General features: G+C 71.5%; 104 protein-coding genes and 1 riboswitch (2 of these 105 cut by a window edge). Of the genes, 51 read left to right on the top strand and 53 right to left on the bottom strand.

The annotated features are described in order from the left end of the window. On the bottom strand, positions 1-136 hold the 5' end (the start) of the coding sequence (locus ASC64_RS18215) for a cryptochrome/photolyase family protein (RefSeq protein WP_056908954.1). The gene continues 1187 nt to the left of window position 1, outside the view; the window shows 136 of its 1323 coding nt (coding positions 1-136); its start codon is at positions 134-136; its stop codon lies off the left edge, out of view. Positions 137-266: 130 nt separating this feature from the next. On the opposite strand from ASC64_RS18215, the gene sucC reads away from it, so the two are divergent. After that, positions 267-1436, top strand: a complete 1170-nt coding sequence (gene sucC, locus ASC64_RS18210; protein WP_056908953.1) for an ADP-forming succinate--CoA ligase subunit beta — start codon at positions 267-269, stop codon at positions 1434-1436. Between the two features lie 17 nt (positions 1437-1453). Continuing rightward, on the top strand, positions 1454-2335 hold the full coding sequence (gene sucD / locus ASC64_RS18205; RefSeq protein ID WP_056908952.1) for a succinate--CoA ligase subunit alpha: 882 nt from the start codon (positions 1454-1456) through the stop codon (positions 2333-2335). Positions 2336-2610: 275 nt separating this feature from the next. On the opposite strand, the gene ASC64_RS18200 is transcribed toward sucD, so the two are convergent. Together ASC64_RS18200 and ASC64_RS18195 are read right to left on the bottom strand one after the other, a co-directional pair. Next, complete coding sequence (locus tag ASC64_RS18200; RefSeq protein WP_156385279.1) at positions 2611-3870, bottom strand: hypothetical protein; 1260 nt, start codon at positions 3868-3870, stop codon at positions 2611-2613. Between the two features lie 51 nt (positions 3871-3921). Then, a complete protein-coding gene (locus ASC64_RS18195) occupies positions 3922-5820 on the bottom strand; it encodes a hypothetical protein (RefSeq protein WP_056908950.1) in 1899 nt (632 codons plus the stop codon). 113 nt (positions 5821-5933) lie between these two features. On the opposite strand from ASC64_RS18195, the gene ASC64_RS18190 reads away from it, so the two are divergent. The 7 genes from ASC64_RS18190 (at position 5934) to ASC64_RS18160 (ending at position 13325) form a co-directional block, all read left to right on the top strand. Further along, positions 5934-7259, top strand: a complete 1326-nt coding sequence (locus tag ASC64_RS18190; protein ID WP_082550617.1) for a cell division protein PerM — start codon at positions 5934-5936, stop codon at positions 7257-7259. A gap of 2 nt (positions 7260-7261) precedes the next feature. Beyond that, positions 7262-8458: a YibE/F family protein gene (locus ASC64_RS18185; RefSeq protein WP_056908949.1), complete on the top strand. Its 1197-nt coding sequence runs from the start codon at positions 7262-7264 to the stop codon at positions 8456-8458. Between the two features lies 1 nt (position 8459). Further along, complete coding sequence (gene purN, locus ASC64_RS18180; protein ID WP_082550616.1) at positions 8460-9095, top strand: phosphoribosylglycinamide formyltransferase; 636 nt, start codon at positions 8460-8462, stop codon at positions 9093-9095. 1 nt (position 9096) lies between these two features. Continuing rightward, positions 9097-9175: riboswitch (ZMP/ZTP riboswitch) on the top strand. A 24-nt stretch (positions 9176-9199) separates the two neighbouring features. Next, complete coding sequence (purH, locus tag ASC64_RS18175) at positions 9200-10768, top strand: bifunctional phosphoribosylaminoimidazolecarboxamide formyltransferase/IMP cyclohydrolase (RefSeq protein WP_056908947.1); 1569 nt, start codon at positions 9200-9202, stop codon at positions 10766-10768. Between the two features lie 55 nt (positions 10769-10823). Continuing rightward, complete coding sequence (locus ASC64_RS18170) at positions 10824-12068, top strand: MFS transporter (protein WP_056908946.1); 1245 nt, start codon at positions 10824-10826, stop codon at positions 12066-12068. Between the two features lie 26 nt (positions 12069-12094). Beyond that, positions 12095-12943: a bifunctional methylenetetrahydrofolate dehydrogenase/methenyltetrahydrofolate cyclohydrolase gene (locus tag ASC64_RS18165; RefSeq protein WP_056908945.1), complete on the top strand. Its 849-nt coding sequence runs from the start codon at positions 12095-12097 to the stop codon at positions 12941-12943. Position 12944: 1 nt separating this feature from the next. Next, the gene (locus ASC64_RS18160; RefSeq protein ID WP_082550615.1) at positions 12945-13325 is read left to right on the top strand and encodes a DUF3017 domain-containing protein; all 381 of its coding nucleotides are present in this window, start codon (positions 12945-12947) and stop codon (positions 13323-13325) included. Positions 13326-13400: 75 nt separating this feature from the next. Here ASC64_RS18160 and ASC64_RS18155 read toward each other — a convergent pair whose 3' ends face one another. Further along, on the bottom strand, positions 13401-14387 hold the full coding sequence (locus ASC64_RS18155; RefSeq protein ID WP_056908944.1) for a malate dehydrogenase: 987 nt from the start codon (positions 14385-14387) through the stop codon (positions 13401-13403). Between the two features lie 99 nt (positions 14388-14486). Between ASC64_RS18155 and ASC64_RS18150 the strand changes: the two genes are divergently transcribed. Next, positions 14487-15218: a hypothetical protein gene (locus ASC64_RS18150; protein WP_156385278.1), complete on the top strand. Its 732-nt coding sequence runs from the start codon at positions 14487-14489 to the stop codon at positions 15216-15218. Here ASC64_RS18150 and ASC64_RS21810 read toward each other — a convergent pair. Then, positions 15215-16315, bottom strand: coding sequence for an aquaporin (locus ASC64_RS21810; protein WP_082550614.1), 1101 nt, complete (start codon positions 16313-16315; stop codon positions 15215-15217). The two genes, ASC64_RS18150 and ASC64_RS21810, sit on opposite strands and share 4 nt — an antisense overlap. 180 nt (positions 16316-16495) lie before the next feature. Between ASC64_RS21810 and ASC64_RS18140 the strand changes: the two genes are divergently transcribed. The 4 genes from ASC64_RS18140 (at position 16496) to ASC64_RS22215 (ending at position 21049) form a co-directional block, all read left to right on the top strand. After that, on the top strand, positions 16496-18709 hold the full coding sequence (locus tag ASC64_RS18140; RefSeq protein ID WP_056908942.1) for an NADP-dependent isocitrate dehydrogenase: 2214 nt from the start codon (positions 16496-16498) through the stop codon (positions 18707-18709). Positions 18710-18732: 23 nt separating this feature from the next. Next, positions 18733-19422: a DUF6498-containing protein gene (locus ASC64_RS18135; protein ID WP_156385277.1), complete on the top strand. Its 690-nt coding sequence runs from the start codon at positions 18733-18735 to the stop codon at positions 19420-19422. 73 nt (positions 19423-19495) lie between these two features. Next, complete coding sequence (locus ASC64_RS18130; RefSeq protein ID WP_056908940.1) at positions 19496-20740, top strand: MFS transporter; 1245 nt, start codon at positions 19496-19498, stop codon at positions 20738-20740. Between the two features lie 150 nt (positions 20741-20890). Beyond that, positions 20891-21049, top strand: coding sequence for a hypothetical protein (locus tag ASC64_RS22215; protein ID WP_156385276.1), 159 nt, complete (start codon positions 20891-20893; stop codon positions 21047-21049). 24 nt (positions 21050-21073) lie between these two features. Here the strand turns inward: ASC64_RS22215 and ASC64_RS18125 are convergent, their stop codons facing one another. Both ASC64_RS18125 and trpS read right to left on the bottom strand, forming a co-directional pair. Next, positions 21074-22333, bottom strand: coding sequence for a lipase family protein (locus ASC64_RS18125; protein WP_056908939.1), 1260 nt, complete (start codon positions 22331-22333; stop codon positions 21074-21076). 46 nt (positions 22334-22379) lie between these two features. After that, positions 22380-23441, bottom strand: coding sequence for a tryptophan--tRNA ligase (gene trpS, locus ASC64_RS18120; protein WP_056909026.1), 1062 nt, complete (start codon positions 23439-23441; stop codon positions 22380-22382). A 51-nt stretch (positions 23442-23492) separates the two neighbouring features. Here trpS and ASC64_RS18115 point away from each other — a divergent pair, with 51 nt between their 5' ends. Both ASC64_RS18115 and ASC64_RS18110 read left to right on the top strand, forming a co-directional pair. Continuing rightward, on the top strand, positions 23493-24002 hold the full coding sequence (locus ASC64_RS18115; RefSeq protein WP_056909025.1) for a 2'-5' RNA ligase family protein: 510 nt from the start codon (positions 23493-23495) through the stop codon (positions 24000-24002). Between the two features lie 2 nt (positions 24003-24004). Further along, positions 24005-25057, top strand: a complete 1053-nt coding sequence (locus tag ASC64_RS18110; protein WP_056908938.1) for a YihY/virulence factor BrkB family protein — start codon at positions 24005-24007, stop codon at positions 25055-25057. Positions 25058-25063: 6 nt separating this feature from the next. Here the strand turns inward: ASC64_RS18110 and ASC64_RS18105 are convergent, their stop codons facing one another. The 4 genes from ASC64_RS18105 to ASC64_RS18090 are packed head-to-tail and all read right to left on the bottom strand — an operon-like array spanning position 25064 to position 29929. Further along, on the bottom strand, positions 25064-26419 hold the full coding sequence (locus ASC64_RS18105) for a cell division protein ZapB (RefSeq protein ID WP_056908937.1): 1356 nt from the start codon (positions 26417-26419) through the stop codon (positions 25064-25066). 1 nt (position 26420) lies between these two features. Continuing rightward, positions 26421-27164 carry a succinate dehydrogenase/fumarate reductase iron-sulfur subunit gene (locus ASC64_RS18100; RefSeq protein ID WP_056908936.1) on the bottom strand — a complete coding sequence of 248 codons (744 nt, stop codon included), beginning with the start codon at positions 27162-27164 and terminating at the stop codon, positions 26421-26423. Next, entirely contained in the window at positions 27164-29185 is a 2022-nt protein-coding gene (locus tag ASC64_RS18095) for a fumarate reductase/succinate dehydrogenase flavoprotein subunit (protein WP_056909024.1), read from the bottom strand. The genes ASC64_RS18100 and ASC64_RS18095 overlap by 1 nt, the downstream gene beginning before the upstream one ends. A gap of 30 nt (positions 29186-29215) precedes the next feature. Then, a complete protein-coding gene (locus ASC64_RS18090; RefSeq protein WP_056908935.1) occupies positions 29216-29929 on the bottom strand; it encodes a succinate dehydrogenase cytochrome b subunit in 714 nt (237 codons plus the stop codon). A gap of 157 nt (positions 29930-30086) precedes the next feature. On the opposite strand from ASC64_RS18090, the gene ASC64_RS18085 reads away from it, so the two are divergent. From ASC64_RS18085 to ASC64_RS18055, 7 genes are all read left to right on the top strand, one after another. Then, complete coding sequence (locus ASC64_RS18085; RefSeq protein WP_056908934.1) at positions 30087-30908, top strand: hypothetical protein; 822 nt, start codon at positions 30087-30089, stop codon at positions 30906-30908. A 97-nt stretch (positions 30909-31005) separates the two neighbouring features. Further along, the gene (locus ASC64_RS18080) at positions 31006-32850 is read left to right on the top strand and encodes a fumarate reductase/succinate dehydrogenase flavoprotein subunit (RefSeq protein WP_235563815.1); all 1845 of its coding nucleotides are present in this window, start codon (positions 31006-31008) and stop codon (positions 32848-32850) included. Continuing rightward, positions 32850-33626, top strand: coding sequence for a succinate dehydrogenase/fumarate reductase iron-sulfur subunit (locus ASC64_RS18075; RefSeq protein WP_056908933.1), 777 nt, complete (start codon positions 32850-32852; stop codon positions 33624-33626). Before ASC64_RS18080 ends, ASC64_RS18075 begins: the two co-directional genes overlap by 1 nt. Before the next feature lie 190 nt (positions 33627-33816). Next, on the top strand, positions 33817-35637 hold the full coding sequence (locus ASC64_RS18070; protein WP_056908932.1) for a methylmalonyl-CoA mutase family protein: 1821 nt from the start codon (positions 33817-33819) through the stop codon (positions 35635-35637). Continuing rightward, the gene (gene scpA / locus ASC64_RS18065) at positions 35634-37823 is read left to right on the top strand and encodes a methylmalonyl-CoA mutase (RefSeq protein ID WP_056908931.1); all 2190 of its coding nucleotides are present in this window, start codon (positions 35634-35636) and stop codon (positions 37821-37823) included. The genes ASC64_RS18070 and scpA overlap by 4 nt, the downstream gene beginning before the upstream one ends. Then, a complete protein-coding gene (gene meaB / locus ASC64_RS18060) occupies positions 37816-38838 on the top strand; it encodes a methylmalonyl Co-A mutase-associated GTPase MeaB (RefSeq protein WP_235563814.1) in 1023 nt (340 codons plus the stop codon). Before scpA ends, meaB begins: the two co-directional genes overlap by 8 nt. 12 nt (positions 38839-38850) lie before the next feature. Next, positions 38851-40053 carry an amidohydrolase gene (locus ASC64_RS18055; RefSeq protein ID WP_082550612.1) on the top strand — a complete coding sequence of 401 codons (1203 nt, stop codon included), beginning with the start codon at positions 38851-38853 and terminating at the stop codon, positions 40051-40053. A 23-nt stretch (positions 40054-40076) separates the two neighbouring features. On the opposite strand, the gene ASC64_RS18050 is transcribed toward ASC64_RS18055, so the two are convergent. Then, positions 40077-40859 (bottom strand): phosphotransferase, encoded by a 783-nt coding sequence (locus tag ASC64_RS18050; RefSeq protein WP_056908930.1) that lies wholly within the window; start codon positions 40857-40859, stop codon positions 40077-40079. A gap of 373 nt (positions 40860-41232) precedes the next feature. Between ASC64_RS18050 and ASC64_RS18045 the strand changes: the two genes are divergently transcribed. The 4 genes from ASC64_RS18045 (at position 41233) to ASC64_RS18030 (ending at position 45866) form a co-directional block, all read left to right on the top strand. Then, the gene (locus ASC64_RS18045) at positions 41233-42210 is read left to right on the top strand and encodes a sugar-binding transcriptional regulator (protein WP_056908929.1); all 978 of its coding nucleotides are present in this window, start codon (positions 41233-41235) and stop codon (positions 42208-42210) included. A 165-nt stretch (positions 42211-42375) separates the two neighbouring features. Next, positions 42376-43149 carry a hypothetical protein gene (locus tag ASC64_RS18040; protein WP_056908928.1) on the top strand — a complete coding sequence of 258 codons (774 nt, stop codon included), beginning with the start codon at positions 42376-42378 and terminating at the stop codon, positions 43147-43149. Beyond that, the gene (locus ASC64_RS18035) at positions 43142-44617 is read left to right on the top strand and encodes a PTS mannitol transporter subunit IICB (protein ID WP_156385275.1); all 1476 of its coding nucleotides are present in this window, start codon (positions 43142-43144) and stop codon (positions 44615-44617) included. The genes ASC64_RS18040 and ASC64_RS18035 overlap by 8 nt, the downstream gene beginning before the upstream one ends. Further along, positions 44607-45866 carry a zinc-binding dehydrogenase gene (locus ASC64_RS18030; RefSeq protein ID WP_056908926.1) on the top strand — a complete coding sequence of 420 codons (1260 nt, stop codon included), beginning with the start codon at positions 44607-44609 and terminating at the stop codon, positions 45864-45866. The genes ASC64_RS18035 and ASC64_RS18030 overlap by 11 nt, the downstream gene beginning before the upstream one ends. Here ASC64_RS18030 and ASC64_RS18025 read toward each other — a convergent pair. Both ASC64_RS18025 and ASC64_RS18020 read right to left on the bottom strand, forming a co-directional pair. Continuing rightward, positions 45853-47052, bottom strand: coding sequence for a hypothetical protein (locus ASC64_RS18025; protein ID WP_056908925.1), 1200 nt, complete (start codon positions 47050-47052; stop codon positions 45853-45855). The genes ASC64_RS18030 and ASC64_RS18025 overlap by 14 nt on opposite strands. Beyond that, positions 47045-47569: a SigE family RNA polymerase sigma factor gene (locus ASC64_RS18020; protein WP_082550611.1), complete on the bottom strand. Its 525-nt coding sequence runs from the start codon at positions 47567-47569 to the stop codon at positions 47045-47047. Before ASC64_RS18020 ends, ASC64_RS18025 begins: the two co-directional genes overlap by 8 nt. 256 nt (positions 47570-47825) lie before the next feature. Here ASC64_RS18020 and ASC64_RS18015 point away from each other — a divergent pair, with 256 nt between their 5' ends. Continuing rightward, positions 47826-48596, top strand: a complete 771-nt coding sequence (locus ASC64_RS18015; RefSeq protein ID WP_056909019.1) for a class I SAM-dependent methyltransferase — start codon at positions 47826-47828, stop codon at positions 48594-48596. Positions 48597-48684: 88 nt separating this feature from the next. After that, the gene (locus ASC64_RS18010; protein ID WP_056908924.1) at positions 48685-49059 is read left to right on the top strand and encodes a hypothetical protein; all 375 of its coding nucleotides are present in this window, start codon (positions 48685-48687) and stop codon (positions 49057-49059) included. Positions 49060-49116: 57 nt separating this feature from the next. On the opposite strand, the gene ASC64_RS22210 is transcribed toward ASC64_RS18010, so the two are convergent. Next, positions 49117-49836, bottom strand: a complete 720-nt coding sequence (locus ASC64_RS22210; protein WP_156385274.1) for a hypothetical protein — start codon at positions 49834-49836, stop codon at positions 49117-49119. A 214-nt stretch (positions 49837-50050) separates the two neighbouring features. On the opposite strand from ASC64_RS22210, the gene ASC64_RS18000 reads away from it, so the two are divergent. Continuing rightward, positions 50051-50515, top strand: coding sequence for a hypothetical protein (locus ASC64_RS18000; protein WP_056908922.1), 465 nt, complete (start codon positions 50051-50053; stop codon positions 50513-50515). A 95-nt stretch (positions 50516-50610) separates the two neighbouring features. On the opposite strand, the gene ASC64_RS17995 is transcribed toward ASC64_RS18000, so the two are convergent. The 8 genes from ASC64_RS17995 to ASC64_RS17960 all read right to left on the bottom strand — a co-directional run bounded on the left by ASC64_RS17995 (position 50611) and on the right by ASC64_RS17960 (position 60437). After that, positions 50611-51105, bottom strand: coding sequence for an AAA family ATPase (locus ASC64_RS17995; RefSeq protein WP_200937882.1), 495 nt, complete (start codon positions 51103-51105; stop codon positions 50611-50613). A 184-nt stretch (positions 51106-51289) separates the two neighbouring features. Beyond that, on the bottom strand, positions 51290-52642 hold the full coding sequence (locus tag ASC64_RS17990) for a carotenoid oxygenase family protein (RefSeq protein ID WP_056908920.1): 1353 nt from the start codon (positions 52640-52642) through the stop codon (positions 51290-51292). Between the two features lie 38 nt (positions 52643-52680). After that, entirely contained in the window at positions 52681-53604 is a 924-nt protein-coding gene (locus ASC64_RS17985) for a hypothetical protein (RefSeq protein WP_056908919.1), read from the bottom strand. Positions 53605-53686: 82 nt separating this feature from the next. Then, positions 53687-54850 (bottom strand): sensor histidine kinase, encoded by a 1164-nt coding sequence (locus ASC64_RS17980; protein ID WP_056908918.1) that lies wholly within the window; start codon positions 54848-54850, stop codon positions 53687-53689. A 126-nt stretch (positions 54851-54976) separates the two neighbouring features. After that, positions 54977-56281, bottom strand: a complete 1305-nt coding sequence (locus ASC64_RS17975; RefSeq protein WP_235563813.1) for an ABC transporter permease — start codon at positions 56279-56281, stop codon at positions 54977-54979. Further along, entirely contained in the window at positions 56278-57561 is a 1284-nt protein-coding gene (locus ASC64_RS17970) for an ABC transporter permease (RefSeq protein WP_082550610.1), read from the bottom strand. Before ASC64_RS17970 ends, ASC64_RS17975 begins: the two co-directional genes overlap by 4 nt. Continuing rightward, on the bottom strand, positions 57558-59081 hold the full coding sequence (locus ASC64_RS17965) for an ABC transporter ATP-binding protein (RefSeq protein ID WP_056908917.1): 1524 nt from the start codon (positions 59079-59081) through the stop codon (positions 57558-57560). Before ASC64_RS17965 ends, ASC64_RS17970 begins: the two co-directional genes overlap by 4 nt. A 240-nt stretch (positions 59082-59321) precedes the next feature. Then, positions 59322-60437: a BMP family lipoprotein gene (locus ASC64_RS17960; RefSeq protein ID WP_156385273.1), complete on the bottom strand. Its 1116-nt coding sequence runs from the start codon at positions 60435-60437 to the stop codon at positions 59322-59324. Between the two features lie 221 nt (positions 60438-60658). Between ASC64_RS17960 and ASC64_RS17955 the strand changes: the two genes are divergently transcribed. The 3 genes from ASC64_RS17955 (at position 60659) to ASC64_RS17945 (ending at position 64074) form a co-directional block, all read left to right on the top strand. After that, positions 60659-61075 carry a cytidine deaminase gene (locus ASC64_RS17955; RefSeq protein ID WP_056909015.1) on the top strand — a complete coding sequence of 139 codons (417 nt, stop codon included), beginning with the start codon at positions 60659-60661 and terminating at the stop codon, positions 61073-61075. Then, positions 61075-62358 (top strand): thymidine phosphorylase, encoded by a 1284-nt coding sequence (locus tag ASC64_RS17950; RefSeq protein ID WP_056908916.1) that lies wholly within the window; start codon positions 61075-61077, stop codon positions 62356-62358. Before ASC64_RS17955 ends, ASC64_RS17950 begins: the two co-directional genes overlap by 1 nt. A gap of 99 nt (positions 62359-62457) precedes the next feature. Then, complete coding sequence (locus tag ASC64_RS17945; RefSeq protein WP_056908915.1) at positions 62458-64074, top strand: VWA domain-containing protein; 1617 nt, start codon at positions 62458-62460, stop codon at positions 64072-64074. Between the two features lie 18 nt (positions 64075-64092). Here ASC64_RS17945 and ASC64_RS17940 read toward each other — a convergent pair whose 3' ends face one another. After that, the gene (locus tag ASC64_RS17940; protein ID WP_056908914.1) at positions 64093-64545 is read right to left on the bottom strand and encodes a MaoC family dehydratase; all 453 of its coding nucleotides are present in this window, start codon (positions 64543-64545) and stop codon (positions 64093-64095) included. A gap of 50 nt (positions 64546-64595) precedes the next feature. On the opposite strand from ASC64_RS17940, the gene ASC64_RS17935 reads away from it, so the two are divergent. Further along, positions 64596-65672 (top strand): adenosine deaminase, encoded by a 1077-nt coding sequence (locus ASC64_RS17935; protein WP_082550608.1) that lies wholly within the window; start codon positions 64596-64598, stop codon positions 65670-65672. Here ASC64_RS17935 and ASC64_RS17930 read toward each other — a convergent pair. Continuing rightward, positions 65659-66174, bottom strand: a complete 516-nt coding sequence (locus ASC64_RS17930; protein ID WP_056908912.1) for a hypothetical protein — start codon at positions 66172-66174, stop codon at positions 65659-65661. The two genes, ASC64_RS17935 and ASC64_RS17930, sit on opposite strands and share 14 nt — an antisense overlap. Positions 66175-66178: 4 nt before the next feature. Next, positions 66179-66772: a hypothetical protein gene (locus ASC64_RS17925; protein WP_056908911.1), complete on the bottom strand. Its 594-nt coding sequence runs from the start codon at positions 66770-66772 to the stop codon at positions 66179-66181. A 97-nt stretch (positions 66773-66869) separates the two neighbouring features. On the opposite strand from ASC64_RS17925, the gene ASC64_RS17920 reads away from it, so the two are divergent. Further along, a complete protein-coding gene (locus ASC64_RS17920) occupies positions 66870-68543 on the top strand; it encodes a substrate-binding domain-containing protein (RefSeq protein ID WP_056908910.1) in 1674 nt (557 codons plus the stop codon). Positions 68544-68613: 70 nt separating this feature from the next. Here the strand turns inward: ASC64_RS17920 and ASC64_RS17915 are convergent, their stop codons facing one another. From ASC64_RS17915 to deoC, 3 genes are read right to left on the bottom strand one after another with little or no spacing between them, the layout of a single operon-like run. Then, positions 68614-69474 (bottom strand): aldehyde dehydrogenase family protein, encoded by an 861-nt coding sequence (locus tag ASC64_RS17915; RefSeq protein ID WP_056908909.1) that lies wholly within the window; start codon positions 69472-69474, stop codon positions 68614-68616. Then, positions 69471-70904: an aldehyde dehydrogenase family protein gene (locus tag ASC64_RS17910; protein ID WP_056908908.1), complete on the bottom strand. Its 1434-nt coding sequence runs from the start codon at positions 70902-70904 to the stop codon at positions 69471-69473. Before ASC64_RS17910 ends, ASC64_RS17915 begins: the two co-directional genes overlap by 4 nt. Before the next feature lie 11 nt (positions 70905-70915). Next, positions 70916-71908: a deoxyribose-phosphate aldolase gene (gene deoC, locus ASC64_RS17905; protein ID WP_056908907.1), complete on the bottom strand. Its 993-nt coding sequence runs from the start codon at positions 71906-71908 to the stop codon at positions 70916-70918. Positions 71909-71959: 51 nt separating this feature from the next. On the opposite strand from deoC, the gene ASC64_RS17900 reads away from it, so the two are divergent. Further along, entirely contained in the window at positions 71960-72595 is a 636-nt protein-coding gene (locus tag ASC64_RS17900) for a hypothetical protein (RefSeq protein WP_162245822.1), read from the top strand. A gap of 19 nt (positions 72596-72614) precedes the next feature. On the opposite strand, the gene ASC64_RS17895 is transcribed toward ASC64_RS17900, so the two are convergent. Next, entirely contained in the window at positions 72615-73256 is a 642-nt protein-coding gene (locus tag ASC64_RS17895; RefSeq protein ID WP_056908905.1) for a TetR/AcrR family transcriptional regulator, read from the bottom strand. Positions 73257-73336: 80 nt separating this feature from the next. Between ASC64_RS17895 and ASC64_RS17890 the strand changes: the two genes are divergently transcribed. After that, on the top strand, positions 73337-74281 hold the full coding sequence (locus ASC64_RS17890; protein WP_056908904.1) for an NAD(P)-dependent alcohol dehydrogenase: 945 nt from the start codon (positions 73337-73339) through the stop codon (positions 74279-74281). Between the two features lie 21 nt (positions 74282-74302). Here the strand turns inward: ASC64_RS17890 and ASC64_RS17885 are convergent, their stop codons facing one another. Together ASC64_RS17885 and ASC64_RS17880 are read right to left on the bottom strand one after the other, a co-directional pair. Continuing rightward, positions 74303-75472 (bottom strand): right-handed parallel beta-helix repeat-containing protein, encoded by a 1170-nt coding sequence (locus ASC64_RS17885; protein ID WP_200937881.1) that lies wholly within the window; start codon positions 75470-75472, stop codon positions 74303-74305. Between the two features lies 1 nt (position 75473). Further along, positions 75474-77141 (bottom strand): phospho-sugar mutase, encoded by a 1668-nt coding sequence (locus tag ASC64_RS17880; protein WP_056909014.1) that lies wholly within the window; start codon positions 77139-77141, stop codon positions 75474-75476. A gap of 70 nt (positions 77142-77211) precedes the next feature. Here ASC64_RS17880 and ASC64_RS17875 point away from each other — a divergent pair, with 70 nt between their 5' ends. Both ASC64_RS17875 and ASC64_RS17870 read left to right on the top strand, forming a co-directional pair. Further along, a complete protein-coding gene (locus ASC64_RS17875; RefSeq protein WP_056908902.1) occupies positions 77212-77583 on the top strand; it encodes a VOC family protein in 372 nt (123 codons plus the stop codon). 42 nt (positions 77584-77625) lie between these two features. After that, the gene (locus ASC64_RS17870) at positions 77626-78270 is read left to right on the top strand and encodes an MOSC domain-containing protein (protein ID WP_082550607.1); all 645 of its coding nucleotides are present in this window, start codon (positions 77626-77628) and stop codon (positions 78268-78270) included. 67 nt (positions 78271-78337) lie between these two features. On the opposite strand, the gene tpx is transcribed toward ASC64_RS17870, so the two are convergent. Further along, positions 78338-78835, bottom strand: a complete 498-nt coding sequence (gene tpx, locus ASC64_RS17865; RefSeq protein WP_056908901.1) for a thiol peroxidase — start codon at positions 78833-78835, stop codon at positions 78338-78340. A gap of 88 nt (positions 78836-78923) precedes the next feature. Here tpx and ASC64_RS17860 point away from each other — a divergent pair, with 88 nt between their 5' ends. Continuing rightward, the gene (locus ASC64_RS17860) at positions 78924-80228 is read left to right on the top strand and encodes a DUF2252 domain-containing protein (protein ID WP_235563812.1); all 1305 of its coding nucleotides are present in this window, start codon (positions 78924-78926) and stop codon (positions 80226-80228) included. Positions 80229-80251: 23 nt separating this feature from the next. Here the strand turns inward: ASC64_RS17860 and ASC64_RS17855 are convergent, their stop codons facing one another. From ASC64_RS17855 to ASC64_RS17835, 5 genes are all read right to left on the bottom strand, one after another. Next, positions 80252-81262, bottom strand: coding sequence for an aldo/keto reductase (locus ASC64_RS17855; RefSeq protein ID WP_156385272.1), 1011 nt, complete (start codon positions 81260-81262; stop codon positions 80252-80254). Positions 81263-81304: 42 nt separating this feature from the next. Next, positions 81305-81679, bottom strand: coding sequence for a MerR family transcriptional regulator (locus tag ASC64_RS17850; protein WP_056909012.1), 375 nt, complete (start codon positions 81677-81679; stop codon positions 81305-81307). 58 nt (positions 81680-81737) lie between these two features. After that, on the bottom strand, positions 81738-82535 hold the full coding sequence (locus tag ASC64_RS17845; RefSeq protein ID WP_056908898.1) for an NAD-dependent epimerase/dehydratase family protein: 798 nt from the start codon (positions 82533-82535) through the stop codon (positions 81738-81740). 11 nt (positions 82536-82546) lie between these two features. Further along, positions 82547-83371, bottom strand: coding sequence for a purine-nucleoside phosphorylase (locus ASC64_RS17840; RefSeq protein ID WP_056908897.1), 825 nt, complete (start codon positions 83369-83371; stop codon positions 82547-82549). Between the two features lie 120 nt (positions 83372-83491). After that, entirely contained in the window at positions 83492-83944 is a 453-nt protein-coding gene (locus ASC64_RS17835) for a gamma-glutamylcyclotransferase (protein WP_056908896.1), read from the bottom strand. Positions 83945-84011: 67 nt separating this feature from the next. On the opposite strand from ASC64_RS17835, the gene lpdA reads away from it, so the two are divergent. Together lpdA and ASC64_RS17825 are read left to right on the top strand one after the other, a co-directional pair. Continuing rightward, a complete protein-coding gene (gene lpdA / locus ASC64_RS17830) occupies positions 84012-85415 on the top strand; it encodes a dihydrolipoyl dehydrogenase (RefSeq protein ID WP_056908895.1) in 1404 nt (467 codons plus the stop codon). Continuing rightward, entirely contained in the window at positions 85415-86806 is a 1392-nt protein-coding gene (locus ASC64_RS17825) for an NAD(P)H-quinone dehydrogenase (protein ID WP_056908894.1), read from the top strand. The genes lpdA and ASC64_RS17825 overlap by 1 nt, the downstream gene beginning before the upstream one ends. Here the strand turns inward: ASC64_RS17825 and ASC64_RS17820 are convergent. Then, a complete protein-coding gene (locus tag ASC64_RS17820) occupies positions 86742-87632 on the bottom strand; it encodes a DNA-formamidopyrimidine glycosylase family protein (protein ID WP_082550605.1) in 891 nt (296 codons plus the stop codon). The genes ASC64_RS17825 and ASC64_RS17820 overlap by 65 nt on opposite strands. Before the next feature lie 124 nt (positions 87633-87756). Here ASC64_RS17820 and ASC64_RS17815 point away from each other — a divergent pair, with 124 nt between their 5' ends. Then, positions 87757-88983, top strand: a complete 1227-nt coding sequence (locus ASC64_RS17815) for a SpoIID/LytB domain-containing protein (protein ID WP_056908893.1) — start codon at positions 87757-87759, stop codon at positions 88981-88983. Continuing rightward, a complete protein-coding gene (locus tag ASC64_RS17810) occupies positions 88980-89906 on the top strand; it encodes an SGNH/GDSL hydrolase family protein (protein ID WP_056908892.1) in 927 nt (308 codons plus the stop codon). Before ASC64_RS17815 ends, ASC64_RS17810 begins: the two co-directional genes overlap by 4 nt. Before the next feature lie 9 nt (positions 89907-89915). Here ASC64_RS17810 and ASC64_RS17805 read toward each other — a convergent pair whose 3' ends face one another. Both ASC64_RS17805 and ASC64_RS17800 read right to left on the bottom strand, forming a co-directional pair. Next, positions 89916-93302: a pyruvate carboxylase gene (locus tag ASC64_RS17805; RefSeq protein ID WP_056908891.1), complete on the bottom strand. Its 3387-nt coding sequence runs from the start codon at positions 93300-93302 to the stop codon at positions 89916-89918. Between the two features lie 71 nt (positions 93303-93373). Next, on the bottom strand, positions 93374-94315 hold the full coding sequence (locus ASC64_RS17800; protein ID WP_056908890.1) for an NAD-dependent epimerase/dehydratase family protein: 942 nt from the start codon (positions 94313-94315) through the stop codon (positions 93374-93376). A gap of 132 nt (positions 94316-94447) precedes the next feature. On the opposite strand from ASC64_RS17800, the gene ASC64_RS17795 reads away from it, so the two are divergent. Then, the gene (locus ASC64_RS17795) at positions 94448-95152 is read left to right on the top strand and encodes a TetR/AcrR family transcriptional regulator (RefSeq protein WP_056908889.1); all 705 of its coding nucleotides are present in this window, start codon (positions 94448-94450) and stop codon (positions 95150-95152) included. A gap of 46 nt (positions 95153-95198) precedes the next feature. Here the strand turns inward: ASC64_RS17795 and ASC64_RS17790 are convergent, their stop codons facing one another. The 8 genes from ASC64_RS17790 to ASC64_RS17755 all read right to left on the bottom strand — a co-directional run bounded on the left by ASC64_RS17790 (position 95199) and on the right by ASC64_RS17755 (position 106382). After that, the gene (locus ASC64_RS17790; RefSeq protein ID WP_056908888.1) at positions 95199-95792 is read right to left on the bottom strand and encodes an MOSC domain-containing protein; all 594 of its coding nucleotides are present in this window, start codon (positions 95790-95792) and stop codon (positions 95199-95201) included. 118 nt (positions 95793-95910) lie between these two features. Next, positions 95911-97602 (bottom strand): FAD-binding dehydrogenase, encoded by a 1692-nt coding sequence (locus tag ASC64_RS17785; RefSeq protein ID WP_056908887.1) that lies wholly within the window; start codon positions 97600-97602, stop codon positions 95911-95913. Then, complete coding sequence (locus ASC64_RS17780) at positions 97599-98237, bottom strand: TetR/AcrR family transcriptional regulator (protein ID WP_056908886.1); 639 nt, start codon at positions 98235-98237, stop codon at positions 97599-97601. The genes ASC64_RS17785 and ASC64_RS17780 overlap by 4 nt, the downstream gene beginning before the upstream one ends. 150 nt (positions 98238-98387) lie before the next feature. Continuing rightward, positions 98388-100169, bottom strand: a complete 1782-nt coding sequence (locus ASC64_RS17775) for an acetyl/propionyl/methylcrotonyl-CoA carboxylase subunit alpha (protein WP_056908885.1) — start codon at positions 100167-100169, stop codon at positions 98388-98390. Positions 100170-100235: 66 nt separating this feature from the next. Next, a complete protein-coding gene (locus ASC64_RS17770) occupies positions 100236-102764 on the bottom strand; it encodes an AMP-binding protein (protein WP_056908884.1) in 2529 nt (842 codons plus the stop codon). Further along, positions 102761-103813 (bottom strand): ABC transporter ATP-binding protein, encoded by a 1053-nt coding sequence (locus tag ASC64_RS17765; RefSeq protein ID WP_056908883.1) that lies wholly within the window; start codon positions 103811-103813, stop codon positions 102761-102763. Before ASC64_RS17765 ends, ASC64_RS17770 begins: the two co-directional genes overlap by 4 nt. Then, a complete protein-coding gene (locus ASC64_RS17760; protein ID WP_235563811.1) occupies positions 103810-105303 on the bottom strand; it encodes an ABC transporter permease in 1494 nt (497 codons plus the stop codon). Before ASC64_RS17760 ends, ASC64_RS17765 begins: the two co-directional genes overlap by 4 nt. Positions 105304-105353: 50 nt before the next feature. After that, a complete protein-coding gene (locus tag ASC64_RS17755; RefSeq protein WP_056908882.1) occupies positions 105354-106382 on the bottom strand; it encodes an iron ABC transporter substrate-binding protein in 1029 nt (342 codons plus the stop codon). A 143-nt stretch (positions 106383-106525) separates the two neighbouring features. Here ASC64_RS17755 and ASC64_RS17750 point away from each other — a divergent pair, with 143 nt between their 5' ends. From ASC64_RS17750 to ASC64_RS17725, 6 genes are all read left to right on the top strand, one after another. After that, the gene (locus tag ASC64_RS17750; protein ID WP_056908881.1) at positions 106526-107725 is read left to right on the top strand and encodes an acyl-CoA dehydrogenase family protein; all 1200 of its coding nucleotides are present in this window, start codon (positions 106526-106528) and stop codon (positions 107723-107725) included. A gap of 74 nt (positions 107726-107799) precedes the next feature. Further along, positions 107800-109125 carry a sensor histidine kinase gene (locus ASC64_RS17745; RefSeq protein WP_056908880.1) on the top strand — a complete coding sequence of 442 codons (1326 nt, stop codon included), beginning with the start codon at positions 107800-107802 and terminating at the stop codon, positions 109123-109125. Next, the gene (locus tag ASC64_RS17740; protein ID WP_082550603.1) at positions 109122-109802 is read left to right on the top strand and encodes a response regulator; all 681 of its coding nucleotides are present in this window, start codon (positions 109122-109124) and stop codon (positions 109800-109802) included. Before ASC64_RS17745 ends, ASC64_RS17740 begins: the two co-directional genes overlap by 4 nt. A gap of 81 nt (positions 109803-109883) precedes the next feature. Beyond that, positions 109884-110765 carry an ABC transporter ATP-binding protein gene (locus ASC64_RS17735; protein ID WP_056909009.1) on the top strand — a complete coding sequence of 294 codons (882 nt, stop codon included), beginning with the start codon at positions 109884-109886 and terminating at the stop codon, positions 110763-110765. Beyond that, entirely contained in the window at positions 110762-111952 is a 1191-nt protein-coding gene (locus tag ASC64_RS17730; protein ID WP_056908879.1) for an ABC transporter permease, read from the top strand. Before ASC64_RS17735 ends, ASC64_RS17730 begins: the two co-directional genes overlap by 4 nt. 45 nt (positions 111953-111997) lie before the next feature. Next, positions 111998-112963 (top strand): hypothetical protein, encoded by a 966-nt coding sequence (locus ASC64_RS17725; RefSeq protein ID WP_056908878.1) that lies wholly within the window; start codon positions 111998-112000, stop codon positions 112961-112963. A gap of 21 nt (positions 112964-112984) precedes the next feature. On the opposite strand, the gene ASC64_RS17720 is transcribed toward ASC64_RS17725, so the two are convergent. The 4 genes in view from ASC64_RS17720 to ASC64_RS17705 are tightly spaced (at most 42 nt apart) and all read right to left on the bottom strand, a layout consistent with a single transcriptional unit that may run on beyond the window. Next, positions 112985-113449, bottom strand: coding sequence for a VTT domain-containing protein (locus ASC64_RS17720; protein WP_056908877.1), 465 nt, complete (start codon positions 113447-113449; stop codon positions 112985-112987). Further along, positions 113446-114060 (bottom strand): CDP-alcohol phosphatidyltransferase family protein, encoded by a 615-nt coding sequence (locus ASC64_RS17715; RefSeq protein ID WP_056908876.1) that lies wholly within the window; start codon positions 114058-114060, stop codon positions 113446-113448. Before ASC64_RS17715 ends, ASC64_RS17720 begins: the two co-directional genes overlap by 4 nt. A gap of 42 nt (positions 114061-114102) precedes the next feature. Beyond that, positions 114103-114702, bottom strand: a complete 600-nt coding sequence (locus tag ASC64_RS17710; protein ID WP_056908875.1) for a Maf family protein — start codon at positions 114700-114702, stop codon at positions 114103-114105. Next, positions 114699-115343 carry the final stretch of a DUF885 domain-containing protein gene (locus ASC64_RS17705; protein WP_056908874.1) on the bottom strand. It continues 1047 nt past the right edge of the window, so only the last 645 of its 1692 coding nucleotides appear in the window; its start codon lies off the right edge, out of view — the gene reads right to left on this strand; its stop codon occupies positions 114699-114701. The genes ASC64_RS17710 and ASC64_RS17705 overlap by 4 nt, the downstream gene beginning before the upstream one ends.

Here is a 115343-nt window from a genome sequence, read left to right as displayed (position 1 = left end):
CGCCCGACCACAGGGCGGGGTCGAGGACGAAGAGCGCCTGGACGGACCCCTCCTCGAGCGCGGCGAGGAGCGCCGGGTTGTCGCGCACCCGCAGGTCGCGCCGGAACCACATCACCGAGGAGCTCGAGGAAGGCATGCTCCTCAACGTAGCGCCGGGGTGACCACCACCACGCTCACCCGACCTCGTGCCACCCGGCCGGACAGGTCTAGGGTGCCGAGAGGGAATCCCCGCCACTGTTCGCAAGACGAAAAGGACTGGTCACCTCGTGGACCTGATGGAATTTCAGGCGAAGGAGCTCTTCGCCAAGCACGGAGTCGCAACCACGCTGGGGGTCGTCGCCGAGACGCCCGAGGCCGCTCGGGCCGCCGCAGAGGAGATGGGCGGCGTCACGGTCATCAAGGCGCAGGTCAAGGCCGGCGGCCGTGGCAAGGCCGGTGGCGTGAAGATCGCGAAGACCGCCGACGAGGCCGAGTCCTACGCCCGCGACATCCTCGGCATGGAGATCAAGGGCCTGCGCGTCAACCGCGTCCTGGTGACCCCGGCGACGCCGCCGGTCGAGGAGTACTACTTCTCCTTCCTGCTCGACCGCTCCAACCGCTCGCACCTGTGCATCGCATCGGTCGAGGGCGGCGTGGAGATCGAGGAGGTCGCCAAGACCAACCCCGACGCCGTGAAGCAGATCCCGATCAACGCGCTCGAGGGCGTCACGCCGGAGAAGGCCGCCGCGATCGTCGACGAGGCCAAGTTCCCCGCCGAGCTGCGCGACCAGGCCATCGAGATGGTCCAGAGCCTCTGGCAGGTCTACGTCCAGGAGGACGCCACCCTCGTCGAGGTCAACCCGCTGGCCCGCCTCGAGGGCGACAAGCTGGAGGCCCTCGACGGCAAGGTCTCGCTCGACGAGAACGCCTCCGAGGTGCGCCACCCCGACCACGCGCAGTTCGAGATCCGCGAGGAGGCCGACGCGCTGGAGTCGAAGGCCAAGGACAAGGGCCTCAACTACGTCAAGCTCGACGGTCAGGTCGGCATCATCGGCAACGGCGCGGGCCTCGTGATGAGCACCCTCGACGTCGTCGCCTACGCCGGTGAGGCACACGGTGGCGTCAAGCCCGCCAACTTCCTCGACATCGGTGGCGGCGCCAACGCCCAGGTGATGGCCGACGGCCTCGACGTGATCATCAACGACCCGCAGGTCAAGAGCGTCTTCGTCAACGTCTTCGGTGGCATCACCGCGTGCGACGAGGTGGCCAACGGCATCAAGGGCGCCCTGGAGATCCTCGGCGACAAGGAGAGCAAGCCCCTCGTCGTCCGCCTCGACGGCAACAACGTCGAGGAGGGACGCCGCATCCTCGACGAGCTCAACCACCCGCTGGTCACCCAGGTCGACACGATGGACGGCGCGGCCGACAAGGCCGCCGAGCTCGCCCACCAGGCCTGAGAGAGAGAACTGAACAGATGAGCATCTACCTCAACAAGGACAGCAAGATCATCGTCCAGGGCATGACGGGCGGCATGGGTGCCAAGCACACCACCCTCATGGTCGAGTCGGGCGCCAACATCGTGGGCGGCGTCAACGCCCGCAAGGCCGGCACCACCGTCGAGCTCGGCGGCAAGGAGCTCCCGGTCTTCGGCACCGTCGAGGAGGCGATGAAGGAGACCGGCGCCGACGTCTCGGTCGCCTTCGTCCCGCCGGCCTTCACCAAGGACGCCTGCATCGAGGCCATCGACGCCGAGATCCCGCTCCTGGTCGTCATCACCGAGGGTGTCCCGGTCCTCGACACCGCGGAGGTCGTGGCCTACCTCGAGGGCAAGAACACCCGGATGATCGGCCCCAACTGCCCCGGCATCATCACGCCGGAGGAGTCGCTCGCCGGCATCACCCCGCACACCATCGCGGGCAAGGGCCCGGTCGGCCTCGTGTCGAAGTCCGGCACGCTGACCTACCAGATGATGTACGAGCTGAAGGACTACGGCTTCACCACCGCCATCGGCATCGGCGGTGACCCGATCATCGGCACCACGCACATCGACGCGCTCGAGGCCTTCGAGAACGACCCGGAGACCAAGGCGATCGTGATGATCGGCGAGATCGGTGGCGACGCCGAGGAGCGCGCCGCGGCCTACATCAAGGAGCACGTCACCAAGCCGGTCGTCGGCTACGTCGCCGGCTTCACCGCCCCCGAGGGCAAGACCATGGGCCACGCCGGCGCCATCGTCTCGGGCTCGTCGGGCACCGCGCAGGCCAAGAAGGAGGCCCTCGAGGCCGCCGGGGTCAAGGTCGGCAAGACGCCGTCGGAGACCGCCGCGCTGATGCGTGAGGTCCTGCAGGGCCTCTGACCGGCCCCGACACCTCAGTCCCGGTCGAGCTCGAGGCTCGGCACCGGCTCCGAACGGCCCCGCAGGTCCACCTGCGGGGCCGTTCCGGCTCCCGGCACCGGTTGCCGTGCGGGGCTCCTGACCGGGTTCCTGACCGGGTTCCTGGCACTCCACAGCACCTGCCACACCACGTGCGCGCCGAGCAGGCGCACCGGCGCGGCGACCGACAGGCGCCGCCGCGGCGAGGGCAGCGTGGGACAGGCCGCGCTGGACAGCGTTGCTGGAATGGACATCTCTTACTCACACCCCGTTTTCGTGAACGCGCACATGGCCGGAACGATCTGCTCGGTGGTCCCCGTGACCCCGTCGGCCTGCTCGTCCAGCGATGCGAGCGAGCCCTCACCGTACGTGCCGACGAGCAGCCTGGCCGAGCCGACCCGGGTGACCTGGAAGACCGAGCTGCCCAGCCCGTCGGCGTACGTCAGCCCCACGGTCACCGTGTCGTGGCCGGTGTCGCGGTCGAGGACCGTCCAGACCAGGTTGCGCTCGTGGTCGCACTCGGTGGCCACCCGGCGCAGCACGGCCATCGGTGCCTCGGCGAGCGCCGCGTCGTCGTGGACGAACAGCTCGCGCCACTCGTGGTACTCCGGTCCGGAGACCCCGGCCACGAGCCGACGGAGGCCGCCGGACGTCTCCGGCTGCGGCCAGACCACCCGACCGCACATCTCGAGCTCGCCCAGCCCATCGCCGTCGGGAGAGGGCGCGTCGACCTCGTTGTCGGCGTTGTCGGCGTCGAACCCGACCGCCAGCGGGAAGTCCTCGGGGATCTCCGGGCCCCGGGGCTCCGTGGTGGCGGAGCCGCTCGGCCCGGGTGCGGGCGCGCCCTCGTCGTCGAACATCCGGAGGGCCGCGACCGTCTCCTGCAGCGGCTCGACGGTGGCGTCGATGACGCCCTGGACGTCGGGGTCGCTCCACTGGCCGTAGGTCGAGGTGACGAGGAGGGCGGCGCCCACGGGCACGACGTGGATGACCGTCGCGCCGGTGCCGGGCTCGCCGCCGAAGGTGTAGGTCCGGACGAGGGTGGTCGCCGGAGCCGGGCCGAAGGGTGAGTCGCGCACCTCGGTGAGCGTCTCCCGGTCGCCGTCGGCGGTCACCGTGGGGCACGTCAGAGGCAGGTCGGCGAAGGCCTGCGAGACCTGCGCGGCGTCGTCGGGGCTGCCGAGGAGGACCAGCTCGCGGGTGTTGGCGGACTCGCCACCGCTGTTGTCGGCCACCAGGCGGTCGCGAGTCCCGAGGCCGCGCAGGGGAGCGGTGCCACACAGCGTGAGGTCTCGCAGGCCGGTGCCGGTCCGCGAGGTCGCGATGACGTCCTGGGGCGCGCCCATCCCTGCCGACAGCGGGAAGTCGTCGGGGATGGCCGTGCCGGCCGGCTCCGGGGTGGCCGCACCGGTGTCGGAGGCGCTGGTCGCTCCGCCGGAACGTCCGTCGGCGCTCGACGGCTCCTCGCCGCAGCCGGCGACGGCCAGGGAGCCGGCCAGCGCTGCGGTCAGGAGCACGGAGCGGAGCCTCATGCCACCTGAGACCCCGCGGGAGGCGAAAAGGTTGCGTCAGCCCCGCGAGCGGAGGGTGGCGAGACGTTCGAGCACCCGGCGCGACAGGGCGACGAAGTCGTCGCGCCCCATCGTCATGTTGCGCTGGGGGCTGAAGCCGAGCTGCGAGACCGCCGTGCCGTCGCGCACGATCGCCATGAGGAAGGGGAACGACTGCTTGTCGTTGAGCTCCATCGACAGCGCCCAGGCGTGGAGGTCGGTGTCCTTCGTCGAGGACGACACCAGCGGCGTCACAGTGGTGCCGAGGTTGGCCTGGCCGCACTGCCGCACCCGGGTGCGGACCTGCTCGACGAACGTGTCCGCGACCCGGGGCTTCATCGCGCCGACGACCTGGGTCAACCCCAGCTGGTCGACGTTGCGCGTCTCCGGGAAGAGGAACGTGCGCGTCTTCGCCAGCGTGATGCCCTTGCCCGTGAAGGTGGTGCGGTCGCAGCGGGTCGAGGCGTAGTTGGTGCTGCTGGCCTTCTCCGGGTCGGTGCCGACCCACGGTCCGCGCACGGCGGACACCGGCGGAAGGTCGACCACCGACAGCAACCCGGGCAGCGCGCCGATGTCGAGCGGGGGCGTCGTACGCGCGGTGGCACGGCCGGCGCACGTCGCTGCCCCGTCGGACCCGCAGAGCGCGTTGACGGCGGCGGACAGGCCGCCGAGCGAGGCCTTGTCGCTGAGGGGACGGCCGCTCGTGCGGACCACGGTGGTCACCACCAGGCTGCCCGTGCGGGCCATGCCGACGGTGATCGTCGACGGGGTCCGGCCCCAGCTGCGCAGCCGGAACTGCCGGGCGTCGTCGCCGACGCGCTTCACGTCGCTGGTGCGCACCAGCTGGGTGCGCGGGTCTGCGCAGCCGGCGAACCACAGCGAGGCGGTGTCGAAGCTGGCGGCCGCCCGCTTCTCGTCGCGCGAGCGCTCCACGAGCTGCACCGCGGTGGTCTGGACGGTGCTGACGCGCTGCTTGCGGGTGCGCTTCTTCCTGCCCGTGCCGACCGACTTCTCGACGACCTTGGTGGTCGAGCCCTCCCACGTGCGGGCGAGCGCGGCGAGGCCGTCGGGGTCGGAGAATCGTTCGCGCTGGCACGGCGCGACGAGCCCGTCGCCGGCGAGGTTGTCGCTGGTGCCGGTCTCCTCCCAGTCGAGACGGGAGCCGAACCGCGCCACCTGCGCGGACGACAGCAGGGTGGCCTGGTCGATCACGGCCTCGCCGACGCCCTCGTCGGGGTCGTGGACGGTCACGCCGTGTGTCGCCTTCTCCTCGCTGAGGCTGGTGGGCTGCGCGCCCGAGCCGCTCGCCACCAGCGAGCCCGAGACCAGCAGCGTGGTGGTGGCCACGGCGGCCCCGATCACGGTGTGCGTACGACGACGGGCAGCGCCGGAGCGGCGGACCACGCTCGCACGGGGCCAGCGGGTCGAGGTGAGCGGCTCGGCGAGGTCGTGGAGCAGCCGCCCGACCTCCGCGCTCGGGACGTCGCGGTGGAGGGAGAACTGGGAGGCGGCGGTCTGGAGCTCGCGCTCGGCGTCGGCGCGGGGCAGCCCCACGGTGCGGGAGATGTCGTCGAGGCTCAGCGCGGACAGCGCGTTGAGGACGAGGAGCTCGCGCTGGCGGGTGGAGAGCTTGGACAGCGCGTCGAGGGTGGCGAGCGCCTCGGGGTCCAGTGACTTGTCGCGGTGCCAGATGCGCGCAGTGTGGCGACGGCGGGCCCGGCGGAACGCGAGGGGTCGCACGTAGGCGTCGCGGTCGTCGAGACCGTCGACCTTGCGCCAGTGGTGCCAGGCCACGACGAAGGCGTCCCGCACGGCAGCCCGGGCCGCCGGTGCGTCACCGGTCAGGGCGAAGGCCTCGTGCAGGAGTCGGGCGCGGTTCTCGACGTAGTAGGCGTCGAACGTCTCGGGGCTCCTCATGACCGCTCCACGGTACGGGAGAGGCACACACGGCGCACAACTTCCCCCGACGCGTCGGGACCGCGGCGTGGGAGCGGGATCCCGGCGCCGGGGCGGGTGATGATGGCTCGGCCATGACGTCGCTCCTGACCCGACCGGACCACGCCCGGGCCGCCCCTGCCCGGCCGCGCCCACTGGCGCTGATCGCGACGCTCGGCGGCGTCCTCGCGGCGCTCGGTCCGCTGGTCGTGCTGATGGCCGTCGGCATCATCGGCTGGTTCGCCACCGACGCCGGGGTGCACGGCGCCCCGCGCGACGGCATGCGCGTCGGTGCCCTGGTCTGGCTGGCCGGCCACGGCTCCGGCTTCACGGTGCTGGGTGCGCGGGTCACGATCGTGCCCCTGGGCGTCACCGCGATCGCTGCCTGGTCGATGTGGCGGCTGGGTCACCGCGTCGGCGACTCCGTGTCGGGCCACGGTCCCGACGCGGACCGCATCTCCGACGGCGAGCGCGACTTCACCGTCCCGACCGCGATCGGGCTGTTCTTCGCAGGGTATGCCGTGGTGGCCGCCGTCGTGGCCTCCCTGGCCGCCGGTGCCACCGCCGACCCGTCCGTGCCACGGGTGATGGGCTGGACGTTGCTGATGACCGCGCTCGTCGCGGCGCCGGCCATCGCCGTGGGTTCGGGCCGGGCAGCCATCTGGGCGGCCTTCGCGCCCGCCACCGTCCGGGCGGGGGCCGCCGTGGCTGGAGCGGTCCTCCGGTCGTTCCTCCTCGTCTCCGCCGTCGTCTTCCTGGTGGCCTTCGCGGTCTCCTTCGGGGAGGCGGCGACGATGACCTCGCGCCTGCACCCCAGCCCCTCCGAGGCCGTGCTCTACGCCCTCGTCAACGCGGCCTACCTGCCCAACGCGGTCCTCTTCTGCGGTTCCTGGCTGCTCGGACCCGGCTTCGCGGTCGGCGGCGCCACGCTCGTCTCGCCGGGCGCCGTGGTCCTCGGGCCGCTGCCCGTCTTCCCGCTGCTCGCCGCCCTCCCGTCGGTCGGCACGCCCGCAGGGTGGGTCGGCGGCTTGATGGCGCTGCCGCCGCTGCTGGCCGCTGTCGCGGCTTTCCGCCACCTGCGCGGTCGTCCGCTGCCCTGGGACCAGGTCGTCCTCGCCGGGTGCGGCGGCGGGCTCGTGGCCGGCTTCGGCTTCGCCCTGCTGGCCGCGCGGTCCGGCGGTGCCGCCGGGCCCGGGCGGATGCGCTTCGTCGGGCCGTTCGTCCCCGACGTCCTCGTGCACGCGGTCACCGCGTGCGGTGTCGGCGCCCTCCTCGGTGCCGGCGTCGTGGCCCTGCTCAACCGCCGTGCCGCCCGGGCGTGGATCGCCGGGACCGACGCCGACGACACCCGAGCGCCCGCACCCGAGGCGCCCGGCATGACCGACCCCGCGCCCACCGCCCCCGAGCCCACTGAGGACTGAACGTGGGCGCAGGACATGCGCACGCGTCCGGACCCGCCTCCCTCGGACCCGCGCCCCGACAGCTGAGGCTCCTGGTCGGCCTGCTCGTCGGCCCCCTGGTGCTCGCGACGGTCATGGGCCTGGTCGCGCTCTGGCCCGACGGCGACCTCCGGATCACCTCGCCCGGCGCCGATGTGGAGCGCGGCACGGCGACCGTGCAGGAGATCGTGCCGTGCCGCCGTGACGCCGCCGGGTGCAGTGCCGCGCGGGTCGAGCTGCACAGCGGTCCCGGCGCTCCCGGTGAGGCCGAGGCCGTGCTGCCCTACGGCGACGCCGCCCCGGTGGTGGAGCCGGGCGACCGGATCGTGGTGACCTACGTGGCGCAGGGCGAGGTCGGCGAGCAGTACGCCTTCCAGGACTTCGACCGGGGCCCGCCGCTCCTCACCCTGACGGTGCTGTTCGCGCTCGGGGTGCTCGCGCTGTCGCGCTGGCGCGGCATCGGGTCGTTGGTGAGCCTCGCCTTCTCCCTCGTCCTGATCGCCGTCTTCACGCTGCCCGCGATCATGGAGGGTGCCGCTCCGCTGGGGGTCGCGGTCGTCACCGCCGCCGCGATCATGGTCGTCACCCTCTACCTCTCCCACGGCTTCACGGTCCGCTCCACCGTGGCGATGCTCGGCACGCTCGTCTCGCTCACCGTGATCGCGGGCCTGGGCTGGGTGTTCACGACGGTCGGCCACTTCACCGGCCTCGTCGACGAGGGCAGCCAGTACATCTCCAGCATCGCCGCCCAGGTCGACCTCCACGGCCTGCTGCTCGCCGGGCTGGTCATCGGCGCGCTCGGCGTGCTCGACGACGTGACCGTCACCCAGACCTGGGCGGTCTGGGAGCTCGCCGACCTCGACCCGGACGCCAGCGCCCGCTCGCTGTTCGTGCGCGCGATGCGGATCGGGCGCTCGCACGTCGCGTCCACCGTCAACACCCTGGTGCTGGCCTACGTCGGTGCGACACTGCCGCTGATGCTGGTGTTCTCGGCCCTCGACCTGCCGTTCGGCATCGCGGTGAGCCAGGAGGTCGTCGCCCAGGAGGTCGTCCGCGGACTCGTCGGCGGCCTCGGCATCATCGCCGCGGTCCCGGTGACGACCGCGATCGCTGCGCTCGTCGCGGCCCGGCTGGTGCACGAGCGCCGGACGGAGGCCGCCGTCCCGTCCCACCGCGCCTAGGATGCGAGCCGTGCCCGAGCAGTCGCGTCCCGCCCGCATCGTCGTCCTGGTGTCCGGTGCGGGCACCAACCTGCAGGCCCTCCTCGACGCCTGTGCCGATCCGGCGTACGGCGCCCGGGTGGTCGCCGTCGGGGCCGACCGCGACGGCATCGAGGGACTGGCGCGCGCCGACCGGGCCGGCGTGCCGACGTTCGTGCGGAAGGTGTCGGACTTCGAGACCCGCGAGGGGTGGGACACCTCCCTGGCCACCGTCGTCGAGCGATTCGAGCCCGACCTGGTTGTCTCCGCCGGCTTCATGAAGCTGCTGTCGGAGGAGTTCCTCGAGCGCTTCCTGACGCTGAACACCCACCCGGCGCTGTGCCCGGCGTTCCCCGGCATGCACGGCCCGCGCGACGCCCTCGAGCACGGAGTGAAGGTCACCGGAGCCACCCTCTTCGTCGTCGACGGTGGCATCGACACCGGCCCGATCGTCGCCCAGGTGCCGGTCGAGGTCGCCGAGGACGACGACGTGGAGTCGCTGCACGAGCGGATCAAGACCGCCGAGCGCGCCATGCTCGTCGACGCCGTGGGGCGGATCGCTCGCGAGGGGATCTCGGTCGAGGGCCGTCGGGTTCGCATCGGCGCCGGCTCCCGGTAGATTGCGACCACACGACTGGCGCAGGTGGGCCACCACCAGGGAGTGACGCGCGAGGTGCATCGAACGCCTGGGTGCCCTCGACTCGAGAGCAACCGAGGAGTCCCGTGTCCGACCACCGCATCCCGATCCGCCGCGCCCTGGTGTCCGTCTACGACAAGACCGGTCTCGACGACCTGGTGCGCGGCCTGCACGAGGCCGGTGTCGAGCTGGTCTCCACCGGCGGCTCCGCCGCGCTGATCGAGTCGCTCGGCCTGCCCGTCACCAAGGTCGAGGACCTCACCGGCTTCCCCGAGTGCCTCGACGGCCGGGTCAAGACGCTGCACCCCCGCGTGCACGCCGGGATCCTCGCCGACCGTCGCCTCGACTCCCACGTCCAGCAGCTCGCCGACCTCGGCGTCGAGCCGTTCGACCTCGTCGTCAGCAACCTCTACCCCTTCACGCAGACCGTCGCCTCCGGCGCCGGGCCCGACGAGTGCGTGGAGCAGATCGACATCGGTGGTCCGTCGATGGTCCGCGCCGCGGCGAAGAACCACCCGAGCGTCGCCATCGTCACCTCGCCCGCGGCGTACGACGACGTGCTGGCCGCCGCTGCCGCCGGCGGCTTCACGCTCGCCCAGCGGCAGCGGCTGGCCGCGGAGGCCTTCGTGCACACCGCGACCTACGACGTGCACGTCGCGTCGTGGATGGGCAACGTGCTCACCGACACCAGCGAGGGCTCCGGCTTCCCGGCGTGGATGGGCGCGACGTGGGACAAGGAGGCGGTGCTGCGCTACGGGGAGAACCCGCACCAGGGTGCCGCGCTCTACGCCAACGGCTTCCTCCCCGGCGGCCCCGGGCTGGCCCAGGCCGTGCAGCACCACGGCAAGGAGATGTCCTACAACAACTATGTCGACGCCGACGCGGCCCGCCGGGCGGCGTACGACTTCGACGAGCCCGCCGTCGCGATCATCAAGCACGCCAACCCGTGCGGCATCGCCGTCGCGGACGACGTGGCCACCGCGCACCGCAAGGCCCACGAGTGCGACCCGGTCAGCGCCTTCGGCGGCGTGATCGCCACCAACGTCCCGGTCTCCGTCGCGATGGCCGAGCAGGTCGCCGAGATCTTCACCGAGGTCATCGTGGCCCCCGGCTACGAGGACGGCGCGATCGAGGCGCTGCAGGCCAAGAAGAACATCCGCATCCTCGAGTGCCCGCCGCTCGACCGGTGCGGCGTCGAGACGCGCGCCATCTCCGGCGGCCTGCTGCTGCAGGAGCGCGACGTGATCTCGGCCGAGGGCGACGACCCCTCGACCTGGATGCTGGCGACCGGTGAGGCCGCCTCCGACGAGCTGCTCGCCGACCTCGCCTTCGCGTGGCGGGCCTGCCGCGCGGTGAAGTCCAACGCGATCCTGCTCGCCGCCGACGGCGCGTCCGTCGGGGTCGGCATGGGCCAGGTCAACCGCGTCGACTCGTGCCGGCTCGCGGTCGAGCGGGCGGGGGAGCGGGTGACCTCCGCCGTCGCCGCCTCCGACGCGTTCTTCCCCTTCGCCGACGGGCCGCAGATCCTCATCGATGCGGGGGTGAGGGCGATCGTCCAGCCGGGCGGGTCGGTGCGCGACGCCGAGGTGATCGCCGCGTGCGAGGCGGCCGGCGTCACGATGTACCTCACTGGCACGCGGCACTTCTTCCACTAGGGGACGCGCCAGCGATGTTATCTTGACGTCAAGATAACATCTGAGGGGGTACGACGTGCGCTGGTGGCAGCGGATCCTCCCGCCGACGAAGCTCGAGCGGGACCTGGTCTGGCAGTGCGTGCTGTCGGCCTTCGCGACGGGGACGTTCCTCACCGGGACGGCCGTCTACTTCACGAAGGTCGTCGGGCTGTCCGGCGCGGAGGTCGGCCTCGGCATGTCCATCGCGGCCGGCGTCACCCTGCTGCTCCAGCTGCCGATGGGCAGGCTCGCGGACCGGGTGGGCGCCAAGCCGCTGTGGGCACTCGCCAGCGCCGTGGAGGCCGCGCTCTACCTCGCCTGGCCGCTCATCGGCGGGATGGTCACCTTCGTCCTGATGCTGAGCGTGCTGGCGATCTTCGAGACCGCCGGCCGCAACGCACGCAACGTCTACCGGATCGCGGTGTTCCCGCGTGACGTGCGGGTGCGTGCCCTGGCCTACATGCGGGCGGCCCGCAACGTCGGCTACACGCTCGGCGCGGGCGCGAGCGGTGTGGCGCTGGGCCTCGGCCTCGACGCCGTACGCCTCATCCCGTTCGTCACCGGGGCGCTGCTCGTGCTCAATGCGCTGCTGATCGCCACCGTGCTGCCGGTCATCGCCCGACAGCTCCCGGTCGCCGACGGCGACGACCCCAGCAGCGTCGCGCCGCCGGCCTGGCGCAACCCCGGCTACGTCGTGCTCAGCGTCTGCAACGGCGTGCTGTCGTCCAACCAGGTGCTGCTCAACGTGGTCGTGCCGCTGTGGCTGGTGGAGCGCACGGACGCCCCGCCTGCGCTGCTGGCGTGGCTCTTCGGCACCAACACCGTCCTGGCCGTGCTGCTCCAGGTCCGGGCCAGCCGGGTGGCCGACTCCGTCGACGGGTCGCTGCGTGCGGTGCGCTGGTCGGGCTGGGCGTTCATCGTGTCGTGCGGCCTGATCGCGTGGACCCACGAGACGGTCGGCTGGGTCTCGATCCTGCTGATCTGGATCGGCCACGTGACGATCACAGGTGCGGAGCTGTGGCAGTCGGCGGCGGACTGGTCCTTCACGAGCGAGCTCTCCGACCACCGCCGCCTCGGCGACTACCAGGGCGTGTGGGGGCTGGGCTACCAGATCGAGCCGATCATCTTCCCGGCGCTCTACACCTGGCTCGCGCTCCAGGTCGGCACGCCGGGCTGGATCGTGATCGCGCTGATCGGTGTCACCGCTGCCGTGGTGGCCCACCCGGCGGCACGCGCCGCCGAGCGGCACCTCGTGAAGATCGGGGCGCCGGTCGGGGTGTGAGCCGGGGCGTCCCTAGACTGGCCCGCGTGACGGCACAGACCCTCGACGGCGCAGCCACCCTCAAGACGATCAAGGCGGAGCTCACCGAGCGCGTGGCCGCGCTGCGGGAGCAGGGGGTGACCCCGGGCCTGGGCACCGTGCTCGTCGGCGACGACCCCGGCTCCCACTGGTACGTCGGCGCGAAGCACAAGGACTGCGCGGAGATCGGCATCACGTCCATCCGGCGCGACCTGCCCGCCACCGCCACCCAGGCCGAGGTGGAGGCCGTGATCGACGAGCTCAACGCCGACGAGGCCTGCACGGGGTTCATCGTCCAGCAGCCCACCGGGCTCGACGAGTTCGCCCTGCTCTCGCGCGTCGACCCCGACAAGGACGTCGACGGCCTGCACCCCACCAACCTCGGCAAGCTCGTGCTCGGCGAGGCCGGTCCGCTGCCCTGCACCCCGGTGGGGTCCATCGAGCTGCTCCGCCGCCACGGCGTCGAGATCGCCGGCGCGGAGGTCGTGGTCATCGGCCGTGGCATCACCGTGGGCCGTCCGCTCGGCCTGCTGCTCACCCGCCGCTCGGAGAACGCCACCGTCACCCTGTGCCACACCGGCACCCGCGACCTGGCCGCCCACGTGCGCAACGCGGACATCGTGGTCGCCGCCGCAGGGGTGCCCGGCATCGTGACCGCGGACATGGTCAAGCCCGGCGCGGCCGTCCTCGACGTGGGCGTCTCCCGCGTGGACGGCAAGGTCACCGGTGACGTGCACCCCGACGTGTGGGACGTCGCCGGATGGGTCTCGCCCAACCCCAAGGGCGTCGGTCCGATGACCCGCGCGATGCTGCTCACCAACATCGTGGAGATCGCCGAGAAGTCCGTCCGGTCCTGACATGACCGACCCGGAGCGCGACGAGCCCGTCGAACGACGTCCGATCGAGCCGCCCGAGTCGGTCGAGCCCGTCTCGGCGGAGCCGGTCGACCCCGACGAGCCGCGGCGCTACCCCTCGACCATCGGAGGCGCGTTCTACCTGCTCGTCCTCGGCGTCGTCGCCGCCGCCATGGTCGTCGTGGCCCTCGACGAGTGGCGCACCGGCATCCGCCTGATGGGCGGCGCGCTGGTCTTCGCCGCGCTCGTCCGCCTGGTGCTGCGGCGCCGCGACGCGGGCATGCTCGCCGTACGCCACAAGGTGCTCGACGCGGTCGTCCTGGCGGTGCTGGGCGGCGCGCTGATCTTCCTGGCGACCTCGATCCCGGACCAGCCGGGCTTCTGACGCACGACTCCTGACGCACGACGGCCGGGCACCCCCGGTGGGGGGCCCGGCCGTCGAGGCTGGAACGTGTCGCCCTCAGATGAGGCCGAGCTCGGTGACCGCCGTGCGCTCCTCGGCGAGCTCCGCGGTGGAGGCGTCGATGCGGGCACGGGAGAAGTCGTCGATCTCGAGACCTTCCACGATGGACCAGTCGCCACCGGAGGTGGTGACGGGGAACGAGGAGATCAGGCCCTCGGGCACGCCGTACTCGCCGTGGGAGACGACGGCCATGGAGACCCAGTCGTCCTTCGCCGAGCCGAAGAGCCAGTCGCGCGCGGCGTCGATCGTGGCCGACGCAGCCGAGGCGGCCGAGGACGAGCCGCGCGCGTCGATGATCGCGGCACCGCGCTTGGCGACGGTCGGGATGAAGTCGTTCTCGAGCCAGGCCTGGTCACCGACCAGCTCGGCGGCGTTCTGGCCGTTGACCTCGGCGTGGAACAGGTCGGGGTACTGGGTGGCGGAGTGGTTGCCCCAGATCGTCATCTTCGAGATGTCGGTGACCTTGGCGCCGGTCTTGGCCGCGAGCTGCGAGATCGCACGGTTGTGGTCGAGGCGGGTCAGCGCGGAGAAGCGCTCGCGCGGGATGTCGGGCGCGTTGGTCATCGCGATGAGGGCGTTGGTGTTGGCCGGGTTGCCGGTGACACCGATGCGCACGTCGTCGGCTGCGACCGCGTTGAGGGCCTTGCCCTGCGCGGTGAAGATCGCGCCGTTGGCGGAGAGCAGGTCGCCGCGCTCCATGCCGGGGCCGCGCGGGCGGGCGCCGACGAGCAGGGCGAGGTTGACGCCGTCGAAGATCTTCTCGGCGTCCGAGCCGATCTGGACGCCGGCCAGGTTCGGGAACGCGCAGTCGTCGAGCTCCATCACGACGCCCTCGAGCGCCTTGAGGGCGGGCTCGATCTCGAGCAGCCGCAGCTCGATGGGGCGGTCTGCGGCCAGCGCGCCGCTGGCGAGGCGGAAGAGCAGGCTGTAGCCGATCTGGCCGGCGGCGCCGGTGACGGCAACCTTCAGGGGTTCGGAGGTCACAGTGGGTACTCCTCGTGAGGCGGGACGTGGTGTCCCGCTGACGCTAGCAGCGCCGGATCCGCGGCCGGCGGCTGGTCGGCGGATGGCATGCTGGCGCCCATGCTGCGAGACCTCCGCCGCCCCTCGACGCGTGGCCTCGTGCGGGCGACCTCGGCCCTCGCGCTCGTCGGCGCCCTGTCGGGCTGCGCGGGGATCGGCCAGCCCCAGCCCTACGACTCCCCGGGCATCAACGGCCTGGTCATCCCGACGCCGACGCCCGACCCGGACGACTTCGTCGACGTGGTCGACAACCCGTGGCTCCCGCTCGAGGCCGGAGCCACCTGGCGCTACGAGGTGACCGACGCCGGACGCAGCGTCGGCACGATCTCGGCCGAGGTGCTCGACGACACCACCTCGGTCGCCGGCCTCGACGCGACCGGCGTACGCACCACGACGGACATCGACGGCGACACCACCCGGGAGACGTCCTTCTACGCCCAGGACGAGGACGGGAACGTCTGGCTGGTCGGCGCCGACGGGGACGACGACGCCGGGGGTGTCGACTGGCGCGCGGGTGAGAACGGCGCGGAGGCCGGGCTGGCGATGCCGGCGCACCCCCGCCTCGGCGACGGCTGGCTCGCCTACGTCGTGCCGGGGCTGCCCGAGGCGCCGATCCGGGTGGAGGACCAGTCGCAGGAGATGGTGCAGGTGCTGCAGACCGGCTCCGCCGGCACCGGATGGAGCGAGGCCGGCGCCACGACCCGCACGGTGTACGAGAAGGGCGCCGGCCTCGTCAGCGTCGTGGACCTCGACGCGGGCTGGGTGGCGACCAGGGACCGGTCCGGGGACTAGTCGGGTCGGCGGACCTGGGTCCGGCCGTCGTCGTCGCCCTCGGGGTTGCCCCAGTGCCCGGGCGCGCTCTGGCCGGGCTGCTGCGGCTGGGCCGGGGGAGCGCCCCACTGACCGGGCTGACCGGGCTGCTGCTGCGGCTGCTGGGGGGCGGGCTGCCCCCACTGACCGGGCTGGCCGGGCTGCGGCTGGCCCTGCGGAGCGCCGTAGGGGTCGGGCTGCTGCTGCGGCTGCTGGGGCTGTCCCCACTGCTGCTGCGGGGGAGCGCCCCAGGCGGAGCCGGGCTGGCCCCAGCCGCCCTGCTGGCCCTGGTTCCACTGGGCCTCGTAGTTGCCGGGGACGAACTGGTCCTTGCGGCCGCCGCCGAACGAGAGGCCGGAGCCGGCGACCGCTGCGGCGCCCTGGCCGAAGAGGAGGGGGTAGGTGAGTCCGGCGACGGCGGCCCCGAGCAGTGGGGCGACGACGAACAGCCAGAGCTGGACGATCGCGTCGGTGCCGGCGAAGACGCCGACGCCGATGGAGCGGGCCGGGTTGACCGACGTGCCGGTGGCGCCCATCGAGGCGAAGTGGATCATCGCCAGGGCGAGGCCGATGGCCAGCGGGCCGAGGGCCACGTTGACCTCGTTGCGCTCGTCGGTCACCGCGAGGATCACCCACAGGAAGACCGCGGTGAGCAGGGTCTCGAGCAGCAGCGCGGCCCACCAGGCATAGCCCGAGCCCTGGTCGCCGAAGGAGTTCTGCCCCATCCGCCCCTCGGCGGTGAAGCCCTCGAAGCCGTGCATCAGGCCGAAGAGTGCCGCGCCGGCGAGGAGGCCGCCGAGGAGCTGGGCGGCCATGTAGATGCCGACCTGGTTCCACGGCAGGCGGCCGCCGAGGACGGCGCCCAGCGTCACGGCCGGGTTGAAGTGGCCGCCCGAGATCCGGCCGACGGCGTAGGCCATCACCACGACCGTGAGGCCGAAGGTGAGGCCGGTCGCGACGTAGTCGCCGCCGCTCATCAAGAAGGCGCCACAGCCGAAGAACACGAGCACGAAGGTGCCCAGCAGCTCGGCGGTGAACTTCTGACCGGTGGTCGGTGTGTCTTCGACGATGTCGCTCATGACGAGCTGCTCCTCCAGAGTCGTGGGCCGTACCCCGCGTAGGCCACGCGAAGCCTAGCCGCGCGGAGATGGGGGTGCGAGGGTAGGCGAGTCGCCACGTGATCAGGCGTCAGGTATCTTGACGTCAAGAGTTATGCCCCACCCGATCCACCAGACGATCACCCAGGAGCTGTCCTACCCATGGCCAAGATCATCTACACCCAGACCGACGAGGCGCCGCTGCTCGCGACGTACTCGTTCCTCCCGATCATCGCTGCCTACGCGAAGACCGCCGGTGTCGAGGTGGAGACCCGCGACATCTCGCTGGCCGGCCGGGTGATCGCGCAGTTCCCCGATCGCCTCACCGAGGAGCAGCGCCTCGAGGACGCCCTCGCCGAGCTCGGCGAGCTGGCCACGCAGCCCGAGGCCAACATCATCAAGCTGCCCAACATCTCCGCCTCGATCCCGCAGCTCAAGGCGACCATCGCCGAGCTGCAGTCGCAGGGCTACGACCTCCCGGCCTACCCGGAGAACCCGCAGACCGACGAGGAGCGCGAGGTCCGCGCCCGCTACGACAAGGTCAAGGGCTCGGCGGTCAACCCGGTGCTGCGCGAAGGCAACTCCGACCGCCGCGCGCCCGCAGCGGTGAAGAACTACGCCAGGTCGCACCCGCACTCGATGGGAGCGTGGAGCAGCGAGTCGAGGACCAACGTCGCGACGATGGGCCACGACGACTTCTTCAGCAACGAGTTGTCGGTCGTCATGCCCGCCGACGACACGCTGTCGATCGTGCACGTGGGTGCCGACGGCAACGACACCGTGCTCAAGGAGGGGCTGCAGGTCCTCGAGGGCGAGGTCATCGACGGCACCTTCATGAGTGCAGCCAGGCTCGACGAGTTCCTCGAGGCGCAGGTCGCCAGGGCCAAGGCCGACGGCGTGCTGTTCTCCGCCCACCTCAAGGCCACCATGATGAAGGTCTCCGACCCGATCATCTTCGGCCACGTGGTGCGCGCCTACTTCGCCGACGTGTTCGCCCAGTACGGCGAGCAGCTCGCCGCTGCGGGCCTGTCGGCCAACGACGGCCTCGGCGCCATCCTCGCCGGCCTCGACCAGGTCGACGGCGGCGCGGAGATCAAGGCCGCCTTCGAGAAGGGCCTGGCCGAGGGCCCCGCCCTCGCGATGGTCGACTCCGACCGCGGCATCACCAACCTGCACGTGCCGTCCGACGTGATCATCGACGCCTCGATGCCGGCGATGATCCGCACGTCCGGTCAGATGTGGAACGCCGAGGGCGAGCAGCAGGACACCCTCGCCGTCATCCCGGACTCGTCCTACGCCGGCGTCTACCAGGCCGCGATCGACGACTGCCGCACCCACGGCGCGCTCGACCCGTCCACCATGGGCTCGGTGCCCAACGTCGGCCTGATGGCCAAGGCCGCCGAGGAGTACGGCTCGCACGACAAGACCTTCGAGATCCCGGCCGCCGGCACGGTCGAGGTCCGCAACGCCGCAGGCGAGGTGCTGATGTCGCACGAGGTCGAGGCCGGTGACATCTGGCGCGCCTGCCAGACCAAGGACGCCTCGATCCGCGACTGGGTCAAGCTCGCCGTCACCCGCGCCCGGGCCAGCGAGACGCCCGCGGTGTTCTGGCTCGACGAGAACCGCGCCCACGACGCCAACCTCATCGCGCTCGTGACCGACTACCTGAAGGAGCACGACACCGACGGCCTCGACATCTCAGTGATGGCGCCGGCCGAGGCGACGACGTTCTCCCTCGAGCGGATCCGCAAGGGGCAGGACACCATCTCGGTGACCGGCAACGTGCTGCGCGACTACAACACCGACCTGTTCCCGATCCTCGAGCTCGGCACCAGCGCCAAGATGCTCTCGATCGTGCCGCTGATGAACGGTGGCGGACTGTTCGAGACGGGTGCCGGCGGCTCGGCGCCCAAGCACGTGCAGCAGCTGGTCAAGGAGGACTACCTCCGCTGGGACAGCCTCGGCGAGTTCTTCGCGCTGGCTGCCTCGCTCGAGCACCTCGCCGGCTACGACGACAACGCCCGGGCCCGGATCCTCGGTGACACGCTCGACAAGGCCACCGAGACCTTCCTCAACGAGGACCGGTCGCCGGGCCGCAAGCTGGGCACGATCGACAACCGCGGCTCGCACTTCTACCTCGCGCTCTACTGGGCCGAGGAGCTCGCGAAGCAGACCGAGGACGCCGAGCTCGCGAGCGCGTTCGCGGCGCTGGCGACCTCGCTGCGCGAGAACGAGCAGACGATCGTCGACGAGCTGCTCGCCGTCCAGGGCAAGCCGGCCGACATCGGCGGCTACTTCCGGCCCGACGCCGAGAAGGCCACCGCGGTGATGCGCCCGTCGGCCACCTTCAACGAGGCCATCGCGTCGCTCGGCTGAGCCCGCGCGAGGAGCACGACCGCATGACAGTGGGGGAGCAGGGGTTGCCGCGGGCACCCCTGCTCTCCTCGCTGTGGCTGGTGCTGGGCAACCTCCTCCCGGTCTGGGCGGTGTGGGCCGGGCACATGTCGGTCGGCGACGTGTTCGTCGTCTACTGGATCGAGAACCTCGCCTACTGGGCGATCACGATCGTCAAGGTGCGCACCGCCCGGGGCGCGGGACGTCCCGGCGGTCCGCGGATGACGATGAACGGCAAGCCGGTCGACGCCTCGGACTCGGGCGCGCTGGCCTTCTTCTTCGCCCTGCACTACGGCATCTTCACGCTCGTCCACGGCGTCTTCGCCTTCGTGATGGCCTTCCTCGCCGGTGGCGAGCTGCACCCGGCCACCTGGCTGCTCGCGGGCTTCGCCCTCGCGCTCAGCCACCTGGGCTCGCTGTGGCTCAACTGGTACGACGGCGGCGAGCGCTGGGTGGTGTCGCCGGGCACCGCGATGTGGCAGCCCTACCCGCGCATGCTGGTGCTGCACGTCGCGATCATCCTGGGCTTCGGGCTCGCGATGCGCTCGGTCGGCACTGCCGACACCCCGAGCGGCCTCGAGCAGCTGGCGCCGGTGGTGCTGCTGCTGGGCCTCAAGACAGTGGTGGACCTCGCGCTGCACCTGTGGGAACGGCGGCGGGCCGGCACGGCCGCGCTCGCGCTCGACGCGGCGTGATCTCGCCCACCTGTCCCGGCGGCGCGCCGGTGCGGGGGAACAAAACCCGCCTCGCCCGCTCTTGCGACCAGTGATGACCACGACCTCCACCGCCACGGACCTGCCCCCCGACGCGCCGGGCGACCTCGACGTCCCCTCGGTCACCGCCCGCCACTTCGGCCTGGCAGTCCTCGCGCTCGGGATGGGCGGTTTTGCGATCGGCACCACCGAGTTCGTGACGATGGGCCTGCTGCCGCAGATCTCCGACGGCGTCGACGTCAGCATCCCCACCGGCGGCCACGTGATCTCGGCGTACGCCGTCGGGGTCGTGGTGGGTGCCCCGGTCCTCGCCTTCCTCGGTGCCCGGCTGCCCCGCCGGGCCCTGCTCGTCGCGCTGATGGCGGCCTTCGCGGTCGGCAACGGCATCAGCGCGCTGGCCACCTCCTACGAGCAGCTGATGGTCGCGCGGTTCGCCGCCGGCCTCCCGCACGGCGCCTACTTCGGCGTCGCGTCCCTGGTCGCGGCGAGCATGGCCCGGCCCTCGCGCAAGGGGCGTGCGGTCTCGCAGGTGATGCTCGGCCTCTCCGTCGCCAACGTGCTCGGCGTGCCGGCGGCCACCCTGCTGGGGCAGGAGCTCGGGTGGCGAGCCGCCTTCTGGGCCGTCTCCGGGCTGGGCCTGGTCACGCTGGCGCTGGTCGCCTGGTTCGTGCCGTCGTGCCCGGGTGACGCCGAGGCCAGCGGTCGACGCGAGCTCTCGGCCTTCCGGGTGCCGCAGGTGTGGCTGACCCTGCTGGCCGGCGCCGTCGGCTTCGGTGGCATGTTCGCCGTCTACTCCTACATCGCCCCCGTCGTGACCGACGTGGCCGGGCTGGGGGAGCGCTCGGTGTCGATCTACCTGCTGGGCTTCGGCCTCGGCATGGTCGCCGGCACCTGGGTCGCCGGGATCATGGCCGACTGGTCGATCTTCCGCTCCCTGATCATCGGGGGCAGCGGCATGGCGGTGGCCCTGCTCGGCTTCTGGCTGGCCGCACCCCACGGCTGGGCGGCGCTGCCCTTCGCCTTCCTGATCACCACCCTGGGCTCGGTCCTGGTGATCAACCTCCAGCTGCGCCTGATGGACGTCGCCGGTGACGCCCAGACGCTCGGCGCGGCGATGAACCACGCCTCGCTCAACATCGCCAACGCCCTCGGCGCCTGGCTCGGCGGTGTGGTCATCGCGGCCGGGTGGGGCCTGCGGGCCCCGGCACTCGTCGGTGTGCTGCTCTCGCTGGCGGGGGTCGCCATCCTGCTGGTCTCGGCCCGGCTCCACGTGCGCCAGCGCGACGCCGTACGCGCCTGAGGCGCGGGCAGTCGGCCCGGGCCGGTCCACGACATTTCCGATCATGTTGCGTGGAGTTAACACGGGCGGAACTCTTGTGTAGCGCGCGCTTGTAACGATCCAATCCATGAGGGGCGGGCTGGCCGCCCCAGATCTTCCGGAGGGGGAGTCATGGACGAGAAGAAGATCGACCACGAGATGGGCCGCCGCCGTCAGCTGCACGACCGCAACGTGCACGACGTCGTCAGCCTCCTGCAGCGTCGCCAGGAGCTGCGGGGCATCTATCCGATGGCCGACCTCGTCGCCGACAACGTGGGCTGGGTCGTCTGAGGGCGGGGGTGCTCGCCGGACCGGCTAGAGCAGCCAGCAGTTGCTGAGCTGCGGCACTCCGGCGAAGCGCGCCTCGAAGAAGGGCAGCGCCTCGGCGACGTGCGGCACCATGCCGCCGACGTGCGCCGGGGCGAGGTTGGTGGAGAAGTAGACGTTGGCGCCCTTGCCGCACCACGACCTCGCCATCGCCCGGCCCACTCCGTAGGGGATGGTGTCGTCGAGCGCGGAGTGGGTCACGAGCACCGGGACGGTCGGCTTGACGGTGCCGATGCGCTGCGACTCGATGATGGAGGCGAAGGGCTGCTGCTTCATCAGCTCCGACATCGGCCGACCGTCGGCGCTGAGGTCCTCGGACCGGGTGAAGGCGTGGTCGAGGAGGTCGAAGACGCAGGCCTGCTCGACGTCGTCCATCGCCGCGCGGCCGGCGGTGTTGAGGTAGGGCGAGAGGTCGAGGTCGTAGCTCGCCGCCAGGCCGCGGAGGGCGAAGAAGGCGAACGCCGAGAACAGGCCGCCGTCGAGGTTGGTCGCGACCCGTCCCAGGTCGGCCGGCACCGCGCCGACCACCGCACCCCGCAGCCTCAGCTCGGGGGCGTAGGTCGGAGCAAGCTCGACCGCGGACGCCGCGGCGCCTCCGCCCTGCGAGTAGCCCATCAGCCCGACCGGGCTCGAGGCGCTCAGGCCGGTGCCGGTGAGCCGCTGGGCAGCGCGTACGACGTCGAGCGTGGCGCGGCCTTGGGCGACACGGTCCATGTAGGTGTGGACGCCCGCGGTGCCGAGCCCCTCGTAGTCCGGCATCGCGACGGCGTAGCCGCGCTGGAGCAGGCCTTCGATGCCGATGCCTTCGTACTCGATGCCCTCGGAGAACTGGCGTGACGGCGCGCAGCGGTCGGCCATGCCCTGGGTGCCGGGCGCGTAGCCGATGACGGGCCGGGTGCCGATCCCGATCCACGGCGCCTTGGGGACGAGGACGGTGCCGGAGGTGGCGATGGCCGTCCCGGCGCGGTTGGTCGTGCGGTAGAGGACCCGGTTCGCGTCGCGCACCAGGCTGGTGGCGTCGAGCGGGTCGAGGAGGAAGTCGACCTTCTCGCTCCGGATGACGGCACCGTTGGCGCTGGGCAGCGTCGCGGGTGCCTCGTAGAACGCGGGGCGGGGCGGCTCGGGCACGACGGCGCCCGCCGGCGTCGTGCCGAGCGCGAGCACGCCGGTCAGCGTGGCGGCGAGCAAGGTGAGCAAGGTGAGCAGTGACGCGATCGCGCGTGCCGACGAACCCCGAGAGTGAGTCATGATCGGAAACTACTCGTGAGTCACATCGTCGGCGATGTGATGTCCGTCACATGCCGTAGGTCATCCCCATCGCCGTCCGCACCTCGTCGAGCGTGACCTCGGCGACCTCGTTGGCCCGGGTGTTGCCGCGGCGCAGCACCTCGGTGAGGTAGCCGGGGTCGGCCTCCAGCTCGGCGCGCCGGGCCCGCAACGGTGCGAGCTCGGTGTTGATCGCCTCGGTGAGCCGCGCCTTGAGCGCGCCACCGCCGCCGTCGCCGATCTCCTCGGCGACGGTGGCCGGGTCGACGCCCTCGCACAGGCCGATCAGGGTGAGCAGGTTGGCCACCTCGGGACGGGCGTCGGGGTCGTAGGTGATGACGCGGTCGCTGTCGGTCTTGGCGCCCTTGAGCTTCTTCGCGGTCTCGTCGGCGCTCATCCGCAGCTCGACGACGTTGCCCTTGGACTTGCTCATCTTGGTGCCGTCGGTGCCGAGGATCAGCGGCGCCTCGGAGAGCAGCGCGCCCGGCTCCGGGAACACCGGGGCGTAGCGGTCGTTGAAGCGTCGCGCCACGACGCGGGTCTGTTCGAGGTGTGGGAGCTGGTCGCGCCCGACGGGCACGACGTTGGCCTTGCAGAACAGGATGTCGGCGGCCTGGTGCACGGGGTAGGTCAGGAGCAGCCCGCCGATGGAGGTGATGCCGGCCGACTTCGCCTCGTCCTTGACCGTCGGGTTGCGCTGCAGCTCCGCGACGCTGACCAGGCTGAGGAACGGCAGCATCAGCTGGTTGAGCGCGGGCACGGACGAGTGGGTGAAGATCGTCGCCTTCTCCGGGTCGAGACCGGCCGCGATGTTGTCGAGCAGCAGGTTGCGTACGTTGCCGGCGATGTCTCCGGCGACCTCGCGGTCGGTGATCACCTGGTAGTCCGCGATCAGCTGCCAGATCTCCGCGCCGCTGTCCTGCAACCGGAGGCGGTTGCGGATGGATCCGAAGTAGTGGCCGATGTGCAGCGCGCCGGTCGGTCGGTCCCCGGTCAGCATCCTCAGGGAGGCCGGGTCGGTCGCCATCTGCTCCTCGATGGCGTCGCTGCGCGCCTGGGCGGCGCGGAAGGTGTCACTCACGCGGACGATCCTTTCACGGGGCCGATCGCAGCTGCGAACGGGTTCTGTAGGGTCTCTGGGGTGCCGACCATCGGAGTAGCCATCCCGATCCCGGAGCCCTGGGCGAGCGAGCTGCAGGACTACCGCACATCGGTGGGCGACACGACCGCGACGCAGATCCCGACCCACATCACGCTCATCCCGCCGACCGAGGTCGGCGACGCCGACCTGGAGGCGGTCACCAGGCACCTCGCGGCCACGGCGGCGTCGCTGCAGGCCTTCGACATCCACCTGCGCGGCACCGGGACCTTCAGGCCCGTCTCGCCCGTCGTGTTCGTCACCGTGGCCGAGGGGATCTCGCAGTGCGAGGTGCTCGCCAAGGCGGTGCGGCAGGGCCCGCTCGCCGTCGACCTGCACTTCCCCTACCACCCGCACGTCACCGTCGCGCACCACCTCGACGACCCGACGCTGGACCGCGCCTTCGCCGAGCTCGCCTCCTTCGAGTGCCGCTTCGCCGTCGACTCCTTCAGCCTCTACGTCCACGACGAGGACGACGGCTGGCAGCCCACCCACCAGTACGCCCTCGGCTGAGCATGTCCATCGTCACCTCGGCCAAGGAACGCTTCGCGCGCCTGCGCGAGCGGCGTCCGTTCGTCGACCACCTCGCCCGGATGGTCCAGCACTACGGCACCGTGAACGGCAACGGGCTCGCGGCGGCCGTCACCTACTTCGCGTTCTTGTCCTTCTTCCCGATCCTGGCGCTCGCCTTCGCGATCTTCGGCCAGGTCGCCAAGGTCTACTCCGATGCCCAGGACACGCTGGTCGAGGCCGCGAACTCGGTGCTGCCCGGGCTCGTCGGCGGTGACAGCGGCGTCAGCCTGAGCACGCTCCAGTCCGCCGCTCCCGGCATCTTCAGCGTCGGCATCCTGCTCACCCTCTACTCCGGCCTGGGCTGGCTCTCGGGGATGCGGGAGGCGCTGATGACGGTGTTCGAGGAGCCGCCGCGGGAGCAGCCGGGCTTCGTGCCGGGCAAGCTCCGCGACATCCTCGCGCTGCTCTCGCTCGGGTCGGTGCTGATCGTGAGCGTCGCCGTCTCCGGTGTGGCGACCAAGCTGCTGACGCCGATCCTGGACGCGCTCAGGCTCGGTCCGGTCGCGGGCGTCTTCCTCGCGATCCTCGCCGTCGCGCTCGGCCTGGCCGCCAACGCGCTGCTCTTCTTCGCGTTCTTCCGGCTCCTCGCCGCGCCCGACGTCCCGTCGCGCTCGCTGTGGTCGGGCGCGCTCCTGGGCGCGGTGGCCTTCGAGCTCCTCAAGCAGCTCTCGACCTTCCTGCTCAAGTCGACCGCCAACTCGGAGGCCTTCCAGGCCTTCGGCATCGCGCTGATCCTCCTGGTGTGGATCAACTACTTCTCGCGCGTCGTGGTCTACGCCGCCGCATGGGCGCACACCTCGCCTGAGGCCCGTGCGGCGCGCGAGGCGCGCCTGGTCGCCGACCAGACGGTCGAGGGGCCGCGGATCGACCTCGTCGCGGCAGCGGACGTCGTACGTCCCGGGGCGGGGGAGGGGCCGTCCGGCCGGGCGGCCTTCGCCGCGGGCGCCGCCTCGATGCTCGGCGTGGTCGCGCTCGTGCGCCGGCGCCGGGGCTGAGGCGCGTCAGTCCCCGCGCCGCTTGCGCAGCTTCTGGTTGCGTTCGCGCACCCGGGCGATCTGCTCGTTGAGGGTGCCGATGTGCTCGTTGAGACGGTCGATCTCGCCCTGCGCCACCCCGAGCGAGTCGACCATCGCCGTGAACTCCTCGCCGCGCTGCTGGATGAAGTCCTCCAGGTCGCGGACCCGGCGGTCGCGGGGGTCCTCGGTGATGCTCGAGGTGTTGGTGACGATCGGCAGCTCGGCGGGCCAGATGCCGGCGAGCACGGCCTCGGAGTGGTGGTAGCCCTCGTCGAGGTCGTGGTAGAGCGAGTTGTGGTGGCACGGGAGGTCGAGCACGGCCGTCCAGCCGCCGGCGCGGTGCACCTGCAGCGCCAGGTCGGTGCCGTAGAGGTGCCAGCCGACCCGCGGCTCGACGCGCAGCTCGGTGTCACGGGGGACGATCAGCACCAGCTCGTCGAGGCCGTCGACCGGCGCGGGCAGGGGACGCTCCATCCGCAGGAGGTGGTCGCGGTCGACGGCGTGGCCGACGTGCTCGCGCCCGCCCTCGCGGTAGCGCACCCCGAACGGCCCGGCCAGTGACGGGGGCGTGTCGGCGGACGCCAGCTCCCACTGGCGCTGCAGCCGGGCGGGCCACCACGAGGGGATGAAGATGTCCTGCTGGATGAAGACGACGAGGTCGTGCTGGGCCTCGTGCAGGCCGCGGTTGAGGCCCTCGGCGGCACTCGTCATGCCACGGTAGGTCAGCAGCTGGTGCGGCGACCCCGGGCCGAGCACGGAGGAGGCGAGGAGGTTGTTGGCGAGCTGGAGGTCGTCGTTGACGCAGGCGACGAAGGTCACCGGACGCTGCTCGGCGACGGGGACGGCCAGGTCGGCGGCGACGTCGGCGACCACGTCCGCGACGAGGACGTAGGCCTCGGCACCCAGGTGGCGAGCGGCCCGCTCGGTGTCCACGCCCAGGTGCTCCATGAGGGGCGTCGCCGCCTCGAGCAGGGCCGGGTCGACCGGGGAGGACACGGTCTCGACGATGTCGCCGGAGAAGCCCGCCTCGAGGAGGAGCTTGTAGGCGGTGGCGTAGCCGTGGAGGTGCTGCGGCGCGGACGCGTCGTAGGAGCCGGGCTGGGCCGGGTCGCTGCGCAGCAGCTGCACCAGCGCGTCGCTGGTGGCGGCGTTGAGGGTGCCGCAGACGACCTGCCCGCCGGGCGGGAGCGAGGCCCGGAGGCCCCGCAGCTCGGCGAGCGGGTCGTCGTAGGCGCTGAGCGGGCGGGGCAGGGCGGTGGCGCCGAGCTCGCCGGCGATCCGCGCGATCGCAGCCTCGAGCAGGGCGACCGTGCCCTCCGTGCCCGCCACGCCCTCCTCCATGTCAGTGCCCGTGCTTGATCGCGGTCCGCAGGTCCTTGTTGAGCTGCGAGATCACGTCGAGCGGGATCTCCTTGGGGCACGCGGCGGTGCACTCGCCGATGTTGGTGCAGCCACCGAAGCCTTCGTGGTCGTGCTGGGCGACCATGTTGACCACGCGCTCGTCCCGCTCGGGCTGGCCCTGGGGGAGCAGGCCGAGGTGGGTGATCTTGGCACCCATGAACAGCGAGGCCGAGCCGTTGGGGCAGGCGGCGACGCACGCGCCGCAGCCGATGCAGGTCGCCACGTTGAAGGCGCGGTCGGCGTCGTCCTTGGGGACCGGCACCGAGTGGGCCTCGGGGGCCGAGCCGGTGTTGACCGAGATGAAGCCACCCTGCTGGATGATCCGGTCGAAGGCGCTGCGGTCGACCACGAGGTCCTTGATCACGGGGAACGCGTCGGAGCGCCACGGCTCGATGGTGATGGTCTCGCCGTCGCTGAACGAGCGCATGTGGAGCTGGCACGTCGTGGTGACCTCGGGACCGTGCGCGTCGCCGTTGATCATCAGGCCGCACATGCCGCAGATGCCCTCGCGACAGTCGGAGTCGAACGCGATCGGCTCCTCGCCCTCGGCGTTGAGCTGCTCGTTGAGGACGTCGAGCATCTCCAGGAACGACATGTCGGGCGACACGTCGGCCAGCTGGTAGGTGTGCATCGCACCCGGGGTGGAGGCGTCCTGCTGGCGCCAGATCTTGAGCGTCAGGTTCATCACTTGTAGCTCCGCTGCTTCATCTCGATGGCCGTGTAGACCAGGTCTTCCTTGTGCAGGACGGGCGCGGCGTCGTCGCCAGCCCACTCCCACGCGGACACGTAGGCGTACTCCTCGTCGTGGCGCAGCGCCTCGCCGTCCTCGGTCTGCGACTCGCCACGGAAGTGGCCGCCGCAGGACTCGCGCCGGTTGAGGGCGTCGATGCACATGAGCTCGCCGAGCTCGAAGAAGTCGGCGACGCGGCCGGCCTTCTCCAGGGACTGGTTGAGCGTCTCGGCGCCGCCGAGGACCTTCACGTTGCGGTAGAAGTCGTCCTTGAGCGAGCGGATCAGGTCGATCGCCTTCTTCAGGCCGGTCTCCGTCCGCTCCATGCCGCAGTACTCCCACATGATGTTGCCGAGCTCGCGGTGGTAGGAGTCCACGCTGCGCTCGCCGTTGACCGTGAGGAAGTGCTCGATCCGGCCCTTCACCGACTCCTGCGCCTCGACCACGGCGGGGTGGTCCTCGGCGATCGGCTCGAAGGGACCGTCCGCGAGGTAGTCGCGGATGGTGTGGGGGAGGACGAAGTAGCCGTCGGCCAGGCCCTGCATCAGCGCCGAGGCGCCGAGGCGGTTGGCGCCGTGGTCGGAGAAGTTCGCCTCACCGGTCACGAACAGGCCGGGGATCGTCGACTGGAGGTCGTAGTCGACCCACAGGCCGCCCATGACGTAGTGGACCGCGGGGTAGATGCGCATCGGCACCGAGTACGGGTCCTCGCCGGTGATCCGGGCGTACATGTCGAACAGGTTGCCGTACTTGGCCTCCACGGAGTCGCGGCCGAGACGGGCGATGGCGTCGGCGAAGTCGAGGTAGACGCCACGTCGCACGCCGTCGACCTCGGGGCCGACGCCGCGACCGTCGTCGCACTGGTACTTCGCGGCCCGCGAGGCGATGTCGCGGGGGACCAGGTTGCCGAAGGAGGGGTAGATCCGCTCCAGGTAGTAGTCGCGGTCCTCCTCGGGGATGTCGCGGGGGTCCTTGTCGCAGTCGGCCTGGTTCTTCGGCACCCAGATGCGGCCGTCGTTGCGCAGCGACTCCGACATCAGCGTCAGCTTGGACTGGTGCGTGCCGGTGACGGGGATGCAGGTCGGGTGGATCTGCGTGTAGCAGGGGTTGGCCATGTAGGCGCCCTTGCGGTGCGCACGCCACGCGGCGGTGACGTTGGAGCCCATCGCGTTGGTCGACAGGTAGAACACGTTGCCGTAGCCGCCGCTGGCGAGCACCACGACGTCGGCGACGTGGGTCTGGATCTCGCCGGTGATCATGTCGCGGGCGATGATGCCGCGCGCCTTGCCGTCGACCACGATCAGCTCGAGCATCTCGTGGCGGGAGAACATCGAGACCGTGCCGGCGGCGACCTGGCGCTCGAGCGCCTGGTAGGCGCCGATCAGGAGCTGCTGGCCCGTCTGGCCGCGGGCATAGAAGGTGCGGGAGACCTGCACGCCGCCGAAGGAGCGGTTGTCGAGCAGGCCGCCGTACTCGCGGGCGAAGGGGACGCCCTGCGCGACGCACTGGTCGATGATGTTCGTGCTGACCTCGGCGAGGCGGTAGACGTTGGACTCGCGCGAGCGGTAGTCGCCGCCCTTGACCGTGTCGTAGAAGAGACGGTGGACCGAGTCGCCGTCCTCCTTGTAGTTCTTGGCGGCGTTGATGCCGCCCTGCGCGGCGATCGAGTGCGCGCGGCGCGGGGAGTCCTGGTAGCAGAACGTCTTGACGTTGTAGCCGGCCTCGCCGAGCGTCGCGGCGGCCGACGCACCGGCGAGGCCGGTGCCGACGATGATGATGTCGAGCTTGCGGCGGTTGGCCGGGTTGACCAGTCGCGCCTCGAACTTGCGGTTCTGCCAGCGCTCGGCGATCGGGCCCTCGGGCGCCTTGGCGTCCACCAGCGGCGAGCCGGGGGTGTAGTAGCCGGCGGCGTCGTCGTAGTCGCCGTCGAGCGACCCGCTGGCCGAGGCCTCCGTCGAGGTGACGGTGTCGGGCATGTCCATGTCGTGGCTCACGAGTGAGGCCCCTTACTTGGTGATGATGCCGGCGAGGACGGCGAGGGGGACGAGGGAGAAGCCGACCGTGATGATCAGCGCGATGACGAAGGCGACGACCTTGGCGCGGTTGCGCTTCGCGGCCGTGCCGGTCCACCCGAGGGTCTGTGCGGCACTCCAGATCCCGTGGTGCAGGTGGGCGCCGAGCGCGAGCATCGCGACGATGTAGATCAGCGTCAGCCACCAGACGTCGAAGGTGTCGACGAGCAGGTTGAACGGGTCGTTGGTCGCGCCGCCCTGCGGGTTCACCTTGCCGACGGTGAAGTTGAGCAGGTGCCAGACCAGGAAGATGAGGATCGTCAGGCCGCCCCACCGCATGGTCAGGCTGGCGCGGTTGGCGCCGGTGTCCTTCTTCATGACGTACTTCGTGGTGCGTGCGCGGGCCGCGCGGCGCCACAGGGTGACGGCGCAGTAGACGTGCACGACGAGCGAGGCGATGAGGCCCACGCGGAGGATCCAGAGCGCACCCTCGTGCGGGAGCATCGGCTCGCCGAGCTCGCGGAGGTGCTCGGCGTACTCGTTGAACGCGTCGTGACCGCCGAAGGCCTTGAGGTTGCCGTACATGTGCGCGAGCACGAAGGCCAGGAAGATGAAGCCGCTGATCGCCATGCCCAGCTTGAGGGCGATGGTGGTCCGAGAGGCCCGCGCGCCCTTCACCAGGGTCGGGGGAGTGAGTTGGGTTGCCACACAGGCACCGTATCGCCCCGTGCTGCCACGCGACGCGCCGAGGCCGTGTGAGGTTTTCGTGGGCGCGTTGTCTTCCGCTGGAGTGTGACACAGGCCATAGTCGTGGGCGTTGCCCCGACCCAGTCCCAGGGACTCATGGAGGACGCATGGAGGACGCATGGCATCGACCGACCAGGGCGTGAGCAGTCCCGGACGTGCGCGCATCGAGGCCCGCACGTTGCGCGAGGACCGATGGTGGGTCCAGCCGCTGGTCACCTTCGTGGTCTTCTCGGGCTTCGTGGTCTTCGCGACGTTCCGCGCCTTCATGGGACGCGACTACTACGCCGAGCCCTACCTCTCGCCGTTCTACTCGCCGTGCCTGGGCGACTGCGTCGAGGGTGCCTCCGACTTCGGCCAGCCGTTCGGCTGGTGGCCGTTGTCCGCGGCGCTGATCATCCTGGTCTTCCCGCTGGGCTTCCGGATGACCTGCTACTACTACCGCAAGGCCTACTACCGGGCGTTCTGGCTGAGCCCGCCCGCGTGCGGCGTCGCCGAGCCGCACCAGGCCTACTCCGGCGAGACGCGCTTCCCCCTGATCCTGCAGAACGTGCACCGCTGGTTCTGGTACGCCGCGGTGCTCGTCGGGCTGGTGCTGACCTACGACGTGGTCCTGGCCTTCCGGCCCATGCCCGCCGAGTACGCCGTCGGCGACGGCGAGACCAGCGGCGTCCACATGGGCCTCGGCACCCTGCTGATGCTCCTCAACGTCGCCTTCATCTGGCTCTACACGCTGTCGTGCCACTCGTGCCGCCACATCGTCGGCGGCCGGCTGCGGCACTTCTCCAAGCACCCGGTCCGCTACAAGCTGTGGACGTGGGTCTCGCGGCTCAACGAGAGCCACGGCACGTGGGCGTGGTACTCGCTGTTCTCGGTCGCGATCGTCGACTTCTACGTCTTCCTCCTCGCCACCGGCACGATCCAGGACGTGAGGTTCTTTTGATCCCCACGACGTTCTCATCTCCCCCGCTTCGCTCCTCCGCTGACAACGCCGCGGGGACCCCGAAAGGCTCCAGATGACCAGCGAATCAAGGCATCCGATGACCGGCAACGAGATGTCGCCCGAGGCCGCGGGCGGCATGGAGCGCCACGCGTACGACGTCGTGGTGATCGGCGCCGGCGGGGCGGGCCTGCGGGCCGCGATCGCCGCGCACGACGCCGGCGCCAGGGTGGCCGTGGTCTGCAAGTCGTTGCTCGGCAAGGCCCACACCGTGATGGCCGAGGGCGGCATCGCGGCCGCGATGGGCAACCGCTGGCCCGAGGACAACTGGGAGGTCCACTACCGGGACACGATGCGCGGCGGCAAGATGATGAACCACTGGCGGATGGCCCAGCTGCACGCCCAGCAGGCGCCCGAGCGGGTGCTCGAGCTCGAGGACTGGGGCGCCCTCTTCGACCGCACCGAGGACGGGCTGATCTCGCAGCGGGACTTCGGCGGCCACAAGTACGCCCGCCTCGCCCACGTCGGCGACCGGACCGGGCTCGAGATGATCCGCACCCTGCAGCAGCGCACCGTGCAGCTCGGCATCGACGTCCACATGGAGTGCACGATCACCGAGGTCCTCAAGGACGCCGACGGACAGGGCCGGGTGGCCGGTGCGTTCGGCTACTGGCGCGAGACCGGCCGCTTCGTGACCTTCGAGGCGCCCAGCGTGATCCTGGCGACCGGCGGCATCGGCAAGTCCTACAAGGTGACCTCCAACTCGTGGGAGTACACCGGCGACGGGCACGCGCTGGCGCTGCGGGCCGGGGCCAGCCTGATCAACATGGAGTTCGTGCAGTTCCACCCGACCGGCATGGTGTGGCCGCCGTCGGTCAAGGGGCTGCTGGTCACGGAGTCGGTGCGCGGTGACGGCGGCATCCTGAAGAACTCCGAGGGCAAGCGGTTCATGTTCGACTACATCCCCGACTTCTTCAAGGCCGAGACGGCCGACACGGAGGAAGAGGCGGACCGTTGGTACGACGACAAGTTGAACAACCGGAGGCCACCGGAGCTGCTGCCGCGCGACGAGGTCGCGCGGGCGATCAACTCCGAGATCAAGGCTGGGCGCGGGTCACCGCACGGCGGCATCTACCTCGACATCGCGAGCCGGCGCGACGCGGACTACATCCGCAAGCGGCTGCCGTCGATGTACCACCAGTTCAAGGAGCTGGCCGACGTCGACATCACGGCCGAGCCGATGGAGATCGGCCCGACCTGCCACTACGTGATGGGCGGCGTGGAGGTCGACCCCGACACCCAGGAGAGCGCCGTCCCCGGCCTCTACGCCGTGGGCGAGTGCTCGGGCGGCATGCACGGGTCCAACCGGCTCGGGGGCAACTCGCTCGGTGACCTGCTGGTCTTCGGCAAGCTCGCCGGCGAGGCCGCGACGTCGTACGCCACCGGGCTGGGGGGCGCACGCCCGCAGGTCGCCGAGACCGACGTGAAGGCGGCGCAGGCGAGCGCGCTGGCGCCGTTCGAGGTCGAGGGCGGGGAGAACCCGTACTCGATCCAGTCCGACCTCCAGCAGTCGATGAACGACCTCGTCGGGATCATCCGCACGGCCGGCGAGCTCGAGCAGTCGCTGGTCGAGATCGAGAGGCTGAAGCAGCGGGCCGGGGCGATGACGGTCGAGGGCCACCGTCAGTACAACCCCGGCTGGCACCTCTCCATCGACCTGCGCAACATGCTGATCGTCTCGGAGTCGATCGCGAGGGCGGCGCTGGCCCGCGAGGAGTCACGCGGCGGGCACACCCGCGACGACTTCCCCACGACCGACCACGAGGTGTGGGGCCGGAAGAACCTCATCGTCAGCCTCGACGCCGCCGGCACGGGGGTGGAGCTGGCCGAGAAGCCGCTGCCGGAGATGCCCGACGAGCTCAAGAAGTACTTCGAGGAGTCCTGATGGCCTACGACCTGAAGATGCGCGTCTGGCGTGGCGACGCCGACGGCGGCGAGCTCACCGACTACTCGGTGGAGGTGTCCGAGGGCGAGGTGGTGCTCGACGCGCTGCACCGGCTGCAGGCCACCCAGACCGGCGACCTGGCGATCCGCTGGAACTGCAAGGCGGGCAAGTGCGGCTCGTGCAGCGCCGAGATCAACGGCCGACCGCGGCTGATGTGCATGACCCGGCTCTCGGACTTCGACCCGGCCGACACGATCACCGTGACGCCGATGCGGACGTTCCCGGTGATCCGCGACCTGGTCACCGACGTGTCCTTCAACTACGAGAAGGCGCGCCAGCTGCCCTACGCCGAGCTCGGCCCCCGCGACGCCGACGGCAAGCGCCGGATGATGCAGGTCGACGTCGAGCGCGGCCAGGAGTTCCGCAAGTGCATCGAGTGCTACCTGTGCCAGGACGTGTGCCACGTCGTCCGCGACCACGAGGACAACAAGCAGCACTTCGCCGGGCCGCGGTTCTTCATCCGCTACGCCGAGCTCGACATGCACCCGCTGGACACCCACGACCGGCGCCAGCTCGCCCAGGGGGCGGCCGGGCTCGGGATGTGCAACATCACCAAGTGCTGCACCGAGGTCTGCCCCGAGGGCATTCACATCACCGACAACGGGATCATCCCGATGAAGGAGCGGGTCGTGGACCGCAAGTACGACCCCCTCGTGTGGCTCGGCAACAAGATCGGGATCCGCAACAAGGACAACGACGGCCGCACCGAGGTCTGAGCTCACCCAGCCCCGGCGACCGTCTTTGGCGCTCGAGGAAGGCGCCGATAACGGCGGGAACAGCGGCCGGCAGCGACGAGGCCGACCAGGCGCACCCGAGCGCTCCCGTCACCCACCCCTGCGCCCGGGTGAGGTATCCCATAGCCGTCGCCGGTGACCCGGACGTGACGTCCGTCCTATCCTGCGCAGCATGAGCGACCTCCCAGGTGATCTCGACGGCGGACTGGACGAGCCCGAGGACCTTCAGCCGGCCGAGGGGTCGCTGAGGCTGGTGGGCGACGGCGACACCTACGACGCGTCCGCCTGGGAGGCCGCGACCGCTGCCGTGCTGCGCAAGGCGCGCCGCCTCCGTGAGGACGCCCCCGACTCCGACGTCTGGGCGGCGCTCACGCGCACCACCCTCGACGGCATCGAGGTCGCGCCGATCGGCCAGCCGTCCGACCTCGAGGGGCTCACCACCTCGGGGCGTCCGTCCCGCGCCGGCGCCTGGGACGTGCGCACGCAGGTGGAGGTCGTCGACGACAGGGCCGCCAACGAGGCCGTGCTCCAGGACCTCGAGAACGGTGGCACCTCGCTGCTGCTGCACCTCTCCCCGGACGTCGAGCACGACTGGGACACCCTGCTCGACGGGGTGCTGCTGGACCTGGCGCCCGTCGTCCTCGACCGGGCCCCGACCGAGCAGGTCGAGGCGTTCGCCCACTTCCTGGACGGCGTCGAGGGCGCCCTCCACCCGGCCACGAACCTCTCCTTCGACCTCCAGACGCTCGAGATGCTGCCCTCCCGTCAGCGCGACGACGGCACCACGGCCCGCGACCGCTTCGCCCCCGTCGTACGCCGTGGGTTCCAGCTGGGCGTGCGTGCTCTGGTGGTCGACGGCACCGCGCTCCACGACCAGGGCGCCAGCGACGCCCAGGAGCTGGGCTGGGCGGTCGCGACGGGCGTGGCCTACCTCCGGCTGCTCGCCGACGAGGGCTTCGACGTCGAGTCGGCCGCCCGGCTCATCGAGTTCCGGCTGGCCGCGACGGACGAGCAGTTCCCCAGCATCGCCAAGATGCGGGCCGCCCGGCGTCTGTGGGCGCGCGTGCTGGAGGCGTCCGGCGCAACGGGCGACATGGCGCTGCACGCCGTCACCAGCCGTCCGATGACCAGTCGGCGCGACCCGTGGGTCAACATGCTGCGCGGCACCGTCGCCGCCTTCGCCGCAGGGATCGGCGGCGCCGATGCGGTGACCGTCGTGCCATTCGACGACCCGCTGGGCGTGCCCGACGCGCTCGGTCGCCGCGTCGCCCGCAACACCTCCTCGCTCCTCATCGAGGAGTCCCACGTCGCCGCGGTCACCGACCCGGCCGGTGGTTCCTACGCCGTGGAGAAGCTCACCGACGACCTCGCGGTCGCCGCCTGGGCCGAGCTCGGCCGGATCGAGGCCGACGGCGGCGCGCTCGCCGACGACGCCCGCACGGGCGTGACGGAGCGGGTGGAGGCCGTGCGGGCCGAGCGCGACGCCCAGGTCGCCGACCGGTCGCGCCCCCTGACCGGCGTCTCGGAGTTCCCGAACCTCGCCGAGGTGCTGCCCGAGCGCGAGCACCGCCCGCACCGCGACGTCCACCACTACGGCGCGGCGTTCGAGGAGATGCGCGCGGAGCCCGCCACGCGCCCCGTCTTCCTCGCCACGATGGGCCCGATCTCCGCACACACCGCGCGTGCGACCTTCGCGACCAACCTCCTCGCCGCCGGTGGTGCCAGCGTCGAGGCGGCCGGTGCCACCACCGACGTCGCGTCCGTGACCGCGGCCTACTCCGGTCAGCGCGTGGTGTGCCTCGCCGGCACCGACGCGGCCTACGCCGAGTGGGGCGCCGACCTGGTCGCCGCGCTGCGTGCGGCAGGTGCGTCGTACGTCGTGCTGGCGGGCAAGCCGGGGGAGAAGACCGTGACCGACGTGGACGACTCGTGTGCCATGGGGGTAGATGCGCTCGGCTTCCTCGGCCGGATCCGAGAGGAGCTCTCGAAGTGAGCATCCCGAAGAACTTCGCCGACATCGAGCTCGGAGGTTTCGAGGCTCGCTCCGCTCGCACCTCAACCACCGAGGGTGGGGCCGGCGAGCCGTGGGCGAGCCCGGAGGGCATCGACGTCCTCCCGGTCTACGGCCCGGAGCACCTCGAGGGTCTCGACGGCCTCGACACCTGGCCGGGCCTCGCGCCCTTCCTGCGCGGCCCCTACCCGACGATGTACACCACGCAGCCGTGGACGATCCGCCAGTACGCCGGCTTCTCCACCGCCGAGGAGTCCAACGCCTTCTACCGCCGCAACCTCGCGGCCGGCCAGAAGGGACTGTCGGTCGCCTTCGACCTCGCGACGCACCGCGGCTACGACTCCGACCACCCGCGGGTGCGCGGCGACGTCGGCATGGCGGGCGTGGCGATCGACTCCATCTACGACACCCGCACGCTCTTCGACGGCATCCCGCTCGACGAGATGTCGGTGTCGATGACGATGAACGGCGCCGTGCTGCCCGTGCTCGCGCTCTACATCGCGGCGGCCGAGGAGCAGGGGGTGAAGCCGGAGCAGCTCGCGGGGACCATCCAGAACGACATCCTCAAGGAGTTCATGGTCCGCAACACCTACATCTACCCGCCGGCGCCGAGCATGCGGATCATCAGCGACATCTTCGCCTACACCTCGCAGAAGATGCCGCGCTTCAACTCCATCTCGATCTCCGGCTACCACATCCAGGAGGCCGGGGCGACGGCCGACCTCGAGCTGGCGTACACGCTGGCCGACGGCGTGGAGTACATCCGCGCGGGCCTCGGCACCGGCATGACGATCGACCAGTTCGCCCCGCGGCTGTCGTTCTTCTGGGCCATCGGGATGAACTTCTTCATGGAGGTCGCCAAGATGCGTGCGGCCCGGGCGCTCTGGGCACGGCTCGTGGACGACTTCGAACCGACCAACCCGAAGTCGCGGTCGCTGCGCACGCACAGCCAGACCTCGGGCTGGTCGCTGACCGCGCAGGACGTCTTCAACAACGTCGGGCGCACCTGCATCGAGGCGATGGCGTCCACGCAGGGCCACACGCAGTCGCTGCACACCAACGCGCTCGACGAGGCGATCGCGCTGCCGACCGACTTCTCGGCGCGCATCGCCCGCAACACCCAGCTGCTGCTGCAGCAGGAGAGCGGCACGACGCAGGTGATCGACCCGTGGGCCGGCTCCTACTACGTCGAGAAGCTCACCCACGACCTCGCCGAGCGCGCGTGGGCGCACATCCAGGAGGCCGAGCGCGCCGGCGGGATGGCGAAGGCGATCGAGCAGGGCATCCCGAAGATGCGCATCGAGGAGGCGGCCGCCCGCACCCAGGCGCGGATCGACTCCGGTGCGCAGAAGGTGATCGGCGTCAACACCTACCGCCTGGCCGCCGAGGACAAGCTCGACGTGCTGCGCGTGGACAACGACGACGTCTACCGCCAGCAGGTCGCCAAGCTCGAGCGGCTGCGCGCCGAGCGCGACGACGACGACGTACGCCGTGCGCTGGACGCGCTGACCGCGTCGGCCGAGCGCGGACCGGTCGGTGGCGGCTCCCTGGAGGGCAACCTGCTCGCGCTGGCCGTCGACGCGGCCCGCGCGAAGGCGACGGTCGGGGAGATCTCCGACGCGCTCGAGAAGGTCTACGGCCGCCACCAGGCGGTGATCCGTACGATCAGCGGCGTGTACCGCGACGAGGCTTCCGGCGCAGGCGACGCGAAGGTCGCCGAGGTCCTCCGTGCCACCGAGGAGTTCGAGGCCGAGGAGGGCCGACGGCCCCGCATCCTGGTCGCGAAGATGGGCCAGGACGGCCACGACCGTGGCCAGAAGGTCGTGGTCACGGCCTTCGCGGACCTCGGCTTCGACGTCGACGTGGGTCCGCTCTTCTCCACGCCCGAGGAGGTCGCGCAGCAGGCGATCGACGCCGACGTGCACATCGTCGGCGTCTCCTCGCTGGCCGCCGGCCACCTGACCCTCCTGCCGGCGCTGAGGGATGCGCTGGCCGCGCAGGGGCGTCCCGACATCATGATCGTGATCGGGGGCGTGATCCCGCCCGACGACGTCGAGACGCTCAAGGAGATGGGTGCCGCAGCGGTCTTCCTGCCGGGCACCGTGATCGCCGAGTCGGCGCTCGACCTGCTGGCCCGGCTGCGGGAGGACCCGGCCGTCGGTGGCTGAGGTGCGAGCGCGGCGAGCCTCGCGGCCGGACGTGCCGTCGCTGGTCGCCGGCGTCCGTGAGGGCCGGCGTGCCTCGGTCGCCCGGGCGATCACGCTCGTCGAGTCGTCGCGCGCCGAGCACCGGGCGCTGGCGCGCGAGCTGCTGACCGAGCTCGCGACCACCGACCGGCCGGCCGCCACCCGCGTCGGCATCTCCGGCGTCCCGGGCGTGGGCAAGTCGACCTTCATCGAGAGCCTGGGCACCCGGCTCACCGCCGCCGGCCACCGGGTGGGCGTGCTCGCCGTCGACCCGTCCTCGGTGCGCACCGGCGGGTCGGTGCTCGGCGACAAGACCCGGATGGCCGCGCTGTCGGTCGACCCCGACGCCTTCATCCGGCCCTCGCCCTCGGCCGGCACCCTCGGCGGCGTCGCCCGGGCCACCACGCAGGCGATGCTGGTGCTCGAGGCCGCCGGCTACGACGTGGTGCTCGTCGAGACCGTCGGCGTGGGGCAGTCGGAGGTGACCGTGGCCGGGATGGTCGACACGTTCCTCTTCCTCACCCTCGCCCGCACCGGCGACCAGCTCCAGGGCATCAAGAAGGGCATCCTCGAGATCGCCGACGTGGTCGCGGTCAACAAGGCCGACGCCCAGGGCGGCGAGGACCACGAGGGCGAGGCCCGGGTCGCGGCCCGCGAGCTCGCCGGTGCGCTGCGCCTGGTGCGCGGGCACGCCGAGTGGGCGCCGCCGGTGGTCACCTGCTCGGGCCTCACCGGGGTGGGGGTCGACGACGTCTGGGCGCGCGTCAACGCGCACCGCGAGCACCTCGGCACCGACGGCCTGACCCGCAAGCGGGCCGCCCAGCAGCTCGACTTCACCTGGGCGCTGGTGCGGGACGAGCTCGACCAGCGGCTGCGCTCCTCGCCCGGCGTCGCAGCGGTGCGCGACGACGTACGACGTGCGGTGCTGGCCGGCGAGCTGCCCGCGCCACTGGCCGCAGATCGGCTTCTCGCCGCCTACGACGGGGACAGCAACTAGGCTGGGTCGGTCATGCCGAACCCCGCACCCCTTGCCACCTCCGTCATCGCCGAGGCCGTCGACAAGTACGCCGACGAGCTCGTTGCGCTCCGCCGCGACCTCCACGCCCACCCCGAGCTGAGCTGGGACGAGGACCGCACGTCCGAGAAGGTGACCACCGCGCTCGTCGATGCCGGCTGGACCGTCACCCGTCCCGATGGTGGGGGAGTGCTGGCCGAGCTCGGCAGCGGCGACCGGCTCGTGGCGCTGCGCGCCGACCTCGACGCCCTGCCCGTCGACGACCTGACTCCCGACCCGTGGAGGAGCACCGTCCCCGGCGTCGCGCACGCCTGCGGGCACGACGTGCACACCGCCGGGCTGGTCGGCGCCGGACTGGCGCTGTCCGAGGTGGCGGCGCGCGGACTGCTGCCGGGCCGCGTGCGGCTGCTCTTCCAGCCGGCCGAGGAGGTGATGCCCGGTGGCGCACTGCACCTGCTCGCCGCGGGCGCGCTGGACGGCGTCGACCACATCTTCGGCCTGCACTGCGACCCCAGCCTCGACGTGGGCCGCATCGGCCTGCGCGAGGGTCCGCTCACCGGCGCCGCCGACGCGCTCACCGTCAAGCTCACCGGCAAGGGCGGCCACACCTCGCGTCCGCACCTGACCGAGGACCTCACCTTCGCACTCGGCAAGGTGATCACCGAGCTGCCCGCCATCCTCAGCCGCCGCCTCGACCCGCGTGCGGGCGTCAGCGTGGTCTGGGGCACCGTGCGGGCGGGCTCGGCCCACAACGTCATCCCGCACAGCGGCATCGTCGCCGGCACCGTGCGGATGCTCGACGCGGTCGCCTGGACCGAGGCCGAGCACCTCATCCGCCAGCTGATCGCCACGATCATCGCTCCCTACGGCGTCGCGGCCGAGGTGACCTACCAGCGCGGTGTCCCCCCGGTGGTCAACCACGAGGTCTCCACCGCCCTGCTCGGCAGCGCCCTCGACACCGTCCTCGGTCCGCACGGGCACGTCTCGACCGCGCAGAGCCTCGGCGGCGAGGACTTCGGCTGGTACCTCGACTCCGTCCCCGGCGCGATGGCCCGCCTCGGCACGCGCACCCCGGGCGGCCCGACGTACGACCTCCACCAGGGCAACCTGCGCGTCGACGAGGCCGCCACGGGGATCGGTGCCCGGGTGCTCGCCGAGGCGGCGGTCACCGCACTCAGCGCCGACCCGCTCGTCTGACGGGTGCTGGCGCGCCTGGCGCGTCAGTCGGAGAACAGCAACCTGTTGTCCTCGATCCACGCGATCTCGGCCAGCTCCTCCCTCTCCACGTCTCCCTCGGCCACCCACGTCCTCTGGGGCTCCTGACCCTGCGCGGCCAAGAAGCGGACGTGCTCGCTGGTGTGGCGGATGCGTCGGACGACGGCGTCAGCGACGTCGAAGTCGGCCGGGATCCCATAGGCGTCGAGGAAGGCCGCTGTGCGCGCTCGGCGGTCGGGCACGTCAGGGAAGTGGTGCCACTCGAGCGCCGCCTCGTCGTCCCGCATCGGGGCGAACCACTGAAGGGCGTAGGCCACGTCGCTGAGCCTGGGTGCGCGGTGGAGGAAGTCCCAGTCGATCAGGGCGACGGCCTCTCCGTCCCGCCAGACGAAGTTCCAGGGGCCGGGGTCGCCGTTGACGAAGACGTCGCCGCCCTCGGTCGCCGGCGCGGCGAAGACGGCGTCGCCGGGTGGGACCCAGTCGACGGAGGCGTCGTGGACACGTCGCAAGAGGCGCGCTGCGGACCGCAACCCGTGCTCGTCGTGCTGGTGCTTCCACCCGTCGCCACCGCTCTCACCCTCGATGAAGCGGAGCGTCTCGGTCTCGCCGTCCGACGACACGGGCTCGGGGACGCAGTCCAGGCCCTTCGCGCGAAGGTGCCGCAGGAACGCGTGCACGGTCGGGGTCTGCGGTCCAGCGGGTCGAGTGACCGACTCGGCCGTCAGCTCGATGGGGCGGAGCCGCTCGTTCACCTCTGCCGCCCGGCTCTGGTCCCTGTCGTCGGCCATTCCGGCACCCTCGCACGAGCACCGGTGCGAGCTCCAACGAGTTCTCGCGCGCTCGGCGGGTCGGGGACGCACCGAGGCACGCCGCCGAGGGACGCAGACTGGGCTCTACCCGAACGTGAGCACTTCAGAGGGTGCCGCAACCGCAGTCGCAAGCACCGGAGCGCACACCGAGACCGCTGCGAGCACATGGAGCACCGAGGTGGTGGCGCCGTCCCGACTGCGTCGACCAGCCACCAGGGTGAGCGCGGCGATCACCGCAGCGAGCAGCAGCGGGACGCCCAGGAGGTAGCCGCCGTGGCGCCTCGCCGACGGGGGCGGCGAGGTGGTGGTCTCGGACCGTCTAGGCTCGGTTTCGAGTGGAGGGGGCAGGAACGTGCCGAACGAGGAGTGGGTCGAGATGGCGGCGCTGGCCCGCCGGTTCTACCTCGACGACGTCTCCAAGACCGAGCTGGCAGCCGAGTTCGACATGTCGCGGTTCAAGGTCGCGCGGCTGCTGCAGCAGGCGCGCGAGACGGGACTGGTCACGATCCAGATCAACGACGGGTTCGACGCCCTCGAGTCGCTGTCCGACCAGCTGCGGCAGCACCTGCACCTCGACGAGTGCGTCGTCGTGACGTCGGGTGACACCGAGGTCGACAATCGTCGTCGCCTCGCCCGGGCCGCTGCTCGCGAGATGAAGCGACACATCCGGACGGGCGACCTGGTGGGCCTGTCCTGGGGGCGCACCCTGGTCGCCCTGGGTGAGGAGCTGGCGGACCTCCCGCCGTGCACCCTGATCCAGCTCACGGGGATCGTGGGCAACGACTTCGCCCAGTCGCCGGTGGAGGTGATCCGGCGGATCGCCGACCGCTCGAGCGTCCAGACGCTCTCCCTGTTCTGCCCGCTCTTCGCGGGCACGCCAGAGGCGGCCGACACCTTCCGCAACGACGCGGCCGTGCGCCGCATCCTCGAGTCCTACCGGGACCTCCAGCTGGCAGTGCTGTCCCTGGGATCGTGGGACCCGCCCATCACCCAGCTCGGGTCCAGCCTGGAGTCGTCCGACCGCGACGAGCTGGCTGCTGAGGGGGCGCGCGCGGAGATGGCCGGCATCTTCATTCGTGACGACGGGACCGTCATCGACGCCGCGGCGGCGCGCCGACGCATCTCGGTCTCGGTCGACGACCTGATGGGCAGCCCGCGGGTGCTGGCGGTGGCCGGGTCGCTCGAGAAGGCCCCGGCGATCGCGGCCGTGGCCCGCTCCGGACTGCTGACCTCGCTGGTCACTGACGACGTCACGGCGATGGCGCTCCTGCGCCTGCCCGTAGTACGACGCCCGGTCCTCACGCGCGAGACGAGCACCGCGGCCACCTAGCCGCCGTCGTCCTCCGCACCGACGCGCCAGCTCCCGCCACGCGGGCAGCTGGCGCGTCCTTGTCGTGCCTGCACGCATCCCGGGGGACAAGACCCCTTGACGTCTGCTGTGCCCTGCGTCACACTCAAATGAGCAGACACCGCTCAGATGAGCACAGGAGATGCGATGACCCGCTCCCAGACCCCGGCCCAGACGCACGTCCGACCCCTGCTGGTCAACGGGCTTGCCGTAGAGGCAGTCGTCGACCGGCACGTGATCGACGACGTGCTGCTTCCGCGGCTGGAGGAGGCGAGCGCCGCGTCACGGGGGCAGCGCCGGACGTACGTGTTCCTCGCCGCGCCCCCCGCCACGGGCAAGTCCGTGCTGGCGGCCCTCCTCGCGCACGAGGGTCGGCACCTCGGGCTGGACGCGGTCGGGATCGACGGCTTCCACTACCCGAACGACCACCTCGCCAGCCGGTACGTCGACACCCCGTCCGGCCGTGTGCCGCTCAGCAGGTTCAAGGGCTCGCCCGACACCTTCGACACGACTGCGCTCGACCAGTGCCTCGCGGCCGGCCTGGACCACGACGTCGTCGACTGGCCCGGCTACGACCGCACGCTGCACGACGTCGTCCCGGGTGCCCACCGCGTCGACGCCGCTGTCGTCCTGGTCGAGGGCAACTGGCTGCTGCTCGACGACCCACGGTGGTCGCCGCTGACCCGCTACTCGTCGTTCAACGTGTTCATCGACGCCGCCCCGTCCCTGCTCCGTGACCGGCTCATCGACCGCAAGATGCGCGGCGGCGCCTCGCGGGCCGAGGCGGAGGAGTTCTACGAGCGCAGCGACCGCCGCAACATCGAGCTCGCGCGCACCCGGACCGATCGCAGCAAGGTCGACCTCCTGCTGCGCCTGCACCCCGACGGATCGATCAGTCAAGGAGACAGCACCCATGAGTGACATGCCAACAGCCACGGCCCCCAGGGCCTCCGGCCGAGCGCGGATCCAGGCGTTCGGCGGCTTCCTGACCGCGATGGTCATCCCGAACGTGGGCGCGTTCATCGCGTGGGGGCTGCTCACCGCCCTCTTCATCCCGACGGGCTGGATCCCGAACGAGGACCTCGCGGAGGTCGTCGGGCCGATGATCACCTTCGTCCTGCCCCTCCTCCTCGCCTACACCGGTGGTCGTCTGGTGCACGGGCAACGAGGCGGCGTGGCCGGCACGGTGGGCACCATCGGGCTCATCGTCGGGGCGGACATCCCGATGTTCCTGGGCGCGATGATCATGGGTCCGCTCAGCGCCTGGCTCATCAAGAAGATCGACGACGCCCTGGCGAGCAAGATCAGGCCGGGCTTCGAGATGGTGGTCAACAACTTCACGCTCGGCTTCCTCGGCCTCGGCCTGATCGTCGCGTCCTACAAGGCGATCGGTCCGTTCATCACCGGCATCAACGACGTGCTCCTCAAGGCGATCAACGCGTTGGTCGACACCGGCGCCCTGCCCCTGCTGTCCCTGCTCAACGAGCCGGCCAAGGTGCTCTTCCTCAACAACGTGATCGACCAGGGGCTGTACTACCCCCTCGGCCTGCAGGCCGCGGCGGAGGACGGGAAGTCGATCTTCTTCATGGTCGCCTCGAACCCGGGGCCCGGGCTCGGCCTGCTGGTCGCCTTCTGGCTCTTCGGCGACAACCGCGTCATCCGCGACAGCGCGCCCGGCGCCATCATCATCCACTTCCTCGGGGGCATCCACGAGATCTACTTCCCCTACGTTCTGATGAAGCCCCTCACCATCGTCGGCATGATCGCCGGCGGCATGTCCGGGATCCTCACGTTCATGACCTTCGGCGTCGGCCTGACGGCGGGTCCCAGCCCGGGCTCGATCTTCTCCTACCTCGCGCTGACGCCGCGCGGTGACCACGTCGGCGTCATCGCCGGGGTGTTGGTGGCGGCTGCCGTGAGCTTCGCGGTGACGTCGGCCATCCTCAAGCTCTCCAGGCGTCGCAGTGGCGAGGAGTCGCTCGAGCTGGAGGAGTTCCAGGCGCGCTCGAAGGCGATGAAGGCCGAAGGCCAGGCACTCGGTGGTGGGGCCTCGGCCGGCGGTGCCGGCGACGTACGCCGCATCGTGTTCGCCTGCGACGCGGGGATGGGCAGCAGCGCGATGGGCGCGAGCACCTTCCGCAAGAAGCTCGAGCAGGGCGGCCGCGGCGACGTCACGGTGACCCACGCCGCGATCGAGGCGATCCCGTCCGACACCGACCTCGTGGTCGTGCACCGCAACCTCGCCGACCGGGCACGCGGTGCCCGTCCCGACGTCATGATCGTCGAGATCCAGAACTTCCTCGGCGATCCCGCGCTCGACGAGCTGGCGGGCGCGCTCGTGCAACCGAAGGCTGCTGAGGCTGCGAAGGCTGACGGTCATGCTGGCTAGGGCGGCGCGGATCCACGGGCGGGACAAGGTCGCGGTCAGCGAGATCGAGCTGCCGCAGATCGGCCCCGACGAGCTCCTGATGCGCGTCGTGAGCAGCAGCATGTGCCTGTCGACCTACAAGGCGCTGTCCCTCGGCGAGGACCACAAGCGGGTCCCCGAGGACGTCTCCGCGGCGCCCGCGATCACCGGGCACGAGTTCGCCGGGGTGCTGGAGGAGGTCGGCGAGGGCGTGGCCGACAGGTACGCCGTCGGTCAGCACGTGGCGATCCTGCCCACGATGGGGCTGCCGAGCGGGTACTCGCCGGGCTACAGCTACCCCTGGTTCGGTGGCGATGCGACCTACTGCATCATCCCCAAGGTCGCGATCGACAAGGGGTGCGTGCTGCCCTACGACGACGACTACTTCGCCAACGGGTCGCTGGCCGAGCCGATGTCGTGCATCATCGGAGCCTTCCACGCCAGCTACCACACGGAGCCACTGGTCTGGCAGCACCAGATGGGCATCCGCACGGGCGGTGCCCTCGCTCTCCTCGGGTGCGGTGGGGCCATGGGGGCCGGCGCCCTCGACTACGCCCTGCACGGGCCGTACCGCAGCAGCCTGGTCGTGGCGGTGGACGTCAACGCCGAGAGGCTGTCCAGGCTGGCTTCCCTCTTCCCGCCGGGCGAGGCAGCTGCGCACGGTGCTCGTCTGGAGCTCGTCGACGCCACCACGGTCGACGTCGCGACGGAGCTGAGGTCGTTGAGCCAGGGCCGTGGCTTCGACGACGTGATGGTGTTCGCAGCCCACCGTGGGCTGGTCGAGACCGCCGACTCCGTCCTCGCGCAGGACGGGTGCCTCAACTTCTTCGCCGGGCCGACGGACAAGGAGTTCAGCGCCAACCTCAACCTCTACAACATCCACTACGAGAGCACGCACCTCGTCGGTACGTCGGGCGGCTCGCGCTCGGACATGGAGGAGTCGCTGACCCTGTCGGCGGCCGGCACCATCAACCCCTCGAAGATGGTCACGCACGTCGGCGGCCTCGACGCCGTGCCGGACGCGCTGTTGGGTCTGCCAGACTTCACCGGAGGGAAGATCCTCATCTATCCCCACGCCGACCTGGACCTCGTCGCCATCGACGACTTCGAGGACCTCGGCCGGACTGACACGAGGTTCGCCGAGCTGGCCGGACTGGTCGGGCGGACCGACGACATCTGGAACAGGGAGGCCGAAGCCTACCTCCTGCAGGAGTTCGTCAGGACTCGTTGACCATCCCACCCAGCCGGACCGTGCCGGCGCGTGCGGCGCCGGGAGCGATGGGGACGGTGGAACAACCCGCGAGGTCGCACTGTGTGAGGTCCGCGTCGTCGACGCTGATCACCGAGCCGTCCGGCGTCCACCCGTAGCCGCCGACAGGCGAGGCGGGCAGCTCGGTGCTCTCGCCGGTGTCGACCGAGTAGAGGACCGCGCCGTCGAGCCGACCGATCTGACCGTCGTCGTCGACCAGCATGTAGGGCAGGACCAGCACGTGGCTCCCGTCGGGAGACAAGGACGCCCACTTGTCGCCCAGGTCGGGCAGGTCCAGGAGCACCTCTCCGGACCGTGCGTCGCTGATCCGGGCGCTCGCCCCGATGCCTCGGGCCGTCGGCCGGTTGACGACCTGCAGGAACCGGTCGGCGCTGATGTCGGGGTAGACGGACCCGGGCAGCGGCGTGGCAGTGACGTCCCCGGTGCGCCAGTCGACGGCTGCGACGTCGTCGTCCAGGCCGACGTAGACGTGGTCGCCGGACAGCGCCACCGGCGGTGCGTCCCATCCGCCCCACGTGAAGGCCCCCCGGACCGGCACCACGGCGACCGCCTCGCCCGTGCGCAGGTCGAGGACGACGACCTCCCATGCGTCGCCGGCCGGCTGCGCATAGGCGAGGTAGGGCTGCGTGGGGTCGGTGGAGGCCGAGACGTCGCCGAGCGAGATGTCCAGCCCCGCGACGCTGCCGTCGGTGCCGACGAGCGACCACGTGTCCGGCGTGCTGCCGTCCATGAGGTAGTCCTTGCCGTGGCGCACGAGCAGACCAGCGGAGGTGTAATAGAGCCCACGGACGGCGCTGTCGTCGATCTCCACGCCCCGCTCGAGGTCGCCGAAGTAGACGTTCGTCCCGGCCGCATAGGCCCCGGACTCGGCGTAGGTCTGCTGGGCCGCTGCGGCCTCCGCGCTGGTGAAGGCCGCCGGCGCCCGCTCGGCACGTCGCACGCCGGCGTCGTCCGGCCGCTGGCCGGCACCGGGGAGCAGGACGAAGGCACCCACGACCGTGGCCGCCGCCGCAGCAGCGAGGCCCGGCACGAGGATGTGCGTGCGTCGGGAGCCGCGCGCACCACGCAGGATGGCCTCGGTCGGCGGGTGAGGTATGTCGAGTGCCTCGGCCTCGGCACGCATCAGGTCGGTCAGGTGCTCAACCACGGTGGACTCCCAACGTCTCGGGGATGGCAGCGTCACCCAGGAGCGGGCGCAGCTTGGCGAAGGCCTCGAAGGTCTGGCTCTTGACCGTGCCGGTCGAGCACCCGAGGGCGTCGGCCGTCTCCGCGACGGAGAGGTCCTCGTAGTACCGCAGGACGACGACCGCACGTTGGCGCGGCGGCAGCTGGGCGAGCGCCTCCATGATCTCGATGCGCGCCCCGGGGTGTCGGGCATCCGGACGCTCAGGGAGGTCCGCCGACGGGCGTTCGTTGCGCCAGCCGCGCTTGCGGAACCACGACGACGCCGTGTTGACGAGGGTCCGCTGGGCGTAGGCGCGAGCCGACGAGCGGTCCTCGATCCTGGCCCAGGCGGTGTACGTCTTGGCGAGTGCGGTCTGCGCGAGATCCTCGGCGAGCCCGAGGTCGCCCAGCAGCAGGTACGCCGACCGGTACAGCCCCGGCCATGCCACGTGCACGAACTCGGTGAACTCACCGTCTGACGAGTCGCTGCGAGCACCCACCCTCGTCCCCCTTCGTCGATGCCGTCACCCCACCAGATGCCGCCAGCGGCGGATCGGTTGGATGCAGGCTGCCGATTCTCGCGGGACGGTAGTCCCACGGGACCTGCGAGCAGGCATGCACAGGCCCACGGTCAGCAACATCGGTGCGCACTCATCTGCCGTCGTCAGCCTGCAGGCAGCACGACGGCGGTTCCGCAGGCAGCGCAATGAAGGGCGCCCCTGAACCGCCGGGGTGTGCCAGTGGCAGCATCAGCCCATGGCGAACCCGGGATTCGATGCACGGGGCGACGCGAGTCGTCCGTGGCAGTCACTGTCGACAGGGTTTGAGCGAGCCCGTGCCCGTGAGGACTCCCTCGACCGACTCGTCGAATGGCCAGCGGAGCGCGGAATGCTGGGAGACGTCACCGGGCTGACCGTCCTGGATGCGGGCTGCGGCAACGGCTCCAAGCTCGCTCAACTGGCCAGCGAGGGCGCGGCGCAGGCGGTCGGCGTCGACATCAGTGGCAGCTTCATCGCGGCCGGACCGAGCGTCGAGCTCATCCAGGCCGACCTATCGGACCTCTCCGTCGTACCAGGGCTGGAGACGCGCCGGTTCGACCGAATCCTGTTCCTGCAGTCCTTCGGCTACGCCAAGGATCCGCTTCACGCCCTGCGCGTCGCTCGGGACATGCTCACCGACGACGGCTTCATCCTGCTCACCAGGACCCAGCCGGTCAGGTACGCCATCGAACGCGCGGAGCAAAACGGCACAACCATCGGCGAGGAGTACTTCTCCACCAAGCGCTTCTCCTATCAGCACCGCAACTGGGACGACCAGGTAACACTCACGAAGGTGCCGTACACGATGTCGGACCTGCTCAACACCTTCAGCGACGCGGGCCTCTGGATCGAGAGGACCGTAGAGCCCTACATGTCGGCCGAGGCGGCCGAGCGATTCCCGGAGAAGTACGCGAGAGTGAGCAAGAACTTCGTCGGCATCATCATGTTCAAGCTGCGACCACTGGCGCGGCCGGACGCCTGCAGTTAGGCGCAGCGGCGCCGACACCCGCCTCGCCCGGTCATGCCGCGACGCGAACCCCCGCTCATGCCGATGTGCGTGCATCTAGTCTGACGCGATGCAGATCCAGGGGATCGACGAGCGACGACTCGCAAGCGAACGCATGGGCGGGCACTTCGTCGTCTTCGTCTATACCGACGGAGGCGCGTCACAGACGCCAGGGGCGGAGACTTGGGCTGTGGACAGCCTGCTCATCACCGATGCCGCGATGCCCGAGGTCCTGCACTGGCTCACGGAGAACTTGCCGACGGACTGTTGTTGGTCACTTGGTCTCGTGCTTAGCCCCGCCACACCTTCGACGGAGACAGACGTCGACGTGGCGTGGATCGTCGGCTCGGACGTGCTGAACATGAGCCCTGCTGACCGGTCTCCCGAGCAGCAGCGCATCGCTGAGGAGATGATGACTCGAAGGGGCCAGGTGTCTCTCCTGTAGATCACCCAGCGAATACTCCGTGCGCACTCATCTGCCGATGAGCGCATGGCGCGATCGTCACTCGATGAGGTCGATGTCGCCACGGAACGCCGTGAAGTCACGGGGGCGCGCGAGTTGGGCTTTCGCTTGATTGGCGTTCATCTCGTCGGGGTCCTGAGCGATCTTGCGTGCCAGGTCCAGCCGCTCGGGGTTGTCTACGAGGACTGACCATCGGACGAGGGAGGAGCGGTCGTCAGCCATCCGACTCAGGACCTCTGGTCGGAGCCTCCGACACCCTGCTGCTGTTGCGCGTACTCGCGCAATGGGATCGGATGCCAGCATCTCGGCATCGGTCTCGCTGAGTCTCGGATTGAGGAGGATCGTTGAGCGAACAGCCGGGTGCGGGTCCCGCGCCAAGGCAGCCACCACGCTCTCGTCCTGCGTCACCTCGGCCATCCGCTCGCGCACCGTGTGTACGGGATCGTGCAGCAGGAGTTGAGCGCTGGCTTCGTCGAGGTCATCCCGCTGTGCTGCTCGTCCCCGGGCGTCTGGGTCGGACGCTCCTAGAGCGACTGGAAGTGCATGTTGACTGGGATTCTCAGCGACTGCGAATCGCACGGCCCACTTCTCGTCGCGCACCAAGTCGTGAAGGACGTCCGTAGGCGCGGATGGGTTTCGAGCGACGGCTTGTCGCACCTTCGGCGAGCGGTCGGAGGCCAGTTCCCTTAGCGCCGTGGCCGCCGTGGCCGCCGTGGCCTCGTCGGCTGCGACGCGGGCGCGCTCGCTGATGGTCGGCACGGGCCGAGTCTGACAGGCTGCCGCACCCGTGGAGGGTTGGTCGCCAAAGTGTTCACCACCCGTCGCAGCCACAGACAGCCTGAGCGGCCATACGGGTCTGCCGCGATCAGCGCACGCATCTGCCCAGATCCGTATGGCATGGATGCCGCACCGGTCCGGTCTCGGTTCGGCAACTGTGGTGGTGTCAGGACACTGCCGCGTCGATGATCGCCGTATGAAGTCGTTCCTAGCGGTCATCGTGCTACTCGGGTGTGTGGGGTGTTCGTCGTCCGCTCCCACGACAGGAGCGGACGACTCCGACGGTAACGCGGTCGCGTTGATCACTAGGCCCGACGGTCAAAACGACACCATCTGGAGCACAGGTCGCGGGCACCTTCGTGTCGAAGCAGGCTGCATCCTCTTCAAGGGGCAGTTGGCGGTCTTCCCATTCGGCACCTCGCTCGCCAACGGTTCGACCTCTCTGAAGATCCGCGATGGCGATGAATCCATCCCCTTGGACGGCTCAGCAGAGGTAGACGTCACTGGCAGCGAGGTGCCGCTGGGTGAAGACGGCGACTGGGACCACGCAATGGACGCCGCGAATCTGGCCCGATGGTCCGAGTGTCGGCGACGGGCAGACATCTCGGAGTACGCCGACTGGTGGCAGGTCGGTCAACTCCACCTCGTGGGCGACGAGTGATGCGTCCGCGACGAGTCGTTGTGTGTGCCTAGCAACATCCGGATCTGCCGCGTTGAGCCCGCAGCCGCGACGCGGCTGGGGCCCGTGTGCGACTCCTACGCCCACCCGCAGTCGGCGCTGATGCGTCGGATCGCGTCGTCCAGCGTCTCCTCGACCTCGATGGTGGCTTCGGCGAGGCCGTCGACGTACGCGGCTCCGTACCACCAGTCGCGCATCTCCGCTTCGCCGAACTCCGCTGCCTTGGGCTTCGTTGCATGGCGCCGGAGTGTCTCCTCGAAGGGGACGTCCCAGAAGTAGGCGAGGCTTCTGCCGTTGTGGTCTCCGATGAGCCGCCTGAGCATGTCGCCGTAGCGGTCTGGGTGCAGGATGCCCTCGACCACGACGGAGAAGCCCCGGTCGAGTGCGTAGCGTGCCATCACGTCGATCAGGCCGATCGCCGGGTTGCCCGCTCGGTCGTTCGCCCACAGCACTTCGCCGCGCACGACGTCTTGCGAGATCACCGCCAGCTGGTCCCTGCCCCGCTGCCGTTGCAGCGCGCGGGCCACGGTGGTCTTGCCCGATCCGCTGTTGCCACGCAACGCGATCAGCATCGTCTGGCTCGTACCCGTCACCATGGCACCCTTCCACCCGCAATGTCGGTACCTTCACACACCGCTCCGACAACGTCGACAGCGCAAGGAGAGTCGCTCCGTTGGCGACGCCGGTGCCCGCCCCCATGGCGATGTCCCGCCGGCCGGTCACGAGAACGCCGCCGAAGGCGACGGTGTTCGAGGGTCAGGCGAGGGCGGAGTCGGGGATCCAGTTCCCGTGGAATCCCTGCGGCACCCGCGCGGGCAGGTGGACCGTGGCCACGGGACGCCCGAAGTCGTGGGCGTCGATGATCACCAGGTCGCTGGCGTCGCGCGCGGCGTCGTACACGTAGCCCATGAGCCAGCCGTCGTCCTCGCCGGCCGCGTCGCCCTCGGGAACGAACACCATCTCGCTGGCGATGCGCCCGGGGCCCAGGTCCACCTCGACCGTGGTGCCGCCGACGAGGTCGTGCTTGCGGATGGCCGTCCGGGGGTCATCGCCCAGGGCGCCCAGGTCGAGCACCGAGGACTGGCCGATCGTGTAGCCGTAGCGGTGCCGGCTGCCCGTGAGTCGTTCGTCGCCGCGAGGAAACTCCGTGCCGCGGTCGTCGATCGTCTCGGTGAGCACCTTGCGTGCCTGCGGGTCGATCGTCCAGCGCTCCAGGCGGGGGCGATCGGACACGGGCTCGCGGTCCTCGGCGAAGGCATGGTCGTGGACCACCAGGTCGATGATCACCCGGTCGCCGGCGTCGAAGGCGTTGAGAGGGTGGTAGACGAAGCACGGCTCGACGTCGATCCACAGGACGTCGGAGGCGGTGCCGGTACGGGGCAGGAGCCCGACCCGTGCCCCGTTGTCGGGTCGCCAGCGGAAGGGCAGGGAGACGCCCTGGAGGGCGAGCTCGAGGTCGAAGAGCACAGGCAGGTCGAAGAGCACGACCCTCGAGGCGGTCAGGCCCATGTCGTGGAGCATGACCGGCGCCGGAAGGTCGATCTCGACGGTGCTGGTGAGCTCTCCGGACGGGGCGATCACGTGGTAGCGCAGCGCGGGGTTGTCGAAGCCGTAGCTCATCACGTGCATCTCGCCCGTGCTCGGGTCGAGCTTGGGGTGCGCGTTGATGCCGCCGGGGAGGGGGCCGCCGAAGTTGCGCGTCGCGACCGTGTCCAGCTCGCCCGTCAGCTCGTAGGGCAGCGAGCCCTCAGTCACGGCAAGGATCCGGCCCGCGTGGGCGAACACGTTGGTGTTTCCCGAACCGGGGTACCACCCGCCGTCCTCCCGGGGCACGGGGGACTCAGCGAGGCGTTCGCTGGCCTCGGGGCTGCGCACCCAGCGGTTGCGGTACCAGCGGGCCTGGCCGCCGTGCAGGTCGACGCCGTGCACCATCCCGTCGCCGGCGAACCAGTGGTAGGTGTCGGCCTGCGCTGCGAACGGGTTGGGCCCGGTGCGGATGTACCTGCCAGCCAGGCCGGGCGGCACCGCGCCCGTCACCTCGAGATCCGTGGCGGTCACCTCGGTGGCCACCGGCGCGAAGTTGCCGTCGAGGTACGTCGCTCCAGTCATCGTCTGCTCCCTGCGGTCGTGAGCGTCAGTCCGCCCGGTCAGTACGTCGGTGCGCCCTCCTTGCGGCGCTCGATGGTCTGGAACACCCAGAAGACGGCGATGAAGCCGATGAGGATCGCCTCGACGACGAACGTGGCGTGGGCGTCGAGCCAGCCGGAGAACAGCCCGACGGCGTCGCCGCCCTTGACGACCACGGCCGTGACGACCATGGCCACGCCGAGCAGGCCGTAGAGCCAGACCCAGCGCCTGCGCGCCGGGTCGCCCCGGTTCTGCCGGGCCGCGAGGAAGACCGCGACGATGACGAGTCCGACCGCGATGTTGGCCGACCAGGCGTGCACGTCGTGGTTGAAGACGCTGTCCGGGTCGTCGGCGTCGCGGTAGAGCCAGTAGAGGACGGCGACGGTCCCTGCCGCCACCACCCACGTCGCGATGTAGGCCCGCCGCTCGTGGCGTCCGGGCACGTTGCCGCCGGCCCAGGCCTTCAGGGTGAGGACCGCGACCAGCACGAGGATCACCACGAAGGCGAACAGCAGCGCCGTGAAGCTGCGGGCGACGGTCTCGGCGTTGGCCTTGATGAGGTCGTTGTCCTCGATCCTGGCGACCTGGGTCTCGGGCGAGCCGCCCCGGACGGACGCCGGCAGGCTGCAGTAGTTGGCATCGAGGGTCGGGACCAGCGCCACGACCGACAGCAGCAGGCCGGCGACGTTCAGCACGGCGTCCTCGGCCGAGGTCTTGCCCCACATCACGATCATGGCGAAGCCGATGAGCAGCAGGGCGCCGACGAAGACCGGTCGCACCGGCGTGTAGAAGTACGCGCTGAGCGACCGCTGGACGCACCCGTCGGGAGCGTTGGCGATCTCGCGCCACACGGCGAAGCCCAGGGCGAGGATGACCATCACCACCCCGAGGCGGATGCCGGAGTAGGTGCGTCGGGCGACCTGAGGTGGCAGCGGCTCGGACATGGTTCCCCCCGGATGGAGCGCCCGCGTCCCGTACGCGGCCGCGCCCACCAGCGTCCACCCGGCCACCGGTGGAGCGAATCGCTCACATGGGGGAAGTCGCCTCGTCGCGACCCAGCGGAAGGGCGACCGTGAACGTGCTGCCCTCCCCGGGCGTGGACGTGGCCGTCAGGCGCCCGCCCATCAGCGCGACGAGCTCGTTGCTGATCGCCAGGCCGAGCCCGAGGCCGCGGCGGTCTCCGGCGTGCGGGTCCGCCTGCCGGAAGGGCGCCATCAGCGCGGGCAGCTGGTCGGGGGAGATGCCGATGCCGGTGTCGCGGACCTCGAGCTCGAGCCACGACGCCGACTCGGTGTCCTGCCCGTCATCGGGTGCACTCACGCGTACGTCGACGCCGCCCCGCTCGGTGAAGGTGATCGCGTTGTCGACCAGGTTGGTGACGACCTGGCTGATCCGGCGGCAGTCGCCGACCGCCGTCGCCGGGACGGACGCGTCGACCGCGAAGGTCGCCGTCAGCCCGCGCGTCCGGGCCAGCGGCGCCGCCCAGTCCTCGATGTCGGAGACGAGCGCGCGGATGTCGAAGGGTCTCGGTCGCAGCACGGCCTGGTGCGCCTCGAGCCCGGAGAACTCCAGGATGTCCTCGACCAGGCGCATCAGCCGCTCGCTGGAGCGCTGCAGGATCTGCGCGTAGCGCGCCGGCTCCGGGGCGAGGTCGGTGGCCATGAGCAGGTCGGTGGCACCCACGATGGCGGCCAGGGGCGTGCGGACCTCGTGGCTCACGGTGGCCAGGAACAGCGTCTTGGCCGCGTTGGCCTCCTCGAGCTCGCGCAGCACCTGCTTGGCCTCGGTCACGTCCTCGCTGATCCCGTGCACGCCGACCACCTCGTCGTGGACGACGACGGGGATCGCGGTGCACCGGATGTCGATGACCACGCCGTCCGGGCGGGCCACGCGTCCGTCGAGGAGCTGCGGGTCGCCGGCCATCACCTGCTCGAACCCGTCCTGGAATCGCTCCAGGTCGTCGGCGTGGATGACCTGCGAGAAGTGCGCCTCCCGGAGCTCGGCCAGGGTCAGCCCGGTCATCTCCAGGGTGCGCTGGTTGGCGTCGGTGAAGTGACCGCGGGCGTCCAGCGACCACGCGGACTGCGGGTGGTGGGAGAACAGCGAGGCATAGCGCGCGGTCGCCTCGGCCAGTGCGCCACCGCCGTCCCCGGCGTTCGCGAGGGCGGGGTCAGGACGGTCGTGTGTCATCAGAACCTCCGAGTGTCCGACTGGCACGCAGGTTACGCACGTCGCCCGACGCCCACTGGTACCCACACCGGCGCCGAGGACGCGCGGCGGGGCGCACGGCTTGCCTCGGGGTCGCCCGGAGGTCGCCTACTGTTGTCGATAGGCGACGCCGTCGGCCGCCGGCGGACGCGAACGTCCGACGAGGCCGGCCACGGCGAAGATGGTGATGACGTAGGGCAGGCTCAGCAGGAGCTGTGGCGGGATCTGCGCACCGATGGACGACAGCACTCCGGCGAGGTTCTGGGCGAAGCCGAAGAGCAGGGCCGCCAGGGTGGCGCGGATCGGGTCCCACTTGCCGAAGATCACGGCCGCCAGCGCGATGTAGCCGGCGCCGCCGGTCATCTCCCGGTTGAACCCGGAGACCGACACCAGGCTGTAGTAGGCGCCGCCGAGGCCGGCGATCGCGCCCGCGAGCAGGATGGTGCGGTAGCGGGTCCGGTTGACCTTGATGCCCACCGTGTCAGCGGCCTTCGGGTGCTCGCCGACCGCCCGGACCCGCAACCCCCAGCGGGTGCGGTAGAGCGACCACGCCACCAGGGCAACGATCACGTAGAGCACGTAGACCAGGGCAGGCTGGCGGAAGAAGATCGGACCGATCAGCGGGATGTCGCCGAGGACCGGGATGGGCAGTCCGCGCATCCGCTCGGGGGAGTTCAGCGACTCCGCGTTGGGCGTGAGCACCTGCCGGAACAGGAAGTTGGTGAGGCCCACCACCAGCACGTTGAGCACGACGCCGACGATGACCTGGTCGACGAAGTAGGTGATCGCGAACAGGCCCAGGACGAGTGCCATCAGGGCGCCGGCGGCCATCGCCGCGACGAGGCCCGCCCAGGGCGACCCGGTGAGGCTGGCGGTGATGGAGGCCGCGAAGGCGCCGAACAGCAGCTGGCCGTCGATGGCGATGTTGACCACGCCCGCACGCTCGCCGAGCACGCCGCCCAGCGCACCGAAGACGAGGGGGATCGCCAGCGCGATCGCGCCGGCGAGCAGGCTCACGATGGAGATGCGGCTGCCGGCCGCCTCCCAGCTGAGGAAGCCGATCATCCAGGCGAGGGCGAAGACGATCGGCAGCCAGAGCGGCTGTCGCGAGCGGGCGAGCATGCGGCGTACGGCCTCGGCGGTGAGCGCAAGGCACACCACCAGCATCAGCCACGCCGTGGCCGAGGAGGGGAGCACGGCGTCGGGCAGCTTGGCGAAGTCGCTGTCGACCGCCAGGCGGAACGTGGTGTCACCGGACCGCGACGTGGTGAGGAGTCGCAGGCCGAGGAGCACCGTGACCACGCCGAGGATGGTCGGCAGCTTGCGCCGGCCGGCCGTCCTGGTGGGCGTCACGGCGTCGTCCGGAGCGAGCCCGCCGCTCTCGGGGGTCGGGCGGTCCATCGTGGTGCTCACTTGGCCTCCTGGGCGGGGAGCCGGAAGATCGCGCGCACCAGGGGCGGGGCGGCGAGGAAGAGGACGATCAGCGACTGGACCACCAGCACGAGGTCGACGGAGATGTTCTCCGAGGCCTGCATGGTGAAGCCGCCGGCCTTGAAGGCACCGAACAGGATGCCGGCAGCCAGGATGCCGAGCGGTCGCGAGCGTCCGAGCAGCGCGACCGTGATCGCGTCGAACCCGATGCCCGCGTCGATGTCGACCGACACGCCGCTGGTCACGGTGCCGAGCACCTGGTTGACGCCGGCGAGGCCGAGGAGCGCGCCGCCGAGCATCATCACGACCGTGTAGGTGCGCCCGACGTTGATGCCGGACGCGCGAGCGGCGTTGGGGTTCTCACCGACGGCGCGGATCCGGTAGCCGAGGGTGGAGCGGTTGAGCAGCCACCAGACCACCGCGACGGCGACCAGCGCGATGATGAAGCCGAAGTGCAGGTTGAACCGGTCACCCAGCACCTTGGGCAGGATCGCGGAGTCCTTCATCGGCGGCGACTTGGGGTTGACCGAGCCCGGGGTGGCGAGGAGCCACTCCTTGGTGAGGGCCCAGAACACCAGGTAGTAGCCGACGTAGTTGAGCATGATCGTGACGATCACCTCGTGGGCGCCGGTGCGCGCCTTGAGCAGGCCCGCGATGCCGCCCCACAGGGCGCCGAACAGCATGCCGACGAGCACGGCCAGCGGCAGGTGGATGATCATGGGCAGGTCGAACCGGAACCCGATCCAGGCGGCCGCGCCACCGGCGAGGAGCATCTGGCCGCGGCCACCGATGTTGAACATGGCGGCCCGGAACGCCAGGCCGACGCCGAGGCCGCCGAGGATCAGCGGGCCGGCGAACTTGAGCGTCTCGGTGAGCGGGCGCCACTGCTGCGCCGGGTCGGTGACGAGGTTGTTGTAGACCGCGCCGCGGAACATCGCGCTGTAGGCCCCGGAGATCGCGTCCCACAGGGCGCTGAAGAAGTCGGACGGACGAGCGGTGATGTAGCTGAGCGTCTCGCGCACGCCGTCGTCGGTCGCGGCGATCATCACCGAGCCGACGAAGACGGCCAGGAACACCGCGAGCACGCCGGACAGGGCGTCGCCGGAGGCGATCTCACGGAGCATGGAGCGCGAGCGCGCCTCCCGGTCGGCACCCGCGTCGGCGCCTGCGTCGGCCCTCGTGTCGGCCGTCGAGTCGTCGGCGACGTCCACCGGCGCCCCGACGGGCGCGTCGTCCTGCTTCGGCTTGTCGGTGTCACTCATGCGACCACGTCCTTCAGGTCCTTCGGGCGTTCGCCGGTCATCATGAGACCGAGGGTCTCGCGGGGGGTGTCGGCCGGGACGATGCCGACGACCTGGCCGCGGTAGAGCACCATGATGCGGTCGGCGAGAGCGACCACCTCGTCGAGCTCGGTGGAGACGACGAGCACCGGGATGCCGCTGTCGCGGGTCGCCACGATCTGCTTGTGGATGAACTCGATCGAGCCGACGTCCACGCCGCGGGTGGGCTGGGCGGCCACGAGCAGGCGCAGGTCACGGGAGAGCTCGCGCGCCACGACCACCTTCTGCTGGTTGCCGCCGGAGAGGTTGGTGGCGAGCGCGTCGATGTCGCGGGCGCGGACGTCGTACTCCGTCAGCTTCTTCTGTGCGAACTCGCGCAGCGCACCCAGGCGCAGGGATCCGTTCTTGACGAACGGCGACTTGAAGCTGCGGTTGAGCATCAGGTTCTCGGCGATCGTGAAGCCCGGCACGAGGCCGTCGACCTGGCGGTCCTCGGGGATGAACCCGACACCTGCGTCGAGGATCTTGCGCGTCGACCGGCCGACGAGCTCGACACCGTCGAGGGTGATGGACCCGGTCACGTCGTCCTGGAGGCCGAGGATCGCCTCGGTGAGCTCGGTCTGGCCGTTGCCCTGCACGCCGGCCACGGCGAGGACCTCGCCCGCCCGGATCGTGAAGCTCAAGCCATTGACGTGCACGTGCCCGGCGGCGTCGACCACGCGCAGGTCCTTGACCACGAACGCGGCGTCACCGAGCGTCGGAGGGTCCTTGTGGACGACCAGCTCGACCGGTCGCCCGACCATCATGGAGGCGAGCTCGGCGTTGCTGGCCTTGGGGTCGGCCTCGCCGACCACCTTGCCGAGGCGGATGACCGTGATCCGGTCGGCCACCGCACGGACCTCGCGCAGCTTGTGCGTGATGAAGACGATGGCCTTCCCGGCCTCCTTGAGCTGGCGCATGATGTCCATCAGCTCGTCGGTCTCCTGCGGCGTGAGCACCGCAGTCGGCTCGTCGAACACCAGCAGCTCGGCGTCGCGGGACAGCGCCTTGATGATCTCCACCCGCTGCTGCACGCCGACGGGGAGGTCCTCGACGAGGCTGTCGGGGTTGACGTGGAAGCCGAAGCGCTCGGAGATCTCGGTGACGCGCGCGCTGGCGGCGTCGAGGTCGAGGCTGCCGGCGAAGCCGGTGGTCTCGTTGCCGAGCATGACGTTCTCGGCGACGGTGAAGACGGGGATCAGCATGAAGTGCTGGTGGACCATGCCGATGCCGGCCGCCATCGCGTCGCCGGGCCCGGTGAAGTGCTGGACCTTGCCGTCGAGCTCGATCTCGCCCTCGTCGGCCTTATAGAGGCCGTAGAGGACGTTCATCAGCGTGGACTTGCCGGCGCCGTTCTCACCGAGCAGGCAGTGGATCTCGCCGGGCTCGACGGTCAGGGAGATCGAGTCGTTGGCCACCATGCTGCCGAAGCGTTTGGTGATGCCTCGCAGGACGAGTCTCATGGCATCGCATCCTAGGGGTCGCTTGGGTCCGCAGGTCTGGACCGGGGTGTCTCGTAGGGCGGCCTCGCGGGCCGGCACGTACGGGGCGCGAGAGCGCGCGGGGAAGGGTAACTGTCGCAGGCGCCGGGACACTGCGCCGACATGTGCCAAAGGTCGGGGTGCGGGACTGGCAACGCCCGGTGAACAGAGAGGGAGGCCGACGCGAGCGTCGGCCTCCCTCCTGGTGGAGCGTGGTGGGGGTCAGCCCAGGTAGGACTTGACCTCGATCGAGCCGTCGATGATGCCGGCCTTCACGGTGTCGAGCTCGTCGGCGAGCTCGGGGTTGACCTTGCTCTCGAAGTTGTGGAACGGCGCGATGCCGACTCCGTCGTTGTCGAGCGTGCCGACGTAGGGGGTGTAGTCGACGTCGCCGCCGTCGGCCTCCATGATCGCCTCGTAGGTCGAGACCTTCATGTTCTTGAGGATCGAGGTCATGACGTAGTCCTGGGTGGACGGGTCGGTCTCGTAGAGGTCGGCGTCGACGCCGACCATCGCGATGTCCTTGCCGGAGTCCTCGATGGCGGTGATGGCGCCCTGGTAGATCGGGCCACCCACGGGCAGGATCACGTCGACGTCCTGGTCGAGGATCTGCTTGGCGGTGCTGGTCGCGGCCTCGTTGGCCTCGAAGCCACCGGTGAAGGAGCCGTTCTTGCCGTCCCAACCGACGACCTTGACGTCCTTCTTCTTCTCCTTGGCGTAGTACTCCGCGCCCTGCTTGAAGCCGTCCATGAAGATGGTGACGGTCGGGAACGGCATGCCGCCGTAGGTGCCCACGACGCCGGTCTTGGTGTAGTCGGCGGCGGCGTAGCCGGCCAGGAACGCGGCCTGGGCCGTGTTGTAGAGGAGCGGCTTGATGTTGGGCTGGTCGGCCTTGCCGTCGAACGTGGCGCCGTCCTTGCCGCCGTCAGCCGAGTCGTCGATCAGGATGTACTCGATGTCGGGGTTGGCCTTGGCCGAGTCCTTGGTGGCCGCGGCGAGGGCGAAGCCGACCGTCACGATGACGTTGCAGCCCTGGCCGACCAGGCTCTCGAGGTTGGGGGCGAAGTCGTTCTCGCTGTTGGACTCCACCGGGATCAGCTTGACGCCGAGCTCGTCCGCGGCCTGCTTGGCGCCTTCGTAGCTGAGCTGGTTGAACGACTTGTCGTCGAACCCGCCGGCGTCGGAGACGATGCACGGCTGCACGTCGCTGCTGCTCGCCTTGCTGTCGTTCCCAGACCCGGTGTTGTCATCCTCGGGCGCGTCACCACACGCAGCCAGGGTCGCGGCTGCCAGGAGCGCCACCAGGCCGCTCGAGACGACCTTCCTCGTCTTCAACACAAATGCCTCCAAAAATGTGCACCCCGGGGTGGGGTCAGCTTTCCGGCGTCATGATGCCTGCACCTACGCCACCCGTCACGCGGATCGGGCGTACTGAGATGCGTTTGAGACCTAAAAGTCGCAGGAGATCTTTCGGCGGATCCTGCCGAAGACCAACCGATTCTCGTATGCGCCATAGTTGCCGTCTAGCGAAGAGGGTGGACGACAGCGTGGAGCAGACGGTGGAACAGAGGGACTGGGACGATCTCAGGGCCGCTGCGGTGGAGGTGATGCGTCACGCCTATGCGCCGTACTCCGGATACCCGGTGGGTGCGGCCGCACGCGTGGACGACGGCCGCGTCGTGTCGGGGTGCAACGTCGAGAACGCGGCGTACGGCGTCGTGCTGTGCGCCGAGTGCGGCCTCGTCTCCCAGCTGCACGCCACCGGAGGCGGTCGGCTGACCCACTTCGTGTGCGTCAACGGCGCGAGCGAGATCATCATGCCGTGCGGGCGCTGCCGCCAGCTGCTGTTCGAGCACGGCGGCCGCGACCTGCTGGTCTGGACCGTCTCGGGGGTCAAGCCCATGTCCGAGGTGCTGCCCGACGCCTTCGGACCCGAGGACCTGGCCCACGTGGCCACTGATGGAGGAGCCCGCTGATGCCCGCACACGACGCCGTCGAGGTGATCCTCGCCAAGCGCGACAAGCACGAGCTCAGCGACAGCCAGATCGACTGGGTGATCGACGCCTACACGCGCGGCGAGGTCGCCGACGAGCAGATGTCGTCCCTCGCGATGGCGATCCTGCTCAACGGGATGAACCGCACGGAGATCGCCCGCTGGACCGCGGCGATGATCGCGTCCGGGGAGCGGATGGACTTCTCGTCCCTCTCGCGACCCACCGCCGACAAGCACTCGACCGGCGGCGTGGGCGACAAGATCACCTTGCCGCTGGCGCCGCTCGTCGCGGCGTGCGGCGTCGCCGTGCCGCAGCTGTCCGGGCGCGGGCTGGGCCACACCGGCGGCACCCTCGACAAGCTCGAGTCGATCCCCGGGTGGCGCGCGTTGCTGAGCAACGAGGAGATGTTCTCGATCCTCGAGGACGTCGGCGCCGTCATCTGCGCGGCCGGCGACGGCCTGGCCCCGGCCGACAAGAAGCTCTACGCCCTGCGCGACGTCACCGGCACGGTCGAGGCGATCCCGCTGATCGCCAGCTCGATCATGAGCAAGAAGATCGCCGAGGGCACCGGCGCGCTGGTGCTCGACGTGAAGGTCGGCAGCGGCGCCTTCATGAAGGACCTCGTGACGGCTCGGGAGCTGGCCGAGACGATGGTCGCGCTCGGCACCGACGCGGGCGTGCACACCGTCGCCCTGCTCACCGACATGGCCACCCCGCTGGGCCGCACGGCCGGCAACGCGATCGAGGTCGCGGAGTCGGTCGAGGTGCTCGCCGGCGGCGGTCCTGCCGACGTCGTCGAGCTGACCCTCGCCCTGGCCCGCGAGATGCTCGCCGGTGCCGGTCGCGACGACGTGGACCCGGCCGACAAGCTCGCCGACGGCTCCGCGATGGACGCCTGGAAGGCGATGATCCGGGCCCAGGGCGGCGACCCCGACGCCGCGCTGCCGCAGGCGAAGGAGTCGCACGTCGTCGCCGCCCCTGCCAGCGGCACGCTGACCCGGCTCGACGCGATGGCGGTGGGCCTGGCGGCGTGGCGCCTCGGAGCCGGCCGGGCCCGCAAGGAGGACCCGGTCCAGGCCGGCGCGGGCGTGGTCTGGCACGCGCGCCCGGGAGACGCGGTGACCGAGGGCGAGCCGCTGTTCACCCTGCTCACCGACGAGCCCGTGCGCTTCGAACGGGCTCTCGCCTCGCTCGAGGGCGGGTTCGACATCGGGGACGGCGCGTCCTTCACGCCGACCGACCTGGTGCTCGACCGGATCGGCTGACGCGCACGTCCCCAACTCTGGCGAAGACCGGTCGGTAACCCCTCGTCCCTTTACTTTGCGGCCCTAGCGTCGCTGGTGTCCCAAGGGGCGGGGGGCCCGATGAACAAGCTTGACGAGCGCGACGGGGGCCGCGCGACCACACTGAGGACGCCCGTCCTCGTCGTCCTCCTCCTGGTCACCGGCGTCGTCGTCGGCGGCGGTGCCGCCTACCTGCTGATGTCGCGCAGCGGCACGGCCGCGGCCGACGCCGACTCGTGCGGCGCCTACGACACGGTCCAGCTCACCGTCGGACCGGAGCTCTACGGCGCCGCGCTGCAGGCGGTCGACCGCGCCGCGCCGCCGTGCACCCGCGTCGAGCCCGACATGCGGTCCGGGATCGAGGTGTCCCTGGGCATCGCCACGGGTGGCGACACGCCGGACATCTGGATCCCCGAGGCGCGCTACCTCACCACCAAGGCCTACCTCGGCGACGCCCGGCCACGGATCGTGGCACGCAGCGTGGCCCACACACCCGTCCTCCTCGCCGGTGGCAGCGCGGCTCGCCGGTTCGCGTCGTGGGGCGACGCGGAGCGGTCCGGCCTGGTGTCGGTGCCCGACCCCGAGACGACCGTCGCGGGGACGTTGGCCGTCGTGGCTCCCCAGGCCGAGGCCCGGGCGGTCGGTCGCACCGCCGCGGACGCCCGGGAGCTCGTCGTACCGTTCGCGCAGTCCTACGGTGCCCGCCGCTCGGACGGGGACGACGCCGAGGTCGCTCCAGCGATGTTCCCGCGCAGCTCGCCGCGTCTCGTGGTGACCACCGAGCAGGAGCTCGCCGCCGTGCAGGGCCGCAGCGACCTGCGCGACCTGACCCCCGCCGTGGGCGCCCCGGTGCTCGACTTCCCGATCGCGGTGAGCGAGAACGCGCCGCCCGGAGCGCGAGCGGTCGCGCGCAGCGTGGCCGACTTCCTCGCCAGCCCGGACGGGCGTGCCGAGCTCCACAGCCAGGGTCTGCGGGCCACCGGCGACCGGACGGCACCCGACGGTGCCTCCGAGGTCACGACCGTCCTGCCCACGCCGCCCGGGGCCGCCATCGCGTCCACCGTGCAGTCGTGGCGCACCCTCGCCGTCCCCTCGTCGATCCTGGCCGTGGTCGACGCGTCCGGGTCGATGGACTTCGGCGCCGGGCAGGGCACCCGGATGGACCTGCTGGCCGACGCGGCCGGCATCGGCCTGTCGTTCCTGCCCGACCACGCCCGGGTCGGGCTGTGGATCTTCTCCATCGACAAGGGCGGCCCCGGGCGCGACTGGCGCGAGCTCGAGCCGCTCCGGCGCCTGGACGACCTGCGCTTCGGGCGCACCCAGCGCTACGCCCTGCGCCAGCGGGTGGCCGAGCTGCCGAGCCTCACCGGCGGTGGCACCGGGCTCTACGACACCGCGCTGGCGGCGTACGAGGAGGCCGTGCGCAGCTATCGACCGAACTACTCCAACGCGGTCGTGCTGCTCACCGACGGTCAGAACGAGGACCCCGGGTCCATCGGGCTGGAGCCGCTCCTCGACCGGCTGCGGGCCCTGCGCGACCCGGACCGCCCGGTGCGACTGGTGGGGATCGCGATCAGCGGGGACGCCGACCTGGCCGCGCTCAAGCAGATGGCCCACGTCACGGGCGGGGAGGCCTACCTCGCGGCGCAGCCACAGGACGTGCTGGAGGTGTTCGCCCAGGCGGTCCTGTCGCGGTGAGCGCGGGTCCGCGCGCGGTCAGGCGAGGAGCAGCACGACGTGCGCGGCCACGCAGGCCGGCTTGTCCTGGCCCTCGATCTCGACCGTGTGCTCGACGATGAGCTGCTTGCCCTGCGCCAGCTCGCGGACCTCGCCGAAGCGCACGTGGGAGCGCAGCCGGCTGTCGACCGGCACCGGGCTGGGGAAACGCACCTTCTCCAACCCGTAGTTGAGCCGGGCGCCGGGGGTCTCGAGGCGGAAGACCTGGGAGGCGAAGTGGGGGAGCAGGCTCAGGGTGAGGAAGCCGTGGGCGATGGTCCTGCCGAAGGGGCCTGCGGCAGCCGCCTCCGCGTCGACGTGGATCCACTGGTGGTCCAGCGTGGCGTCGGCGAACGCGTCGATGCGGGCCTGGTCGACCACGAGCCACTCGCTGGTGCCGATCTCGGACCCGGCCGCTGCGGAGACGTCGTCGAGCGTGGTGAAGGTGCGCATGGGCACGAACCCTAGTGCTCGTCCACGGGCAGGCCTGATTGGATGACCCGGTGACCACTCCCACCCGCGACCAGGTGCACGCGGCGCCGAAGGTGCTGCTGCACGACCACCTCGACGGCGGGCTGCGTCCGCAGACGATCGTCGAGCTGGCTGCCGAGGTCGGCCACGAGCTCCCGGCCGGTGACGCGGAGTCGCTCGGCCGCTGGTTCACCGAGTCGGCCGACTCGGGCTCCCTGGTGCGCTACCTCGAGACCTTCGACCACACCGTCGCGGTCATGCAGACGGGCGCCGCGCTCACCCGGGTCGCCCGCGAGTGCGTCGAGGACCTGGCTGCCGACGGCGTCGTCTACGCCGAGGTGCGCTACGCCCCCGAGCAGCACGTCACGGGCGGGCTGACGCTCGACGAGGTGGTGGCCGCGGTCCAGGAGGGCTTCGACGAGGGCATGGCCGCCAGCGACGGCAGGATCGTCGTACGCCAGCTGCTGACCGCGATGCGCCACCAGGCCCGCTCGATGGAGATCGCCGAGCTCGCGATCGCCTGGCGAGACCGCGGCGTCGCGGGCTTCGACATCGCCGGGGCGGAGGCGGGCTTCCCGCCCACCCGCCACCTCGACGCGTTCGAGTACCTCCAGCGCGAGAACGCCCACTTCACCATCCACGCAGGGGAGGCGTTCGGCCTCCCGTCGATCTGGCAGGCGATCCAGTGGTGCGGCGCGGACCGGCTCGGCCACGGGGTGCGGATCATCGACGACATCACGGTCGGCGAGGACGGCTCGGTCGAGCTGGGCCGCCTGGCCGCCTACGTCCGCGACAAGCGGATCCCGCTCGAGATGTGCCCGAGCTCCAACATCCAGACCGGCGCGGCCGAGTCCTTCGCCGAGCACCCGATCGGCCTGCTGACTGAGCTGCGCTTCCGCGTCACCGTCAACACCGACAACCGGCTGATGAGCGGCACGTCGATGACCGAGGAGATGTATAGCCTGGTCGAGGCGTTCGGCTACACGCTGACCGACCTGCGCTGGTTCACCATCAACGCGATGAAGTCGGCGTTCCTGCCCTTCGACGAGCGGCTGGCGATCATCGACCAGGTCGTCAAGCCCGGTTACGCCGCCCTCATCGAGGGCTGATCACCCACCAGGGCAGGTCCCACCCTGCGAGCCGGAGCGGCGCGGACTCCCAGCGGGCACGCGCCACGGGGAGCAGCCGGCCCGAGGAAGGCTCGTAGGTCGTCGCCTCGTCGCCGTCGACCGCGGTGACGAGCACGACGTGCCGTGGCAGCAGCCGGCTGCCGACGTAGACCGCGACCGGGCGCTCCGGCTCCACGGCGGCGAGGTGCGGCCAGACGTGCCGGCCCAGCCGCACGGCGTGGACGGCGTACGCCACGCCGGTGACCACGTGCAGGTCGCGCGCCACGGCCCACGGCGGGGTGCCGACGGCGCGCAGCCAGGGCACCTGCCGGCGTCCGTCGGCATCGGTCGTCGAGGTGAGCCGGCGGTGCAGGGTGGCGGCCTCGTGGGCGAAGGTGGCCTGGTCGCCGACCAGCGCCGCGTAGCGGGGGTCGGCCAGCCGGCGGGCCACCACCAGGGACGCGGCGCCGCACGACCGGCGATCGGGCTGGCGCAGCCTCACGACGTCACGACCCGGTCAGCTCGGCGTAGGCCCGGTCGCCGGTGGCCCGGCGGCAGCCCTGTCGGACCGCGTGGGCGACCACCCGCTGCTGGTCGCGCATCAGGGCGAACCCGCGTCGCACGAGGACGAGAGGCGGCTTGCGGTGCTCGCGCAGGTCGCGGGTCAGGCGCCGCCAGAAGGTGACCAGCGGGTGCTGGGTGATGCAGTAGGCCGCCGCCAGCATCCCCTCCTCGCGGCACGCGGCCACCACGTCGGGCGCGAAGATGCCCTCCGCGACGAACCGCGTGCTGCCGCCGAGCTCGACGGTCCGGGAGCCGCAGCGTCCGTTCTGCGCGATCTCGTAGACCGGCACCTCGCTGCGTCCGGTCCCGCACAGCTCGCGGAGGGAGGCGAGGGCGTCCTCGCGGTGCCAGGAGTCCGGGTGGTCCCAGTCGACGAGCCCGGCGTTGGCTCCCGAGGTGATCCGGGGGAGCGAGGGGTCGTCGCCGTCCTTGTAGAAGTCGTCGAGGCGGAGGACGGGCAGTCCGAGGCGCTCCGCCAGGCGGGACTTCCCGGCGCCGCTGGGGCCGGCCAGGACGACGACCTGGGCGTGTGTCATTTGTTACTGACTCGTTTCGTTGTTCGGCCGCGGACGGACAGGCTGGAGATTAGTCTCGCCCAGACCCCTGATTGACAGTTCCTCTGGGAGGACTCCAATGAGTCTTGACGACTCGACTCCCGCGCCCAGCGCGGACAACTCCGGACACGCCACGACGCGTTCCGGCCTGACGGGCAACCCGCTGCTGCTCGTCGGTCTCGCGCTGCTCCTGGTGATCGGCCTCGTTGGCTTCTTCGCCCTGCGTGGCGGCGACGACAGCGAGGCGGCCGACTGCGTGTCGGAGCAGGTCACCCTCACCACTGCCCCCGTCATGGAGGGCCTGGTGAAGCAGGCCGTGAAGGACGTCAACGCAGACGAGCCGTGCATCGACATCGTCGTCACGGCCGGCACGGTGAAGGACGTCATCGCGCTGCTGGCCGACCCCAACGCAAAGCTCCCCGAGATCTGGATCCCGGACAGCCCGACGTGGAAGGGGCAGCTCACCCTCGCCGGCTGGACCGGCACGCCGGTCGCCGACGTCCTCGCGCAGACCCCTGTCGGACTGGTCGGCGGTCCTGCCGCCAAGGCGCCGGCATCGTGGACCGCCGCGCTCGACGGCGGCAGCCTGGCCATGGCGGACCCGAGCGCCCAGGGCGCGTCCGCGCTGGCCCTGCTGGCGCCGTACGCCGAGATGAAGACCACCGGCGAGACCCCCGTCTCCATCGAGGAGAAGACCGTCCCGGTGGCCCAGACCTACGGCGAGCGTGCCGTGGCCGGTAGCAGCTCCGAGACCGACCTGGCTGAGCTCTCCGCCACCAGCACCCAGCTGGTCCCGGCGACCGAGCAGGCCTACCTCGCTGCCCGCCGCAGCAACGACCAGCTCACGCTCGTCGCCCCGGCGACCGGCGTCCCGATGCTGCAGTTCCCGCTGATCGACGTGAACCGCGGCAGCAAGGACATCCTCGCCTCGGGCGGCGACCTCTCCGCCCGCGTCGGTCGCGCCATCGCCCGCTGGTTCACCTCCGGGGCCGGCGTGGACGCGATCGCCGAGGCCGAGCTCCGTGGACCCGACGGGGCCCCGCTGCCCGAGGGCGTCGGCATGGGCGACTCCAAGATCCTGCCGAAGGTGCCCCAGAAGACCACCGACGACACGCTGCGCCAGTGGCGCGTGCTGTCCGTCCCGTCCAGCATCCTCGCCGTCGTCGACCTGTCCGGCTCGATGAAGATGGCCATCGGTGACACCACCCGCATCGGGCTGGCCGTCCAGGCGTCGAAGGTGGCGCTCGACGCCTTCCCGGACCAGGCCCGCATCGGGATCTGGGGCTTCTCCAAGAACCGCGGCACCAACGGCGCCTCGTGGGAGGAGTACGCCACGCTCGACCGCCTCGACGCCCCGGCCGGCGACGGCCAGACCCACGGCGACGTGGTGCGGGCGGAGGCCGACAAGCTGCCCAGCCGCGTCAAGGGCGGCACCGGAGTCATGGACACCACGCTGGCCGCGTACAAGTACGCGCAGGAGAAGTGGGACCCGGCGTGGTTCAACTCCGTGGTGATCATGACCGACGGAGCGAGCGACGACTCCAGCTCGCTGACGCTCGAGTCGCTGGTCAACCAGCTGAAGTCGATCCGCGACCCCGCCAAGCCGGTCAAGGTGATCATCATCGGCATCTCGCAGGACGCCGACACCGGTGAGCTCGACCAGATCGCCGCGGCGACCGGTGGTCAGAACTACCTGGTGAACAACCCGAACGAGATCCTCGGAGTGCTCGCCTCGGCGATGCTCAACCGCTGAACCACCACGCACGACCAGCACGAAGGCCCCCGGAGATTCCTCCGGGGGCCTTCGTCGGTGGTGCGGTGGCTCAGACGCCGATCGGGTGCCAGACCGTCTTGGTCTCCAGGAACCGGGTCATCCGGTCCAGGTCGGGCTGGACCAGCCAGTCGGTGTCGGGGGCGGGACGGCGTACGCGCTTGAGGTTGTCGGCCGCGGCCACCTCGAGGTCGACGGCGAGGGCGGCGTCGTCCACGCCGGTCAGGTCGATGCCGTTGACGTCCATGTGCGAGGCCAGCCAGGGGGCGATCTCGGCCTGCGAGCCGGTGAGCACGTTGACCACGCCACCAGGCAGGTCGCTGGTCGCCATGACCTCACCGAGGGTGATCGCGGTCAGCGGGTTGTCCTCGCTCGCGACCACCACGACGGTGTTGCCGGTGACGATGAGCGGCGCGACCACGCTGACCAGGCCCAGGAGCGGACCGCGGGGTGCGATCACGGCGATGACGCCGCTGGGCTCGGGCGTGGACAGGTTGAAGAACGGGCCCGCGACGGGGTTGGCGTTGCCGACGACCTGGGTGATCTTGTCGGCCCAGCCGGCGTACCAGACGAGCCGGTCGATCGCGGCGTCTACGTAGGTGCGCGCCCGGGCGGGGCTGATGCCCTCCGCGGCGCGGAGCTCGGCCTCGAACTGCTCGCGGCGGCCCTCGAGGACCTCGGCGACGCGGTAGACGACCTGCGCCCGGTTGTACGCCGTCTTGCCCGACCAGCCGGGGAAGGCCGAGCGGGCGGCCACGACGGCGTCACGCGCGTCCTTGCGGGAGGCCTGCGCGGCGTTGGCCAGCAGGCGGCCCTTGGCGTCGTTGACGACGTAGGAGCGGCCCGACTCCGAGCGCGGGAACTGGCCGCCGATGTAGAGCTTGTACGTCTTGCGTACGTCGATGCGGCTCACGCGTCCGCTCCCTTCAGGTAGGCCTCGAGGCCGTGGCGACCGCCTTCGCGGCCGTAGCCGGACTCCTTGTAGCCGCCGAACGGCGAGGTGGGGTCGAACTTGTTGAACGTGTTGGCCCAGACGACGCCGGCGCGGAGCCGGTTGGCCATGGACAGGATGCGCGAGCCCTTGTCGGTCCACACGCCGGCCGAGAGCCCGAACGGCGTGTTGTTGGCCTTCTCGATCGCCTCGGACGGGGTGCGGAAGGTCAGGACGGACAGGACCGGGCCGAAGATCTCCTCACGGGCGATCCGGTGGGCCTGGGAGACGCCGGTGAAGATCGTCGGCGGGAACCAGAAGCCCTTGGTGGGCAGGTCGCAGGCGACCTCCCAGCGCTCGGCGCCCTCGGCGTCGCCGACCTCGGAGAGCTCGCGGATGCGCATCAGCTGCTCACCGGAGTTGATGGCGCCCACGTCGGTGTTCTTGTCGAGCGGGTCGCCCATCCGCAGCGTCGACATCCGTCGCTTGAGCCGCTCGAGCAGGTCGTCGGCGATGGACTCCTGCACGAGCAGGCGGGAGCCGGCGCAGCAGACGTGACCCTGGTTGAAGAAGATGCCGTTGACGATGCCCTCCACCGCCTGGTCCACGGGGGCGTCGTCGAAGACGATGTTGGCGGCCTTGCCGCCGAGCTCGAGGGTGACCTTCTTGTCGGTGCCGGCCACCGTGCGGGCGATCGCCTTGCCGACCTCGGTCGAGCCCGTGAAGGCGACCTTGTCGACGTCGGGGTGCGACACGATCGCGCGGCCGGTGTCGCCGGCGCCGGTGACGATGTTGACGACTCCGGGCGGGAGGTCGGCCTGCTGGCAGATCTCCGCGAACAGCAGCGCGGTCAGCGGGGTGGTCTCGGCCGGCTTGAGCACGACGGTGTTGCCGCACGCGAGTGCCGGGGCGATCTTCCACGCCAGCATCAGCAGCGGGAAGTTCCACGGGATGACCTGGCCGGCGACACCCAGCGGGGTCGAGCCGTAGCCGGAGTACTCGAGCTTGTCGGCCCAGCCGGCGTAGTAGAAGAAGTGGGCGGCGACGATCGGCACGTCGACGTCGCGGGACTCCTTGATCGGCTTGCCGTTGTCGATCGACTCCAGGACCGCGAGCTCGCGGCCGCGCTCCTGGATGATCCGGGCGATCCGGTAGAGGTACTTGGCGCGCTCGGCACCGGACATCCGGGACCAGACGCGGGTGTAGGCGCGGCGAGCGGCCTTCACGGCCTCGTCGACGTCGGCGTCGCTGGCCTCGGCGACCTCGGCGAGGACCTCCTCGGTCGCGGGGTTGATCGTCTTGAAGGCGGTGCCGGTGCCGTCGGTGAACTCACCGTTGATGAACAGGCCGTAGGACGGCTTGATGTCGACGACGGCGCGCGACTCGGGTGCGGGGGCGTACTCGAAAGACATGTCTGTCGACCTCAGTCCAGCGTGAAGTAGTCGGGACCGGAGTAGCGACCGGTCGTCATCTTGGTGCGCTGCATCAGCAGGTCGTTGAGCAGCGTGGAAGCGCCGAACCGGAACCAGTCGGGGTCGAGCCAGTCGTCGCCGCAGGTCTCGTTGACCATCACGAGGTACTTGATGGCGTCCTTGGTGGTCTTGATGCCGCCGGCGGGCTTCACGCCGACCATCTGGCCGGTCTGGTCGCGGAAGTCGCGCACCGCCTCGAGCATGATCAGCGTGACCGGGAGCGTCGCCGCCGGCTGCACCTTGCCCGTGGAGGTCTTGATGAAGTGGCCTCCGGCCATCATCGCCAACCAGCTGGCACGGCGGACGTTGTCGTAGGTCTGCAGCTCGCCGGTCTCGAAGATCACCTTGAGGTGGGCACTGGTGCCGTCGGGCCTGGCGCAGGCCGCACGGACCTGGGCGATCTCCTCGAAGACCTGGAGGTAGCGACCCGACAGGAACGCGCCACGGTCGATGACCATGTCGATCTCGTCGGCACCGGCCTCGACCGCGTCGCGCGTGTCGGCGAGCTTGATGTCCATCGCCGCACGGCCGCTGGGGAACGCGGTGGCGACGGCCGCGACGTGGACGCCGCTGTCGCCGAGCGTCTGCTTGGCGGTGGCGACCATGTCGGGGTAGACGCAGACCGCGGCGGTGGCCGGGCAGGTCGGGTCGGCCGGGTCGGGTCGCATCGCCTTCGAGGCGAGGGCGCGGACCTTGCCGTGGGTGTCCTGGCCCTCCAGCGTGGTCAGGTCGACCATCCGGATGGCCAGGTCGATGGCCCAGGCCTTCGACGTGGTCTTGATCGACCGGGTCGCGAGGCCGGCGGCGCGGGCCTCGCACCCGACCTGGTCGACTCCGGGGAGGCCGTGGAGGAATCGGCGGAGCGAGGAGTCCGTACGCACGACGTCGTCGTAGACCGCCGATGTCGCAGGGGTGCTCACCGTTGAGCTGGCAGTGGGTGTCACCGACCCAGCATAGAGTTGGCCCGATGGCCCCGGACAATCGCCGGCGGGCCAATGTCTGCCCAAATCGACGAGGAGAACATGGCACGCGTGGAGGACGACCGGACCACCGTCGTGGAGAGGTTCCACCCCACGAGCGGCCGGTTGACCGGCTGGCTGACGATGCTCCTCGCCGCTGCCGTGGTGGTCGCCGGAGTGGCCTACCGCGACGAGGGCTTCCCGATGTGGGTGTTCGGCGGCGCCCTGCTCGTCGGGGTGCTCTCCTGGGCCGCGATGCTGCGCCCGGCGCTCTGGGTGACCGGCGACCACCTGGTCATGCGCAACCTGGCCGAGACGGTCCACATCCGCCTCGCCGCGGTCGAGGAGCTGGCCGTGCGCCAGGTCCTGGCGGTGCGCGCCGCCGACCGCCGGTGGGTGTCCACCGTGGTGGGCCGCAGCTGGCGCAAGGCTGCCCAGACCCGCCACCGTCCGTCGGGCGAGGGCGGCCCGCAGGAGGGCATGCCCTACGCCGACTTCGTGGAGCAGCGCCTCTACGAGCTCGTCGACAGCGCACGCACCGCGGCCGGCGTCCGGCCCGGCTCGCCCGACCAGCTCGCCCTGCCCGACGCCGTGCGCCGTGAGCGCGCGTGGCTGCCGATCGGCCTGCTCGCCGCCTCCGCGGCCGTGCTGGTGGTGTCGTTCTTCGTCTGAGTCCCGGTTCGCGGCGACCTCAGCCTGCCGCGAACCGCGCCTCGAGCCCGTCGAGGACGAGCGCGAGTCCGTAGTCGAACTCGTCGCCGTAGGCGTAGTCGCGGCCCACGACCTGCTCGGCGACCATCTCGGCGAGGTGGGGGTGCTCGGCCATCACCAGGCCCAGGTCCTCGACGAAGTCCTCCGCCGCCTCGCCGGGCTGGAAGGGGAGGTTCACCTCGGTCAGCACGAAGCCGTAGACGTAGGCGTCGAGCACCGAGAAGGCGTGCGCTGCGAGCGCCACAGAGAAGCCGGAGGCGCGCAGGCAACCGAGGACGGCGTCGTGGTGGCGCAGGTTCGCCGGGCCAGGGGTGCGACGCGACTCGATGAGGCCCAGGCCCCACGGGTGCGCGGCGAGCACCGCGCGGGCGGAGTGGGCGCGCGCCTCCATCTGGGCACGCCACGGCCGCCCCGCCGCGGGGGCATCGATGCGGACGAAGATCCAGTCGGCGAGGCCGTCGAGGAGCGCGTCCTTGCTGGCGACGTGGTGGTAGAGCGACATCGCCTCCACGCCGAGCTCGCGCCCCACGCTGCGCATGCTGACGCCCGCCAGGCCGGCCCGGTCCGCGACCCGGCTGGCGGCGTCGACGATGCGCTCGGAGGAGAGGGGTGGTCTGGACATCGTCGTCTCCTCCGCTGGCTGTCTTACGGCTGTAAGGCTACGGTGTCGATCTGGCTTACAGGTGTAAGGGAGAGGATGTCATGAAGGCAGCGGTGGTGGAGCGGTACGGACCGCCGGAGGTGGTCGAGGTGCGCGAGGTGCCCGACCCGCCGGTGCGGGGGAAGGGGCGGGTGCTGGTCCGGGTCCGGGCCGCGGCCGTCACCTCGGCCGACGGGCGGATCAGGGGAGCGCGCTTCCCGCGGGGCTTCGGCACCTTCGCGCGGCTCGCGTTCGGCGTACGACGTCCGCGACGCGCCGTGCTCGGCGGGGTCTTCTCGGGCGTGGTCGAGGAGGTCGGGCCCGGCGTCTCGGGGATCGCGGTCGGTGACGAGGTGTGCGGCATGACCGGCGTCCGGTTCGGCACGCACGCCGAGCTCGTGGTCGCGCGCGCCGACCGGCTGGTCGTGAAGCCGGCAGGGGTGTCCCACCAGGACGCCGCCGGTGTCCTCTTCGGCGGCACCACGGCCCTGCACTACCTGCGCGACCGCGTGCGCCCCGGTCACCGGGTGCTGGTCAACGGCGCCTCCGGCGCGATCGGCACCTCGGCGGTGCAGCTCGCGCGGCTGGCCGGAGGCCGCGTGACCGGGGTGTGCAGCGGGGCGAACGCCGACCTGGTCCGTTCGCTCGGCGCCGAGGAGGTCGTGGACCACACGACCACCCCGCTCGCCAGCCTCCCGGGGTCGTACGACGTCGTGCTCGACACCGTCGGCAACATCGACATCGCCGGCGGCCGGGCCCTGCTCGCCCCGGGCGGCGTCCTGCTGCTGGCGGTGGCCGACCTCGGTCAGACCCTGCGCGCCCGCGGCGACGTGGTCGCCGGCCCCTCCCCGGAGAAGCCGGAGTACTTCGCGCGGCTGCTCGACCTCGTGGCCTCGGGCGACCTGCGGGTGGTGGTGAGCCGGACGATGCCGCTCGACGACGTCGCCGAGGCGCACCGGGTCGTCGACACCGGACGCAAGGTCGGGAACGTGGTCGTCACGCCGTGACGCGACGCGCTGCGGCGGTGGTCAGCGCAGCTCGTGGGCGCCGAGGTCGGTCCGTCCGACGACCGGGCGACGCACGAGCCCCGCGGGTGCGACGTACTCCCAGCGCGCGCGCCAGCGAGCCGGGACCCGCACGCCGCGGTCGAGCGCCGGGGACGAGGCGGTCAGGTCGAAGTCCTCGGCTGCCGCGTCGACGAAGGTGGACGGCTGCACCCGACGGTTGGCGCGGGAGGCCGCCGTCCCGGTGGTCAGGTCGCCCGGCCCGACGAGCAGGTTGTTCACCAGTCGGGCCCGGCTGCCCTCGGCGAGGGCGACGAAGGTGCCGCTCGAGCGCTGGTTGACGAAGGTGTTGTTGACGACCCACAGGGTGTGGGAGGCGTTGGTCAGGCCCTCGGCACCGTAGGAGACCAGCGCCGGGTTCTCCGAGCGCGGCCCCTGCACGACCACGTTGCCCGCGACCAGTGACCGCCCGCCGTTGGGTAGGTCGATGGAGTAGCTGGCCGTGGCGTCGCCGTCGCTGATCCGGTTGGCGACGATGGTGTTGCGCGCGGCGCGCGACTTCAGCTCGTGGCCGGTGTCGGCGTCGCTGAGCCAGCTGCCGGCCACGGTCAGGGAGCGGACGGCGCCGACGTAGAGGTTGTGGGAGTAGCCGTCACCGAAGCCGTTGCGGAAGAACCGCGAGCGCCGGATGACGATGTCGCTGTCGGGGTCGGCGCCGGTGAGGATGCCGTTCTCGTTGTCGTGGAACCAGCTGCGGGTGACGGTGAGGTCGGTGCCCTCCTGCCGGATGCCAGCGCCGTTGCGGTCGGGCACCGAGGCGCCGCTGAGCTCGATCCGGTCGACGCGTGTCCGGTCGCCGGCGATCACCCAGATCGCCTTCCCCTGAGCGTCCTGCCCGTCGGCGCGCAGGTGCGCCCGGCCACCAACACCGCGCAGCGTCAGGTCGTCCTGGGTCCAGGCCGCGACGTCTCCGGAGTAGGTGCCGGCGTCGATCAGCACGGTGTCGCCGTCGCGCGCCACGGCCGCCGCGGCGCTCGGCGTGGCGAGCTCCTGGCCCGGCCCGACGTGCCAGGTCCGCGGTGCGCTGCGGTGCGTGACCGGGTCGTACGCCGCCGTGGCGGGTGCCGCGGCCAGCAGTCCGGCGGCGACGGCGAGGGTGAGGGCGAGGGGGCTCGAAGCTCGGTGCGCGCGCACGTCACGCACCCGACGGCTGCCCGAAGGCGACCCCGCGCAGGTCGGCGGTGATGGCGTCGAGCCGGCCTGCCGCGGAGATCCGGGCGGCGTCGACGCCGCCGCCGTCGGGCCCGGGCTCGACGGGGACGACGACCTCGAGGTAGCACTTCACCTTCGGCTCCGTGCCGCTCGGGCGCACGATCACGCGGGCGCCCTCGGCGAGCGAGTAGCGCAGGCCGTCGGTCGGCGGCAGCTGCGCCGAACCCTCGGACAGGTCCTCGACCCGCTCGACCGCGAGGCCGCCGAGGGTGGTCGGGGGAGCGCTGCGCAGGCGGTCCATGGTGGCCGGGATGTCGGCCAGGTCGTCGAAGCGCACGGAGAGCTGGTCGGTGGCGTGCAGGCCGTGCACGCGGGCGATGTCGTCGAGGATGTCGGTGAGGCCACGCCCCTCGGCCTTGGCCTGCGCCGCGAGCTCGCAGACCAGCAGCAGTGCCGAGACGCCGTCCTTGTCCCGCACGTGCTCGGGGTCGCAGCAGTAGCCCAGGGCCTCCTCGTAGCCGAAGGCCAGTCCCTCGACGCGGCCGATCCACTTGAAGCCGGTGAGGGTCTCCTCGTGCGGCTGGCCGGCGGCCGCGGCCATCTTGCCGAGCAGGCTGGAGGACACGATCGAGTTGGCGTAGGTGCCCCGGTGCCCGCGGGCCAGCAGGTGGTGGGCCAGCAGGGCGCCCACCTCGTCGCCGCGCAGCATCCGCCAGCCGTGCGCGTCCGGCACGGCCACGGCGCAGCGGTCGGCGTCGGGGTCGTTGGCCACCACGAGGTCGGCGCGCGTGTCCGCCGCCAGCGCCATCGCGAGGTCCATCGCCCCGGGCTCCTCGGGGTTGGGGAAGGACACCGTCGGGAAGTCCGGGTCGGGGTGCTCCTGCTGCTCGACGACGTGGGGCGCGTCGAAGCCGGCGGTCTCCAGCACCTGCGCGACCGTCGTGCCGCCGACGCCGTGCAGCGGGGTGTAGACGACGGACAGGTCGCGCGGCCCGTCCTCGGCGAGGCCGGCGACCGTGTCGAGGTAGCGGTCCACGATCTGCTCGCTCACGACCGTGCCGGCGTCGCCGCGCGGCAGCTCGGCGAGCGGGCCCACGGCGGCGATCCGGGCGGCGATCTCGCTGTCGGCCGGCGGCACGATCTGGCTGCCGTCACCGAGGTAGACCTTGTAGCCGTTGTCCTGCGGCGGGTTGTGGCTGGCGGTGACCATCACCCCGGCCGCGCAGCCGAGCTCGCGGATCGCGAAGGCGAGGAGCGGGGTGGGCAGCGTCCGCGGCATCACGAAGGCCTTGAAGCCGGCGCCGGTCATGATCTCGGCCGTGTCGCGCGCGAAGACGTCGGAGTTGTGGCGGGCGTCGAAGCCGATCACGACGGAGCCGCCGCGGTGCCCGGTGTCGCGGAGGTACGCCGCCAGGCCGGCCGCTGCACGGGTGACCACGACCCGGTTCATCCGGTTGGGCCCGGCACCGAGGGCGCCGCGCAGCCCGGCCGTGCCGAACTCGAGGGTGCCGGCGAAGCGGTCGGCGAGGTCGGTCTCCTCGCCGCGCTCAGCAGCGGCGACGAGCGCCTCCAGCTCGGCCCGGGTCTGCGCGTCGGGGTCCTCGGCGGCCCACGCCCGGGCCTGCTCGATGAGGTCGTTCGGTGCGGTCATGTGGGAACCGTAGTCCGTGGCGGCGCCCAGCTCGATGGCCAGTGTCGGCACCCGGTGCGACGATCGCAGGATGATCGATCACCTGGGCATCAACTGCACCGACCTGCAGCGGGCAGCAGCGTTCTACGACCGGGTCCTCGGGGTCCTCGGCCACCGACGGATCATGGACCTCGACGTGGCCATCGGCTACGGCACCGAGGGACCTGACTTCTGGATCAGCACCTTCGAGGGAGTCGGGGCCAACCGCGAGGTGCACGTCGCCTTCAGCGCCCCTGACGCCGCGACCGTGCGCGCCTTCCACGCAGAGGCGCTCGCGGCCGGCGCGGAGTCGCTCCACGAGCCCCGTCTGTGGCCGGAGTACCACGCCGGCTACTACGGCGCCTTCGTCCGCGACACCGAGGGCAACAACATCGAGGCCGTCTGCCACGCCGGCGACAGCTGATATCCGGAGGCGGCCCGGCGCCGGCCGGGCTAGCCTCGCGCCGTGAGCGCCACCGTCCTCTCCGTCAACGCCGGCAGGCTGGAGACGGTCGAGGGCGTGCGTCGCCCCTCGGGCATCTGCAAGCGCCCGGTTGAGCAGATCGCGGTCCGCGACCCGGGGCCCAAGCGCGGCGGGCTCGGCAGCGGCGTGGTCGGCGACGCCATCGGCAGCCGCAAGCACCACGGCGGCGAGACCCAAGCGGTCTACGCCTTCGCCCGCGAGGAGCTCGACCGGTGGGGACGTGAGCTCGGCCGCGACCTGCCGGACGGGATGTTCGGCGAGAACCTCACCACCTGGGGTCTCGAGGTCGACGACGCCGAGGTGGGCGAGCTGTGGAGGGTCGGGCTGACCCTGCTCGAGGTCTGCGGGCCGCGCGTCCCGTGCGCGACGTTCGCCGCCCGCATGCGCGAGCCCCGCTGGGTACGCCGTTTCGCCGATCACGGCCGCACCGGCGCCTACCTCGCGGTGCGGGAGGCCGGCGTGATCGACCGCGGCGACCCCATCGAGGTCGTGCACCGGCCGGGACACGGGCTCACGGTGCCGATGTTCTTCCGTGCGGCCATGGGCGACAAGGAGCTGACGGAGGTCTTCCTGGGCGCCCGGGTGCTGCCCGAGGCGGAGCACGAGTGGCTCGCGTCGCTGCGGTGATGCAGCACGGCGGCCGGGCGGTGCCTGATCGCCGGCGCGGCCCGGTGGGCCGCGCCGGCGGGGTGGCTCAGGAGAGCGCGGCCACCGCGGCGTCGTAGTCGGGCTCCACTCCGATCGCGTCAGTGAGCTGCGTGTGGAGCACGGTGCGGTCGGTGTCGAGGACGACGACCGCGCGGGCGAGCATGCCCTGCCACCCGCCGTCGGCCATCGCGACGCCGTAGTCCTCGCCGAACGAGGAGCGGAAGGCAGACCCGACCTCGACGTCGTCGATGCCCTCGGCGCCGCAGAAACGGGCCTGCGCCAGCGGGAGGTCCACCGAGACGTTGACGACGGTGGTGTTGTCCAGGCCGCCGGCGAGCTCGTTGAACTTCCGCACGCTCGCCTGGCACACGCCGGTGTCGATGCTGGGGAAGATGTTGAGGACGACACGCTTGCCCGCGACGTCGGCGTCGGTGAGCGGCTGGAACTTCAGTCCGACCAGGTCGAAGCCGGGTGCCTGCGAGCCGACCGCGGGGAGCTCGCCCACGGTGTTGACGGTGGTGTCGCCGAGTTGTGTGGTTGCCATGACCCATGTCTATCGCATGGCCGGGAACGGCAGCCACGCACGGTGCGGGGGTGGACCGCGAGCGGCGCGACGGGGCTAGATTGCGCCAGTGCCCACCGACCGGACCGCCACCATCGTCGAGGTGCTGCGCGACGCCTTCGCTCCCCTGATGCGCGCCGATCCGGCCGCGTTCCGGGCCAAGTACCGCAAGATGGCGCGTGACCCGCACGCCTTCTACCGCGGCACCGCGTGCCTGTTCTACAACGACGTCACGGCCGACGAGGACCCGTGGGCCGACCACGACGCCGAGCGGATCTGGATCCACGGCGACCTGCACGTGGAGAACTTCGGCACCTACCTCAACTCCGACGGCCGGCTGATCTTCGACGTCAACGACTTCGACGAGGCCTACGTCGGACGATTCACGTGGGACCTGCAGCGCTTCGCCGCGAGCCTCGCGCTGGTCGGCTGGCAGAAGGCGCTTCCCGAGGAGGCGATCCGCAAGCTCATCGCGCGCTACGCGCGGTCCTACCTCGCGCAGGTCTCGCACTACGTCGACTCCGACGACGACGACTTCGCGATCCGGATCGACAACGCGCACGGGCCGGTGCTGACCGCGCTGGTCGAGGCGCGATCGATGCGGCGCGCCGACCTGCTCGACAGCATCACCGCGATGAAGGACGGCCGTCGGCGATTCCTCGAGGACGGCACCACCCGTCGCCTCGCGCGGGGGGAGCGGGCCGAGGTCGTCGCGGCCTTCCGGGGCTACCTCGACACGATCCCGGAGTCCAAGCGCTTCGACCGCGACCTGTTCTACGAGCTGCGCGACGTCGTCGGCAAGTCCGGCTTCGGCATCGGCAGCGCCGGCCTGCCGGCGTACAACGTGCTGGTGGAGGGCTACAGCCAGGCCCTCGACAACGACGTCGTGCTGAGCATGAAGCAGGCCAACGTCCCCGCGGTCAGTCGCTTCGTCGACACCAGCGAGGTGGACGCCTACTTCGAGCACGAGGGCCACCGCACGGCGGTCAGCCAGCGGGCGCTGCAGGTCCACACCGACCCCCTGCTCGGCCACACCCGCGTCGGCGACACCGGCTACGTCGTCTCCGAGGTGTCGCCCTACGAGGTGGACCTCGACTGGGACGAGGTCAACGAGCCCGACGAGATGCGCGCGGTCGTGGACCTGCTCGGTCGCGCGACCGCCAAGATCCACTGCGCCTCCGACGAGGACAGCCACCAGGACCTCGTCGACTTCCAGGTGGAGGAGGCCATCGCGCAGTCCCTGCACGGTCGCCGCAACGACTTCGTCACCTGGCTGGGCGACTGGGGGATCGCTTACGCCGTCCGGGTGCGCGAGGACCACGCCCTCTTCGTCGACGCCTTCCGCGAGGGCCGGGTCGGCATCGCCGCGACCTGACCGGACGGGGACGACGTGCCCGCTCAGGCGTCGATGGAGGCCATGTTGCCGTAGCGGTCGCCGACAACGGCGTCGCGCGGGACGGCCTGCTCGAGCGCGGCGAGGTCGTCGGACGTGAGCTCGACGTCGAGGGCGCCGACGTTCTCCTCGAGGTACTTCACGCGCTTGGTGCCCGGGATCGGGACGACCCCCAGCTCGGAGTCACCCTGGGCCAGCACCCAGGCGAGGGCGAGCTGGCCGGGAGTGCAGCCCTTTACGGACGCGATCTCGCGGACCTTCTCGACCAGCGCGAGGTTGGCGTCGAGCGCCTCGCCCTGGAAGCGGGGGAAGTACTCCGAGCGGCGGCGGTCGGCCTCGCCGGCCGCGCCGCGGTCGGCGCTGATCGCGCCGGTGAGCAGACCCCGCCCGAGGGGGGAGTAGGGGACCAGGCCGATGCCCAGCTCGCGGATCGTCGGGAGGATCTCGTCCTCGAGGTCGCGGGTGAACAGCGAGTACTCGGTCTGGAGCGCGGTGATCGGGTGGACGGCGTGGGCCTTGCGGATGGTGGCCGCCGAGGCCTCCGACAGGCCGAGGTGGCGCACCTTGCCCGCCTCGACGAGCTCCTTCATGGCGCCGACGGTCTCCTCGATCGGCACCGTCTTGTCGACCCGGTGCTGGTAGTAGAGGTCGATGTGGTCGACGCCGAGGCGCTGGAGCGAGTCGTCGCACGCCTTGCGGACGTAGTCGGGGCTGCCGTTGATGCCGACCATGGTGCCGTCGGGCAGCCGCTCGTTGCCGAACTTGGTGGCGAGCTGGACCTCGTCGCGGCGACCGGCGATGGCCTTGCCGACCAGCAGCTCGTTGGTGAACGGGCCGTACATGTCGGCGGTGTCGAGGAAGGTCACGCCGAGGTCGAGCGCGCGGTGGATGGTGTCGGTGCCGCCCTGCTCGTCGGGCGTCCCGTAGAACTCCGACATCCCCATGCAGCCGAGGCCGAGGGCGCTGACCGTGAGGGACGAGGCGGTGCCGAGCGTGCGGTGCTGGATCTGTGTCATGTCCTCCACCATTCGCCTTGGAGTGCGCTCGAAGTCAAGCCCTCACTCGGTCGGAGCGAGCTTTCCCTCGTAGAGCGCGATCTTGTAGTCGATGGCGCGCAGGTGCGAGGTCACCTCGGCCAGCTGGCGCTCGACGACCTCGCGGTGGGCGAGCAGCAGCTCGAGCCGCTCGGCCTCGTTGCCGTCGCCCTCGCGCACCAGGGCGGCATAGCGGCGTACGTCACGGATGGGCATGCCGGTGGAGCGCAGCCGGGTCACCATCTGGATCCAGCGCAGGTCGTCGTCGGTGTAGCGGCGGTGGCCGGACGAGGCGCGCTCGACGGAGTGCAGGAGCAGGCCGTCGCGCTCGTAGTAGCGCAGCGTGTGGGCGGTGAGGCCGGTCTGCTCGGCGGCCTCGGCGATGCTCAGGCTGGTCACCGCACCAGTCTCCGACTTGGAGCGCACTCCAAGTCAAGCCCGGTGGGCTCGCGCCGGATCAGTCGCCGAGCGCCGGCCGGTGGAAGGCGGGCGTGGCGTAGGGGCCGCCGACGAACTCGGCCTCGGCCTCGTCCTCGGGGCGGGCCACGATCCGGTCGGCGAACTGCTCGGCGTCGTCGAGGGGCTCGTAGCCGAGCCGGCGCCCCGGCTCGAGGTCCCACCAGGCGCGGGTGTTGGCGCTGATGCCGTAGAGCACGGCGAAGCCGGGAGCGGGTGCGGTCAGCGCAGCCTCGACCATGCGCACGCCGTCGTCGTGGGAGAGCCACGTGGAGAGCGCGCGCAGCGTGGTCGGCTCCTCCAGGAAGGAGCCGATCCGGCAGGCGACGGCGTCGATGCCGTGGCGGTCGACGAAGAGCCGCAGCAGCGCCTCGGCAGCGACCTTGCCCACGCCGTAGTAGGTGTCAGGGCGGGGGAGGGCGTGCTCGGTGAGCTCGCCAGCGGCGCGCGGGGTGCGACCCACCGCGTGGTTGGAGGAGGCGTAGACCAGGCGCTGCACCCGGTGGGTCACCATCGCGTCGAGCAGCGCCGCGGTGGTGATCACGTGCGACGTGAGCTCCTCGGGCAGGGATGCCTCCTCGGGCACGCCGGCCAGGTGCACCACCGCGTCGAGTCGCTCCTCGGCGAACACGGCCGCCACGGCGTCGGCGTCGGTGCAGTCGGCCTCGTGCCAGGTGGACGTCGTCCCCTCGGGCGCGGGCACCAGGTCGAGCCCGACGACGTCGTGGCCGCGGTCGGCGAGGCCGACCGTGACGACCCGTCCGAGGCTGCCGGCGGCACCCGTGACGAGGACGCGCATCAGGTCGCCCCTCAGATCCGCTCGACGACCTGGCTGAGCAGGCCGCCCATCCGGCTCGCCGCGGCCCGGCCCGCCTCGAGGACCTCCTCGTGGTTGAGCGGCTCACCGCTCAACCCCGCAGCGAGGTTGGTGACCAGGCTGATGCCGAGGACCTCCATGCCGGCCTCGCGGGCCGCGATCGCCTCGAGCGTGGTGCTCATGCCGACCAGGTGTCCGCCCAGGATGCCGGCCATGCGCACCTCGGCCGGGGTCTCGTAGTGGGGACCGGGGAACTGGACGTAGACGCCCTCGTCGAGCGAGTCGTCGATCTCCTTGCAGAGTCCCCGAAGGCGCGGGCTGTAGAGGTCGGTGAGGTCGACGAAGTTGGCGCCGACGATGGGGCTGGTGCCGGTCAGGTTGATGTGGTCGGAGATCAGCACCGGCTGGCCGGGCTGCCAGCCCTGCTTGAGACCGCCGCACCCGTTGGTGAGGACGATGGCCGAGCAGCCGGCGGCCGCTGCCGTACGGACCGGGTGGACGACCGCAGCGACGCCCTTGCCCTCGTAGAAGTGGGTGCGCGAGAGGAAGACCAGCAGGTGGCGTTCCCCGTCGGGGGTCGAGGTCCTGATCGAGCGGATCTTGCCGCTGTGGCCGGCGACCGCGGCGGCGCTGAAGCCGGGGAGGTCGGTGGTGTCGATCTCGGCGGTGGCCTCGCCGAGGGCGTCGACGGCCGGCAGCCAGCCGGAGCCGAGGACGAGGGCGATGTCGTGGCGCTCCACCCCGGTCAGCTCGGCGAGCCGCTCCGCGGCGGATCCGGCGAGCTCGTAGGGCGTGGGCGCGTCAGCTGCGTGGGTCACGCCGCGAACTCTAGACCGAAGGACTGGCCGGTCACGACGTCCGCCGTTGACCCCTGCCCAACGGCGGACGTCGCACTGGTCCAACGCGCGAGTGCGCGGCAGGTCACGTGCGCGACGGGGTCAGAGGCCGGTCGATCGGCAGGCGCGTCGGCGCAGGGCGGCGACGTAGTCCTCGGGGGCGCCGGCGGCGTCGGCGGCGTCGGCGAGCACCCCCAGGTAGGAGGCCGACGGCAGGCCGCCCTCGTAGGCGTCGAGGACGTAGGCCCACACGACCATCTCGCCGGTCATCGTCTGCACCCGCACCTTGGTCTTGCGGTAGAGCCCGCTGTCGGCGGACTCCCAGCCGTCGAGGGAGCGCTCGTCCTCGGGGGTGACGTCGTAGACCGCCACGAAGACCTGCTCGAACGGGTCCTGGACGATCGTGGAGAGCGCGCCGTCCCAGCCGTGCTCCTCACCGCCGAAGGTGAGCCGCCAGCCGGTGAGCCAGCCCGTCGAGTGCAGGATCGAGTGCGGGCAGCGCTCGCCCATCCGGGCGGGATCGAGGTTCGTCCCGTAGGCGGCGTAGAGCGTCACGGGCGACAGGATATCGAGCCTCGACCTCGGTGGACTCCCGCGTGGCACGGACAACTAGGCTGGGGCCGTGACCGACACGCACTTCGACACCCTCGTCCTCGGCGCCGGCCCCGGTGGCTACGTCGCCGCCATCCGCGCCTCGCAGCTCGGCCAGAAGGTGGCCGTGGTCGAGGACAAGTACTGGGGAGGGGTCTGCCTCAACGTCGGCTGCATCCCCTCCAAGGCGCTGCTGAAGAACGCCGAGCTGGCGCACACGCTCCAGCACGAGAAGGCGAAGTTCGGCATCGAGGGCGACGCCACGATGGCCTTCGGCCCGACGCACAAGCGCAGCCGTGACGTCAGCGCCGGCATCGTCAAGGGCGTCCACTTCCTGATGAAGAAGAACAAGATCACCGAGATCGACGGCTGGGGCACCCTCGCGGGCCGCAACGACGTCGACGTGAAGGGCAAGGACGGGCAGACCACCCGCTACACCTTCGACAACCTGATCATCGCCGCCGGTGCGAAGGTGCGCCTGGTGCCCGGTGTGGAGCTCAGCGAGAACGTCGTCACCTACGAGGAGCAGATCCTCACCGACCAGCTCCCCAGCTCGATCGTCATCGGCGGCTCCGGCGCCATCGGCGTGGAGTTCGCCTACGTGATGGCCAACTTCGGCGTCGACGTCACGATCGTGGAGTTCCTCGACCGGATGGTCCCCACCGAGGACGCCGACATCTCCAAGGAGCTCGCCAAGCACTACAAGAAGCTCGGCGTGAAGGTGCTGACCTCCACCGCCGTGAAGGGTGTCGAGGACACCGGCTCGGGCGTGAAGGTCACGGTCGCCCCGGCCGCCGGCGGCGACGAGCAGGTGCTCGAGGCCGACAAGTTCCTCGCGGCCTTCGGCTTCGCGCCCCGCATCGACGGCTACGGCCTCGAGAACGTCGGCGTGGCGGTCTCCGAGCGCGGCGCGATCGAGATCGACGACTACATGCGCACCAACGTCCCGGGCGTCTACGCCATCGGCGACTGCACCGGCAAGATGATGCTCGCCCACGTGGCCGAGGCCATGGGTGTCGTCGCCGCGGAGACGATCAACGGTGCCGAGACCATGCCGGTCGACTACGACTTCGTCCCGCGCGCGACCTACTGCAACCCGCAGATCGCCTCGTTCGGCTACAGCGAGGCCCAGGCCAAGGAGAAGGGCTACGACGTGAAGACCGCGTCGTTCCCCTTCACCGCCAACGGCAAGGCGATGGGCCTCGGCGAGGCCGTGGGCTTCGTGAAGGTCGTCGCCGACGGCGAGCACAACGAGATCATCGGCGCCCACATGATCGGCCCGGGAGTCACCGAGCTGCTGCCCGTGCTGACCCTGGCGCAGAAGTGGGACCTCACCGCCGACGAGGTGGCCCGCAACGTCTTCGCGCACCCGACGCTGAGCGAGGCCGTCAAGGAGGCCGTCCACGGCATCGCCGGCCACATGATCAACTTCTGATGACCGACCACATCGTCATCGTCGGCGGCGGTCCGGGCGGCTACGAGGCCGCCCACGTCGCGGCGCAGCTCGGCGCCGAGGTGACCGTCGTCGACACCGACGGGGTGGGCGGCTCCGCGGTCCTCACCGACTGCGTGCCGAGCAAGACGCTGATCGCCACGGCCGAGCTGATGACCGACATGTCCACGGCGCGGGAGCTCGGGGTCAACTTCCACGACCACGAGGGCGACGCCGCCACCTCGATCGCCGTCGACCTGGCCCGCGTCAACGCCCGCGTGAAGCAGCTCGCCGCCGACCAGTCGACCGACATCGCGGCCCGCCTCGACCGCGACGGCGTACGCGTCGTGACGGGGCGCGGCCGCCTCGGGCCCGACCTCACCGTCATCGCGACCACCGCGTCGGGCGAGGAGACGCTCCGGGCGGACGCGATCATCGTGGCCACGGGTGCCGCCCCGCGCACGCTGCCCAGCGCCCAGCCCGACGGCGAGCGGATCCTGACCTGGGAGCAGGTCTACGACCTGACCGAGGTGCCGGAGAAGCTGATCGTGGTGGGGTCGGGCGTGACCGGCGCGGAGTTCGCCAGCGCCTACCTCTCCCTCGGCATCGACGTCACCCTGGTGAGCAGCCGCGACCGGGTGCTGCCCGGTGAGGACGCCGACGCGTCCGCCGTGCTCGAGGAGGTGCTCACCCGCCGCGGGATGCACGTGCTCGGGAAGTCGCGGATGCAGTCGGTGACCCGCGACGGTGACGAGGTCACCGTGACGCTGACCGACGGCCGCACGGTCACCGGCAGCCACTGCATCCTCGCCCTCGGCTCCATCCCCAACACCGCCGACCTGGGGCTCGAGGAGGCCGGGGTGGCGACCGACGACGGTGGCTTCATCACGGTCGACCGGGTCTCGCGCACCACCGCGCGCGGCATCTACGCCGCCGGCGACTGCACCGGCGTGCTGATGCTCGCCTCCGTCGCGGCGATGCAGGGCCGGATCGCGATGTGGCACTTCCTCGGCGACGCGGTCGCCCCGCTCGACCTCAAGAAGGTCTCCTCCAACGTCTTCACCTCACCGGAGATCGCCACGGTGGGCTGGTCGCAGCAGGCGGTCGACGCGGGCGAGATCGCCGCCGAGGTGGTCATGCTCCCGCTGGCGGGCAACGCCCGCGCCAAGATGCAGGGCGTGCGTGACGGCTTCGTGAAGCTCTTCTGCCGTCCCGGCACCGGCATCGTGGTGGGGGGAGTGGTCGTCGGCCCGCGTGCCTCCGAGCTGATCCACCCGGTCTCGATCGCCGTCGCGGAGTCGCTGACCGCCGACCAGCTCGCGCACGCGTTCACCGTCTACCCCTCGATGAGCGGGTCGATCGCCGAGGCCGCCCGCCGGCTGCACCGGGTCTGACACCGACACCGGTCCTGGCCTCGGACCCGGGGCCGGGCTGGCAGGCCGGGCACCACCAGGTCCACCGGTTGGCGGCGTCGCCCGGCACCTCGGCCTGCACGCTCACCGGCCCCCGGCAGCGGCGGCACCCCCGCCGCTGGCGGCCCGTGACCCAGTGGTCGTCGCCCCTGGACGGCGAGCCGGTTGTGACCTGGTAGGCGCCCTCGACCGTGGCGGAGTGGTGCAGCATCGTCGCCGCGCGCTCGACGTCGACGTCGCCCACCGGCGTCCACGGGCTGACCCCGATCAGGAAGGCCAGCTCGTTGGCCCAGAGGTTGCCGAGGCCGGCCATCGACCGCTGGTCGAGCAGCGCGGTGACCAGCGGGGTGTCCGGGGCGGCGCGGAGGCGGCGCACGGCCTCGGGGGCGTCCCAGTCGGCGCGGAGCGGGTCGGGGCCGAGGTGCCCGACGAGGTCCTGCTCGCGGTCGGTGGGCACCAGGTCGAGGTCGTGCAGCCGGATGCCGTGGACGGTGCGGGCGTCGTCGAGCGTGAGCATCAGGCGGACGTGCGGCTGCAGCCGGGCGGGCAGGCGCTTGCCGGGTGCGAGCGTCGACCACGACCCGTCCATGCGGAGGTGGCTGTGGAGCGTGGCCGGGGGTGAGCCGTCGAGGCCGGAGAGCCGGGTGAGGAGGTGCTTGCCATGGGTGTCGTGGCCCAGCACCGTGCGTCCGGCGACGTCTCGCGTGGCGAGTCGCGGCGTGCGGAAGTCGGAGCGGGTGAGGAGGTGTCCCGCCAGCTGGCGGTCGAGCCGCCGCGCGAGCTTCCAGACACTGTCTCCCTCGGGCACGCCTCCAGTCTCACAGGCGGGTCCGACAGTCCCCAGTGGTTCCGCCGTCCGGGTCCGGGGGTCGGCGACCCCCTGTACGCTCGGTGGCTCTGCTCATCGATCCCCCGGGGGGGAGGACCACGTCATGACCCGATCCCGCTTCCTGCTCGCGTTCGTGCTGAGTGCGCTGCTGCTTCCGGTCCTGCCCGCGGACGCCGCTGCCCCGCGCCGGAAGGTCGAGACCTACCCGACGCCCGGGTCCGTCGCGATCACGATCACCGGCCACGGGTTCGGCCACGGCCACGGCCTTTCCCAGTACGGCGCCCAGGGTGCTGCGCTGCAGGGGCTGACGTGGCAGCAGATCGACGAGTTCTACTACCCCGGCACGACGTGGGGCCCCGTCACGGGCAGGATCCGCGTGCTGATCACCGCCGACTCCGGGCGCGACGTCCAGGTCGCCGCCGCCCGCGGCCTCAAGGTCACCAGCCTGGAGCGCAGGCGCACGTGGCGGCTGCCGCCGCTGACGGCCAGGAAGTGGCGGCTCGTGGCGCAGGGCGACGACACGCTCGTGCAGTCCACCCGGGGTGGCCGGTGGAAGACGTGGAGGAGGGTCCCGGGCGAGGCCGAGTTCTCCTCGGTCACCGGCCGGCTGACCCTGGTCCTGCCCGGGGAGCGGCGCGACTACCGCGGCACCCTGCAGTCGGTGGCTCCCCGCCGGGGCGCCCGGCGCGAGACGGTCAACCGGGTCGGGATGGAGGCCTACCTGCGTGGCGTCGTGCCCGAGGAGGTGCCGCCCCTGTGGGAGCCCGCCGCGGTGAGCGCCCAGTCGGTGGCCGCCCGCACCTATGCCGCCTTCGAGCGCTCGCACCCGGCCGCCCCTCACTACGACCTCTGCGACACCACGCAGTGCCAGGTCTACGGCGGCGTCGACGTGGAGCACGCCGCCGCGGACGCCGCCATCGCGGCGACCGCCGGGCAGGGCCTGTTCCACGAGGGCCGACCCGCGTTCACGCAGTTCTCCGCGAGCAACGGCGGCTTCTCCTCGGCGGGCTCCATGCCCTACCTCGTCGCCCAGGCCGACCCCTACGACGGCGTCGCCAACCCGACGTACTCGACGTGGAGCCGGACCGTCGACGACGCGCAGATCGAGAAGCAGTGGCCCGCCGTCGGCGACCTCGCAGCCATCGAGGTCACGACCCGCGACGGCAACGGCGACTGGGGCGGCCGGGTCGTCGACATGGCCTTCGTCGGCACCAACGGCACCAGGGTGAGCGTCGACGGCGACACGGTCCGCTCCGCACTGGGCCTGCCGTCCAGCTGGTTCACCTTCCCCTCCGTCGCACCGCGACAGACGGGACCGGTGCGCCCGTGAGGTGGGGTGTCCTGCTGGCGGGGCTGGCCCTTGCCGCCACCGGGTGCGAGGGCGGCCAGGCAGCCGACGGCGGTCTCGACCTGCCCGACCCGGTCGTCGACACCGAGGTGACGAGCACCATCGACTACGTCGCCCTCGGTGACTCGTTCTCGGCGGGCCCGTTCATCGGCACCATGCGCTCCGACCCAACGGGGTGCGCCCGCTCCCGCGACAACTACCCGGCCTTCCTGGCCGACTGGCTCGACGTCGCCAGCTACACCGACGTGTCGTGCTCGGCCGCCACCACGGTGGACCTCTACCAGCGGATGCGGATGTTCGACGGCAAGACCACCCGCCCGCAGCTCGACGCGGTCTCCGCCGACACCGACCTGGTCACCCTCGGCATCGGCGGCAACGACTTCGGGATCTACGACTCCCTCATCCGCTGCCAGGACGGGCGCCTCGCCACCTGCCCGGTGGCCGAGCTCGAGGCCGACGCCCGCAAGGTCGCCGGCCGCGTCGAGCAGGCCGTGCGCCGGATCGCCCGGCGCGCGCCGGACGCCAGCGTCTACGTCGTCGGCTACCCCGACATCCTCCCGACAGACCGCACCTGCGCGGCTGTCGGCGCCTCCCCGGAGGTGCTCGGCCCGGTCGGGCGGGTCGCCGAGCGGCTCAACGACTCGCTGGAGGCCGGCGCCGAGGCGGCAGGAGCGACCTACGTCGACATGGCCGCGGTCTCGGACGGCCACGACGTGTGCGCCAAGGGCCGGGCCTGGATCAACGGCCCGCGCTTCCGCGCCGGCGTGGCCGCGCCGTTCCACCCCAAGATCAACGGCATGCGCGCGATGGCCGCCGAGGTCTTCCGCTCCGTCACCGGTGACGAGCCGGAGGTCACCGAGTACGCCGAGCCCGACCCCGACGTGGTGGTGCTCAACCAGTCCTGACCTCGGGCCCTACCCGATGACCAGCACCAGGTCGCCGCCCTCGGCGGCCTTCGTCGAGGGGATCGCCACGCGGGTCACCGTGCCGGCGACCGGGGCGGTGATGGAGGCCTCCATCTTCATCGCCTCGATGGTCGCCACGGTCTGTCCGGCCTCCACGGAGTCGCCCTCCGCGACGGTCACGGTCACCGCGCCGTCGTAGGGGGCGGCGACGTGGCCGGGCACGTTCGGGTCGGCCCGCTCGGCCGAGGCGACCTCCGCGGACACCGTGCGGTCGCGCACCTGCACCGGGCGCAGCTGCCCGTCGATGGTGGCGAGCACGTTGCGGAAGCCGCGCTCGTCGGGCTCGCTGATCGCCTCGAGGCCGAAGAGCATCTCGCGGCCCTCGCGGACCCGCACCCGGTGCTCCTCGCCGCGGCGCAGGCCGTAGAGGTAGTCGACGGTGGACAGCACGGAGAGGTCGCCGAAGGTCTCCCGGCTCTCGCGGAACGCCGCCGTCGGGCCGGGGAAGAGCAGCTCGTTGAGCGTGCCTCGGCGGTCGGCCTCGAGGCCGGCCTCCTGCTCGGGCGTGAGGGTCTCGGTGGGCTGCTTCCACGTGCGACCCGCGAGCGCCTTGGTGCGGAAAGGCTCCGGCCAGCCGCCGGGCGGGTCGCCGAGCTCGCCGTTGAGGAAGCCGATGACCGAGTCCGGGACGTCGTAGGACGCCGGGTCAGCCTCGAACTCCGCGGGGTCGGCGCCGGCCGCGACCAGGGCGAGCGCCAGGTCGCCGACGACCTTCGACGACGGCGTCACCTTGACCACGTTGCCGAGGATGTCGTTGGCGGCGGCGTACATGTCCTCGACCTGCTCGAACTTCTCGCCGAGGCCCAGCGCGATGGCCTGCTGGCGCAGGTTGGACAGCTGGCCGCCGGGGATCTCGTGGCGGTAGACGCGTCCCGTCGGCGCGGGCAGGCCGGACTCGAAGGGGGCGTAGACCCGTCGGGTGGCCTCCCAGTAGGGCTCCATCGCGTTGACCGCGGCCAGCGACAGACCGGTCTCGCGGTCCGAGTGGTCGGTGGCCGAGACCAGCGCCGACAGCGCGGGCTGCGACGTGGTGCCGGCCATCGCCGCGCTGGCTGCGTCGACCGCGTCGACGCCCGACTCGATCGCCGCGACCAGGGTGGCGAGCTGGCCACCGGGGGTGTCGTGGGTGTGCAGGTGCACGGGGAGGTCGAACCGCTCGCGCAGCGCGGTGACCAGGGTGCGGGCGGCGGGGGCGCGGAGCAGGCCGGCCATGTCCTTGATCGCCAGCACGTGCGCCCCGGCCGAGACGATCTGGTCGGCGAGGCGGAGGTAGTAGTCGAGCGTGTAGAGCGTCTCGTCGGGGGAGGAGAGGTCGCCGGTGTAGCAGAGGGCGACCTCGGCGACGGTGGTGCCGGTGGCGCGGACCGCCTCGATCGCCGGGCGCATCTGGGAGACGTCGTTGAGGGCGTCGAAGATCCGGAAGACGTCGATGCCGGTGGCGGCGGCCTCCTCGACGAACGCCTCGGTCACCCGGGTCGGGTAGGGGGTGTAGCCGACGGTGTTGCGGCCGCGGAGCAGCATCTGCAGGCAGACGTTGGGCACTGCCTCGCGCAGCGCGGCGAGCCGGTCCCACGGGTCCTCGGACAGGAAGCGCAGCGCCACGTCGTACGTCGCTCCGCCCCAGCACTCCAGGGACCACAGCTGCGGGGTGGTGCGGGCGACGTGCTCGGCCACGGCCAGCAGGTCGCGGGTGCGGACCCGGGTCGCGAGCAGCGACTGGTGCGCGTCGCGGAAGGTGGTGTCGGTGACCGCGACGTCCTTCTGGGCGCGGAGCCGGCGGGCGAACTCCGCGGGACCGAGCTCGGCGAGCAGCTGGCGCGAGCCGTCGGGGATCGGGGCGGAGCGGTCGAGCGCGGGCAGCTTGGTCGCGGCCGCGAGCGTGACCGGGGCCGGCCCGTGCGGCTGGTTGACCGTCACGTCGGCGAGGTAGGTCAGCAGACGCGAGGCACGGTCGGCCCCGACCCGCGCCTTGAGCAGCTGGGGGTGGTCCTCGATGAAGGACGTGGTGACGCCGCCGGCGGCGAAGTCGGGATCGGCGAGCACGGCCTGCAGGAAGCTGACGTTGGTGGAGACGCCCCGGATGCGGAACTCCAGCAGCGCGCGGCGAGCCTTCTCGACCGCCGACTCGAAGGTGCGGCCGCGGCAGGTCAGCTTGGCCAGCATCGAGTCGAAGTGCGGGCTGATCTCGGCGCCGGTGTAGGTCGTACCGCCGTCGAGGCGCACCCCGGGACCGCCGGGGGAGCGGTACATCGTGATCTTGCCGGTGTCGGGGCGGAACCCGTTGGCGGGGTCCTCGGTGGTGATCCGGCACTGCAGCGCGAAGCCGCGCGGCTGCACCGACTCCTGGGTCAGCTCGAGGTCGGTCAGGGTCGCGCCGGCGGCGATGCGCATCTGCGACTGCACGAGGTCGACCCCGGTGACCTCCTCGGTCACCGTGTGCTCGACCTGGATGCGGGGGTTCATCTCGATGAAGACGTAGTTGCCCGACGGGTCGAGGAGGAACTCGACCGTGCCGGCGTTCTTGTAGTCGATCTCTCGGGCGAAGCGCACGGCGTCCGCGCAGATCCGGTCCCGGAGCTCGGGGTCCAGGTTGGGTGCGGGGGCGATCTCGACGACCTTCTGGTGGCGACGCTGCACCGAGCAGTCTCGCTCGTAGAGGTGGATCACGCCCTCGTCGGCGCCGGTCCCGTCCGAGAGGATCTGCACCTCGATGTGGCGAGGATCGACCACGGCCTGCTCGATGAAGACGGTCGGGTCGCCGAAGGCGCCCTCGGCCTCACGCATGCAGGTCTCGATCGCCTCACGCAGGTCGGCGCGGTCGTCGACGCGGCGCATGCCGCGACCGCCGCCGCCGGCGACGGCCTTGACGAACAGGGGTGCCTGGATCTGCTCGGCGGCGACGAGGAGCTCGTCGACGTCGGTGGAGGGCGGCACGGACTCCAGCACGGGCACACCGGCGGCCTTGGCGGCGGCGATGGCCCGGGCCTTGTTGCCGGTCAACGTCAGCACGTCGGCGCTGGGGCCGATGAAGGTGATGCCCGCCGCGGCACAGGCCTCGGCCAGCGCGGGGTTCTCCGAGAGGAAGCCGTATCCCGGGTAGATCGCATCGGCGCCGCAGCGGACGGCGACCTCGACGATCGCGTCGGGGTCGAGGTAGGCCCGGACCGGGTGCCCCTCCTCGCCGATCTGGTAGGCCTCCTCGGCCTTCATCCGGTGCTCGGACCACCGGTCCTCGTGCGGGAAGACGGCCACCGTGCGCACGCCGATCTCGCGTGCGGCGCGGAACGCCCGGACTGCGATCTCGCCGCGGTTGGCGACGAGCACCTTGGAGAACATGGGCCGCAACCTATCGAGTGACGGATGTGACCTGGGTTACTCGTCCGTACGCCGGTCATGCCGTCGCCCTCTCACGCTGCGGCGGCGCGCTCCTGCTCGCGCCACCACGCGACCGTCGCGGTGAGGCCGTCGGTCATCGGCGTCGGGGCGAGGCCGAGGCGCTGCTCGCTGGCGCCGGAGTCGAGGACGAACGGCGCCGTGAACATGTACGACGTCTCCGCCAGCTCGCGCATGTCCCGTGACACCACGCCCGACGCGCGAAGGACCCACAGCGGGATCGACGACGCCTTCGGAACCGGGACCCCGGCGGCCTCGGCGGTCAGCTCGACGAGGCGACGCTGCGTGACAGCAGGTGCGGTGGGGGCGTGCAGGAAGGAGTTCCACAGGTCCTCGCGCGCAGCCGCCGCGACCATCGCCGCGGCGAGGTCGGGGACGTAGGTGAAGGAGTGCGGCTGGTCGAGGCTGCCCAGCACCCGCATCGTCCGGCCGGCCAGGACGGTGGGCACCATCCGCTCGCCGGCGTGCGCGTTGCGGACCAGTGGGCCGTAGAAGTCGGAGGCGGCCACGCTGACGGTCGGGGTGGACGAGGCGTCGCGCTGGACGAGCAGGTCGGTCCGCACGCCGAGCTTGCCGGTGGACGCCGCGCGCGGCAGGTCCTCGGTGATGGGCCGGTCCACGGGACCGTAGGAGTACAGGCTCTCGGGGAAGACGACCACGGCGCCGGCTCGGCCAGCGGCCTCGAGGACCACCTTCTCGGCCTTCGGGAGCTCCGCGCGCCAGACCCCGGCGTCGTACGCCGAGCCGTGGATGCAGTGGTGGACCGACGCGGCGCCGGCGAAGGCGTCGTCGAGGTGGTCCGGCTGGGACACGTCCACCCGGCGACGGTCGATGAGGTCGTGCTCTGGCCCGCTGCCCGACCGGGTCAGCAGTCGGACCTGCTCACCGGCGGCGGCGAGCTGGAGGGCGATGGTGGAGCCGACGGGACCGGCTCCGGTGACGACGTGGACGGACATGAGGTTCTCCTGGCCTGAGGGCGAAGTGAGAGCAGTGCTCTCGTTTCGACCAGCATGACCTGCTCGTCGCGCGAAAGCAAGAGCGGTGCTCACATTTGTCACGACCGCTCCCGGTCGTGCCACACTGGTCGCATGGGAGACACCGCCTCGACCCCCCGGAGCCGGGCCCGCGAGCAGACGATGCGCGACATCGTCCGGATCGGCCGGTCGCACCTCGCCACCGACGGCGCGGCCGCCCTGTCCCTGCGCGCCGTCGCGCGGGACCTGGGTGTGGTCTCGTCCGCGGTCTACCGCTACGTCGAGAGCCGCGACGAGCTGCTCACCCTGCTCGTCGTCGACGGCTACGACGAGCTCGGCGACGCCGTCGACGCGGCGATCGCACCGCTCGATCGGGCCGACCACGCGCGACGGATGGTGGCCATCGGCCGCGCAGTGCGGGAGTGGGCGCTCGCCGAGCCCGCGACGTACGCCCTCCTCTTCGGCAGCCCCGTCCCGGGCTACGAGGCGCCGGCCGAGCGCACCACCGAGCCGGGCACGCGGGTTGTCCGCCGCCTGGTCGAGGTCTGGGAGGACGCCTGGCAGGCGGGGGAGGTCTCGCTCCCGGAGGACGCCGTCGCCCCATGGCGGCTGGCGCGCGACCTGGCCCGGATCCGGCGCGAGCTCGGCATCACCGCGCCGGATGCGTTGATCGCCCGCGGCATGCTTGCGTGGGCCGCGCTCTTCGGCTGCGTCAGCTTCGAGGTGTTCGGCCAGTACGGTGCCGACACCTTCTCCGACCCCAAGGACATCTTCGAGCACCACCTGGCGGCGCTGGTGGAGGCCGTCGGACTCCGCTAGCGAGTCGCTGGTGCGAACCTCCGCTCACGCTTGCGGGCGCAGGCGGTCATACGGGCGCGAGGGGCGTGTGGGGCGTGTCGGGAAGGGTCACCGTGATCGGTCGGCCCCGCACGACCTCGCCGCCGCGCTCGACGACTGCCATCACTCCGGCCTTGCGAATGAGGGGCGCGGTCGCGCACCCCGGCGAGGCGGTCGACGGGGCCGGCTCGTCGGTCGGCGTCCCGTCCACGCGGGACAGCACCACCTTGAGCAGCCCGGGGCGAAAGGCGTTGATCTGGGCACAGGGGTTGCGCAGGCCGGTCAGTCGCACGACGGGACCGCCGAGATCGAGCAGGGTCCCGGTCGGCAACCCGAGCAGGTCGACGTCGGCGGTGAGGACGTTCTCCCCGAGGTCGCCCGGCCCCAGTTCATAGCCCATGGCGCGGGCGTCGGCGAAGACCTCAGCGTGGATCAGGTGCACCTGGCGCAGGTTGGGCTGGTTCGGGTCGCGACGCACGCGCGATCGATGCTGCACCAAGGTCCCGGCGTGGGCATCGCCGAGCACCCCGAGCCCGGCCACGAGGGTGATCGACTCAGCCGGCACTTTGCTGAACCGGTGGGTCTCGTCGCGACTGACGGCAACTACACGAGGCGTGAGCATACGTTCATCCTCTCCCGTCGTCCGCCGAGTGGGTACGACCGACTCGTTCGGCAGGCGAGGTGTGGTTTTGTGCGGCCCCTGCGTGTGCGGTCCGCAACCGCGCGCGCCGGTGCAGAGGTCAGCGTGCCAGCGCCCGACCGACCGCGCGGCCGGAGAAGATGCAGCCGCCGAGGAAGGTGCCCTCGAGCGCGTTGTAGCCGTGCACCCCGCCGCCGCCGAAGCCGGCGACCTCGCCCGCGGCGTACAGGCCGGGGATCGGGGAGCCGTCGGCTGCGAGGCACTGGCCGTCGAGGTTGGTCTCGAGGCCGCCGAGCGTCTTGCGGGAGAGGATGTTGAGCCGCACCGCGATGAGCGGACCGTGCGCGGGGTCGAGGATCTTGTGGGGCTTCGCGACCCGGATCAGCTTGTCCGTACGGCTGCGACGGGCGTTGTGGATCGCCATCACCTGGATGTCCTTGGAGAACGCGTTGTCGACCTCGCGGTCGCGCGCCACGATCTGCCGCTCGAGCTCGTCGAGGTCGAGCTCCGGGCCACGCGCGAGCTGGTTCATCCCGGTCACCAGGCCGGCCAGGTCGTCGGCCACCACGAAGTCGACTCCGTGCTCCTTGAACGCCTCGACGGGTCCGGGTGCGCCCTTGGCGAGGCGGCTCCTGGCGAGGAACGTGAGGTCCTTGCCGGTGATGTCGGGGTTCTGCTCGGAGCCGGAGAGGGCGAACTCCTTCTCGATGATCGACTGCGTCAGCACGAACCACGAGTAGTCGTGACCCGCGGCGAGGATCTGCTTCATCGCACCGATCGAGTCGGCGCCGGGGACGCCCGACATGCCCTCGAGGCGCCGGCCCGTCGCGTCGAACCACATCGACGAGGGTCCGGGCAGGATCCGGATGGCGTGGTCGGGCCAGACCGGGTCCCAGTTGTGGATGCCCTCGACGTAGGCCCACATCCGGTCCTTGTTGACCATCGTGGCGCCGGCGTCCTCGGCGATCCCCTGCATCCGCCCGTCGACGTGCGCCGGGACTCCGGAGATCAGGTGCTCCGGGGCCGCACCCACGCGCTCCGTCGGCCAGTTGCGCCGCATCAGCTCGTGGTTGTGTCCGATGCCGCCTGAGGTGATGACGACCGCGGCGGCGCGGTGCTCGAACGAGCCGACCGCGTCGCGGCTCGACCTCACCCCGCGCCCGGCGCCGTCGTCGGCCAGCACGGTGCCGCGCACGCCGACGACAGCCCCGTCCTGGACCACGAGCTCGTCGACCTGGTGGCGGAAGGCGAAGCGGACCAGACCCTGGGTCTCGGCGCGCTGCACGGGCTCGGCGAAGATCCGGACCACCTCGGGGCCGGTGCCCCACGTGAGGTGGAAGCGGGGGACCGAGTTGCCGTGCCCGGTGGCGCGACCGTCGCCACGCTCGGCCCACCCCACGAACGGGAGGGACTTGAGCCCGAGGTCGTGGAGGTAGGCGCGCTTCTCGCGGTGGGCGAAGTCGACGTACGCCTTCGCCCACTGCTGCGGCCAGTGGTCCTCGCCGCGGCCGGGGCCGTCGGTGCCGTCGCCGAGGCGGTCGAACTGGGCAGAGCCCTGCCAGTCCTGCCACGCCAGCTCGGGGGAGTCCTTGATCCCCATCCGTCGCTGCTCGGGGCTGTCCACGAACAGCAGGCCGCCGAGCGACCACCAGGCCTGCCCTCCGAGGTTGTCGCGGTTCTCCTGGTCGAGCACCAGCACCCGCTTGCCGGCGAGGGCGAGCTCGTGGGTGGCGACGAGGCCGGCGAGCCCGGCGCCGACGACGATCGCGTCGGGGGTGAAGTCGGTGGTCATGATGGCTGCTCCGGTGGGGTGGGGTCGGGGTAGTGGCGGACGATCATCTCGGCGAGCAGGCGCAGTGCGCGCTCGACGGTGCGGCCGGGGGCGGCCGAGGGGTCGGGATCGAGCGCGGAGAAGGCCAGCCCGTCGAGCATGTTGACGACGATGCTCAGCACGGCGGCGAGGTCCTCCGCAGGGAGCCGGTCGCCCCAGAGGTCGGCGGCGGCACCGAGCATCTGTCCCTGCAGCGACTCGCGGGCCGGGAGCAGTGCCCTGCGCAGCGACTCGTCGGCACGGGCGGCGACCAGCAGCTCGCGCCAGGTCTGGTTCACGGGGGAGAGCACGAGGCCGCGGAGGTGGCCGAGCACCGCGGTCACCTCGTCGGCCGTGTCGACGCCCCGCGCGCCCAGTGCCCGGAAGGCCTCGACCTGCCGCGTGGCGACGTGCTCGGCGGTCGCCACCAGCAGTGCCTGGCGGGTCGGGAAGTGGCGGAACAGCGCGCCCTGGCTGACCCCCGCCGCCGCGCAGACCGCGGCGGTCGACGTGCCGGCGTACCCGCGCTCGGCCAGGCAGGTGACCGTCGCGTCGAGGAGTGCGCCGATCGTGCCCTCGCGGCGCTCTGCCTGCGTACGTCTCGGGGCGGAGGTCACGCCGGAAGTGTTACATAGAAAGTGAGCGCTTGCTATCTAATGAGCCCGCAGCCCCCGAAATGCACACGTGTCCGAGATGTCGCCCACGGGATCGCTCCTCGAGGGCAACTTCTCGGACACGTGTCGGGTCCGCCGGGCTAGGGGCCTGCGTCAGCCCTTGATCTCGCAGATCACCGCGCCGTTGGTCACGGTTGCGCCGACCTCGGCGGCCAGCCCGGTGATGGTGCCGGCCTTGTGGGCCTTGAGCGGCTGCTCCATCTTCATCGCCTCCATGACGACGACCGTGTCGCCCTCGGCGACCTCCTGGCCCTCCTCGACGACGACCTTGACGATGGTGCCCTGCATGGGCGAGGTGACGGAGTCACCGGACGCCGCGGCGCCGGCCTTCTTCGCCGACCGCTTGGCCTTCTTGGCCCCGCCGCCCGCAGCGCCACCCCCGAGGGAGAGGCCACCCAGCCCGGCGGGGAGGACGACCTCGAGGCGCTTGCCGCCGACCTCGACGGTGACCTTCTGCCGCTCGCCGGCCTCCTCGGCCTCGGCTGCGTCGCCGGAGTAGGGCTCGATCTGGTTGTCGAACTCCGTCTCGATCCACTGGGTGTAGACGGAGAACTCACCCTCACCGGAGGGGGTCGACGAGCCGACGTAGGCCGGGTCGGAGACGACAGCGCGGTGGAAGGGGATGACCGTCGGCATGCCGTCGACGACGAACTCGTCGAGGGCGCGGCGCGAGCGCTCGAGGGCCTGGGTGCGGTCCTTGCCGGTGACGATGAGCTTGGCGATGAGGGAGTCGAACGAGCCGGGGATGGTCTCGCCCTGGTCGTAGCCGCCGTCGAGGCGTACGCCGGGTCCTGCCGGCGGGTGCCACTTCGTGAGGGTGCCGGGGGCGGGCATGAAGTTGCGCCCGCCGTCCTCGGCGTTGATGCGGTACTCGATGGAGTGGCCGCGGATCTCGGGGTCGTCGTAGCCGAGCTCCTCGCCGGCGGCGATGCGGAACATCTCACGCACCAGGTCGATGCCGGTGACCTCCTCCGAGACGCAGTGCTCGACCTGGAGGCGGGTGTTGACCTCGAGGAAGGAGATCGTGCCGTCCTGGGCGACGAGGAACTCGCAGGTCCCGGCGCCGTGGTAGCCGGCCTCCTTGAGGATGCGCTTGGACGACTCGTAGAGCTCGCTCATCTGCGCGTCGGACAGGAACGGCGCGGGCGCCTCCTCGACGAGCTTCTGGTTGCGGCGCTGGAGCGAGCAGTCGCGGGTGGAGACGACCACGACGTTGCCGTGCTGGTCGGCCAGGCACTGGGTCTCGACGTGGCGCGGCTTGTCGAGGAACTTCTCGACCAGGCACTCGCCGCGGCCGAAGGCCGTCACGGCCTCGCGGACCGCGGACTCGTAGGCATCGGGGATCTCCTCGAGCGTGCGGGCGACCTTGAGGCCGCGACCGCCGCCGCCGAAGACGGCCTTGATGGCCACCGGCAGGCCGTTGGCCTTGGCGAACTCGACGACCTCGTCGGCGTCGGCGACCGGGTCCTTGGTGCCGGGAGCCAGCGGGGCCTTGGCCTTGTCGGCGATGTGCTTGGCCTTCGCCTTGTCGCCCAGCGCCTCGATCGCGGCGGGCGGGGGACCGATCCAGATCAGCCCGGCGTCGATGACGGCCTGGGCGAACTCGGCGTTCTCGGCGAGGAAGCCGTAGCCCGGGTGGATGGAGTCGGCCCCGGACTTCTCCGCGACCGCGATGATCTTGGCGATGTCGAGGTAGGACTCGGCCGGGGTGGCGCCGCCGAGCGAGTGGGCCTCGTCGGCGAGGCGGACGAACAACGCGTCGCGGTCGGGGTCGGCGTAGACCGCGACGGAGCCGATGCCGGCGTCCTTGCAGGCGCGGATGACGCGGACGGCGATCTCGCCTCGGTTGGCGATCAGGACCTTCTTCAAGCTCACGCGGGACTCCTGGGGACTGCGGCGCGGTGGGATTCAGTGCGGCCGGGTTGCGTACCGCTGGGCAGGCTACCGCGACCGGAGGATGGCGCGACCGACAGCCTGATGCAACGGACGCACGACGCGCCCGTAGGCGATGCCGACTGTGATCGACGCCACGAGCGCGAGCCACTGGTGCCCGGCGTCCTCGAGGGCGGGATAGACCTGCCAGTGCGTGAGGTAGATGAACAGGCTCGCGCCCGCGAGGACGCCCGCGGCCCGGGCCAGCCGCTGCGGGAGAGTCACGTGGGGGAGCCACAGCATGAGCAGGAAGCCGCCGAGGACGATCACCTCGCGGTGCACCTGGCCGAAGAAGCCGAGGGTCAGCGCGGCGGCCAGTGCGGTCACCAGCAGGCGCTGCCGTGGGGTGGTGGCCCGGGCCGCGGTCCAGCCGAGGACGAAGAAGAAGGCGACCACCAGCGTGGTGTAGCGCTCGGTGGGACCGGCCCGCAGCCCGACCTCGGCGAAGCGGGCGAGGGCGGCCACGGCGAGGACCACCAGCGCGAACCGGAACGGCGTACGTCGCTCGAGCCGGTGCAGCACGGGCACGCAGGTGAGGGCGAGCGCCGCGGCGGTGATCCACACGAGCGACTCGAGGAACCACAGCTGCCACTGGTCGTCCCACTCCGAGCCGTCGACCAGCTCGCGGACGAACAGGGCCGTGGTGAGGTCGTAGCTGCCGAGGAGCAGGGCGACGCCGCCGACCCACAGCACCGACGGCACCAGAAGCTGCGCGAGCCCGGACAGCCCGTGCCGCAGGCGTGCGCGGGCGTCGCCGGCCGCCGAGAGCTGGAAGCGCGCGAAGTTGAAGCCCGCCAGCGCGAGCAGCAGGTGGGCCCCGCCCTCGAGCGCCACGAGGTCGACGTGACTGGCGACCACGAAGAGGATCGCGAGCGCGCGCAGCGCGACGGTGGTGTCCAGGCGCACGCCCCGCTGCCGCGCGGGGGTCTCGACGGCGGTCGCCGCGTCCCGGAGGCGCTCGAGGTCGCCGACGGTGCGGGTGTGCCACCCGGTGGGGAGGCCGGCCGGGAAGTGGTCGGCGAGCCGGGTCGCGAGCTCGACGTAGGACAGCGAGTCGCCGCCGAGGTCGACGAAGGAGTCGCCGGCGTCGGCGCGGCCCAGCACCCGCACGAAGTCGGCGCGCACCGAGGTGGCCGCGGTCTGCTCCGCGGGAGCGGCGTCCGCCAGCTCGGCGAGCTCACCGAGCGCGAGGTGGTCGGGCTTCCCGGTCGCGGTGACGGGGAGCCGGTCGAGGACCGTGACCCGGACGGCGTGCGCGGGCACGCCGCAGTGGCTGGTCGCCAGCCCGCGCGCGGCCGCGGCGGCACGGCCGTGGCTGAGGAAGACGTGCACCGCCCGGTCGGTCGCCACCACGCGCGCGTGCCGGTCGACCGTCGCGCGCAGGGTGTGCTCGACGGCGTCGAGGTCGATGCGGAGGCCGAAGACCTTGCCGTAGCGGTTGCGACGGCCGACGACCTCGAACAGCCCGTCGACGCACCGCCCCAGGTCGCCGGTGCGGAGCTCGGTGACCTGGCGCGGGAGGGCGAGGTCAGCCGGTCGTTCGGCATAGCCGAGCATCACGTTGGGGCCGGTGTAGACGAGCTCGCCGACTCCCGGACGGTCGTCGGCCTCCTCGTCGAGGCGCAGGTGCCCGCCAGGGACGGCGCGACCGATCGCGGCGGGGTGCTCCTCGGCGAGGTCCGGCGGCAGCCAGGCCATGCGCGCGGTCGCCTCCGTGGCGCCGTACATCACGACGAGGTCCCAGCCGCGGCTGCGGCCGAACCGGCTCCAGTGGCGTACGGCGTCGGGGTCGAGGCGCCCGCCCGCCTGCGTCACCTGGCGCAGCCTCGGCAGCTCGCGCGCCTCGAAGCCGCTGGTGGCGAGCAGGTCGAAGGTGTGGGGGACGCCGGCGAAGCTCGTGGCGCCGCTGCGGGCGAAGAGGTCCCAGAAGCACTCGTCGACGACGCTCAGCCCGGTCAGCACCACGCTCGCCCCGGCGACCAGGTGCGAGTGCAGCACCGAGAGGCCGTAGCAGTAGTGCAACGGCAGCGTGGTGATCGCGCGGTCGGCGGGCGAGAGGTCGAGATAGGCGGCGATGGCGGCAGCGTTGCTGGCGACGTTGTCGCGCGAGAGGCGCACCAGCTTGGGCGACCCGGTGGTGCCCGAGGTGCTGAGCAGCAGCGCCAGGTCGGGGTGGAGGTCGTGGACGGTGGCGGCGCGGCGCACGTCGTCCGGGGCATCAGCGGTGCACACGATGTCGGGGTCGTAGGCCGCGACCATCGCCGCGCGCTGGGCCGTGCGGCCGTCGGGGACGACGAGCGCCACGTGGCCGTGCTGGAGGGCTGCGAGGTAGGCCACGAGCGAGTCCAGGTCGTTGCCGCCCTCGACGAGCACGAGCCGGCGGGCGGGGCCCCAGGACGCCGCCCGGTCGGCGACCCGCCGGTCGAGCGCGGCATGCGACAGCTCCACGCCGTCGGCCACGACGGCGGTCTCATCCCCGAATCCGGCGTGAGCGAGCACCGGGCTCGCCAGCTGCGGCCCGGTGGACGTGAGGGTCACGGCGATCCGGCCGGCCGGTAGGCGCGGACCAGGCCGGTCACGCGCAGGTGCACGGTGTCGCCGGGGACGGGGTGGAGGACCCCGGCCATGCGTGCGAGGACGGGGGTGCCGTCGGCCAGCCGCACCTGCACCGCGCAGTCGTGGCCGTAGTAGCTGACCTCCTCGACCTCGCCGCGCACGCCCGCGTCGTGGGTGAGGTCGACGTAGACCTGCTCGGGCCGGATCATCAGCGACACCGGGCCGCTGGCCGGCTCGGTGAGCACGACCTGGCCGAGCGCGCACGTCGCGTGGGCGTCCTCGGCGGTGCCGGGCAGCACCACGGCGCGGCCGACGAACTCGGCGACCTGCGGGTCGCTGGGGGACAGGTAGACCTCGCTCGGCGGCGCCGACTGCACCAGCCGGCCGGCGCGCATCACCGCGACCTGGTCGGCCAGGGACAGCGCCTCGTTCTGGTCGTGGGTGACGAGCAGGGCGGTCGTGTTGGTCGCCTCGAGCGCGCGACGCACGGCACGGGAGGTGCTGCCGCGCAGGCTCGCGTCGAGCGAGGAGAACGGCTCGTCGAGGAGCACGACGGCGGGCTGGGGCGCCAGCGAGCGGGCCAGCGCGACGCGCTGCTGCTGTCCGCCGGACAGCTCGTCGGGGCGGCGGTGGCGGAAGTCCGCGGGGAGCTCGACCAGGTCGAGCATCTCGGCCACGCGGTCGCGTCCGCCCGTGGTGGCACGCGACTCCTTCGGCAGGCCGAAGGCGATGTTGGCGGCGACGTCGAGGTGCGGGAAGAGCGCGCCCTCCTGGGGGACGTAGCCGACCCGGCGGGCCTGCGGCGGCGTCGAGCGCACCCCGTCGCCGGCGACCACGGTGTCGCCGAAGGCGATGCTGCCGGACTCCGGGACCAGGAAGCCGGCGATGAGCCGCAGCAGCGTGGTCTTGCCGCAACCGGACGGTCCGAGCACGGTCGTGAACGAGCCGTGCGGGACGTGGAGGGTCACGTCGTCGACGGCACGCGTCGTGCCGAACGACTTGGTGACGCCGGTGATCGTCAGGGAGCTCATACGGGGACCCTTTCCGTCTGGGTGGCCGGCGAGTCGGAGCGCATCAGCAGCAGCGTCGCGGGGATCGAGACCAGCACCAGCAGCAGTGCGTAGGGGGCGGCGGCGCCGTAGCGCAGCTCGGAGGAGGCCGACCAGAACTCGGTGGCCAGGGTGCGGGTGCCGATCGGAGAGAGCATCAGCGTGGCGGTGAGCTCTGTGGAGATGGCGAGGAAGACGAGGGCCGCGCCGGCTCCGAGGCTGGGGGCGATCAGCGGCAGGGTCACCCGCCGGGCCGTGGCGAGCGGTCCGACGCCGAGGCTGTGCGAGACGTCGTCGAGCACCGCGGGTGCCTGCTCCAGCCCGGCACGCACGGTCACCACGGCGCGGGGCAGGAACAAGATGGCGTACGCCGCGACGAGCAGGCCGGCGGTCTGGTAGACGACGGGCACGAGCCGCAGCGAGGCGACCACGAGGGCGAGGCCGACGACGATCCCCGGCAGGGCGTTGGCGACGTAGGTGCTGCGCTCGATCACGGTGCTGGCGACCCCGCGGTGCCGCACGGCCAGCCAGACGACCGGCACGGCGGCGAGCGTGGTGACGACGGCGCCCGCCAGCGCGAGCACGATCGTGGCGACGAGTGCCCTGGTCAGCTCCGCCATCGGGAACTCGGTCGACGTGCCGACGGCGAGCCAGCGCAGGAGCGAGAAGGCGGGCACGCCGATGGCGAGCACGACCACGGCGGCCAGCGCCGCGAGCGCCGGCGCGCGCCACCGGCCGAGCTCGACCGGCACGCTGGCGCGAGCGGCACCGCGGCCCACGCGCGCGTAGCGACGGTCTCCTCGCAGTCGCAGCTCGGCGAGGAGCAGGAACAGGCAGAGCAGGACGAGCACGCCGGCCATCGCGGTGGCGGCCGCGCCGTTGAAGGTCGAGCCGTACTGGTCGTAGATCGCGGTCGTGAACGTCGGGAAGCGCAGCAGGGACAGGGCGCCGAACTCGGCGAGCAGGTGCAGGCCCACGAGCAGCGCGCCGCCGAGCAGGGCCGGGCGCAGCTGCGGCAGCACCACCGTCCGGAAGGTGCGGGCGCGCGAGTGGCCGAGCGACCAGGCCGACTCCTCGAGTGCCGGATCGAGCCTGCGGAGCATGGCGACGACCGGCAGGTAGACGAGCGGGTAGTAGGACAGCGTGACGACGAGGAACGCCCCGCCGAAGCCGTGCACGCTGCGGTCGAGCGAGATCCAGGCGTAGCCGTTGACGAAGGCGGGCACCGCGAGCGGAGCGACGAGCAGCCCGTGCCACAGCCGGCGACCGGGGAGGTCGGTGCGCTCCACGACGACGGCCAGGGCGACGCCGAGCACGACGCTCGCGGACATGCAGGCGGCGGCCAGGGTGACCGTGTTGCGCAGCAGCTCCGCGATCCGCGGGCGGGCCACGAGGTCCCAGAGGTCGCCCGGGCCGATGATCAGCACGTAGGTGGCGACATAGCCGAGCGGAACGAGCGCCAGCAGCGCCACCGCCGCCCCCGCTGCGAGCAGCAGGGGCGGTGTACGGCGCCCGGTGACGGTCAGAGCAGGCCTGCCGCGGTCATCAGGTCGGTGACCTGCGGTCCGTTGAGGCCGGCCACGTCGACCTGCGGCGGCTCCAGCTCGTCGAACGGCTTCACCGCGGGGTTGAGCTTCGCCGCGGGGTTGAGCGGGTACTCGAGGGCGTACGACTCGGCCATCGCCTGCTGCGCCTCGGTGCCGGTGAGCCAGGTGACGAACTCCTCGGCGGCGTCCTGGTGCTCGCTGCTGGCGAGGATGCCGGCGCCGGAGACGCTGAGGAACGCGCCGGGGTCCTGGTCGCCGAAGAAGTGCAGCGCCGAACCGTCGGAGTCGGAGCCGTTCTCGGCGCGGTCGCGGTACCAGTAGTAGGAGTAGGCGATGCCGGCGTCGACCTCGCCGGAGTCGACGGACTGCATGACGACGAGGTTGTTCTGCACGATCTCGCCGTTCTCCTTCAGCCCCGCGAGCCAGTCGGCGGTGGCCTGCTCGCCCTCGAGGGCGAGGACGGCGGAGACGATCGCCTGGAAGTCGGCGCCGGTGGGGGAGAAGGCCACGCGGCCCTTCCACTCGGGCTTGGCGAAGTCGAGGATCGAGGCGGGCATGTCGGCCTCGGTCATGGAGTCGGTGTTGTACATCGCCACGGTGGAGCGGGCCAGGAAGCCGGTCCACATGCGGTCGGAGGGGACGTACTGCTCCGGGATCGACTCCGTCGCGGACCCGGGCAGCTCGGTGAACAGGCCGGCGTTGTCGACGATGCTCATCGCGGGCGAGTTCTCGGTGAGGAACACGTCGGCGGGGGAGTCGGTGCCCTCCTCCACGATCTGGTTGGCCATCTCGAGGTCCTTGCCGTTGCGGAGCTCGACGTCGAGGCCGGAGTCCTCCTCGAAGAGGGGGACGAGCTCGTCGAGGAGCTGCTCGTGCTGGGCGTTGTAGATGACCAGGTCCGGCGAGCCGAACACGCCGCAGCCCGACAGGGTCGAGGCGACGAGCAGGGTGCTGGCGAGGGCGACGCCGGCGCGGGCGGCGCCACGGCGGGGGGAGGTCGTCACGGGGGGTGCCTCACTTGGCTCAGGAACTTTGCTTAGGCTCCCCTAACTGTAGACCCGCAGTGGTGCGGTCGCGGAATCGCGTCCGTCACACGATCCCGAGCAGGGGGTTAGCGATCGCTAACCTCCGGCGCTACCCTGCTGGCATGACCTACGAGCTGTCCCCCGAGCACGAGCAGTTCCGCCGCAGCGTTCGCGACTTCGCCGAGGCCGAGATCGCGCCGCACGCCGCGCAGTGGGACCGCGACCACCACTTCCCGACCGACGTCGTGCAGAAGATGGGCGCGCTCGGGCTGATGGGGCTGACCGCTCCCGAGGAGTTCGGCGGCGCCGGGATGGCCGGGGAGGACGGCGGCTTCACGTCGCTGTGCCTGGCGATCGAGGAGATCGGCCGCGTCGACCAGTCGATGGGCATCACGCTCGAGGCGGCCGTCGGCCTGGGCATCAACCCGATCCTCACCTTCGGCACCGACGAGCAGAAGAAGACGTGGCTGCCCGCCCTCGTCGCCGGCGAGCAGCTCGCCGGCTTCGGTCTCACCGAGCCCGGCGCCGGCTCCGACGCCGGGGCGACGAAGACCAAGGCGGTGCTCGAGAACGGCGAGTGGGTCGTCAACGGCTCCAAGCAGTTCATCACCAACTCGGGCTCCTCGATCACCTCGCTGGTCACCGTCACCGCCCGCACCGGCGAGCGCGCCGACGGCCGCCCGGAGATCTCGACGGTCATCGTCCCCTCGGACACCCCCGGCTTCACCGCCGAGAAGGCCTACGACAAGCTCGGCTGGCACGCCTCCGACACCCACCCGCTGTCCTTCACCGACGCGCGCGTGCCGGAGGGCAACCTCCTCGGCGAGCGTGGCCGCGGCTACGCCCAGTTCCTCGCCACCCTCGACGACGGCCGCGTCGCGATCGCCGCGCTCGCGGTGGGCTGCATCCAGGCCTGCCTCGACATGTCGCTCCAGTACGCCGGCGAGCGCCAGACCTTCGGTGGCCCGATCGGCCGCAAGCAGGGCCTCGCCTTCCAGGTCTCCGACCTGCAGGTGATGCTCGACGCCTCGCGCCTGCTGACCTACAAGGCCGCCGCGATGAAGGACGCCATGGACGCCGGCTCCTCGTCGGTGTCGATGGGCGCCTTCAAGCAGGCCGCCGCCGTCGCCAAGCTCTACGCCACCGAGTCGGCCGTCACCGCCACCCGGATCGCCACCCAGGTCTTCGGCGGCTACGGCTTCATGGAGGAGTACCCGGTCGTCCGGTTCTACCGCGACGCCAAGGTGCTCGAGATCGGCGAGGGGACCTCCGAGGTCCAGCGCATGCTCATCGCGCGGGGGCTCGGCCTGCCGGTCGAGTGAGCCCGGCCGGCGGGTGACCGGATCTCCGTCCTACGACGGATCCGAGGCGCCGGCGCGCTGACTACCCTCACCCCGTGTCCACCCTCAGCGAGCGCGTGCTCGACGCCTTCGGCGTCGACGACCCGTGGGAGCGCCCGCGTCCCGCCGTGGGGCGCCAGGACGTGGTCTGGGCCGGTGCGATCGGGCTGCTCGGCGTCGTGAGCCTGGAGCTCGTGCGCAGCGGCGGAGACCTCGAGCACACCACCGCACCCGTGTGGAGCCAGTGGCTGGTCGTGCTGTCGGGCGCCGGCCTGCTCGTGGGCCGGCGTCGCTGGCCGCTCGTCGTGGCGATCCTGGCCGCGGCCCACATGTTCGTCTCCGGCGTCGCGATGCCCGAGGTGATGGGGCAGCTGCCCAGCCAGATCGTCTACTTCGTCGCCATCCTGTCCGGCGTCTCGTGGGCCCGCGACCGCCGCGCGATGATGATCGTCGTCGGCGCGATCCTGCTCTTCATGTTCGCGTGGCTGAGCTGGCAGTTCGCAGTCGGCTCCGCCGTCCAGGAGTGGTACGACGAGCTCAGCAAGAGCACGGACGAGGGGATCTTCCCGCCGATACCGGCGGCCATCGCGCTCACCATGCTGATCAACGCCGTCTACTTCGGCGGTGCCGTCGTCGGTGGCGTCGTGTCCTGGCGCTCGGCACGCGCGCGCGACCACCTCGCGGGGCAGGCCGCCACGATCGCCCGCCAGGCCGAGCGGCTCCGCGAGCAGGCCGTGGTCGACGAGCGGCTCCGGATCGCGCGGGAGCTGCACGACGTCGTCGCCCACCACGTCTCCGCGATGGGCATCCAGGCCGGCGCCGCGCGGCGGGTGCTCGACCGCGACCCCGAGGCCGCACGCACGGCCCTCGCCAACGTCGAGGAGGCGTCCCGCGACGCGGTCACGCAGATGCGGCGGCTGCTCGGCACGCTCCGCGAGGGCGAGCAGGCGGGTGGCGACGCACGCACGACGGAGGCGGGTGTCGGTGACCTGCCCCGGCTGGTCGCCGAGGCCTCCGGCGAGGGGCTCGCGGTGACCCTCGACGTGGTCGAGGCCGACCGGGACGCAGCGGCCCGGTTGCCGCGCGCGCTAGGCCTCGCCGTCTACCGCACGGTGCAGGAGGCGCTGACCAACGTGCGGCGGCACTCGACCGCCGACACCGTCTCGGTGGTCCTCCGGGTCGACGAGTCGCACTCCAGGCCCTACGCCGAGGTGGAGGTCGTCGACAACGGCCGGCCGCGGCACGGCACGTCCGGCAGCGGGCTGGGGCAGCTCGGCATCCGTGAGCGCGCCGCCACCCACGACGGCCAGGTCGACATCGGCCCCCGTGTCACCGGCGGCTACCGCGTGCGCGTGCGCTACCCGCTCGGAGCGGCGTCGTGACGACGTCCGCCGCCGCGCCGCTCCGGGTGCTCCTCGTCGACGACCACGCGATGGTGCGCTCGGGCTTCGCGATGGTGCTCTCCGTCGAGGACGACATCGAGGTGGTGGGCGAGGCGTCCGACGGCCTGCAGGCGATCGAGCGCGCCCGCGAGTCGCGCCCCGACGTGGTCCTGATGGACGTCCAGATGCCGCGGATGGACGGCATCGAGGCCACCCGTCACCTCGTCGCCGACGACCTGGGGCACGTCGTCATCGTGACGACCTTCGACCGCGACGACTACCTGTTCGACGCGCTCCAGGCAGGGGCGAGCGGCTTCCTGCTGAAGAACGCCGGTCCGGAGCAGCTCCTCGACGCCGTACGTGCGGCGGGACGCGGGCACGCCCTGCTCGCGCCCGAGGTGACCCGCCGGGTGATCGGCCGGATGGCCGGCCGCGAGGCCGCGCCGGAGCGGCCCGAGCCCGAGGCGCTCGCACGCCTCACCGCGCGCGAGCGCGAGGTGCTCGTGCTGCTGGGCCGCGGGCTGTCCAACGGCGAGGTCGCCACCGAGCTCGTGCTCGGTGAGGCCACCGTCAAGACGCACGTGTCCAACGTGCTCGCCAAGCTGCACCTGCGCGACCGCGTGCAGGCGGTGATCTACGCCTACGAGGCCGGCCTCATCCTCCCGACGGAGGACTGAGCCGCGCCCTCGCGGCTCAGCCTCGAAGTTCCCCCGCGCGACGGATCCCCGGCGGCGACCCGGCGCCCTAGCGTCGTGGTCATGCTGGAGATCAGGGAGCTGACCAGGCGGTTCGGCGAGAGCACCGCCGTGGACCGCGTGTCCTTCGAGGTGCCGGCCGGGCAGATGACCGGCTTCGTCGGCGCCAACGGAGCGGGCAAGACCACGACCATGCGGATGGTCATGGGCGTGCTCGGCATCGACGGGGGAGAGGTGCTGTGGCAGGGCCGGCCCATCACGCGGCTGGACCGCCGCTCGTTCGGCTACATGCCCGAAGAGCGTGGCCTCTACCCCAAGCAGCCGATCAGCGACCAGCTGGTCTACGTCGCCCAGCTCAAGGGCATGGAGCGCACCGCCGCGCGCACCGCCGTCGCCGAGCTGCTGGAGCGGTTCGGGCTCGGTGAGCGGGCCAAGGACCACCTCGAGAAGCTGTCGCTGGGCAACCAGCAGCGGGTGCAGATCATCGCCTCGGTGCTGCCGCGCCCCGCGGCGCTGATCCTCGACGAGCCGTTCTCGGGCCTCGACCCGCTGGCCGTCGACTCGATGGTCGACCTGCTGCGCGACTACACCCGCGACGGGATCCCCGTGCTGTTCTCCAGCCACCAGCTCGACCTGGTCGAGCGCCTGTGCGACCGCCTGGTCGTGCTGGCCCACGGACGCCGGGTCGCCGCCGGGACGGTGGCGGAGCTGCGCGATGCGGGGGTACCGCGCTTCCGCCTCGTCCTCGGCGGCGATGCCGGTTGGGTCCGTGACCAGGGTGGCCTCGACGTCCTCGACCTCGATGGCACGACCGCGCTGGTCGAGGTGCAGCAGTCCGGCGCCGAGCAGCACCTCATCGCCGAGGCCACGCGCCGCGGCGACGTCCACGAGTTCGTCCGGGTGCGCCCGGCGCTCAGCGAGATCTACCGGGAGGCCACGGCATGAGCACCGACGACAGCACCGAGAACCGGGAGCCGGCCTGGCTGCTGGTGACCCGCCGCGAGATCGTCTCGCGCATCACCGACAAGTCGTTCCTCATCGGCACCGTGCTGATGGTGGCGATGCTCGTCGGCTTCATCGGCTTCAGCGCCTGGCAGGACGAGCGGACCGACGAGGTCACCCTCGGTGCCACGCCGGACGCCGTCGCGATGGCGACCGCGATCGCCGACAACGCGGCCGAGGTCGACGACAAGGTCGACGTGACGCTCGTCGAGCTCGACGACGAGGCCGCGGCACGGGCCGCCCTCACCGAGGAGGAGGTCGACGCCTGGCTGCACCCGGTCGACGGCGGCTGGGAGCTGACGACCGAGTCGAGCGAGCAGGACTCGCTCACCGACGTGGCGCGGGTCGTCGTACGCCAGCAGGTGCTCGCCGAGAACGCCGCCGGCGTCGGGTCGACGGTGGAGGCGCTCGAGGCGGGGAGCTCGGTGTCGACGGCCTTCCTGCGCGGCGACGCCGAGAAGGCGGGCGTGGCCGAGGCGGTCGGGTTCGTGTTCGTGTTCCTGTTCTACTTCGCCGCCCTGATCTTCGGCATGCAGCTCGCCTCGTCGGTGATCGAGGAGAAGCAGAGCCGGATCGTGGAGATCATCGCGGCAGCGATCCCGCTGCGGCACCTGCTGGCGGGCAAGGTGCTCGGCAACACCGCCCTCGCCGTGATCCAGCTGATGGTCTACCTCGCGGTGGGACTGGTCGGGCTGTCCTTCACGTCCTACAAGTCCTACGTCCCGGCGCTGTCGGGACCGACGGCGTGGTTCATCGGCTTCTTCCTGGCCGGCTTCATCGCGCTCGCCTGCCTCTGGGCGGTGGCCGGCTCGCTGGCCTCGCGCACCGAGGACCTCCAGGCCACCTCGACCCCGCTGACCATGCTGATGCTGGTGATGTTCTTCGGCGGCCTCTCGCTCGACGGGCGCGGCCAGGTGATCGCCTCGTTCATCCCGCCCGTCTCCGCGGTGGTGATGCCCAAGCGCATCCTCGCGGGCGGTGTGGGCTGGTGGGAGCCGCTGGTGGCGCTCGGCCTGCTGGCCGTCTTCGCCGCCGTCACCGTGTGGGTGGGGGAGCGGCTCTACCGCCGGGCCCTGCTGCAGACCGGAGGCCGGGTCAGCCTGCGACAGGCGTGGTCCGCAGCCGAGTGACGCGAAACCCCTCGGCCGCGGGCGCTCGCGCCTAGGCTCCGGGCCGTGACCTGCACCTTTCACCCCGACCGCGACACGCTCCTCGGGTGCAGCCGGTGCGGGCGCAGCGCGTGCCCCGAGTGCCTGCGCGACGCCCCGGTCGGTCACCACTGCCTGGCGTGCGTCCAGGGACTGGCGCCCGACCAGCCGCTCACCCCGTCGGACGTGCGCCTCCTCGCGGCCCGTGACCGTCGCGAGCAGCGGGCCCGCACCGGTTCGCGTCGCCCGGGGTGGGTGTTCCACGCCGTGCTGGCGGCGTTCGTCGGCCTCTGCGTGGCGACCGGCCCCCTCCAGGTCGAGGTCCTGTCGTCCGTGCCCCTCGGGCGCGCGGTGGCGGTCGGCGTGATCCTCGTCGGCGTGGTGCTCTCGGTGACGCTGCACGAGTACGGTCACGCGCTGACGGCCTACTGGGGCGGTGACCGCAGCGTGCTCGCCAAGGGCTACCTCACGCTGGACTTCCGGAGGTACGCCCATCCGCTCCTCTCCATCGGCATGCCTCTCGTGTTCCTCGCGATGGGTGCGCTGCCGCTGCCCGGCGGCGCGGTCCTCATCGAGGAGCACCGGCTGCGCTCGCGCGCGTGGTCGAGCGTGGTCTCGCTGTCCGGCGTGGTGATGAACGCGGCGTTCGCACTCGTCCTCGCCGCCGTCGTGGCGTCGGACGTGCTGACCCCCCACAACATCGTGCTCCAGTCGCTGCTCGCCTACCTGCTCGTCATCCAGGTGGCGCTCATCGTCCTCAACCTGCTGCCGCTGCCGGGGCTCGACGGCTACGGCGTGATCGAGCCGTTCCTCCCGCGCCCGGTCGCCGAGGCCCTCAACGCGGTCCGGCCCTACGGGCTCGTCGTCCTCGTGGCGCTGGTGCTCTCGGGCGGCCTGGACTTCGTCTGGGACGCCGGGTTCACCGTCGGTGGGTGGCTCGGCGCCGACGACCTCCTCGTCGGGATCGGCGCGAGCGTCGCCTCGCTGCGCTGAGGGCGCGGACGCGCCCGAGCCTCACAGCCAGCCGAGGAAGGTGCTGGCGCCGGCGACCACGGCCCAGAAGCGCAGCCCGCGGCCCAGCAGCCCGGTGACCAGGAAGATCCAGAAGTTCACCCGCAGCGTGCCGGCCAGCACGGCCGTGACGGCGTACGGCGGGAAGCCGGTGAAGGCGGAGATGAAGAGCAGGCCGGCGGTGAACCACGGCCGGCCCTCGGCCCGGTCGGACCAGCGCTCGAGGGAGGCCTTCGCCTTGGGCTTCTCCAGCTGGCGGCGTACCCACGGGGCGCGCTCGACCTCCACGGCGCCCCAGTACCAGAGGATCTTGCCGAGCATCTGGCCGATCGTCGCCGCCACGACCAGCGCGGCGGCGTGGTCGTGCTGCTGGGAGATGGTGACGGCGAGGATCGCCTCGATGTTGATCAGCGGGAGCAGGGCCGAGGCGACCGATGCCCCGAAGATGCTGACGTAGACCCAGATCATGCGGCCCCGGGGACCGGGATCCCGATCCGCACCAGCCGGTGCAGGGAGACGCACTTGAGCACCAGCAGCGCGGTGGCGATGGCCAGCCCGACCCACATCCAGCCGGTGACCAGCAGCAGCACGGCGAACAGCGCGCTGTTGATCGCCTTGGCCGGCTTGGACCAGTTCCACAACCAGATCGGCCGGTCGACGACGAAGAAGTAGTTGGGGCTGCGCACCGGCCACGCCAGGAACGCGATGGACAGGAAGCAGTCGACGACCATGAACTCCGCGAGGTAGACGAACACCGCGGGGGACAGGTCGGGCTGCAGCCACGCGAGACCGATGTAGAACGCGGCTGCGTTGAGCCGGTCGCACATGATGTCGAGGACGGCGCCGATGCGGGTCTCGCAGTCGCGCACCCGTGCGTAGAAGCCGTCGAGCATGTCGCCGACCCAGTAGACGGCGAGCGCGACCACCAGCAGGGTCAGGCTCTCCTGGTGGGCGGCGAGCGCGGCGAGGACGACCGAGGCGATCGTGCGCACTGCGGTGATGACCGTGGCGCCGGTCAGCAGCCGCTCGTCGCGGACGCCGTAGCGGTCGTCGGGGTCGGCGACAGGCTCAGCCCTCACCCTGCCAAGAACCCCGCTCCCCACGGGTGGGATCGTAGCGGGTCAGGTCCACAGGTCGGGCCACGCATGGCCGAGCTCGATGACCAGCTCGCGCAGCAGGGGCAGGCTGAGACCGATCACGTTGTGGTGGTCGCCCTCGATCCCGGTGACGAACGCGCCGCCGAACCCGTCGATGGTGAAGGCGCCCGCGACGTGCAGTGGCTCGCCCGTGGCGACGTAGGCATCCACCTCCGCGTCGCTGACGTCGGCGAAGTGGACGACCGTCGACCCGGTCGCCGCCGCCACCTTCCCGGTCGCCGTGTCACGCAGGCAGTGACCGCTGTGCAGCACGCCGGACCGGCCGCGCATCGCGCGCCAGCGGGCCCTGGCCTCGTCGGGCTCGTGCGGCTTGCCGAGCGCCTCGCCGTCGAGCTCGAGGACCGAGTCGCAGCCCAGCACGAGCGCGTCCGGGGGTACGTCGTCGTGCGTGGCGACGGCTGCGCACTTCAGCTCGGCGAGCTGGAGCGCCAGCTCGACCGGTGGCAGCGCGCCCAGCCGGGACTCGTCGACGCCACTGACGATGACCACCGGCTCGATGCCCGCTGTGCGCAGCGTGGACAGCCGGGCGGGGGAGGCGGAACCGAGGACGAGCGGTGTGCTCACAGGCGCTCCAGCGCTGCCCGTAGCGGGTCGAGCCCGAGCGAGCCGAGGTCGAGCGCCGCCCGGTGGAAGGCCTTGAGGTCGAAGGCGTCGCCCTGGCGCTCGGCGACCTGCGCCCGCGCCTCGAGCCAGATCCGCTCGCCGACCTTGTAGGAGGGTGCCTGACCGGGGAGGCCGAGGTAGCGCTTGACCTCGAACTGGATGAACTCGTCGTCCATCCGGCAGTGCAGCCGCATGAACTCCAGGCCCAGCTCGGGCGTCCAGGTCTCACCGGGGTGGAAGGCGGTGCCGCCGGGGCCGAGGCGGTTGTCATCGGGGATGGTCAGCTCGAGGTGCATGCCGATGTCGACGATCACCCGGGCCGCGCGCAGGGACTGGCCGTCGAGCATGCCCAGCAGGTCGGCGGGGTCGTCGAGGAAGCCGAGCTCCTCCATCAACCGCTCGGCGTAGAGCGCCCACCCCTCGCCGTGGCCGCTGCACCAGCACATCAGCCGCTGCCAGCGGTTGAGCGTGTCGCTGCGGTAGGCGGTCTGCGCGACCTGCAGGTGGTGGCCGGGGACCCCCTCGTGGAAGACCGTGGTGACCTCGCGCCACGGGTGGAAGTCCTCGATGCCGTCGGGCACCGACCACCACATCCGTCCGGG

The sequence above is a fragment of the Nocardioides sp. Root122 genome (assembly GCF_001425025.1).
Taxonomy (GTDB): domain Bacteria; phylum Actinomycetota; class Actinomycetes; order Propionibacteriales; family Nocardioidaceae; genus Nocardioides.
This window is presented reverse-complemented; position numbering and strand designations above follow the sequence as displayed.

Excerpts from the sequence above, each read along its gene's own strand:
- sucD (WP_056908952.1), top strand. The coding sequence starts at position 1,454 with ATGAGCATCTACCTCAACAAGGACAGCAAGATCATCGTCCAGGGCATG.
- ASC64_RS18195 (WP_056908950.1), bottom strand. The coding sequence starts at position 5,820 with ATGAGGAGCCCCGAGACGTTCGACGCCTACTACGTCGAGAACCGCGCC.
- ASC64_RS18190 (WP_082550617.1), top strand. The coding sequence starts at position 5,934 with ATGACGTCGCTCCTGACCCGACCGGACCACGCCCGGGCCGCCCCTGCC.
- purN (WP_082550616.1), top strand. The coding sequence starts at position 8,460 with ATGCGAGCCGTGCCCGAGCAGTCGCGTCCCGCCCGCATCGTCGTCCTG.
- ASC64_RS18160 (WP_082550615.1), top strand. The coding sequence starts at position 12,945 with ATGACCGACCCGGAGCGCGACGAGCCCGTCGAACGACGTCCGATCGAG.
- ASC64_RS18150 (WP_156385278.1), top strand. The coding sequence starts at position 14,487 with ATGCTGCGAGACCTCCGCCGCCCCTCGACGCGTGGCCTCGTGCGGGCG.
- ASC64_RS21810 (WP_082550614.1), bottom strand. The coding sequence starts at position 16,315 with ATGAGCGACATCGTCGAAGACACACCGACCACCGGTCAGAAGTTCACC.
- ASC64_RS18140 (WP_056908942.1), top strand. The coding sequence starts at position 16,496 with ATGGCCAAGATCATCTACACCCAGACCGACGAGGCGCCGCTGCTCGCG.
- ASC64_RS18135 (WP_156385277.1), top strand. The coding sequence starts at position 18,733 with ATGACAGTGGGGGAGCAGGGGTTGCCGCGGGCACCCCTGCTCTCCTCG.
- ASC64_RS18130 (WP_056908940.1), top strand. The coding sequence starts at position 19,496 with ATGACCACGACCTCCACCGCCACGGACCTGCCCCCCGACGCGCCGGGC.
- ASC64_RS22215 (WP_156385276.1), top strand. The coding sequence starts at position 20,891 with ATGGACGAGAAGAAGATCGACCACGAGATGGGCCGCCGCCGTCAGCTG.
- ASC64_RS18125 (WP_056908939.1), bottom strand. The coding sequence starts at position 22,333 with ATGACTCACTCTCGGGGTTCGTCGGCACGCGCGATCGCGTCACTGCTC.
- ASC64_RS18110 (WP_056908938.1), top strand. The coding sequence starts at position 24,005 with ATGTCCATCGTCACCTCGGCCAAGGAACGCTTCGCGCGCCTGCGCGAG.
- ASC64_RS18105 (WP_056908937.1), bottom strand. The coding sequence starts at position 26,419 with ATGGAGGAGGGCGTGGCGGGCACGGAGGGCACGGTCGCCCTGCTCGAG.
- ASC64_RS18100 (WP_056908936.1), bottom strand. The coding sequence starts at position 27,164 with ATGAACCTGACGCTCAAGATCTGGCGCCAGCAGGACGCCTCCACCCCG.
- ASC64_RS18095 (WP_056909024.1), bottom strand. The coding sequence starts at position 29,185 with ATGCCCGACACCGTCACCTCGACGGAGGCCTCGGCCAGCGGGTCGCTC.
- ASC64_RS18085 (WP_056908934.1), top strand. The coding sequence starts at position 30,087 with ATGGCATCGACCGACCAGGGCGTGAGCAGTCCCGGACGTGCGCGCATC.
- ASC64_RS18080 (WP_235563815.1), top strand. The coding sequence starts at position 31,006 with ATGACCGGCAACGAGATGTCGCCCGAGGCCGCGGGCGGCATGGAGCGC.
- ASC64_RS18075 (WP_056908933.1), top strand. The coding sequence starts at position 32,850 with ATGGCCTACGACCTGAAGATGCGCGTCTGGCGTGGCGACGCCGACGGC.
- ASC64_RS18070 (WP_056908932.1), top strand. The coding sequence starts at position 33,817 with ATGAGCGACCTCCCAGGTGATCTCGACGGCGGACTGGACGAGCCCGAG.
- ASC64_RS18055 (WP_082550612.1), top strand. The coding sequence starts at position 38,851 with ATGCCGAACCCCGCACCCCTTGCCACCTCCGTCATCGCCGAGGCCGTC.
- ASC64_RS18050 (WP_056908930.1), bottom strand. The coding sequence starts at position 40,859 with ATGGCCGACGACAGGGACCAGAGCCGGGCGGCAGAGGTGAACGAGCGG.
- ASC64_RS18040 (WP_056908928.1), top strand. The coding sequence starts at position 42,376 with ATGACCCGCTCCCAGACCCCGGCCCAGACGCACGTCCGACCCCTGCTG.
- ASC64_RS18035 (WP_156385275.1), top strand. The coding sequence starts at position 43,142 with ATGAGTGACATGCCAACAGCCACGGCCCCCAGGGCCTCCGGCCGAGCG.
- ASC64_RS18030 (WP_056908926.1), top strand. The coding sequence starts at position 44,607 with ATGCTGGCTAGGGCGGCGCGGATCCACGGGCGGGACAAGGTCGCGGTC.
- ASC64_RS18015 (WP_056909019.1), top strand. The coding sequence starts at position 47,826 with ATGGCGAACCCGGGATTCGATGCACGGGGCGACGCGAGTCGTCCGTGG.
- ASC64_RS18010 (WP_056908924.1), top strand. The coding sequence starts at position 48,685 with ATGCAGATCCAGGGGATCGACGAGCGACGACTCGCAAGCGAACGCATG.
- ASC64_RS18000 (WP_056908922.1), top strand. The coding sequence starts at position 50,051 with ATGAAGTCGTTCCTAGCGGTCATCGTGCTACTCGGGTGTGTGGGGTGT.
- ASC64_RS17995 (WP_200937882.1), bottom strand. The coding sequence starts at position 51,105 with ATGCTGATCGCGTTGCGTGGCAACAGCGGATCGGGCAAGACCACCGTG.
- ASC64_RS17990 (WP_056908920.1), bottom strand. The coding sequence starts at position 52,642 with ATGACTGGAGCGACGTACCTCGACGGCAACTTCGCGCCGGTGGCCACC.
- ASC64_RS17985 (WP_056908919.1), bottom strand. The coding sequence starts at position 53,604 with ATGTCCGAGCCGCTGCCACCTCAGGTCGCCCGACGCACCTACTCCGGC.
- ASC64_RS17980 (WP_056908918.1), bottom strand. The coding sequence starts at position 54,850 with ATGACACACGACCGTCCTGACCCCGCCCTCGCGAACGCCGGGGACGGC.
- ASC64_RS17970 (WP_082550610.1), bottom strand. The coding sequence starts at position 57,561 with ATGAGTGACACCGACAAGCCGAAGCAGGACGACGCGCCCGTCGGGGCG.
- ASC64_RS17965 (WP_056908917.1), bottom strand. The coding sequence starts at position 59,081 with ATGAGACTCGTCCTGCGAGGCATCACCAAACGCTTCGGCAGCATGGTG.
- ASC64_RS17950 (WP_056908916.1), top strand. The coding sequence starts at position 61,075 with ATGCCCGCACACGACGCCGTCGAGGTGATCCTCGCCAAGCGCGACAAG.
- ASC64_RS17945 (WP_056908915.1), top strand. The coding sequence starts at position 62,458 with ATGAACAAGCTTGACGAGCGCGACGGGGGCCGCGCGACCACACTGAGG.
- ASC64_RS17940 (WP_056908914.1), bottom strand. The coding sequence starts at position 64,545 with ATGCGCACCTTCACCACGCTCGACGACGTCTCCGCAGCGGCCGGGTCC.
- ASC64_RS17925 (WP_056908911.1), bottom strand. The coding sequence starts at position 66,772 with ATGACACACGCCCAGGTCGTCGTCCTGGCCGGCCCCAGCGGCGCCGGG.
- ASC64_RS17920 (WP_056908910.1), top strand. The coding sequence starts at position 66,870 with ATGAGTCTTGACGACTCGACTCCCGCGCCCAGCGCGGACAACTCCGGA.
- ASC64_RS17910 (WP_056908908.1), bottom strand. The coding sequence starts at position 70,904 with ATGTCTTTCGAGTACGCCCCCGCACCCGAGTCGCGCGCCGTCGTCGAC.
- ASC64_RS17900 (WP_162245822.1), top strand. The coding sequence starts at position 71,960 with ATGTCTGCCCAAATCGACGAGGAGAACATGGCACGCGTGGAGGACGAC.
- ASC64_RS17895 (WP_056908905.1), bottom strand. The coding sequence starts at position 73,256 with ATGTCCAGACCACCCCTCTCCTCCGAGCGCATCGTCGACGCCGCCAGC.
- ASC64_RS17890 (WP_056908904.1), top strand. The coding sequence starts at position 73,337 with ATGAAGGCAGCGGTGGTGGAGCGGTACGGACCGCCGGAGGTGGTCGAG.
- ASC64_RS17880 (WP_056909014.1), bottom strand. The coding sequence starts at position 77,141 with ATGACCGCACCGAACGACCTCATCGAGCAGGCCCGGGCGTGGGCCGCC.
- ASC64_RS17875 (WP_056908902.1), top strand. The coding sequence starts at position 77,212 with ATGATCGATCACCTGGGCATCAACTGCACCGACCTGCAGCGGGCAGCA.
- tpx (WP_056908901.1), bottom strand. The coding sequence starts at position 78,835 with ATGGCAACCACACAACTCGGCGACACCACCGTCAACACCGTGGGCGAG.
- ASC64_RS17855 (WP_156385272.1), bottom strand. The coding sequence starts at position 81,262 with ATGACACAGATCCAGCACCGCACGCTCGGCACCGCCTCGTCCCTCACG.
- ASC64_RS17845 (WP_056908898.1), bottom strand. The coding sequence starts at position 82,535 with ATGCGCGTCCTCGTCACGGGTGCCGCCGGCAGCCTCGGACGGGTCGTC.
- ASC64_RS17825 (WP_056908894.1), top strand. The coding sequence starts at position 85,415 with ATGACCGACCACATCGTCATCGTCGGCGGCGGTCCGGGCGGCTACGAG.
- ASC64_RS17815 (WP_056908893.1), top strand. The coding sequence starts at position 87,757 with ATGACCCGATCCCGCTTCCTGCTCGCGTTCGTGCTGAGTGCGCTGCTG.
- ASC64_RS17805 (WP_056908891.1), bottom strand. The coding sequence starts at position 93,302 with ATGTTCTCCAAGGTGCTCGTCGCCAACCGCGGCGAGATCGCAGTCCGG.
- ASC64_RS17800 (WP_056908890.1), bottom strand. The coding sequence starts at position 94,315 with ATGTCCGTCCACGTCGTCACCGGAGCCGGTCCCGTCGGCTCCACCATC.
- ASC64_RS17795 (WP_056908889.1), top strand. The coding sequence starts at position 94,448 with ATGGGAGACACCGCCTCGACCCCCCGGAGCCGGGCCCGCGAGCAGACG.
- ASC64_RS17790 (WP_056908888.1), bottom strand. The coding sequence starts at position 95,792 with ATGCTCACGCCTCGTGTAGTTGCCGTCAGTCGCGACGAGACCCACCGG.
- ASC64_RS17785 (WP_056908887.1), bottom strand. The coding sequence starts at position 97,602 with ATGACCACCGACTTCACCCCCGACGCGATCGTCGTCGGCGCCGGGCTC.
- ASC64_RS17765 (WP_056908883.1), bottom strand. The coding sequence starts at position 103,813 with ATGAGCTCCCTGACGATCACCGGCGTCACCAAGTCGTTCGGCACGACG.
- ASC64_RS17750 (WP_056908881.1), top strand. The coding sequence starts at position 106,526 with ATGACCTACGAGCTGTCCCCCGAGCACGAGCAGTTCCGCCGCAGCGTT.
- ASC64_RS17735 (WP_056909009.1), top strand. The coding sequence starts at position 109,884 with ATGCTGGAGATCAGGGAGCTGACCAGGCGGTTCGGCGAGAGCACCGCC.
- ASC64_RS17730 (WP_056908879.1), top strand. The coding sequence starts at position 110,762 with ATGAGCACCGACGACAGCACCGAGAACCGGGAGCCGGCCTGGCTGCTG.
- ASC64_RS17720 (WP_056908877.1), bottom strand. The coding sequence starts at position 113,449 with ATGATCTGGGTCTACGTCAGCATCTTCGGGGCATCGGTCGCCTCGGCC.